The 112,226-nt window shown below is 73.2% G+C and carries 100 protein-coding genes and 1 pseudogene (1 of these 101 cut by a window edge); 44 read left to right on the forward strand and 57 right to left on the reverse strand.

Features of this window, described 5'->3' with window-relative positions:
• Positions 1 to 51 precede the first annotated feature (51 nt).
• Entirely contained in the window at positions 52 to 1,545 is a 1,494-nt protein-coding gene (locus ACZ60J_RS03950; RefSeq protein WP_469678805.1) for a condensation domain-containing protein, read from the forward strand.
• A 28-nt stretch (positions 1,546 to 1,573) separates the two neighbouring features.
• Here ACZ60J_RS03950 and ACZ60J_RS03955 read toward each other — a convergent pair whose 3' ends face one another.
• Positions 1,574 to 2,803, reverse strand: coding sequence for an RNA polymerase sigma factor (locus tag ACZ60J_RS03955; protein ID WP_469678806.1), 1,230 nt, complete (start codon positions 2,801 to 2,803; stop codon positions 1,574 to 1,576).
• 101 nt (positions 2,804 to 2,904) lie between these two features.
• Positions 2,905 to 3,264 (reverse strand): YciI family protein, encoded by a 360-nt coding sequence (locus ACZ60J_RS03960; RefSeq protein ID WP_327251158.1) that lies wholly within the window; start codon positions 3,262 to 3,264, stop codon positions 2,905 to 2,907.
• A gap of 205 nt (positions 3,265 to 3,469) precedes the next feature.
• On the opposite strand from ACZ60J_RS03960, the gene ACZ60J_RS03965 reads away from it, so the two are divergent.
• The gene (locus ACZ60J_RS03965; protein WP_469678807.1) at positions 3,470 to 3,844 is read left to right on the forward strand and encodes a DoxX family protein; all 375 of its coding nucleotides are present in this window, start codon (positions 3,470 to 3,472) and stop codon (positions 3,842 to 3,844) included.
• 43 nt (positions 3,845 to 3,887) lie between these two features.
• Here the strand turns inward: ACZ60J_RS03965 and ACZ60J_RS03970 are convergent, their stop codons facing one another.
• The gene (locus tag ACZ60J_RS03970) at positions 3,888 to 4,157 is read right to left on the reverse strand and encodes a hypothetical protein (protein WP_469678808.1); all 270 of its coding nucleotides are present in this window, start codon (positions 4,155 to 4,157) and stop codon (positions 3,888 to 3,890) included.
• A gap of 94 nt (positions 4,158 to 4,251) precedes the next feature.
• Here ACZ60J_RS03970 and ACZ60J_RS03975 point away from each other — a divergent pair, with 94 nt between their 5' ends.
• From ACZ60J_RS03975 to ACZ60J_RS03985, 3 genes are all read left to right on the forward strand, one after another.
• Entirely contained in the window at positions 4,252 to 4,590 is a 339-nt protein-coding gene (locus ACZ60J_RS03975) for a thioredoxin family protein (RefSeq protein WP_469678809.1), read from the forward strand.
• A gap of 122 nt (positions 4,591 to 4,712) precedes the next feature.
• On the forward strand, positions 4,713 to 5,903 hold the full coding sequence (locus tag ACZ60J_RS03980; protein ID WP_469678810.1) for a cytochrome P450: 1,191 nt from the start codon (positions 4,713 to 4,715) through the stop codon (positions 5,901 to 5,903).
• 5 nt (positions 5,904 to 5,908) lie between these two features.
• A complete protein-coding gene (locus tag ACZ60J_RS03985) occupies positions 5,909 to 6,148 on the forward strand; it encodes a ferredoxin (RefSeq protein ID WP_469678811.1) in 240 nt (79 codons plus the stop codon).
• Between the two features lie 36 nt (positions 6,149 to 6,184).
• On the opposite strand, the gene ACZ60J_RS03990 is transcribed toward ACZ60J_RS03985, so the two are convergent.
• On the reverse strand, positions 6,185 to 7,933 hold the full coding sequence (locus tag ACZ60J_RS03990; protein ID WP_469678812.1) for a cation:proton antiporter: 1,749 nt from the start codon (positions 7,931 to 7,933) through the stop codon (positions 6,185 to 6,187).
• 154 nt (positions 7,934 to 8,087) lie between these two features.
• Complete coding sequence (locus ACZ60J_RS03995; RefSeq protein WP_469678813.1) at positions 8,088 to 9,122, reverse strand: BtrH N-terminal domain-containing protein; 1,035 nt, start codon at positions 9,120 to 9,122, stop codon at positions 8,088 to 8,090.
• A 112-nt stretch (positions 9,123 to 9,234) separates the two neighbouring features.
• Here ACZ60J_RS03995 and ACZ60J_RS04000 point away from each other — a divergent pair, with 112 nt between their 5' ends.
• Positions 9,235 to 9,588 carry a DUF1304 domain-containing protein gene (locus ACZ60J_RS04000; protein ID WP_469678814.1) on the forward strand — a complete coding sequence of 118 codons (354 nt, stop codon included), beginning with the start codon at positions 9,235 to 9,237 and terminating at the stop codon, positions 9,586 to 9,588.
• A complete protein-coding gene (locus ACZ60J_RS04005) occupies positions 9,585 to 10,160 on the forward strand; it encodes a TetR/AcrR family transcriptional regulator (RefSeq protein WP_469678815.1) in 576 nt (191 codons plus the stop codon). Before ACZ60J_RS04000 ends, ACZ60J_RS04005 begins: the two co-directional genes overlap by 4 nt.
• Before the next feature lie 25 nt (positions 10,161 to 10,185).
• Here ACZ60J_RS04005 and ACZ60J_RS04010 read toward each other — a convergent pair whose 3' ends face one another.
• The 3 genes from ACZ60J_RS04010 to ACZ60J_RS04020 all read right to left on the reverse strand — a co-directional run bounded on the left by ACZ60J_RS04010 (position 10,186) and on the right by ACZ60J_RS04020 (position 11,677).
• Positions 10,186 to 10,710, reverse strand: a complete 525-nt coding sequence (locus ACZ60J_RS04010; protein ID WP_469679105.1) for a kinase — start codon at positions 10,708 to 10,710, stop codon at positions 10,186 to 10,188.
• Between the two features lie 130 nt (positions 10,711 to 10,840).
• The gene (locus ACZ60J_RS04015; protein ID WP_250739345.1) at positions 10,841 to 11,047 is read right to left on the reverse strand and encodes a cold-shock protein; all 207 of its coding nucleotides are present in this window, start codon (positions 11,045 to 11,047) and stop codon (positions 10,841 to 10,843) included.
• Between the two features lie 261 nt (positions 11,048 to 11,308).
• Positions 11,309 to 11,677 carry an HGxxPAAW family protein gene (locus tag ACZ60J_RS04020; protein WP_469678816.1) on the reverse strand — a complete coding sequence of 123 codons (369 nt, stop codon included), beginning with the start codon at positions 11,675 to 11,677 and terminating at the stop codon, positions 11,309 to 11,311.
• A gap of 121 nt (positions 11,678 to 11,798) precedes the next feature.
• Here ACZ60J_RS04020 and ACZ60J_RS04025 point away from each other — a divergent pair, with 121 nt between their 5' ends.
• Positions 11,799 to 12,293, forward strand: a complete 495-nt coding sequence (locus ACZ60J_RS04025) for a MarR family transcriptional regulator (protein WP_469678817.1) — start codon at positions 11,799 to 11,801, stop codon at positions 12,291 to 12,293.
• Between the two features lie 79 nt (positions 12,294 to 12,372).
• On the forward strand, positions 12,373 to 13,875 hold the full coding sequence (locus ACZ60J_RS04030) for a DEAD/DEAH box helicase (RefSeq protein ID WP_469678818.1): 1,503 nt from the start codon (positions 12,373 to 12,375) through the stop codon (positions 13,873 to 13,875).
• A gap of 100 nt (positions 13,876 to 13,975) precedes the next feature.
• On the opposite strand, the gene ACZ60J_RS04035 is transcribed toward ACZ60J_RS04030, so the two are convergent.
• Positions 13,976 to 14,512 (reverse strand): hypothetical protein, encoded by a 537-nt coding sequence (locus ACZ60J_RS04035; RefSeq protein ID WP_469678819.1) that lies wholly within the window; start codon positions 14,510 to 14,512, stop codon positions 13,976 to 13,978.
• Positions 14,513 to 14,718: 206 nt separating this feature from the next.
• Between ACZ60J_RS04035 and ACZ60J_RS04040 the strand changes: the two genes are divergently transcribed.
• The gene (locus ACZ60J_RS04040) at positions 14,719 to 15,753 is read left to right on the forward strand and encodes a hypothetical protein (RefSeq protein ID WP_469678820.1); all 1,035 of its coding nucleotides are present in this window, start codon (positions 14,719 to 14,721) and stop codon (positions 15,751 to 15,753) included.
• On the opposite strand, the gene ACZ60J_RS04045 is transcribed toward ACZ60J_RS04040, so the two are convergent.
• Both ACZ60J_RS04045 and ACZ60J_RS04050 read right to left on the reverse strand, forming a co-directional pair.
• On the reverse strand, positions 15,742 to 16,230 hold the full coding sequence (locus ACZ60J_RS04045; protein ID WP_469678821.1) for an SRPBCC family protein: 489 nt from the start codon (positions 16,228 to 16,230) through the stop codon (positions 15,742 to 15,744). The two genes, ACZ60J_RS04040 and ACZ60J_RS04045, sit on opposite strands and share 12 nt — an antisense overlap.
• 54 nt (positions 16,231 to 16,284) lie before the next feature.
• Positions 16,285 to 17,376 carry an NUDIX domain-containing protein gene (locus ACZ60J_RS04050; protein ID WP_469678822.1) on the reverse strand — a complete coding sequence of 364 codons (1,092 nt, stop codon included), beginning with the start codon at positions 17,374 to 17,376 and terminating at the stop codon, positions 16,285 to 16,287.
• Positions 17,377 to 17,681: 305 nt separating this feature from the next.
• On the opposite strand from ACZ60J_RS04050, the gene ACZ60J_RS04055 reads away from it, so the two are divergent.
• The 7 genes from ACZ60J_RS04055 (at position 17,682) to ACZ60J_RS04085 (ending at position 29,484) form a co-directional block, all read left to right on the forward strand.
• Positions 17,682 to 19,436 (forward strand): VanW family protein, encoded by a 1,755-nt coding sequence (locus ACZ60J_RS04055; protein WP_469678823.1) that lies wholly within the window; start codon positions 17,682 to 17,684, stop codon positions 19,434 to 19,436.
• 232 nt (positions 19,437 to 19,668) lie between these two features.
• The gene (locus ACZ60J_RS04060; RefSeq protein WP_469678824.1) at positions 19,669 to 20,112 is read left to right on the forward strand and encodes a hypothetical protein; all 444 of its coding nucleotides are present in this window, start codon (positions 19,669 to 19,671) and stop codon (positions 20,110 to 20,112) included.
• A 97-nt stretch (positions 20,113 to 20,209) separates the two neighbouring features.
• The gene (locus ACZ60J_RS04065) at positions 20,210 to 20,875 is read left to right on the forward strand and encodes an NAD(P)-dependent oxidoreductase (RefSeq protein WP_469678825.1); all 666 of its coding nucleotides are present in this window, start codon (positions 20,210 to 20,212) and stop codon (positions 20,873 to 20,875) included.
• 81 nt (positions 20,876 to 20,956) lie between these two features.
• Positions 20,957 to 22,882, forward strand: a complete 1,926-nt coding sequence (locus tag ACZ60J_RS04070) for an RNA ligase family protein (RefSeq protein ID WP_469678826.1) — start codon at positions 20,957 to 20,959, stop codon at positions 22,880 to 22,882.
• Entirely contained in the window at positions 22,882 to 25,764 is a 2,883-nt protein-coding gene (locus tag ACZ60J_RS04075; protein ID WP_469678827.1) for a poly(A) polymerase, read from the forward strand. Before ACZ60J_RS04070 ends, ACZ60J_RS04075 begins: the two co-directional genes overlap by 1 nt.
• 324 nt (positions 25,765 to 26,088) lie before the next feature.
• A complete protein-coding gene (locus tag ACZ60J_RS04080; protein WP_469678828.1) occupies positions 26,089 to 28,278 on the forward strand; it encodes a discoidin domain-containing protein in 2,190 nt (729 codons plus the stop codon).
• Positions 28,279 to 28,410: 132 nt separating this feature from the next.
• Positions 28,411 to 29,484 carry a DUF1996 domain-containing protein gene (locus ACZ60J_RS04085; RefSeq protein ID WP_469678829.1) on the forward strand — a complete coding sequence of 358 codons (1,074 nt, stop codon included), beginning with the start codon at positions 28,411 to 28,413 and terminating at the stop codon, positions 29,482 to 29,484.
• Positions 29,485 to 29,617: 133 nt separating this feature from the next.
• On the opposite strand, the gene ACZ60J_RS04090 is transcribed toward ACZ60J_RS04085, so the two are convergent.
• Entirely contained in the window at positions 29,618 to 30,535 is a 918-nt protein-coding gene (locus tag ACZ60J_RS04090; RefSeq protein ID WP_469679106.1) for an NADP-dependent oxidoreductase, read from the reverse strand.
• A gap of 245 nt (positions 30,536 to 30,780) precedes the next feature.
• Here ACZ60J_RS04090 and ACZ60J_RS04095 point away from each other — a divergent pair, with 245 nt between their 5' ends.
• The 3 genes from ACZ60J_RS04095 (at position 30,781) to ACZ60J_RS04105 (ending at position 33,728) form a co-directional block, all read left to right on the forward strand.
• Positions 30,781 to 32,103, forward strand: a complete 1,323-nt coding sequence (locus ACZ60J_RS04095; protein ID WP_469678830.1) for an ROK family transcriptional regulator — start codon at positions 30,781 to 30,783, stop codon at positions 32,101 to 32,103.
• A gap of 49 nt (positions 32,104 to 32,152) precedes the next feature.
• Positions 32,153 to 32,668 (forward strand): putative immunity protein, encoded by a 516-nt coding sequence (locus ACZ60J_RS04100; protein ID WP_469678831.1) that lies wholly within the window; start codon positions 32,153 to 32,155, stop codon positions 32,666 to 32,668.
• A 424-nt stretch (positions 32,669 to 33,092) separates the two neighbouring features.
• Positions 33,093 to 33,728 (forward strand): restriction endonuclease, encoded by a 636-nt coding sequence (locus tag ACZ60J_RS04105; protein ID WP_469678832.1) that lies wholly within the window; start codon positions 33,093 to 33,095, stop codon positions 33,726 to 33,728.
• Positions 33,729 to 34,303: 575 nt separating this feature from the next.
• Here ACZ60J_RS04105 and ACZ60J_RS04110 read toward each other — a convergent pair.
• Complete coding sequence (locus ACZ60J_RS04110) at positions 34,304 to 35,332, reverse strand: LacI family DNA-binding transcriptional regulator (protein ID WP_469678833.1); 1,029 nt, start codon at positions 35,330 to 35,332, stop codon at positions 34,304 to 34,306.
• 59 nt (positions 35,333 to 35,391) lie between these two features.
• Complete coding sequence (locus ACZ60J_RS04115; protein ID WP_469678834.1) at positions 35,392 to 35,625, reverse strand: hypothetical protein; 234 nt, start codon at positions 35,623 to 35,625, stop codon at positions 35,392 to 35,394.
• 211 nt (positions 35,626 to 35,836) lie between these two features.
• On the opposite strand from ACZ60J_RS04115, the gene ACZ60J_RS04120 reads away from it, so the two are divergent.
• The 3 genes from ACZ60J_RS04120 to ACZ60J_RS04130 all read left to right on the forward strand — a co-directional run bounded on the left by ACZ60J_RS04120 (position 35,837) and on the right by ACZ60J_RS04130 (position 38,335).
• Positions 35,837 to 36,700 carry a hypothetical protein gene (locus tag ACZ60J_RS04120; protein ID WP_469678835.1) on the forward strand — a complete coding sequence of 288 codons (864 nt, stop codon included), beginning with the start codon at positions 35,837 to 35,839 and terminating at the stop codon, positions 36,698 to 36,700.
• A 194-nt stretch (positions 36,701 to 36,894) separates the two neighbouring features.
• Complete coding sequence (locus ACZ60J_RS04125) at positions 36,895 to 37,506, forward strand: sortase domain-containing protein (protein ID WP_469678836.1); 612 nt, start codon at positions 36,895 to 36,897, stop codon at positions 37,504 to 37,506.
• Between the two features lie 109 nt (positions 37,507 to 37,615).
• Entirely contained in the window at positions 37,616 to 38,335 is a 720-nt protein-coding gene (locus ACZ60J_RS04130) for a class E sortase (RefSeq protein ID WP_469678837.1), read from the forward strand.
• A gap of 402 nt (positions 38,336 to 38,737) precedes the next feature.
• On the opposite strand, the gene ACZ60J_RS04135 is transcribed toward ACZ60J_RS04130, so the two are convergent.
• The 4 genes from ACZ60J_RS04135 to ACZ60J_RS04150 all read right to left on the reverse strand — a co-directional run bounded on the left by ACZ60J_RS04135 (position 38,738) and on the right by ACZ60J_RS04150 (position 41,991).
• Entirely contained in the window at positions 38,738 to 39,457 is a 720-nt protein-coding gene (locus tag ACZ60J_RS04135; protein WP_469678838.1) for an SGNH/GDSL hydrolase family protein, read from the reverse strand.
• Complete coding sequence (locus ACZ60J_RS04140) at positions 39,454 to 39,942, reverse strand: cupin domain-containing protein (RefSeq protein WP_469678839.1); 489 nt, start codon at positions 39,940 to 39,942, stop codon at positions 39,454 to 39,456. Before ACZ60J_RS04140 ends, ACZ60J_RS04135 begins: the two co-directional genes overlap by 4 nt.
• A 91-nt stretch (positions 39,943 to 40,033) precedes the next feature.
• A complete protein-coding gene (locus tag ACZ60J_RS04145; RefSeq protein ID WP_469678840.1) occupies positions 40,034 to 40,873 on the reverse strand; it encodes an AraC family transcriptional regulator in 840 nt (279 codons plus the stop codon).
• Between the two features lie 38 nt (positions 40,874 to 40,911).
• A complete protein-coding gene (locus ACZ60J_RS04150) occupies positions 40,912 to 41,991 on the reverse strand; it encodes an RNA ligase (ATP) (protein WP_469678841.1) in 1,080 nt (359 codons plus the stop codon).
• A 147-nt stretch (positions 41,992 to 42,138) separates the two neighbouring features.
• Here ACZ60J_RS04150 and ACZ60J_RS04155 point away from each other — a divergent pair, with 147 nt between their 5' ends.
• Positions 42,139 to 42,891 carry an SDR family NAD(P)-dependent oxidoreductase gene (locus ACZ60J_RS04155; RefSeq protein ID WP_469678842.1) on the forward strand — a complete coding sequence of 251 codons (753 nt, stop codon included), beginning with the start codon at positions 42,139 to 42,141 and terminating at the stop codon, positions 42,889 to 42,891.
• Between the two features lie 10 nt (positions 42,892 to 42,901).
• Here ACZ60J_RS04155 and ACZ60J_RS04160 read toward each other — a convergent pair whose 3' ends face one another.
• Both ACZ60J_RS04160 and ACZ60J_RS04165 read right to left on the reverse strand, forming a co-directional pair.
• Positions 42,902 to 43,684, reverse strand: coding sequence for a peptidoglycan-binding domain-containing protein (locus tag ACZ60J_RS04160; RefSeq protein WP_469678843.1), 783 nt, complete (start codon positions 43,682 to 43,684; stop codon positions 42,902 to 42,904).
• 385 nt (positions 43,685 to 44,069) lie between these two features.
• Positions 44,070 to 45,512 (reverse strand): MFS transporter, encoded by a 1,443-nt coding sequence (locus ACZ60J_RS04165; RefSeq protein WP_469678844.1) that lies wholly within the window; start codon positions 45,510 to 45,512, stop codon positions 44,070 to 44,072.
• Between the two features lie 389 nt (positions 45,513 to 45,901).
• Here ACZ60J_RS04165 and ACZ60J_RS04170 point away from each other — a divergent pair, with 389 nt between their 5' ends.
• The 3 genes from ACZ60J_RS04170 to ACZ60J_RS04180 all read left to right on the forward strand — a co-directional run bounded on the left by ACZ60J_RS04170 (position 45,902) and on the right by ACZ60J_RS04180 (position 47,920).
• Positions 45,902 to 46,426: a hypothetical protein gene (locus tag ACZ60J_RS04170; protein WP_469678845.1), complete on the forward strand. Its 525-nt coding sequence runs from the start codon at positions 45,902 to 45,904 to the stop codon at positions 46,424 to 46,426.
• An 82-nt stretch (positions 46,427 to 46,508) separates the two neighbouring features.
• A complete protein-coding gene (locus tag ACZ60J_RS04175; RefSeq protein WP_469679107.1) occupies positions 46,509 to 47,345 on the forward strand; it encodes a MerR family transcriptional regulator in 837 nt (278 codons plus the stop codon).
• A 29-nt stretch (positions 47,346 to 47,374) separates the two neighbouring features.
• Positions 47,375 to 47,920: a P-loop NTPase family protein gene (locus tag ACZ60J_RS04180; protein WP_469678846.1), complete on the forward strand. Its 546-nt coding sequence runs from the start codon at positions 47,375 to 47,377 to the stop codon at positions 47,918 to 47,920.
• Here ACZ60J_RS04180 and ACZ60J_RS04185 read toward each other — a convergent pair.
• Positions 47,887 to 48,249, reverse strand: a complete 363-nt coding sequence (locus tag ACZ60J_RS04185; RefSeq protein ID WP_469678847.1) for a hypothetical protein — start codon at positions 48,247 to 48,249, stop codon at positions 47,887 to 47,889. The two genes, ACZ60J_RS04180 and ACZ60J_RS04185, sit on opposite strands and share 34 nt — an antisense overlap.
• Before the next feature lie 131 nt (positions 48,250 to 48,380).
• Between ACZ60J_RS04185 and ACZ60J_RS04190 the strand changes: the two genes are divergently transcribed.
• Positions 48,381 to 48,851, forward strand: coding sequence for a hypothetical protein (locus ACZ60J_RS04190; protein WP_469678848.1), 471 nt, complete (start codon positions 48,381 to 48,383; stop codon positions 48,849 to 48,851).
• On the opposite strand, the gene ACZ60J_RS04195 is transcribed toward ACZ60J_RS04190, so the two are convergent.
• Positions 48,848 to 50,689, reverse strand: a complete 1,842-nt coding sequence (locus tag ACZ60J_RS04195) for a hypothetical protein (protein WP_469678849.1) — start codon at positions 50,687 to 50,689, stop codon at positions 48,848 to 48,850. The genes ACZ60J_RS04190 and ACZ60J_RS04195 overlap by 4 nt on opposite strands.
• Positions 50,690 to 50,818: 129 nt before the next feature.
• Positions 50,819 to 51,799: a helix-turn-helix transcriptional regulator gene (locus tag ACZ60J_RS04200; protein WP_469679108.1), complete on the reverse strand. Its 981-nt coding sequence runs from the start codon at positions 51,797 to 51,799 to the stop codon at positions 50,819 to 50,821.
• Positions 51,800 to 51,938: 139 nt separating this feature from the next.
• Between ACZ60J_RS04200 and ACZ60J_RS04205 the strand changes: the two genes are divergently transcribed.
• Entirely contained in the window at positions 51,939 to 52,388 is a 450-nt protein-coding gene (locus ACZ60J_RS04205; RefSeq protein ID WP_469678850.1) for a DUF3224 domain-containing protein, read from the forward strand.
• On the opposite strand, the gene ACZ60J_RS04210 is transcribed toward ACZ60J_RS04205, so the two are convergent.
• Complete coding sequence (locus tag ACZ60J_RS04210) at positions 52,376 to 54,358, reverse strand: heavy metal translocating P-type ATPase (RefSeq protein ID WP_469678851.1); 1,983 nt, start codon at positions 54,356 to 54,358, stop codon at positions 52,376 to 52,378. The two genes, ACZ60J_RS04205 and ACZ60J_RS04210, sit on opposite strands and share 13 nt — an antisense overlap.
• Positions 54,359 to 54,455: 97 nt before the next feature.
• Between ACZ60J_RS04210 and ACZ60J_RS04215 the strand changes: the two genes are divergently transcribed.
• Positions 54,456 to 54,764 (forward strand): ArsR/SmtB family transcription factor, encoded by a 309-nt coding sequence (locus ACZ60J_RS04215; protein WP_469678852.1) that lies wholly within the window; start codon positions 54,456 to 54,458, stop codon positions 54,762 to 54,764.
• 96 nt (positions 54,765 to 54,860) lie between these two features.
• Here the strand turns inward: ACZ60J_RS04215 and ACZ60J_RS04220 are convergent, their stop codons facing one another.
• The gene (locus ACZ60J_RS04220) at positions 54,861 to 57,590 is read right to left on the reverse strand and encodes a DNRLRE domain-containing protein (protein ID WP_469678853.1); all 2,730 of its coding nucleotides are present in this window, start codon (positions 57,588 to 57,590) and stop codon (positions 54,861 to 54,863) included.
• A gap of 371 nt (positions 57,591 to 57,961) precedes the next feature.
• Here ACZ60J_RS04220 and ACZ60J_RS04225 point away from each other — a divergent pair, with 371 nt between their 5' ends.
• From ACZ60J_RS04225 to ACZ60J_RS04235, 3 genes are all read left to right on the forward strand, one after another.
• Positions 57,962 to 58,282: a hypothetical protein gene (locus ACZ60J_RS04225; RefSeq protein WP_469678854.1), complete on the forward strand. Its 321-nt coding sequence runs from the start codon at positions 57,962 to 57,964 to the stop codon at positions 58,280 to 58,282.
• A 154-nt stretch (positions 58,283 to 58,436) separates the two neighbouring features.
• Positions 58,437 to 58,895: a Crp/Fnr family transcriptional regulator gene (locus ACZ60J_RS04230; protein WP_469678855.1), complete on the forward strand. Its 459-nt coding sequence runs from the start codon at positions 58,437 to 58,439 to the stop codon at positions 58,893 to 58,895.
• Positions 58,896 to 59,079: 184 nt separating this feature from the next.
• On the forward strand, positions 59,080 to 59,523 hold the full coding sequence (locus tag ACZ60J_RS04235) for a subtilase-type protease inhibitor (protein WP_469678856.1): 444 nt from the start codon (positions 59,080 to 59,082) through the stop codon (positions 59,521 to 59,523).
• Between the two features lie 2 nt (positions 59,524 to 59,525).
• On the opposite strand, the gene ACZ60J_RS04240 is transcribed toward ACZ60J_RS04235, so the two are convergent.
• Positions 59,526 to 60,395, reverse strand: coding sequence for a GNAT family N-acetyltransferase (locus ACZ60J_RS04240; protein WP_469678857.1), 870 nt, complete (start codon positions 60,393 to 60,395; stop codon positions 59,526 to 59,528).
• A 41-nt stretch (positions 60,396 to 60,436) separates the two neighbouring features.
• Entirely contained in the window at positions 60,437 to 61,315 is an 879-nt protein-coding gene (locus ACZ60J_RS04245; protein ID WP_469678858.1) for an ATP-grasp domain-containing protein, read from the reverse strand.
• A gap of 121 nt (positions 61,316 to 61,436) precedes the next feature.
• Here ACZ60J_RS04245 and ACZ60J_RS04250 point away from each other — a divergent pair, with 121 nt between their 5' ends.
• Positions 61,437 to 62,177, forward strand: coding sequence for an SIR2 family NAD-dependent protein deacylase (locus ACZ60J_RS04250; protein ID WP_469678859.1), 741 nt, complete (start codon positions 61,437 to 61,439; stop codon positions 62,175 to 62,177).
• A 4-nt stretch (positions 62,178 to 62,181) separates the two neighbouring features.
• On the opposite strand, the gene ACZ60J_RS04255 is transcribed toward ACZ60J_RS04250, so the two are convergent.
• The 10 genes from ACZ60J_RS04255 to ACZ60J_RS04300 all read right to left on the reverse strand — a co-directional run bounded on the left by ACZ60J_RS04255 (position 62,182) and on the right by ACZ60J_RS04300 (position 71,602).
• On the reverse strand, positions 62,182 to 62,664 hold the full coding sequence (locus tag ACZ60J_RS04255) for a VOC family protein (protein ID WP_469678860.1): 483 nt from the start codon (positions 62,662 to 62,664) through the stop codon (positions 62,182 to 62,184).
• 121 nt (positions 62,665 to 62,785) lie between these two features.
• The gene (locus ACZ60J_RS04260; protein WP_469678861.1) at positions 62,786 to 66,349 is read right to left on the reverse strand and encodes a bifunctional glycosyltransferase/CDP-glycerol:glycerophosphate glycerophosphotransferase; all 3,564 of its coding nucleotides are present in this window, start codon (positions 66,347 to 66,349) and stop codon (positions 62,786 to 62,788) included.
• Positions 66,350 to 66,511: 162 nt separating this feature from the next.
• Entirely contained in the window at positions 66,512 to 66,886 is a 375-nt protein-coding gene (locus tag ACZ60J_RS04265; protein WP_469678862.1) for a hypothetical protein, read from the reverse strand.
• Between the two features lie 80 nt (positions 66,887 to 66,966).
• A complete protein-coding gene (locus ACZ60J_RS04270) occupies positions 66,967 to 67,449 on the reverse strand; it encodes a roadblock/LC7 domain-containing protein (RefSeq protein WP_469678863.1) in 483 nt (160 codons plus the stop codon).
• Between the two features lie 71 nt (positions 67,450 to 67,520).
• The gene (locus tag ACZ60J_RS04275) at positions 67,521 to 68,300 is read right to left on the reverse strand and encodes a transcriptional regulator (RefSeq protein ID WP_469678864.1); all 780 of its coding nucleotides are present in this window, start codon (positions 68,298 to 68,300) and stop codon (positions 67,521 to 67,523) included.
• A complete protein-coding gene (locus ACZ60J_RS04280) occupies positions 68,297 to 68,695 on the reverse strand; it encodes a roadblock/LC7 domain-containing protein (RefSeq protein WP_469678865.1) in 399 nt (132 codons plus the stop codon). Before ACZ60J_RS04280 ends, ACZ60J_RS04275 begins: the two co-directional genes overlap by 4 nt.
• Before the next feature lie 175 nt (positions 68,696 to 68,870).
• Positions 68,871 to 69,179 carry a helix-turn-helix domain-containing protein gene (locus ACZ60J_RS04285; RefSeq protein ID WP_469678866.1) on the reverse strand — a complete coding sequence of 103 codons (309 nt, stop codon included), beginning with the start codon at positions 69,177 to 69,179 and terminating at the stop codon, positions 68,871 to 68,873.
• Positions 69,180 to 69,292: 113 nt separating this feature from the next.
• The gene (locus ACZ60J_RS04290) at positions 69,293 to 70,246 is read right to left on the reverse strand and encodes a DUF4304 domain-containing protein (RefSeq protein WP_469678867.1); all 954 of its coding nucleotides are present in this window, start codon (positions 70,244 to 70,246) and stop codon (positions 69,293 to 69,295) included.
• A 58-nt stretch (positions 70,247 to 70,304) separates the two neighbouring features.
• The gene (locus ACZ60J_RS04295; RefSeq protein WP_469678868.1) at positions 70,305 to 70,949 is read right to left on the reverse strand and encodes a DUF6461 domain-containing protein; all 645 of its coding nucleotides are present in this window, start codon (positions 70,947 to 70,949) and stop codon (positions 70,305 to 70,307) included.
• Positions 70,950 to 71,038: 89 nt separating this feature from the next.
• On the reverse strand, positions 71,039 to 71,602 hold the full coding sequence (locus ACZ60J_RS04300; protein ID WP_469678869.1) for a TetR/AcrR family transcriptional regulator: 564 nt from the start codon (positions 71,600 to 71,602) through the stop codon (positions 71,039 to 71,041).
• A gap of 143 nt (positions 71,603 to 71,745) precedes the next feature.
• On the opposite strand from ACZ60J_RS04300, the pseudogene ACZ60J_RS04305 reads away from it, so the two are divergent.
• Positions 71,746 to 72,864 (forward strand): annotated as a pseudogene (locus ACZ60J_RS04305) (PucR family transcriptional regulator); the annotation flags it as partial.
• A 19-nt stretch (positions 72,865 to 72,883) separates the two neighbouring features.
• Here the strand turns inward: ACZ60J_RS04305 and ACZ60J_RS04310 are convergent.
• From ACZ60J_RS04310 to ACZ60J_RS04320, 3 genes are all read right to left on the reverse strand, one after another.
• Positions 72,884 to 74,866, reverse strand: a complete 1,983-nt coding sequence (locus ACZ60J_RS04310; RefSeq protein WP_469678870.1) for an APC family permease — start codon at positions 74,864 to 74,866, stop codon at positions 72,884 to 72,886.
• Between the two features lie 68 nt (positions 74,867 to 74,934).
• Complete coding sequence (locus ACZ60J_RS04315; RefSeq protein WP_266959941.1) at positions 74,935 to 75,390, reverse strand: (2Fe-2S)-binding protein; 456 nt, start codon at positions 75,388 to 75,390, stop codon at positions 74,935 to 74,937.
• A gap of 20 nt (positions 75,391 to 75,410) precedes the next feature.
• Positions 75,411 to 77,669: a xanthine dehydrogenase family protein molybdopterin-binding subunit gene (locus tag ACZ60J_RS04320; RefSeq protein WP_469678871.1), complete on the reverse strand. Its 2,259-nt coding sequence runs from the start codon at positions 77,667 to 77,669 to the stop codon at positions 75,411 to 75,413.
• 702 nt (positions 77,670 to 78,371) lie between these two features.
• On the opposite strand from ACZ60J_RS04320, the gene ACZ60J_RS04325 reads away from it, so the two are divergent.
• On the forward strand, positions 78,372 to 79,799 hold the full coding sequence (locus ACZ60J_RS04325) for a PP2C family protein-serine/threonine phosphatase (RefSeq protein ID WP_469678872.1): 1,428 nt from the start codon (positions 78,372 to 78,374) through the stop codon (positions 79,797 to 79,799).
• A gap of 116 nt (positions 79,800 to 79,915) precedes the next feature.
• On the opposite strand, the gene ACZ60J_RS04330 is transcribed toward ACZ60J_RS04325, so the two are convergent.
• Positions 79,916 to 81,397: a DNA-binding protein NsdB gene (locus ACZ60J_RS04330; RefSeq protein WP_469678873.1), complete on the reverse strand. Its 1,482-nt coding sequence runs from the start codon at positions 81,395 to 81,397 to the stop codon at positions 79,916 to 79,918.
• Positions 81,398 to 81,627: 230 nt separating this feature from the next.
• Here ACZ60J_RS04330 and ACZ60J_RS04335 point away from each other — a divergent pair, with 230 nt between their 5' ends.
• Both ACZ60J_RS04335 and kstD read left to right on the forward strand, forming a co-directional pair.
• A complete protein-coding gene (locus ACZ60J_RS04335; RefSeq protein WP_469678874.1) occupies positions 81,628 to 82,752 on the forward strand; it encodes a phosphotransferase in 1,125 nt (374 codons plus the stop codon).
• A 245-nt stretch (positions 82,753 to 82,997) separates the two neighbouring features.
• Positions 82,998 to 84,794, forward strand: a complete 1,797-nt coding sequence (gene kstD, locus ACZ60J_RS04340; protein ID WP_469678875.1) for a 3-oxosteroid 1-dehydrogenase — start codon at positions 82,998 to 83,000, stop codon at positions 84,792 to 84,794.
• A gap of 25 nt (positions 84,795 to 84,819) precedes the next feature.
• Here kstD and ACZ60J_RS04345 read toward each other — a convergent pair whose 3' ends face one another.
• The 10 genes from ACZ60J_RS04345 to ACZ60J_RS04390 all read right to left on the reverse strand — a co-directional run bounded on the left by ACZ60J_RS04345 (position 84,820) and on the right by ACZ60J_RS04390 (position 95,206).
• A complete protein-coding gene (locus ACZ60J_RS04345; RefSeq protein ID WP_150520950.1) occupies positions 84,820 to 85,320 on the reverse strand; it encodes a hypothetical protein in 501 nt (166 codons plus the stop codon).
• A 368-nt stretch (positions 85,321 to 85,688) separates the two neighbouring features.
• The gene (locus tag ACZ60J_RS04350) at positions 85,689 to 88,403 is read right to left on the reverse strand and encodes an ATP-binding protein (protein WP_469678876.1); all 2,715 of its coding nucleotides are present in this window, start codon (positions 88,401 to 88,403) and stop codon (positions 85,689 to 85,691) included.
• A 147-nt stretch (positions 88,404 to 88,550) separates the two neighbouring features.
• On the reverse strand, positions 88,551 to 89,075 hold the full coding sequence (locus tag ACZ60J_RS04355) for a GNAT family N-acetyltransferase (protein ID WP_469678877.1): 525 nt from the start codon (positions 89,073 to 89,075) through the stop codon (positions 88,551 to 88,553).
• 82 nt (positions 89,076 to 89,157) lie between these two features.
• The gene (locus ACZ60J_RS04360; RefSeq protein WP_469678878.1) at positions 89,158 to 89,574 is read right to left on the reverse strand and encodes an ACT domain-containing protein; all 417 of its coding nucleotides are present in this window, start codon (positions 89,572 to 89,574) and stop codon (positions 89,158 to 89,160) included.
• Between the two features lie 96 nt (positions 89,575 to 89,670).
• Positions 89,671 to 90,168, reverse strand: a complete 498-nt coding sequence (locus ACZ60J_RS04365; protein WP_469678879.1) for a hypothetical protein — start codon at positions 90,166 to 90,168, stop codon at positions 89,671 to 89,673.
• Between the two features lie 162 nt (positions 90,169 to 90,330).
• The gene (locus tag ACZ60J_RS04370) at positions 90,331 to 90,558 is read right to left on the reverse strand and encodes a DUF397 domain-containing protein (protein ID WP_302168932.1); all 228 of its coding nucleotides are present in this window, start codon (positions 90,556 to 90,558) and stop codon (positions 90,331 to 90,333) included.
• 141 nt (positions 90,559 to 90,699) lie between these two features.
• Entirely contained in the window at positions 90,700 to 91,884 is a 1,185-nt protein-coding gene (locus ACZ60J_RS04375) for a thiolase domain-containing protein (RefSeq protein ID WP_469678880.1), read from the reverse strand.
• Positions 91,881 to 92,939 carry a thiolase domain-containing protein gene (locus tag ACZ60J_RS04380; protein WP_469678881.1) on the reverse strand — a complete coding sequence of 353 codons (1,059 nt, stop codon included), beginning with the start codon at positions 92,937 to 92,939 and terminating at the stop codon, positions 91,881 to 91,883. Before ACZ60J_RS04380 ends, ACZ60J_RS04375 begins: the two co-directional genes overlap by 4 nt.
• Positions 92,939 to 93,910, reverse strand: a complete 972-nt coding sequence (locus tag ACZ60J_RS04385) for an OB-fold nucleic acid binding domain-containing protein (protein WP_469678882.1) — start codon at positions 93,908 to 93,910, stop codon at positions 92,939 to 92,941. Before ACZ60J_RS04385 ends, ACZ60J_RS04380 begins: the two co-directional genes overlap by 1 nt.
• Before the next feature lie 495 nt (positions 93,911 to 94,405).
• Positions 94,406 to 95,206 (reverse strand): crotonase/enoyl-CoA hydratase family protein, encoded by an 801-nt coding sequence (locus ACZ60J_RS04390; RefSeq protein WP_469678883.1) that lies wholly within the window; start codon positions 95,204 to 95,206, stop codon positions 94,406 to 94,408.
• Positions 95,207 to 95,380: 174 nt separating this feature from the next.
• Here ACZ60J_RS04390 and ACZ60J_RS04395 point away from each other — a divergent pair, with 174 nt between their 5' ends.
• Positions 95,381 to 97,018: an acyl-CoA synthetase gene (locus ACZ60J_RS04395; protein WP_469678884.1), complete on the forward strand. Its 1,638-nt coding sequence runs from the start codon at positions 95,381 to 95,383 to the stop codon at positions 97,016 to 97,018.
• Positions 97,019 to 97,133: 115 nt separating this feature from the next.
• Here the strand turns inward: ACZ60J_RS04395 and ACZ60J_RS04400 are convergent, their stop codons facing one another.
• Both ACZ60J_RS04400 and ACZ60J_RS04405 read right to left on the reverse strand, forming a co-directional pair.
• Positions 97,134 to 97,349 (reverse strand): hypothetical protein, encoded by a 216-nt coding sequence (locus ACZ60J_RS04400; RefSeq protein ID WP_469678885.1) that lies wholly within the window; start codon positions 97,347 to 97,349, stop codon positions 97,134 to 97,136.
• Positions 97,350 to 97,415: 66 nt separating this feature from the next.
• Entirely contained in the window at positions 97,416 to 98,306 is an 891-nt protein-coding gene (locus ACZ60J_RS04405) for an alpha/beta fold hydrolase (protein WP_469678886.1), read from the reverse strand.
• 194 nt (positions 98,307 to 98,500) lie between these two features.
• Between ACZ60J_RS04405 and paaK the strand changes: the two genes are divergently transcribed.
• From paaK to ACZ60J_RS04420, 3 genes are all read left to right on the forward strand, one after another.
• Entirely contained in the window at positions 98,501 to 99,778 is a 1,278-nt protein-coding gene (gene paaK / locus ACZ60J_RS04410; protein ID WP_469679109.1) for a phenylacetate--CoA ligase PaaK, read from the forward strand.
• A gap of 220 nt (positions 99,779 to 99,998) precedes the next feature.
• The gene (locus tag ACZ60J_RS04415) at positions 99,999 to 100,829 is read left to right on the forward strand and encodes a YhjD/YihY/BrkB family envelope integrity protein (RefSeq protein ID WP_469678887.1); all 831 of its coding nucleotides are present in this window, start codon (positions 99,999 to 100,001) and stop codon (positions 100,827 to 100,829) included.
• 146 nt (positions 100,830 to 100,975) lie between these two features.
• On the forward strand, positions 100,976 to 102,142 hold the full coding sequence (locus ACZ60J_RS04420) for a hypothetical protein (RefSeq protein WP_469678888.1): 1,167 nt from the start codon (positions 100,976 to 100,978) through the stop codon (positions 102,140 to 102,142).
• 10 nt (positions 102,143 to 102,152) lie between these two features.
• Here the strand turns inward: ACZ60J_RS04420 and ACZ60J_RS04425 are convergent, their stop codons facing one another.
• A complete protein-coding gene (locus tag ACZ60J_RS04425; protein WP_469678889.1) occupies positions 102,153 to 103,673 on the reverse strand; it encodes a fatty acyl-CoA synthetase in 1,521 nt (506 codons plus the stop codon).
• Positions 103,674 to 103,863: 190 nt separating this feature from the next.
• On the opposite strand from ACZ60J_RS04425, the gene ACZ60J_RS04430 reads away from it, so the two are divergent.
• Positions 103,864 to 106,335, forward strand: a complete 2,472-nt coding sequence (locus tag ACZ60J_RS04430; RefSeq protein WP_469678890.1) for a penicillin acylase family protein — start codon at positions 103,864 to 103,866, stop codon at positions 106,333 to 106,335.
• Between the two features lie 71 nt (positions 106,336 to 106,406).
• Here the strand turns inward: ACZ60J_RS04430 and ACZ60J_RS04435 are convergent, their stop codons facing one another.
• The 3 genes from ACZ60J_RS04435 to ACZ60J_RS04445 form a co-directional block, all read right to left on the reverse strand.
• Positions 106,407 to 107,546, reverse strand: a complete 1,140-nt coding sequence (locus ACZ60J_RS04435) for a calcium:cation antiporter (RefSeq protein WP_469678891.1) — start codon at positions 107,544 to 107,546, stop codon at positions 106,407 to 106,409.
• A gap of 149 nt (positions 107,547 to 107,695) precedes the next feature.
• Positions 107,696 to 109,249, reverse strand: coding sequence for an acyl-CoA synthetase (locus ACZ60J_RS04440; RefSeq protein WP_469678892.1), 1,554 nt, complete (start codon positions 109,247 to 109,249; stop codon positions 107,696 to 107,698).
• 20 nt (positions 109,250 to 109,269) lie between these two features.
• Positions 109,270 to 110,376 (reverse strand): nitronate monooxygenase, encoded by a 1,107-nt coding sequence (locus ACZ60J_RS04445; RefSeq protein WP_469678893.1) that lies wholly within the window; start codon positions 110,374 to 110,376, stop codon positions 109,270 to 109,272.
• 145 nt (positions 110,377 to 110,521) lie between these two features.
• On the opposite strand from ACZ60J_RS04445, the gene ACZ60J_RS04450 reads away from it, so the two are divergent.
• On the forward strand, positions 110,522 to 112,226 hold the 5' portion of the coding sequence (locus ACZ60J_RS04450; protein WP_469678894.1) for a serine hydrolase domain-containing protein. It continues 239 nt past the right edge of the window; only the first 1,705 of its 1,944 coding nucleotides appear in the window; the start codon lies at positions 110,522 to 110,524; its stop codon lies beyond the right edge, outside the window.

Genomic DNA, 112,226 nt, shown 5'->3' on the forward strand with positions numbered 1-112,226 from the left:
CGGGTGTCGTTAGCCGCTCGGGGTTGACTCGGGGGGCGAAGGGATGACGGAATGCGGCAGTTTCCTCTGGAGATGCACCACATGGCACCCGGCCGGGTCGTCGAGTGGCGGTTGCGGTCCACGGCCGGGGCACAGTCCCCCGGCCCGGACGGTGCGGACGGCGCGGCGGACAGGAGGGCCTCCTTCAACCAGGACAAGCACTTCACCGTCGCCGAGGAGAGCCGCGCCGCCGACGACCCGACCGCGTCGTGGATCGCCGTCACCTTCGAGGTCGCGGGCCCGCTGGACGAGGACGCACTGACCGGCTCGCTGCTGGCGTTCGTACGCCGCCACGAGGTGCTGCGCTGCGAGTTCCGGCGCCTGGCCGGGGAGTTGTCGTGCGCCCCGATCCCCGCCGCCGAACTGGCCCTGGACACCGTCCCGGTCGCCGACTTCGACCGCACGGAGGAACTGACCCGTTTCCTGGTGGAGCGGTTCAAGCGGAGCATCGACACGCTGTCCTGGCCGCTGTTCACGATGGGCGCCGTCCTGCGCGCGGACTCGGCGACCGTCTACCTGGCCTTCGACCACATCGTCTGCGACGGCATGTCGATGCCGATCGTGGTCCAGGAGGTCCAGAGGGGCTACGAGGCCCTGCGCCACGGCGAGTTGCCCGACGCGGCGCCCGCGCCGAGCTATCTCGACTTCGCCGAGGAGCAGCGCAGCCGGTACCTCTCCATCGACGAGCACGACGAACGGCTCGGCTACTGGAAGGAGTTCATGGCGAGCGGCGGCGGTGAGTTCTTCCCGCGCTTCCCGCTCGAACTGGGTGTGGAGCCGGGCCGGATGTACTCGATCGTGAACGAGGCCTCCCCGCTGCTGGACGCCGCCGAGGCAGAGGTGTTCGAGAAGGCCTGCCTGGCGGTGGACGGCAAGCCGTTCATGGGTGTGCTCGCCGCCGTCGCGGTCTGTCTGCGCGATGCGGGCGGACCGGGGGTGTACCGGGGGTTCATGCCGGTGAGCGAGCGCGGCCGGGCCGGATGGGGCAACTCGGTCGGCTGGTTCGTCAACACCATGCCCATCGAGTTCGACGCCTCGCCCGGGCGGGACTTCGAGCAGGTGATGGCTTCGGTGCGGGCGGGCTTCGGCGAGATGATCGGCCATCTCGACGTGCCGTTCGTACGGGCCTGGGAACTGCTCGCACCCCGCGAGTTCGCCGCCCGCTCCTGGCCGTACCCGGTGAACTTCTTCTCCTACATCGACATGCGCAAGTGCCCGGGCGCCGAGCGCCACGAGGACTGGCGTCCCACCTCCCACGTGTGGTCGGCCCAGGCCAACGGCGCCTGCTCCTGGTTCCAGCGGGACGCGGACGGGCTGCACATGAACTCGATCTACTCGGACACCCCCGCGGCCCGCCGCACCATGGACGGCTTCCTGGAGGCCCTGCGCGAGACGGTCCGGGAGATCGCCCGCCACGGATCCTTCCGCCGCCCCATCGCGCTGACCCCGCCGCGCCGGCCCGCGCGGACCCCGCTCGACGTGGCGGCGTTCGCCCGCCGCGGCTGATTCCCGGCGCGCCGCCCGACGGTGCGCCTCAGAGGCGGGCCGCGCGTGCGCGCAGCAGGGCCTGCTCCCGGGCGTTGCGCGTGAGGGAGGCGGCGCGTTCGAACTCGGCGCGGGCCTCCGCCGGGCGGCCGAGCCGCTCCAGCAGGTCTCCCCGTACGCTCGGCAGCAGATGGTAGGACCGCAGGGCCGGTTCCTCCGTCAGGGCGTCGACCAGCGGGAGCGCCACCGCCGGTCCTTCGGCCATCGACACGGCCACGGCCCGGTTGAGCTCGATCACGGGTGACGGGATCAGCAGGACGAGCCGTCCGTACAGGGCGGCGATCGTGGGCCAGTCGGTGTCCTCGTAGCGGACGGCATCGGCGTGACAGCCCGCGATGGCGGCCTGGAGGGAGTAGGGGCCGGTGCCCGCGCGGTGCAGGGCTTCGACGCCGCGCCGGATCAGCAGGCGGTTCCACTTGGACCGGTTCTGGTCGGCGAGCAGCACCGGCTCCCCGTCCGGGCCGGTGCGGGTGGCGATGCGCGAGGCCTGGAACTCCAGCAGCGCCGCCAGCCCGTGCACCTCGGGCTCCTTGGGCATCAGGCCGGCCAGGACCCGGGCGAGGCGCAGGGCGTCCTCGCACAGGGCGGGGCGGACGAGGTCGTCACCGGTGGTGGCGGAGTAGCCCTCGTTGAAGACGAGGTAGATGACCTCCAGCACGGAGGCGAGGCGCTCTTCGCGGTCGGCTCCGTACGGGACCTCGAAGGGCACCGCAGCCTTCGCGAGCGCCCGCTTCGCCCGGACGATCCGCTGGGCGACGGTCGGTTCGGGGCAGAGGAAGGCGCGGGCGATCTCCTGGGTGGTCAGGCCGCCCAGCAGCCGCAGGGTCAGGGCGATCCGGGCCTCGGTGGCGAGGACCGGATGGCAGGCGGTGAAGATCAGCCGCAGCAGGTCGTCGTCGATGGACTCGGGGTCCGCGAGCGCGGCCTCGTCCTCCGGCGGGGGTGCGTCCTCCAGGGTGCGGCCCACCTCGGCGAGTTTGCGCGCGTAGGTCTCCTTGCGGCGGACGAGGTCGATGGCCCGGTGTTTCGCGGTGGCCGTCAGCCAGGCCCCCGGCTTGTCGGGCACCCCGGAGGCCGGCCACTGTTCGAGGGCCGCGACCAGCGCGTCCTGGGCGATCTCCTCGGCGATGCCGACGTCGCGGACGATCCGGGCGACGCCCGCGATGATCCGCGCGGACTCGATCCTGAACACCGCTTCGACCGCTCGGGTCGTACTCACTGCCGTCACGGCTACCCATCAGAGCAGCCGTGACGAGGCAGGGCAAACGGCACGGGAGGCAGGGGTGCGGCGCCGAACGTACGGAGCGGCGCCGCCGGCCGTCAGCTTCCGTCGAGCTGACGGAGCTCGGCGCCCACCGTCCAGTTCTCGGGGTGGATCTCCAGGAAGCGCTTGGTCCACTCCAGCGCCTCGTCCTTGTCCTTGCACTGCATGAGGGCGTACCCGCCGACGACCTCCTTGGTCTCGGTGAAGGGTCCGTCGGTGTAGCTGAGCTTCCCGCCGGACCAGGTGACCCGGGTCCCTTCGGAGGTGGGGAGCAGGCCGGCGGTGTCGAGCATGACCCCGGCCTTGGTGATCTCCTCCATCAGGGCGCCCATGCGGTCGTTGAAGTCGGCCGGGAAGGGGGTGTCCGGGGTGAGGTTCTGCTCGTCGATGCGGATCATCGAAAGGAAGCGCGGCATGGTGACTCCTCGGTGGTGGAGGACGGGGCCCTTCCTCGCCTCTCACCCCTGCGTCGAACGGGAGACGCCGGGATCGACAGCTTCCCGGAAAAATCCTCGGAGATTTTCGGGACGCGCGCGGCGACGGGGATTCCGGTCGCCGCGCCACCCGCGACTACCGGCGAGTAGGATCGCCGGGCCCAGGCCCCTCCGAGAGGATCCCCCGATGCCGCGCACGCCTTCCTCACCGCTCCTGCTCGCCGGTCTGCTGGCGGGCGCGGCGGTGGCGCACGCCGTCGCCCCCAAGCAGTTCGACGCGATCGTGCCGCGCTCGCTGCCGGGCAGCCCGCGCCAGTGGACGTACGCGAGCGGCGCGGCGGAACTCGCGCTCGCGGCGGGGGTGGCCCACCCGCGCACCCGCCGGGTCGCGGCGCTGGCGACGGCGGCCTTCTTCGTCGGCGTGTTCCCCGCGAACGTCAAGATGGCCGCCGACGCCCGCCACCGCTCCCCCGCCCTGCGGGCCGCGGCCCTGGGCAGGCTGCCGCTCCAGGTCCCGCTGGTGCTGTGGGCCCGCAAGGTCGGCCGCGACGCGGCGGGCTGAGGCCACCGGCCCGCCCGGGCCGGGCGCCCCCCGCACCCCGGCGTCAGCGGCTGTCGCCCGTCCAGTCCCAGTGACCGGGATCGGCCGCGCGACGGCGGTAGTGGGCCCGGCCGCCGGCACCGTAGCGCCCTATCTCCGTGGGGAGCCGAGCCTCCTCGGCGAGCTGCGGGGCGCTCCACCCCGTGATGTCGAGCAGCAGCCCGTCGAGGGGGCCGCCCACGAGCTCTCCGTAGGCGTGCCCCGGGAGCGGACCCGGGTCGGGGTCGTCGTGGTCGGCGCCGTAGACCCGGCGCCGGAGCATCCTGTCGTCCATACCGGTCAGCTTCACAGACGGCACTGACAACGGCCCCCAGCAGGGATGATGGGACCCGTTCGGATCGCACGGCACACGGAGCGGAGCGCCATTCATGGCACGTGGGGTACACCAGCCTCTGGAGGACCAGGAGTTCGACTTCATCCTCGGCATGACGGACGGGCCGGTGCTCGCCTACTTCTGCGGGAGCTGGCCCAAGGCCCTGGAACCCAGCCGCGCGATGGACCGCATCGTGGCCGATCTGGCGCAGGAGTACGGAACCCGGCTGACGGCGGTACGCGTGGACATCACCCGCTGCCCCGGACAGACCAAGCGGTACGAGGTGACGGGGGCCCCGACGGCCGTCCTGATCGCGGGCGGCGAGCCGGTGGGGACACACGCGGGGCCGATGACGGCGGAGGAGCTCCGGCTGTTCCTGGACGCCCGCCTCTGATCGCGCTTCGTGCGCCATCCGGGCGAAGCGCACGATCTGGCCGAAAGTCACGTGGAGCGGATAGGTGCCTTAGGCATGTAATGGATTCCGGCGAAACGGAACCATCGCGTGCGAGGTGCTGCATGTCCGAGAAGACCATTGCCTTCCCCCAGGACCGGACCTGTCCCTACCACCCGCCTGCGGCCTACGAGCCGTTGCGGACGGGCCGGCCGCTCTCCCGGGTCACCCTCTTCGACGGCCGCTCCGTGTGGGTGGTCTCCGGCCACGCCGAGGCGCGCGCCCTGCTCTCCGACGGCCGGCTCTCCGCCGACCGGCAGAACCTCTCCTTCCCCGCCCCCACCAAGCGGTTCAAGGGTCTGAGCAACCGGCGCGCCGCCCTGCTCGGCGTCGACGACCCCGTCCACAACACCCAGCGCCGGATGCTGATCCCGAGTTTCTCCCTAGGACGCACCGCGGCCCTGCGCCCCCGGATCCAGGAGACCGTGGACCGGCTGATCGATGCCATGACCGCCGCCGGACCCCGCGCGGAACTGGTCGGCGCCTTCGCCCTGCCGGTGCCCTCGATGGTGATCTGCGCCCTGCTCGGAGTCCCGTACGCGGACCACGAGTTCTTCGAGAGCCAGTCCCGGCGGCTGCTGCGCGGCCCGGAACTCGCCGACGTCGAGGACGCCCGCGAGCAGCTCAACGGCTATCTGCGCGAGCTCATCGGCCACAAGCGGGAGCACCCGGGCGAGGGGCTGCTGGACGAACTGATCGTGCGGCGGCTGGAGACCGGCGAGACCGATGTGGAGGAGCTGGTCTCGCTGGCCGCGATCCTGCTCGTCGCGGGGCACGAGACCACGGCCAACATGATCTCGCTGGGCACGTTCACCCTGCTCAGCCACCCCGAGCAGCTGGCCGAGCTGTGCGACGATCCGTCCTTGCTGCCGGCCGCGGTGGAGGAGCTGATGCGGTTCCTGTCGATCGCGGACGGCATGCTCCGGGTCGCGGCCGAGGACATCGAGATCGGCGGGGTGACCGTCCGCGCCGACGACGGGGTGATCTTCTCCACCTCCGTGATCAACCGCGACGAGACCGTCTTCACGGAGCCCGACACCCTGGACTGGCACCGGCCCACCCGGCACCACCTGGCCTTCGGCTTCGGCATCCACCAGTGCCTGGGCCAGAACCTGGCCCGCGCCGAGATGGAGATCGCGCTCGGCACCCTCTTCGAACGGCTCCCGGGCCTGCGGCTGGCGGCCGAGCCGGACCGGATCCCGTTCAAGCCCGGGGACACCGTCCAGGGCATGCTCGAACTCCCCGTGGCGTGGTGAGCCCGGTGGGTCCCACGCCTCCCGCCGGCCCTGCCCCCGAGCCTCCTGTCGGCCGGGTTTCCGTCGACACGGACCTCTGCATCGGCGCCGGGCAGTGCGCCCTGACCGCGCCGGGCGTGTTCACCCAGGACGAGGACGGCTTCGGCGCGGTGCTGCCGGGCCGCGAGGACGGCGGCGGCAGCCCGCTGCTGCGGGAGGCGGCGCGCGCCTGCCCGGTGTCGGCGGTCAGGGTCGGGGAGGGCTGAGCGGAACGGCGGCGGCGGACGGCGGCGCCCGGTGGCTCAGTGCCCGGTGGCGTCGCCCAGCCGCTGGAACAGGGCCTCGTCCAGGTCGAGCCCCTGCTGGGCCTGGTTGATGGCCTGCGAGCTGTAGATCCCGGTCGAGCGGGCGGCCAGTACGGCGTCCCGCGAGGCCGCGATCACGCCGAGGCGCAGGTCCACGTACTGCTCCCGCACGCCGTCGATGTCGGCGGGGACGTGTCCCTCCCTCGCCTTCCGGTCGAGGCGGGCGTCCTCGCGGACCTTGGCGAGGACCTCGGGCGCGTACGGGCTGCCGTCGGCCCGGACCAGGCCCGGCTCCTCCAGTGCGGCCCGGCCGGCGGCGGCGACCTCGTCGAGCAGCCGCGCGTACTCCTCCTGGAAGCGGACCGGGTCGTCGCCGGAGATCTTCGCCTTCCGGATGACGGCGGGCAGGGTCAGCCCCTGGAGCAGCAGGGTGCTGGTGGCGACCACGAAGGCGATGAGCAGCAGCTGGGGGCGGTACGGGGTGTCCTCGGGCAGGGTCTGGGCCGCGGCGACGGTGATCGCCCCGCGCATCCCGGCCCAGGCCAGGGCCACTCCGCTGCGCCAGCCGAGGTTCTCGTTGACCTTGAAGTCGGCGTCGGCCGAGGCCCGGGTGACGCGTTCCCTCATCTGCTCCCTGCGGCGCGGGCTCAGCTCCCTGCGGGGCCGCAGCGGATGGGCCGGCCGCTCGGACTCCGGGGCGCCGAGCCGGTCCATCAGCCAGTCGAGCCGCGGCTTCTTCTCTGCGGCCCGCTGCGCGTCCTTGCGCAGGGAGGCGATGAGCGGGGCGACGAACACCATGCGCGCCACGATGACCAGGGCGGCGGCCGCGAGGCCGATGAACAGGGCGCGCCAGGCGCTGAGCCCGTCCGCGGCGACCTCGTCGAGGAGGCCCTTGAGGCCGAGCCCCATCAGCAGGAAGACCGCGCTTTCGAGCAGGAAGGCGAGGGTGCGCCAGTTCATGGCCTCGGTCAGCCGGTCCCGGGCGCTCAGGAAGCGCGGCGCCTGATGGCCGGTGACCAGACCCGCGACGACCACCGCGAGGACTCCGGAGGCGTGGAACTCCTCGGCCGGCAGGAAGGCGACGAAGGGCACGACGAAGGAGATCGCCGTGTTCAGCAGGCTGTCCTTGAGCAGGGCCCGGACCCGGACGTTGACGAGGCCGACGACGATGCCGACCGCGGTGGCGAGGGCCACGGAGAAGAGGAAGTTCCCGGCGACCCCGGCCAGGGAGACGGTTCCGGCCATGGCCGCGATCGCGGAGCGCAGCAGCACCAGCGCGGAGGCGTCGTTGACGAGCCCCTCGCCCTCCAGCATGGTCAGCAGCCGTGCGGGAAGGCCGAGCTGTTTGCCCATGGAGGTGGCGGCGACGGCGTCGGTGGGGCTGACCACGGCACCGAGGGCGAAGGCGGCGGGCCAGCCGAGGCCCGGCATGAGCCAGTGGAAGAGCCAGCCCGCCCCGAGGGTGGTGACGGCCACGAGCAGGACCGCGAGGCCGCTGATCGCCTTGATGTTGCGGCGGAAGTCCGACGCCGGCATGTTCACGGCGGTCGAATAGAGCAGGGGTGGCAGCACGCCCGCGAGGACCCACTCGGGCTCGATGGCGAGCGCCGGCACTCCCGGTACGAAGCTGAGGGCGATGCCGACGACCACCAGGCTCAGCGGGGCGGCGAGGCCGAGCCGCTTCGAGAAGGCGGCGACGGCGACGATGCTGCTGACGCCGACGATCGAGACGAGGGTCATTTCCATGGGCGGTACGGGGCCTTAGGGGTGCTCGGGGACGGTTTGCCCACCGTACGCCCCCGGGTTTTACCGCGTCAAAAATTGAGCAACTCAACTTTTGACGCGGCCCCGAACCGCCCGGAACGACCCTGAACGGCCTCGAACGACCCCGGACGCCGCCTCACTCCCCCGGCGCGGCCTCCGGCAGCAGCCCGACCGCCTGCCGCTCCAGCTCCAGGGCTCCGTCCACGAGATCGGCGCAGGCGTCGAAGAGCTCCCGCCGCCCCGCGGCGTCCGACTCCGGGTCCGCGGCGAGGGCCCGCCCCGCGAGCCGCGACCACCGCTCGCCGGAGTCGCGGAAGAGCGCGGCCGCCTCACCGTGCCCGGCAAGGTCGAGGAAGTCCGCGTACAGCGGCCGGGTGGCGCCCGGGGCGGTCCACTCCTCCTCCAGGCAGGCGTACAGCCGCTGCGTGCCCAGGGCGAAGGCCTCGGGGGTGGCGAAGCGGCGCTCCCAGCCCGCCTTGGTGCTGGTGTCGCGCAGCTGCGCGGCGAACTTCTCCATGCCGGAGAAGCCGAAGTTGACGTCGAAGTGGTTGCCGAGCACCGGCCCGGTGAGGCGGGAGACGGTGGCGGCGATCGCCGCGTCCAGGTCGGGTTCGCCGGCGGGCTTCCCGGTGGTCACCACCATCTGGTGGCGGCCCTTCTTGTGCCCGGACCAGGCCGCACCGAACTCCTCGCGGCCGATGGCGTACGGCGCGCCCGATCCCTCCATCCCGGCCGCCGGGTCGTCGACCTGGAAGGTGTCCCCGTCGTAGCCGACCACGGCCACCACGTACGGGTCGGCGGCGGCCAGTTCGGCCATCGGGGCGGGTCCGTGCCAGGGCAGGCGCGACCGGTCGACGGTGCAGAACACCGGGGCCCCGGCGTCGAGCGCGGCCTCGACCCGGTGCCAGCGGGGCTTGGCGCTGCGCGTGGCCTCGTACGGGATGTGCAGGCGGGTCAGGGCGACCTGGACCCAGGGGTCGGGGTGGGCCTGGGCGACGATCGTCGGCATCGCCGGCCGGCCGGCGTACTCGAACACGAAGTACATGAAGCCGATGCCGCCCGCCAGGCCCGCGACCAGGGCCTCTTCGTGGACGCTGCCGAGGGCGTGCCGGATCAGCGTGGCCTCGCGGTGGCGTCCGGGGGCGAAGTCTTCATATACGAGCGCAGTCATGCGGTCAGCGTAGCCGCGTCGCGGACCGCGGGCCGCGACCCGAGTTCCTGTACAGTTGTCCAGGAAGTCGATGGGACCGCCCTCGGCTCGCTCCGCCCCCAGGGAGGTGGCCGTGCACACGGTCGCAACGATCCTCATCGGCCTCGTCGCCGCACTGCACGTGTACTTCCTGGTCTTGGAGATGTTCCTGTGGCAGCGGCCGCCCGGCCGCGCCCTGCACGGGTTCGACGCCGACACCGCCCGCCTGACCGCCCCGCTCGCCGCGAACCAGGGCCTCTACAACGGCTTCCTCGCCGCCGGCCTGGTCTGGTCCCTCGTCATCGACTCGCTCGCCACGCAGATCTTCTTCCTCGTCTGCGTGATCGTCGCCGGGGTGTACGGGGCCGCGACCGCCAACCGCCGCATCCTCCTCGCCCAGGCCCTGCCCGGAGCCCTCGCCCTGGGCGCGGCGCTGCTCGCCGGATGACCGCCCGGACCGACCCCCGCACCGCCCGCACCAAGGAGCGGCTGCGCGAGAGCCTCCTCGCCGAATGCGCGGACCGGCCGCTCGGCGAGGTCAGCGTCTCGGCGGTGGTCCGCCGGGCGGGCGTCGGGCGGGCCACGTTCTACCTGCACTACGAGGACCTCACCGCGCTCGCAGTGGACGCGTGCGCCGACGTCGTCCATGCGGCGGTCGACGCCCTGCACGCCTGGCAGACGGAGCCGTCGGCGCGCCCGCCGGCCCGCCCCCCGGCCGCACTGGCCGCCTTCCTCGGCGGCGCGGCCGACCGCGCGGCGCTCTACCGCACCCTGCTCCTGCCGGGAGGTGGCGGCCCGTTGGGCGAACGCCTGTACCGGGAACTGCGCGAGCGCAGCCGGGCCGAACGCGCCGCGGTGGGGGCCCCGCGCCCCGAGCTGGTGGCTTCGGCCGTGGCCGCCACGTTCACCGCCGTCCTCGCGGACTGGCTGCACGGCGACCTGCCGGACGGGCCGGCGGACCCGGCCGGGCTGGCGGACCGGATCTGGCTCCTCCTCATCGCCCTGCACCGGGCGGGCTGAAGCCGCCCCGGCCTGCAGGTGCGGGCTAGGCCGTCTCCGCCGTCAGTCCGGTCTCGGCCATGACCCGGGTGACGGTGTCGTCCAGCGAGTGGTCCGCCCCGATGACGCTCTCCCAGTCGCCGGGCAGCAGGTCGAGCGGGCGGTACCAGTCGCGCATCTCCGCCTCGCCGAAGTCGGCGGCCTGCGGCTTGCCCGCGTGCCGGCGCAAGGTCTCCTCGAACGGCACGTCGAGGTAGTAGAAGTGTGTCGGCCCGCGGTGGGCGCGGCGCAGGGCGTCGAGCATGGGGCCGTAGCGGTCCGCGTAGAGGATCCCCTCGACGATCACGTGGAAGCCGTGGTCCAGCGCGTAGCGCGCCACGCTGCCGATGAGCCCGATGTTCGCGGCGCCGGGGGTGTCCCGCTCCCGCAGGACGACGCGGCGCAGGTTGTCCTGGCCCACGAGCGCGACGCCTCGGCCGTGCCGGTCTCGGATGCCCTCCGCCACGGAGGACTTGCCCGCGGCGGAGTTGCCGCGCAGCACGATCAGCCGGGTGTCCGGCGTGCCGGTCATCATCCGGCCCACGCTACCCGGCCGGGCCGGGCGCACGTGAGCCCCCGCCGGATCACGGGGCCGGGCGTGCGTGAGCCCCGCCCGGTCACCGGGCGGGGCTCACGTCACGTGCCGGACTCGTGAAGCGGCGCTAGCCGATGGTGACCACCTGCTCCGCCTGAGGACCCTTGGGACCCTGGGTCACGCTGTACTCCACCTTCGCGCCCTCGGCCAGCTCCTTGAAGCCGGTCGTCTGGATCGCGGAGAAGTGGACGAACACGTCAGGGCCGCCGTCGTCCTGCTGAATGAAGCCGAACCCCTTCTCAGAGTTGAACCACTTCACGGTGCCTGTTGCCATCTGTACTGATCCTTCACAACGTTCCACCGGCCGCACACGCGGCCGGTCCCGATCCTGCCCATTGATCGGCCCGAGCACACGCCAAGCGGGGCCAACCGGGGTGTTCCCGGATATTCGAACCTTTCTCCATCACGTCCGCGAATCGGGGGAACAGGCCTTCACCCGGGCCCCGGGAAGGGCTCTCGGCGGGGTCCTCCGGAGGAGTCTTCGAGAGGGGACGGACGTGGGCGATCCACTACGGGGAGCGCTCCACCCGGATGCTCATGCGGTGCCATCCGCAGCGGGCAACGACGCGGCGGATCGAGGGCCGGGGGCTGCCGCGGCACCTCGCCGCGGCCCGCTGAGCCGGCAGCCCAGGCAGTCGGCGTGACCGGAGTGCGCGACGGTGTCGCGGACCCGCCAGTCCCACTGGCTCTCCGGCCGGGGACCGCTCGGCTTGCCCCAGCCGGCCAGGTGCAGGAGCCAGGTGACGATGCCCGCCACCACGACGAGCCCCAGGCCGATCCAGAGTCCCGGGGTCCAGGAGGAGCACAGGGCGGCGCCCGCCACCGCGCTTCCCACCAGGGCGATGGCGGTGCCGGTCCAGCCCGCCACCGTGTGGCCGAGGTCCACATGGCCGTGAGCGCTCATCGTTCTCCCCTGCTTCGTCGATTCAGTGGTTCAGCGGTTCAGTAGGCTCGAATGGCGTTCTCTTACCGAGAAAGCCATTTATCTCACGAGCTAAGTAACTTAGATGCTAAGGAGTATCCGCGTGCAGGGCAAGCCCCGCCCCGCGGCCACGGTCCAGGAGGCGCTGTCGCGCATGGACCGGTACGTCGCTCTCGGCATCGTCGGCCAGCAGGAGGTGGCGCAGCTCCTCGGGCTGAACGTCACCGACCTGACCTGCCTCGGCCACATCCTGGGCGCCGCCGACGACCCGCTCGGCGCCGGCGACCTCGCCGAGCTGACCAACCTCACCACCGGCGCGGTGACCGGGGTGCTCAACCGCCTGGAGCGCGCCGGGTACGCGAGCCGGCAGCCCGATCCCGCCGACCGGCGCCGGGTACGGGTGGTCGCGGACCCGGCCGCCGCCGCGCGGATCTTCGCCGTCTACGAGCCCTTCTACGCCCGGCTCGGCGCGGTGTTCGCCGAGTACACCCCCGACGAGGTCGCCGTCATCGCCGACTGGTTCGGGCGGGCGACGGCCGAGGTCACCGCCCATCTGGACCGGGTACGGGCCGGGGAACTCGGGCCGGTGGCCCCATGACCCCGATGGTAAAATTCGCCTTTTGGCGGCGTTCCCGTCGCACTCCCGAACATCTTGCGCGTCTCACGGAAGGTTCTGCATGAGGAACCCGTCAGCTCATGGGCGCTTCGGCATCAAGGCCGGAGCCAAGGCGAGCCCCAGGGGTGGTGCGAAGGGCGGCGGAAAGACCCCGCGGACCCTCGGCCCCCAGGGCGAGTACTCGATGCCCCGGACGACCACACCGGCCCTGCCGCCGGTGGAGTCCTTCTCGGAGCTCGGCCTGCCCCCTGAGCTGGTGAAGACGATGGCCGACCAGGGGGTGGCGCAGCCGTTCCCCATCCAGGCGGCGACCCTCCCCAACTCCCTGGCGGGCCGTGACATCCTCGGCCGCGGGCGGACCGGCTCCGGCAAGACGCTCGCCTTCGGCCTGGCCGTGCTGGCCCGTACGGCGGGGCAGCAGGCGGATCCGAAGCGGCCGCTCGCGCTGGTCCTCGTACCGACCCGCGAGCTGGCGCAGCAGGTGACCGAGGCCCTGGCCCCGTACGCGCAGGCCCTGAAGCTGCGCATGGCCACGGTCGTCGGCGGCCTGTCGATCGGCAAGCAGACCGGCGCGCTGCGCACCGGCGCCGAGATCGTGGTGGCCACCCCGGGCCGGCTCAGCGACCTCATCGGCCGGCGCGACGTGCACCTGGAGCGCGTGAAGATCGTCGTCCTCGACGAGGCCGACCAGATGTGCGACATGGGCTTCATGCCGCAGGTCACCGAGATCCTCGACCAGTGCCACCACGCCGGCCAGCGGATGCTGTTCTCGGCCACGCTGGACCGCAACGTGGACCAGCTCGTCCAGCGGTACCTGAAGGACCCGGTCGGTCACTCCGTGGACCCGCAGTCCGCTTCGGTGTCCACGATGGACCACCACGTGCTGCACATCCACGCCGCCGACAAGGTATCGGCAGCGACCGAGATCGCGGCGCGCGACGGCCGGGTGCTGATGTTCCTGGACACCAAGCACGGGGTCGACCAGTTCGTGAAGCACCTGCGGGCCATGGGCGTACGGGCGGAGGGGCTGCACAGCGGGAAGTCGCAGCCGCAGCGCACCCGGACGCTCGGGCAGTTCAAGGACGGCCTGCTGAACGTCCTGGTCGCGACCAACGTCGCCGCCCGCGGCATCCACATCGAGGACCTCGACCTCGTGGTCAACGTGGACCCGCCGGCCGACAGCAAGGACTACCTGCACCGGGGCGGCCGCACCGCGCGGGCGGGCGAGTCCGGCAAGGTCGTCACCCTGGTCACCCCCAACCAGCGGCGCGACATCGTCCGGCTGATGGCCGACGCCAAGATCCGGCCGACCATCACCCAGGTCCGCTCCGGCGAGGCCGCGCTGAGCCGCATCACCGGCGCGAAGGCCCCCTCCGGCGTGCCGCTGGCCGGCGCCGCGGCCACCGACGCCAAGGGCCGGCCCTCGGGCTCGGACCTCGGCTTCCGCGGGATCGGCACCCGGCCCGGGCGGCCCGGCAAGGGCAAGGAGTCCCGCAAGACCATCGAGGCCCGGCAGGCCGCCGAGGCCCGTGCGGCGGCGCGGGTGCGGCGCGGCACGAAGTAGCACGTCGTATCACGTCGGGAGGGCCGGGACCGCGGTGCGGTTGCGGCCCTCCCGCGCGTCCGGCCCTCCCCCGCGTGAGGCGGCTCCGGGGCCGGGCCGGTCACGAGCTCACGGCGGCCCGCCTCAGCAGCCGCTGCGCCGCCGCGTTGCGGACCCGGCGGGTCCGGGCGCCCGCGGCGAGCAGCCGCAGCGCCTCGTCCGCGTGCAGGGACTGGGCCGCCGTGCGCTGGCACCAGTCGGAGGCCGCTAGGAGCTCCCCCGCCGACCAGGGCTCGCCCTGGGTGACGGCCTTCAGCAGGCTCCACTCGCTCAGTCGGCGGACCGCGAAGCTGCGGCCGCCGAGGGCGGCCCCCACGGCCTGCGCCCAGGCCGGGAAGGCCTCGTCGGCCAGCAGTCCGGCCGCCCGCCGGTCGAGGTGGGTGACCACCGCGCTCTCCGCCATCACCAGGTCCGGGTCGCGCAGGACGGCGGCCACGGCCTCGGCCTCCCCGGGCTGACCGGAGACGGCTGCCAGGGAATCCAGGTGCCGGGCGTAACGCCAGTGCTCGGACGGCGTGTTCGCCGCCACCGCGCCGGCCGTCCCCTCGGTCCGGCGCTCCGGGCCGCCTTGGCGTATCTGGTGCTCGCTTCTCCCCATGCAGCCATTCCACACGACACCGATCGAGGACGAGTTGTCAGGGTGGCATCAAGCCTCCGCAGGACGGTCGGGGAGGGGCCGGCGGAGCCAGTCGTCCCGCATCTGCGCACGTCACAGGACTATTACGTGATCTCGGTCCGGCTTGTGCCGTGTCGGTGACGCCCTGTGAGATGGGCCGGAGACAAGAGCATGGGCGGGGGCCTGACATGACGGAACCGGCGGAATTCGTCACGCGACTGCACGCAGACGGGCAAGATCAGACACGGGCGGGGGACCAGAGCCGGGGCCACGGCCTGGGCGGGGGTCAGGACCGTGACACGGCCTTCCACGCCGACCAGCGCCGGCGGCGCGTCAGACGCCTGTCCGTCGGAGCCGTCGCCGCCCTGGCGCTCGCCGGGGTCACCGCGTGGCTGGTGGCCGCCCCGGAGGGTCGGCCCGAGACCCGGCTCCATGCCGCCGGGCTCGACGAGCAGTCATGGCCCGATGCCTGGCCGGCCACGACGGGCCTGCCGCTGCGCGGCTCGCCCGCCCGGACCTGGGCGACCGAGAAGGACGAGCTCCCGCTGCCCGCGGCCACGGCGGTCGGTTCGATCCCGAAGGAGAAGGTCTCCGACGGACTGCGCCGGGCCAGGGAGTTCCTGGTCGCGGCCAATCTGGATCCGGAGGTGCTCCAGGGCGCGTGGCCCGCCGACGCCATGGAGCTGCTCGATCCGCAGCAGCCCGCCCGCGCCGAGCTGACGGAGCACCTGCGCGAACCGGGGCTCCCGGACGCCGACCCCACCGAGCTGTTCACCCGCTTCGACCCCGCCCGGCTCACTCCGGCCCGTGGCGGCATCAGGGTGCGCGGCCGGATGACCTTCGAGGCCGGCGGGGCTCCGGGACAGATCAGGATCCACGCCGACTACACCTTCGTCTACGCCGTGCGGCGCGTGGCCCCGCGCCCGGAGCCGGGACCCGCGCCGGGCACGGAGGAGGTGGCACGGGTGGTCGTACGGAGGCAGCTCGTGCTGCTCTACGCCGCGTCCGACTCCCCTGGCGTGACGGCCGGGAAGCTGATTCCGGCCGGGTACCGCCGGCAGCTCGGCAACCACGACTGCGGCACCGTCGACGGCTTCGTCCACCCCTACTTCTCCAGGGAGGCGGCCGCCGCCGAGCGGCCGTGGCCGGTGGTCGACCCGTACGACGACAGCAAGGACATCCCCGACGGCCGACCGAGCTGCACCGTCCCGTCACGCACCTGAATCCGGCAGCGGGGCACCCGTCTCCAGGAGGGTCTTGAGGCTGGACGCGAGCATCGGCCAGGCACGCCCGCACATGCCGATGAGGGCGCCGCCCGGTTCGAAGTCCTCGTGGAGGATGGTGAGCCGGGCGAGCGTGTCACCGACCGGCTCGATCTCGTACGTCACCTTCGTGCGCCGCTCGCGGGCCAGCTCGGCGCGCAGTTCCTCGCCGATGCCCGCGGAGGCGGCCCACTGCGGGGTGAAGGTGTGCCAGGTGTAGGAGAGCAGCCGCTCCGGTACGCACTCCAGCACGACCTGCTCCGGATCGCTGGTCCGGGCCCCGCGCTCCACCCAGTCCATCGTCGAGCCCACCCGCCAGTCCGTCTCGAAGTCGAGGCCCCAGTAGCGGCGGGTGAACGCCGGCTCGGTCAGGGCCTGCCACACGCGCGCGGGGTCGGCCTGGACGTAGACGGTGTAGGTGATCGCAGTCTCGCTCATCCCCTCATGCTGCGGGACCGGGGCCCGTGGACCGGGGATTGAGCCGCCCCGTGCTCACCAGTGGCAGCCCTCCGCCGGGAGTTCCGTCGGCGGGGTGCGGGGCGGCGACGGGAGGGAGAGGTGGGCGCGGGCGGTGTGGACGGCGGCGAGTTCCTCGTGGCCCGCCGGGCCCCAGTCGCTGAGTTCCCGGACCTGTTCGGGGGTGGCCAGCAGCCGTGCGTACGCCGGGTCCGGGCCCGGGGGCAGCGCCGTGAGCCGGGCCGCGGTCCGCGGGTGGGCGCCCTGGTCGGCGCACCGGTACCCGAGCGGGAGCGCGCCCGCGGTGCGGCCCGCCGCCGGGGACGGGAGGTGGGCGGCGCCGGTGGCCCGGGCGATGAGCAGCAGCACGCGCCCGTCGGGGGCGAACAGCCAGCCGGCGGGGTCCCGTGGCGTCAGGTGGGCGGGGGCGCGGCCCGGGTGCCAGGTGCCGTGCAGCGGAATCCGGCGGCTGCGCAGGACGCCGAGCCGGTCCAGGGCCGTGGGGGTGGTGGGGCGGCCGTCCTCCAGCAGGGCGGCTCCCCCTCCGTTGATCCGGGCCCGCAGGGCGGAGAGGGCGCGGCGGGCGTCGCCCGCGTCCATCAGGGCGGGCAGCTCGGCCGGTTCGGCGAAGTGGATGCCGGTGATCTCCTGCGCGGGGAGCCGGACGGAGTCGATGCGCTCCCGGGTCCACGTACCGCCGTCGAAGACGTGCAGGATCTCGCCGGGGAACCCCATCCCGGGCGGCATGCCGGGCGTGTCCGCGGGAATCCAGTCGACGGCGAGGCCGCGCGGGTAGCGTCCCTCGACGCCGAGCTCCTCGTACACCTCGCGCGCGGCCGCCGCGGCCGGCGCCTCGCCGGCGTCCACGGCGCCGCCGGGCAGCAGCCGGTCGGGGCGGTAGTCGACGCTCTGGACGAGGACCCGCCCGTCGCCGTCGGTGACGAGGACGACGGCGCCGGTCCAGAGGGTGGCGCGGGAGGCCCCGTACTCCTCCGGGGTCATCCACGTGCCGGGGCGCGCGGCGGGGTCAGCGGGTTCGGCCGGGGCTCCGGATGCGGCCGGGACTACGGGTGCGGCCGGGGTGGCGCCCGTGTCCTGCGTCACGTCCTCGTCGGTCAGCTGCGGCATCGGACTCCATTTCACCGTAGGGGCGCCCCGGGGGCGCCGTGCTGCCCCGGCGCGCGGGGAACGCCCGGCGTCGCCGGGCGTCGCGCGGCCATGACGCGGGCCTCGGGGCGTTGCGCACCGGTGGGCCCGCGGGCTGTGCAACAGCGCGGGCGACCCCCGGGTTACGGAGATCAACAGATTCCCCTTTGCCACCCCTATACCTCCTTATTACCTGGTTACACGGATCTTGCTACGTTCCCGGGGCGGACTGGCGGCATGAAAACCGCCGGTCCGACCACGTCACCGGACCGAGGAGAGACCCAGACATGCGACGCGCACCCCGTACGGGCACCCCGGCGGCCACCGGCAAACGGTGGTCCGTCCCGGGCGTGGCCGGCGTGGCGGGCGGCGTCGCGGTCCTCGGCTTCGGCGGGCTGTACGCCGCGGGCCTGCTGCTGGCGGGCGACGACATAGCCACCGGTACGAAGGTGCGCGGTGTCGACATAGGGGGGATGAGCCGCGCCGAGGCCCGGCAGACCCTGAACCGTGCGCTCGGCCCGTCCGCCGCGGCCCCGCTGGCCCTGCGGATCGGGGAGCGGACCGAGCAGGCGCAGCCGGCCACGCTCGGCCTGTCCCTGGACACCGGCGCCACCGCCGACCGGGCGGCCCGCTCCGGTTCCGACCCGGTCAGCGTGATCGGCCGGCTGTTCTCCTCCGGGGACCCCTCGGTGGAGCCCGTGGTCCGGCTCGACGAGAAGGCGGCCCGCTCCGCCCTGGACGGGCTCGGCGCGAAGACCCGTCAGGAGGCCCGGGAAGGCGCGGTCTCCTTCGAGAAGGGCAAGGCCAAGGCGGTGGCCCCGGTCACCGGGACCGAGCTCGACGTCGACGGATCCCTCGGCGTGCTCCGCTCGGCCTACGCCCGGCCCGCGGACGGGACGCCCGGCGGCCCCGTCGTGCTGCCCGTCCGGACCACGGAGCCGCGCATCGGGCAGCAGGAGACGGAGCGGGCGCTGAAGGAGTTCGCCGAACCCGCGGTGTCCGCGCCGGTGACCCTGACCGTGCGGGACAAGCGCATACCCGTCGGCCCGGCCGTCCTCGCCCGGCACCTCACCTTCAAGGACGACGGCCAGGGCCGCCTCGCGCCCCGGCTCGACGCCAAGGCGCTGCTCGCCGACCCGGAGTTGGCCGGTCCGCTGCGGCAGGCCGCGCCGGGCCCCGTCGAGGCGAAGCTGCGTACGGACTCCGCCGGCGGGGTCTCCGTCGCCGAGGAGGGCCGGGCCGGGCGCCGGGTCTCCGAGGAGGGTCTGTCCGCCGCCGTCCTCCCGCTGCTGACGCGGACGGGCGCGGCGGAGCGGACGGGCGAGGTCGCCACGGAGGAGGTCGGGCCGAAGCTCACCAAGGACACGATCGGGCAGCTGGGCATCAAGGAGGAGGTGTCCTCCTTCACCGTCGACTTCGAGAAGGCCCCGTACCGTACGACGAACATCGGGCGGGCCGCGGAGCTGATCAACGGCTCGCTCGTGCTGCCCGACGAGACGTGGAGCTTCAACCGCCGCGTCGGCGAGCGCACGAAGGAGAACGGCTTCGTCGACGGCCTGATCATCAACAACGGCCAGTACGAGAAGGCCTCCGGCGGCGGCGTTTCGGCGGTGGCCACCACGGTCTTCAACGCGATGTTCTTCTCCGGGGTCAAGCCCGTCGAGTACGGTGCGCACTCCTTCTACATCGAGCGCTACCCGGAAGGCCGCGAGGCCACCGTGGCGTGGGGCAGCCTCGACCTGCGCTTCGCCAACGACTCGGGCAAGGCCCTCTACATCCAGGCCGAGGCGACCGACACCTCGGTCACCATCACCTTCCTCGGAACGAAGAAGTACGACGAGATCCGCGCGGCCAAGGGTCCGCGGACGAACGTCAAGCCGCCCGCCACGCGCACGGACACCGGCCCGAAGTGCGAGCCGCAGTCCCCGCTGGAGGGCTTCGACGTCGCCGTCGACCGGGTGTTCGTGAAGGGCGGGCAAGAGGTCAAGCGGGAGACGATGAAGACCCGTTACACCCCGAGGGACAGCGTGACCTGCGGCTGAGACCCCCCTGTCGAGGGGTTCGCACCACCCGTCCGGGTGAGCGGGTGCGGAGGCGCGGGCCTCCGTCGGGCAGGGTGGGCGGATGGAGTCGCGCCGGGGACCGCGGGTGCCCCTGATCATCGTCGCGCTGGCCGTGGCGGCCGGGTGTGTGACCGGATGTGTGACCGTGGGCCCCGCCGGGCCGGGGGTGGTTCCGGGGGCAGGGGCCGGGGCAGTTTCCGGAGCCGGGGCCGTGTCCGGAGCTGGGGTCGGAGCCGGGGCCGGTTCGGGGAACGGAGTGCGGCCCGCGCCCACGCCGGTGCGGACGGCCCTGCCGGGACCGGCGGTCGAGGCCTGGCCGCTGGGGGCGCTGCCGGAGGTCGCACAGGATGCGGGTGCCGCTTCGGAGGCGGATGCCGCACCGCAGGGCGCCTCGACTCCCGCTCCGGGGGCCGCAGTTGCTCCCCGGCAGGCCGCGCCCGCCGCGCCCGCCGCCCGGCCGCGGAGCCGGGTGAAGCCCGCCGCTCCGCGGCACCGGCCGGCGAAGCCCCGGCGGGTCGCGCCGAAGAAGCCCGCGGCGCCCGCCGCGAAGGCCCCTCGCACCCGGCCCGCGCCGCACCGTACGTACGACATGGCTCCGCTGTGCGCGGCGGCCCGGGGCAGGGTGGACCCGGCCATCGTCGCGCTGTGCCACTGACCGCGTGGCGCTGCCGCGTGCCGGAGGCGGGATTCGCTTGGATGGGCCCGGCGGACCCCGACCGGGGCCCCTCCAGCCTCCACCTCCAGGAGTGGCCATGGCGAAGATCGCTCTCTTCGGCGCGACCGGCATGATCGGATCCCGGGTGCTGCACGAAGCACTCGGCCGCGGACACGAGGTCACGGCCGTCGTACGCGATCCCGCGCACTTCGCCGAGTCCGAAGTCAGCTCCGCGGACGTCGCCGTCGTACACGGCGACGTCCTCGACCCCGCGTCCGTGAGCCGGGCCGCGGCCGGGCAGGACGTGGTGGTCAGCGCGTACGGTCCGGGCTCCGGGGATCCCGGCACGCTCGTCGGTGCGGCGAAGTCACTGATCGGCGGTGTGCAGGCCCTCGGCGAGGACGGGCCCCGGCCGCGCGTGGTCACCGTCGGCGGTGCGGGCTCCCTGCGCACCCCCGGCGGACCGTTGGTCTGGGACCAGGCCGGGATCCCGGCACCGGTGCTCGCCCTCATGCACGCCCACGGGGACGCCCTGGACTTCCTGCGGACCGTTCCGGTGGACGAGGTCCACTGGACCAACCTCAGTCCGGCCGCCACGATCGAGCCCGGCACCCGGACGGGCACGTACCGGCTGGGGCTCGACGAGCTGGTCGTCGACGATCACGGCAACAGCCTGATCTCCACCGAGGACTTCGCGGTCGCGCTGCTGGACGAGATCGAGCGCGACGCACACGCGGGCAAGCGGTTCACCATCGGCTACTGATCCGCCGATATTCGCTGGTCCGGGCTGGTTCGGCCTCCCTAGAGTGGCCGGGCACCAGCCCCGGCCCGCAGGGAGCGGATCATGCGTACGCACTACCCCCGGACCCCGCACCTGCCGTGGTCCCCGGGTGCGACGTCCGACGACGTGCGGACCACCGGCCCCGGCATGCTGGCCGGATTCGCCGGGCGCGAGGTCGTGGTCACCGAGAAGCTCGACGGCGAGAACACGACCCTGTACGCCGACGGCCTGCACGCGCGGTCGCTCGACTCGGGCCACCATCCGTCGCGGGCCTGGGTGAAGGGCCTGCAGAGCCGCATCGGCCAGGGGATCCCGGCCGGCTGGCGGGTGTGCGGGGAGAACGTCTACGCCCGGCACTCGCTCGCGTACGAGGAACTCGACGCGTGGTTCTACGGGTTCTCGGTGTGGGACGGCGACCACTGCCTGGACTGGGACCGGACGGAACTCTTCCTGCGCGGTCTCGGGGTCCCGGGGCCCCGCGTCCTGTGGCGCGGTGTCTTCGACGAGCGGGCGCTACGCCGGCTGCGGCTCGATACGGCGCGGCAGGAGGGGTACGTGGTCCGCACCGCGGCCGGCTTCGACCGGGCCGACTTCGGGCGGTGCGTGGCCAAATGGGTGCGGGGCGGGCACGTGCAGACGGACACGCACTGGATGTACGCACAGGTCGTACCGAACGGTCTCGGCCCGACGGCCGCCCTCTGGGACGCCCGGTCGGGCGCGGATCCGGACGCGGCCGGGCTGCTCCGCGCGCTGGGGCAGGACACGGCGGCCGGGGCGGCCGGAGCCGAGCCCGTCGGAGCCGAGGCCGCCGGAGCCGAGGAGCTGGTCGCCGAAGTGGCGGACCGCATCGACGGGCTGAGCGTGCGCCGGTCCGGGGAGGAACGGCTGGCCGGGATCCTGGCCGCGGCCCTGCACGGCGTACCGCGGGCCGTGCTCGCGTCCCGGCTGGCGGCGGGGCCGCTCGGGATGGCCACCGCACGGCGGGTCGCGGACCTGGTCGGGCTCTTCCCGGCGCTGCGCAGGCCCTTCCCCTACCCGGACGCGGAACGGCGGGCGGGGCTCGTACGGATGGCGGAGGCGGCCGACCTCGGAGTGCTGCACGCGCTGGCCGGGGCGCTCCCCGGGGCCGGTGGCGGCGGGCGGGCCGAGCACGCCGAATGCGTCGAGTGGTCCGCACTGCATGCCCAGGAGGCGGGGCTGCTCGGTCCGGCGCCCTTGGAGCCGCTGCGGGAGGGGCTGCGAGAGGCCCTCGCCGGAGCCGGCATAGGCGGCATGGGCGGTGCAGGCGGCATGGGCGGTGCAGGTGACGCGGCCCGCGGAGGTACGGGCGGTGACGCCGCCGACCGCTGCTGGGCCGAGGCGCGCCGCGCCTACGGGCAGGGCAGACTGACCGGCGCCGAGGAGGCGGTCGCGGCGACCTGGCGCTGGCGGGACGGCGCCTCCTTCCCCCGGCTGGTGCAGCTCTGCGGCCCCTCGGGCAGCGGGAAGAGCACCTACGCCCGCACCCTGCCCGGGGTGGAGGCCTACATCAGCCTCGACGACCTGCGCGGCGCCCGGGGCTCCCGCGCGGACCAGCGGGACAACGCGGACGTGCTCCGCGAGGGCCTCGACCGGCTGGACTCCGCGCTCGCCGCGGCAGCGCGCCGAGGGGGCACGGTGGTGTGGGACGCGACCTCGCTCACGGCGCAGCAGCGGGGACTGGCCGGAGCGGTCGCCCGGCGGCGCGACGCGCTCGTCACGCACGCCGTGCTGCTGGTCGGGGAGGCGGAGCTGATGCGCCGCAACTCCACGCGCACCCACCCGGTTCCGGAGCAGGTCCTGGCATCCCAGCTGCGCCGGTTCGTTCCTCCGTATCCCGGCGAGGCGCACCGCACGTGGTACATCGGGGCGAGCGGAACCGTCGAGGACGCGGCGGGCACGATCGGCGGCGTGGCGACCCGCACGGTTCCCGGCACCGCCACCCGCACGACGACCCGCGAGGAGGGCTGATGCGTACCAGCGAGGAGCTCTACCACCAGGTCCGCTGGGATCCCCGCTTCGATCCCGCCCGGTTCACGCTGGGACTGCTGCAGCGCGGAGCCGCTCCGAAGCGGGTGCCGCTGCCGTCCTTCGTGCCCGGGGGCGACATCCCCTGGCACCGGGTGCTGTTCGTGGAAGCCGACGGCGAGCTGGTGTGGGACCGGGCGACGGGCGTCGACACCATCGACAGCACCACGGCCGGACGGGTCCGCGACCCGAGGCTGCTGCGGGCGCCGTTCTTCACCGCGCGGACGCCGTACGCGTGGGACGCGTCCGGCGGCGGCGCGTGGCGGGCTGCACCCGAGGGTACGGCCGCCCCCGCCGAACGGCCTGCGCAGATACGCCTGTTGACATGGAACACGCTCTGGGACCGGTACGACGCCCCGCGCATCGCCACCGCACGGCGCAGGCCGCTGCTGCTGGCCGACCTGGCGGCGGTGGACGCCGATGTGATCGCCCTCCAGGAGGTGGAGCGCGAGCTGCTCGGCATGCTGCTCGCCGAGCCGTGGGTACGGGCCCGCTACACGGTCGCCGCGGACCCGGGCGGCCGGGACGTGGCGGAGAGCGGACTGCTGGTGCTGAGCCGACTTCCGGTGCGGGAGGCGGGCGTTCACGTACTGGGGCCGCACAAGGCGGTCGTCGCCGTGACCGTGGACACGGCGGGCGGACCCCTGGTGGTCGCGGCCACGCACCTGACGAGCGATCACACGGAGCGGGGCGAGGACCGGCGCACGACCGAACTGGCCCGCCTGTCCGATGGGTTGGCGGGGATCGAGGCGGCCGACGTGGCCCTGCTCGGCGACTTCAACGACGGCCGGTCAGGAGCCGAGGGACCGGCGGCGGCCCTGGGACTCCGGGACGCGTGGACCGAGGTGCACGGACCGCAGGACGCGACCGCGACCTTCGACCCCGTCGCCAATCCGCTCGCGGCCGTGGGGTCGTTGACGGGACGGGCCGCTCGCCTGGACCGGATCCTGCTGCGGTCGGCGGGGGCTCGCGTGACGGAGGCCGCACTGCGCGGCGACTCCCCGGCAGCGGACGGGCTGTTCATCTCCGACCACTACGGGGTCGAGGCCGCCCTGGACTTCGGCCCGGCGGCCGACGGGCCCGGGCACGCGGTACTGGAGATCCCCGCCACCGCGCGGACGGCCGTGGCCTGGCTGGCGCCGCGGGACGAGCCGATCGAGGCGCTGCGCCGCGCACACGACCCGCAGGCGGAGCGCTGGCCCGCGCACGTGAACCTGCTCTTCGGCTTCGTACCGGAGTCCTCCTTCGAGGCGGCCCTGCCCCTGCTGGCCGAAGCAGCCGCGGAAACGGCCGCGTTCACGGCACGCCTGGAAGGCGTGTACGCCTTCGGTCCGACCCTGTGGCTGGACCCCTCCGCCGCCGCGGCCGGCGACGCGCCGTGGCAGGCGATGCGGCGGTCGCTGGCCGCACGGTTCCCGGGCTGCCGGGGCCGGGCCGAGGGCTTCACCCCCCACCTGACCCTGGGCCGCAGCACCGATCCCCGGCGGGCGGAACGCGAGTTCGCCGCTCGCCTGGGCGCCGGCCGCACGGCCCGCGTGAGCTCGCTCGCCGTACTGTCCCGACGCGGGGACGGGCCGATGGAGATCCGCGCCACGGTGGACCTCGGCACGGGAGCCACCCGCTGGACCCCCGACCCGTCACGCCCCGCACCCCCCGGGCCGGGCGAGCCGGAGCCGGCCGCGGGGCTCGCCGCGCGGGTCGCCGCTCAGGTCGCCGCGGCGCTGCCCGAGGGGGTCGTGTCCGTGGCCGGCTCGCGCCGGATGGGGTGTGCGGGGGCCGGCTCCGATCTCGACCTGGTTGCCGCCCTGCCCGGCGCCGTCGACCTGGCGGGGGTGCGGGCGCGCATCGCGTCGGCCGTCCCGGAAGCAGAGCGGCTCCGCGAGGTGACCGGCGCCCGGGTGCCGGGGCTGCGGTTCGGCGTCGCCGGGCTGGACGTGGACCTCGTCGTGGTGGCCACCGGGCCGGTGCCGCCGGAGCGAGCCGTCGCCCGGCGGGCGGAGCTGGGCGAGGCCGCGGCGGTGGCGCTGAGTGCGGTGAGCGACGCCGAGGCGGTACGGAGCTTCGTGGGCCCGGAGCATGCGGCGTTCGCCCGGCTGGCGCGCGAGGTCAAGGCCTGGGCCCGGTCCCGGGGCCTGGACTCGGCGCCCTTCGGCGGGCTGCCGGGACTCGCCTGGTCGGTGCTGGCCGCCCACACGGTCCGCTCCGCCCCCGACCCCTCCCCCGCCGCCCTGCTCCGCACCTTCTTCGCCACCTGGGCCGCCTGGGACTGGCGTACCCCGGTCTCCCTGGAACTGCCGCGGGCCGCTCCGGCCGACCAGGGCGCAGCCGCGTACGCAGTCGGGGACCCGGTCACGGTGCTGACCCCCTCCGCCCCGGTCCGTAGCTGCACGGGCCAAGTCACTTCAGGGGTAGCAGAGTTGCTGACGCGGGAGCTGTTCGCCGCGTGGGAGGCGCTGGAGGAGAGCCCGGCGGCAGGGCTCGCCGGCGCCGTCGCCGCCGCCACTCCCCCGCACCGCCGGCACGCCGCATGGGCCGTGGTCACCGTGACGGGCTCCGGGCCCCGTGACTTCGAGGACGGCCTGGGCCGCACCCGCGGCCGGCTGCGCGCCCTGCTCGGCGCCCTGGCGGAGGCCGGGTGTGCGGACGCGCACGCCTGGCCCCGGCCCTGCGAGCGGACCCCGACCCTGGCCCGCTTCGCGATCGGCCTCGGCCCCACGCCTCCGGACGCGAGCGTGCTGGCGGCCGTGGCCGCACCGTGGTCGGCGACGCTTCCCGGCACCGAGGTGCACTGGGCGGACGGCGGCACCGTCCCCTGCCTTCCCTGACGACAAGTAGCGAACACAGAACGGCATCGGGCGGATCCAGGCGCCCACTCTCCGAACACGGCGAAGACTCCCGGCCAGGGCTCCGCCCCGCCGCAGCGGGCACGGCGGGACGGAGCGGTCAGAGCCTCAGTAGAGTTGGGCAAAGTTTTTTCGTCAATACTTTTCACAAGGATTGAAGAAACTCCAAGTTCACAGGCCTGATGCGTCTTTGACACGTCATTGGATCTTCAGTTCATGAAAGCTCAAACCCTTGACGGCCCAGGCGCCGGGCAGTTCACTCACGCTTCGATCCCCCCGGATCCACAACGTCAGGAGTAGCCCCGCATGCCCCTCCTCTCCGCCCACCCACCCCACTCGGCGCGCCGTGTCCCGAGACCGTCCCGGTTGACCGTGGCCTCCCTCGCGGCCGCCCTGGTCGCCGCCCTCCTCGTGCTCATGCCGAGCACCGCGGCGACGGCCGCGCCCACGCTGCTCTCCCAGGGCAAGCCCGTGACCGCCTCCTCGATCGAGGGCGCCGGCACCCCCGCCTCCGCGGCGGTGGACGGCAACAACGGGACCCGCTGGTCGAGCCAGTTCGCCGATCCGCAGTGGATACAGGTCGACCTCGGCGCGGCCGCCCAGCTGAGCCAGGTCGTCCTGCGCTGGGAGACCGCCGCCGCGAAGGCGTACCGCGTCGAGCTGTCCACGGACGGCGCCAACTGGTCCACGGCCTACTCCACCGCCAACGGCACGGGCGGCGTGCAGACCCACGACATCAGCGGCACCGCCCGCTACGTCCGCGTGTACGGCACCCAGCGGACCACCGGATACGGCTACTCCCTCTGGGAGTTCCAGGTCTACGGGACCACCGGCGGCACCGGCCCGCAGCTGCCCGGCGGCGGCGACCTCGGCCCCAACGTGATCGTCTTCGACCCGTCCACGCCGGGCATCCAGGCCAAGCTGGACGAGGTGTTCGCCCAGCAGGAGTCCGCCCAGTTCGGCTCCGGGCGCTACCAGTTCCTCTTCAAGCCGGGTACCTACAACGGCCTCAACGCCCAGATCGGCTTCTACACCTCGATCTCCGGTCTCGGGCTGAGCCCGGACGACACCACCATCAACGGTGACGTGACCGTCGACGCGGGCTGGTTCGGCGGCAACGCCACCCAGAACTTCTGGCGTTCGGCCGAGAACCTCGCGCTGAACCCGGTCAGCGGCACCGACCGCTGGGCCGTCTCCCAGGCGGCCCCCTTCCGCCGGATGCACATCAAGGGCGGCCTCAACCTCGCGCCGAACGGCTACGGCTGGGCCTCGGGCGGCTACATCGCCGACTCGAAGATCGACGGCCAGGTCGGCAACTACTCGCAGCAGCAGTGGTACACCCGCGACAGCTCCATCGGCGGCTGGTCCAACAGCGTCTGGAACCAGGTGTTCTCCGGCACCCAGGGCGCACCCGCACAGAGCTTCCCGGAGCCGCGCTACACCACCCTCGACACCACCCCGGTCTCCCGCGAGAAGCCGTTCCTCTACCTGGACGGCTCCGAGTACAAGGTGTTCGTCCCGGCCAAGCGCACCAACGCCCGCGGCACTTCCTGGGGCAACGGAGCCCCGCAGGGCTCCTCGATCCCGCTGAGCCAGTTCTACGTGGTCAAGCCCGGCACCACCGCCGCGACGATGAACCAGGCGCTGGCCCAGGGCCTGCACCTGCTCTTCACCCCGGGCGTCTACCACGTGAACCAGACCATCCAGGTCAACCGTGCGGACACGGTCGTCCTGGGCCTCGGCCTGGCCACCATCATCCCGGACAACGGGGTGACGGCCATGAAGGTCGGCGACGTCGACGGGGTCAAGCTCGCCGGCTTCCTCGTCGACGCGGGCCAGGTCAACTCGCCCAGCCTGCTGGAGGTCGGCCCGGCCGGCACCACCACGGACCACGCGGCGAACCCGACCACCGTCCAGGACGTGTTCATCCGCGTCGGCGGCGCGGGAGCGGGCAAGGCCACGGTCGGCATGGTGATCAACAACCACGACACGATCGTCGACCACACCTGGATCTGGCGCGCCGACCACGGCGACGGGGTGGGCTGGGAGACCAACCGCTCCGACTACGGGTTCCGCGTCAACGGTGACGACGTGCTGGCCACCGGCCTGTTCGTCGAGCACTTCAACAAGTACGACGTGGAGTGGAACGGCGAGCGCGGCCGCACGATCTTCTTCCAGAACGAGAAGGCGTACGACGCCCCCAACCAGGCCGCGATCCAGAACGGTTCGATCAAGGGATACGCCGCCTACAAGGTCGCCGACTCGGTCAACACCCACGAGGGCTGGGGTCTGGGCAGCTACTGCTACTACAACGTCGACCCGACGATCCGTCAGGACCACGGCTTCCAGGCGCCGGTGAAGCCCGGTGTGAAGTTCCACGACCTCCTCGTGGTCTCGCTCGGCGGCAACGGCCAGTACGAGCACGTGATCAACAGCACGGGCCCGCCGACCTCGGGCACCTCGACCACCCCCTCCACCGTCGTCTCCTTCCCCTGATCAACCCCTGACGCCCGGATCGCGGGGCGGCCACCGGCCGCCCCGCGTTTTCCGGGGCAAGTGAGAGAGCGCTCTCCCAACCCCGCTCCCTCTTCCTTCCCTCCTCTCCTCCCACGAGAAAGAAGCAGAGGAATGCATCTCCGACCGCGGACCCTGTCCGCATTCCTGGTCTCGGCGGCCATCGCCGTGACCGCGGCCGCCGGACTCGGCGCCACCACACTCACGGCCCAGGCCTCGCCCGACTCCGGCGCCGTCCACATGAACATGGACCACTCCGCGGTGGCGGCGGTCGCCGGGGGCGACGACCCCGACGGCGACGGCTACATCCCGGCCGTTCCGCAGGTCACCGGCGTGACCCCGTCCTGGAACAACCCGCCGGACCGCTACTTCCACGAGTTCCAGGCCAACTGCTCGGTCACCAAGACCGCGCCCGACGACCCGATCGTGTACGCGGGCCGGCCCGGCGCCTCGCACGACCACACCTTCATGGGCAACACCGGCACGGACGGCAACAGCACAACCGCCTCCCTCAGCGCCGGCAGCACGGCCTGTACCGCGCTCGGCGACCTGTCGGGCTACTGGATGCCGACGCTCCTCAACGGCAGCCAGAAGATCCTGCCCACCGGCCCCCAGGTCATCTACTACAAGACCGGGGTCACCGACTACACGAGCGTGCGCCCCTTCCCCAAGGGACTGCGCTTCCTCGTCGGAAGCCCGACCCAGACCGCGGCGGAGTTCCGCGCGCACAAGGGCTGGGTCGAGGGCTGGGAGTGCGGTGACAGCTTCAAGAACGTGGAGTTCCCGGCCAACTGCCCGGCCGGCACCCAGCTCAACATCCGCATGCAGGCACCAAGTTGCTGGGACGGCAAGAACCTCGACGTCCCGGACCACAAGGCGCACATGGCCTACCCGGTCACCAAGCCGGGCAACAACGACAACGTCTGCCCCGCCTCCCACCCGGTCGCGGTCCCGATGGTCGAGTTCAAGATGGCCTTCCCGGTCAGCGGGGACATGTCCCAGGTCAGGCTCTCCAGCGGGTCCGGCCACTCCTTCCACTACGACTTCTTCAACGCGTGGGACGAGCGCACCCTGAACGCCATGGTCGAGCACTGCATCAAGGGCGGACTGCAGTGCAACAACCGCGGCTACGACCAGTTCCACCCGGAAGCCGGCACCGTCCTGGGCCCCGACGGCCGTCTCCCGTAGTACGACTCGGGCGTCCGGCCTGATCCCCGGCGCGACGCCCCCGAACGCCCCGCGCGCCGCCCGGAACCAGCCCGGGCGGCGCGCGGTTGCGCGTACGGAGCCTGCTGCCCCGGAGGCGTCTGCTGCGCCCGGGTCAGACCTCCAGGACGATCTTCCCGGCGGTGTGCCCTTCCCGGCTGAGCTCGAAGGCGGCCGCGAGCTCCGCGAGCGGGAAGGTCTTCGCGACGGTGACGGTGAGTTGGCCGGCGTCGGCCAGCCTGCCCAGCTCGGCGAGGTCGTCGCCGACGGGCCGTACCCACATCCACTGGCCGCCGGCGCCGAGCACGGTGTGGTCGGCGATGGAAGCGTGCCGGCCACCCTCGGCCAGTACGGCCAGCGTGGTGTCGAGGACTCCCCCGACGAAGTCGGCGACGACGGTGACCCCCTCGGGCGCGAGGGCGCGCACCCGCTCCGCGAGGCCGTCACCGTACTCGACGGGTTCGCAGCCCAGCTCGCGCAGCCGGTCGTGGTTGCGCGCGGAGGCGGTGCCGATGACGCGCGCCCCGAGCGCCCGGGCGATCTGCACGCCCAGGGAGCCGACGCCGCCCGCGGCCCCGTGCACGAGGACGGTGTCCTCCTTGCCGGTGCCCAGGCGCGTCAGCAGCTGGTACGCGGTGAGGCCCGCCAGCGGCAGCCCCGCGGCCTGCTCCCAGCTCAGCGAGACGGGCTTGGGCGCGAGCGCCCGTACGGGCACGGTGACGAACTCGGCGAAGGTGCCGCCGTGGACGTAGTCCTTGCGGGCATAGGCGACGACCTCGTCGCCGGCGGTGAACTCGGGAGTGTCGATGCCCGCGTACTCGACCGTCCCGGCCACGTCCCAGCCGGGGACGACGGGGTACACGACGTCCATCAGGCCGTCGAGACCGCCCGCCATGATCTTCCAGTCGACGGGGTTGACGGAGGCGCACCTGACGCGGACGAGGACCTCGCCGGGTCCGACCTTGGGTACCGCGATGCGGGTCTCGGAGAGCACCTCCACTCCGCCGTACGTGTCGTACGTCATCGCCCGCATGGTGCCCTCTTGGTCCTCGGACATACCTCTCGCCTCTCCGTGAGCCGTTCGCCTGCCCCCGCCCCCCATCCCACCACGAAGAGCCGCGCCCGCCCCGGGAGGAAGGCCGGGCGCGGCGCGGCGAAGCCTTTCCTCGGCACGGCGGAGCCGATTAATTCAGAGCGTGAAGGAAGTGGCGGCGGTGGATCGCGCCCAGGAGTCCCGCACGGTATGTTGCGATCGATGTCAGGGGCGGAAGGAGTCACATGACGACGGGGCGCAGTGGACGTACGGTGCGGGACCTTCGAACGGGCAACCGCAGCGCCGTGCTGCAGCAGTTGTACTTCGGAGGCCCCCTGAGCCGGCAGGAACTGGGGCCCGCGACCGGGCTGAGCTCGGGATCCGTCAGCAACGTGGTCGGCGAACTCGTCGCGGACGGACTGCTGGAGGAGGCCGGCATCGTCGACTCGGACGGCGGCCGCCCGCGTACGCTGCTGCGCGTGGCGCCCGGCAGCGGGCACATGATCGGCGTCGACGTCGGCGAAACCCGCGTCAGGGTCGAGCTGTTCGACCTCACCCTCACCGAACTGGCGCGCACGGAGCTCCCGTTGCAGCCGCGTGGCTGTTACGACGTCGGCCCGATCGTCGACCACATCCGGAGCGGGATCGCCACCGTCCTGGAGCGGGCCGAGGTCGGGGCGGACCGGCTGCTGGGGGTCGGCATCGGCGTACCCGGCATCGTCGACCGCGACGCTCCGGGCGGAACCGTCGTCCACGGGCAGACCATCGGCTGGGACGCCGTCCCGCTGGAGGCGCTGCTGCGCGCGACGGGAGCCGTACCGGCCGAGGTCCCGTACATCATCGACAACGGGGCGCGCACGCTCGGCCAGGCGGAGATGTGGTTCGGCGCGGCGCGCGGGGCCCGGGACGCGGTGGTCGTGCTCTTCGGCTCCGGCGTCGGAGCGAGCCTCGTCACCGACGGTTCCCCGGAGGGCACCGCCCCCGGGGGCGCGCCGCTGGAATGGGGCCACCTGACGGTGCAGGTCCGCGGGCGGCGCTGCCGCTGCGGGGCGCTGGGGTGCCTGGAGGCGTACACGGGGGCGGAGTCACTGCTGGCGCGGTGGGCCGAGCGGGGCGGCGGCGGGGACGGGATCGCGGGGACCGCCGGGGATGAGGAGGACGCCCTGGCCGCCCTGCTGGCGGCGGCCGGCGGCGGGGACAAGGCCGCGCTGGAGCTGCTCGACGAGACCGCGGAGTACCTGGGCGCGGGCCTGTCGGACGTGATCAACCTCTTCCAGCCGGAGCGGATCCTGATCGGCGGCTGGGCCGGCCTGATGCTGGGCCCGCACATCCTCCCGGCGGTACGGGAGCACGCCCTGCGCTACTCGCTGCGCCATCCGGCCGCCCTGGTCACGATCGGCATGGGTTCGCTGGGCCCGGACGCGGTCACGGTGGGCGCGGCCACCCTCCCCCTGTCCGCCTTCTTCACCACGGGCGGCCGCCGCACACTCCCGGAGCCCACGACGGAAGCCCCGGGCTGGCAAACCTCCCTCCAAACCCGCGGCGGCTCGACGACGGCCGGGTCCTAGAAGGTGTCCGGGATCGGCCGAACCACCCAACCAAGGAGCTGAGCGCCCCGTGATCCTCCCGAAGATCCGGGACCCCCGTTTCGTGACGATCCGCCGGGGCGGGACCCTCACCGACCCGGACCATCACCTCCTCGCCCTGTGGGCGGCGTCCTGCGCGGAGCACGTCCTCGACCTGTTCGAGTCGGTTCGACCCGAGGATCCTCGGCCGCGCGAGGCGATCGACCACGCCCGTGCGTGGGTGCGGGGCGAGGTCACGATGACACGGTCGCGCGCGGCGGGCGGCCACGCGATGGGCGCGGCCAGGGACCTGCGCGGGGCGGCCCGCCACGCGGCGTACGCCGCGGGCCAGGCCGGAGCCGTCGCCCACGTCGCCGCGCACGAGCTCGGCGCGGCCGCCTACGCGATCAAGGCCGCCCGTGCCGCAGCGCCGGAAGCCGACAGCGAGGCGGCCGGACGCCGGGAGTGCCGCTGGCAGCGCGACCAGCTCCCGGACGCGATCCGCGCCCTCGTCCTCGACGACCAGCGGCTGCGGAACGACATCTGCTGGTCGGTCTTCGACTGTTGAGCGTGCCGCTCAGGGCAGCATGCCGGTGCCGGTGGCACTGGCGGTGGCGCCCCTGAGCCGGACGCGATCCACGCCTGCGCGCCCGCAAGCAGAGGAAGGCAAGGACCCGCCAAGGCACCTTCGAACGCACGGCCTGCCACATTCGGCCATCGCACCGCATCGGCTGGCGCCAATCCCCGCCAATCCACCTACCCGGCCGCCGCCTTGCCGCTACACAGGAAGCCGGGGGCTGTGGTCCGCTGCCCCGCTTCCGGCAGGGGGGCTGTTCGCTTGCTGACGATCAACGTGGCGGTCCAGTGACCCCGGCCGGCTCCCTTCGCGCCCCGCTCGGGCGGGCAAGGGTGGCTTCCTCGGCTGCGCGGAGGGACCGATGAGTGGGAGGCGTCGCCCGGTACGGCGGACCAGGAGGCGGAAGAACCAGCCCATGCAGCAGGTGCTCCTGGCCGCCTTCGCAGCCATGGTCGTACTCGGCCTGGCGGTCGCGGTGCTGCGTTGGCTGGCTGAGCGTCCCTGGGTCATGGTCGTCGCGCTCCTGGCCGCGGCCGGGGTGACCGGGGCCTGGATGTGGCGTCGCGTGGAAGCAGCGCGCTGGGAGCAGGTCCGCGCGCAGGGCCTGCGCTACGCGGTGGAGCAGTTGGACCATCTGCACCACACGCAGTTCGAGTTCGCGGTGCGCGACCTCATGCACCGGGACGGTTGCGCGGACGCGCGGCAGGTCGGCGGCCGCGGCGACAACGGTGCGGACGTGAAAGCGACCGATCCGTACGGGCGGCGCTGGGTGATCCAGTGCAAGCACCGCAAGGCGGGCTGGTCCGGGAAGCCCGTAGGCACCCCCGACCTCCATGTCCTCAACGGCACCGGTCGCCAGGTCCACAGCGGCGACGTTCTGGTCATGCTGACCAACGGCAGGATCACGAGCAACGCCGTGGACTTCGCCAAGGACCAGCGTCTGCACCTGGTGGACCGCAGGCTGCTCGCCGAGTGGTCCGCCGGCTCTCGCCCCCTGTGGGAACTGCTGCGCGCACTCCCGCCGCCTCAGCGCGAGTCGCGGCGCCCCTAGGCGGGGGCGGGGGCGGGGGCGTTGTCAGTGGGCGTAGCTAACGTGGGAACTTGCGGCCGAGCGGGCCGTCGTCGTGCACTCCCCGACTCGTCAAGGGATGGACCACCCATGGCTCATGTCAAAGGGCACTACCGCAAGGACGGCACCTACGTCCGGCCGCACACACGGCGGACCCGGCCCAAGTCGGCTCATACGATCCCGTCGCAGCGCGGCCCGTTGCGCTCTGACCTTCCCCAGGACCTGACGCCGAGCACCGGTGTGCGCGGATACTACCGGGCGGACGGCACCTACGTTCGGCGCCATCGTCGGCGGATCGGGGCGCCTGAGGCCGCGGCCGCCGCGGGTGGCGGTGGGCTGCTGATCGTGCTCCTGATCCTGGCGGCACTCGGCACCGGGGGCAGTGGCACACCCCCGACCTCGACCCCGTCGGCTCCCGCCACCACCATGACCACACCAGCTGGTTTACCCCGCTAAGCCGGCTCCCCCACTCGGTGCGGCCGGGTCCTTGGCGGGTCCCCACTGGCTCTGACCTGACCGCCGTCCGGTGCCCGCCGGGGAGCGGCGACCGGTAGTGCTCAGGCCGAGTCCCGGACCACCAGTTCCGGGTCGAAGAGGACCGCTGCCGGGGCCGCCGGGGCCGTGCCCGCCACGCGGTCCAGGAGGAGGCGGACCATCTCCGCCGCCATCTCCTCCACCGGCTGGCGGACCGTCGTGAGGCGGGGCCTCGCCGCCACCGCCGCGCCCGAGTCGTCGAAGCCGACGACCGCCACGTCCTCGGGGATCCGGCGGCCGTGTTCGCGCAGCACCAGGCAGGCGCCTTGGGCCATCAGGTCGTTCGCCGCGAACACTCCGTCCAGGTCGGGGTGTTCGGCCAGGAGCGCACGCATCGCCTGTTCGCCGCCGTCCAGCGTGAAGTCCGCCTCGGCCACCCGTACCGCCGTCCCCGCGAGCTCCTCCCGGAAGCCCGCCACGCGGTCGCGGCTCGCCGGGACGTCCGCCGGGCCGCCGATCGCGGCCAGCCGCCGGCAGCCCCGGGCGAGGAGGTGCCGCGCGGCCAGCGCCCCGCCGTCGCGGTGGCGCAGGTCGACCCAGTCCAACGGAACCCCGGGCGCCGGGCGGGCGAACAGCACCGCGGGCAGGCCGGCTTGCGCGAGCATCCCGGGCAGCGGGTCACGGCCGTCGGTGGTGACGAGCAGCGCTCCGTCCCCGCCGCCCTGGGTGAGGTACGCGACCACCTGCGCGCGGTCCGCCTCCCCGTCGGCGAAGAGCAGCACGGGGTGCACTCCGCGCGGGCGCAGGGCCCGTACGACACCGCTCACCACACGCCCGAAGAACGGGTCCTGGAACACCCGGCCGGTGTCCGCCCCCGCGCCCGAGACCACCAGCGCGACCGCACCCGAGCGCCGGGTCACCAGTGAGCGGGCCGCGCGGTTCGGTACGTATCCGGTCGCTGCGACGGCGCGCTGGACCGCCTGCTGGATGGCGGGGTCCACGTTGCGGACCCCGTTCACCACGCGGGACACCGTGGCCCGGGACACCCCGGCGGCCCGGGCCACATCCTCCAGGGTCGGGGCCGTACCGGTGGCCGTGCTCGCTGCGTCCATGTCGGCACTGTATCCGGCCGCCCTCCGTACCTGATCGGCCCCCGGAGCGGGCCGGGGCCTCAGGCGGTGCGGCGGACGTGGATCGGGTGGGTCGCCTGGAAGGCCAGGCGGGCGTCCGCTCCGTCCGCGATCCGGGCGAGCAGCGAGTCGAGCGCGAGGAAGGCTTCCCAGCGCTCGGTCCGGGTCGGGGAGGCCCGGACCATGTGGTCGACGAGCAGGTCCTCCAGGCCGGTGACCCGCTTGCCCTTCCACACCTTGTCGGCGGTGCTGACCAGCAGCTCCTCGAAGCTCACCGCGGGGTTCTCCCAGGCGCCGTGACCGACGTCGGACGGGCCCCGAGGAGCGGGGCCCGCTTGGGGCCGGTGGAGGACACGCAGGTGGTGCCGAACGGCACGGCTGGGCCTGGCAGCAGCCCGCTCAGCCAGCGATCGAGGGGGAACACCGGAGCCTCGAAGCCGCCTGAAACGCATGGCCGACAGGCTCCCGCCCGGCCATCCTGACCCCATGGGAGACAGAGCCAACGTCATCGTGGTCCGTGAGAACGGCACACACGAGCTGTACCGGACCGGCTGGGCGGTCGGGATCGACCTCGACCTGTTGGAAGGCCCGGCAGCGGTTCTCGCCCTGCTTCCTGGACTCCGCCAGGACGGCTGGTGGTTGGACGACACCATGGCTCAGGGCGGGATACTGCTCGACCTCGGCAGAAAGGTGCTCCTGTTCTTCGCCTGGGAGGGGCCCAGCACCGAGCTCCGCCACCGCGCGGCCATGTTCGAGCTGATCCGAGCTGCATGGCCGGGCTGGGAGGTCCGCTGGCTGTACGACGGGTCGGCCGAACTGCGTGAGTACGTCGGGCTGGACCCGGAGTACGTCCGCTGCCGCGACTCGGCCCCCTCTTTGGCCCCGTTCCTCGCCCCCGACGACGAGGACTTGGCAGTGCCCGACCCAGGCGGCGTGGTGATCACGGTCGGCACCGGCCGCTGCCACGTCGCCGCCGGCGCCTTCCACCACCCTGTCCGCGAGGGCGCCGCCCTCCTCGGCCGCCTGGCAGACGCCCCCGAACACGGAGGCTGCCGGCTGCACGTGAGCTCCGGTATCCATCTCGACCCGGAACGTCGCCGTCTGGGGTGGTGGACCCTCGCCTCCTCGCCGCAGGCTTACCGCGTACCAGAGGTGTGGCCGGGGTGGACGGTGGAGTTCTGGCAGGACGAGTGGGAACGGCACGTCAGAGCCGGCGACCGCTTCTCCCCGGCGGCGTTCGACGCCGGAGGGGAAGCCAGGGCCACGGTGCTCGCCGAGGCCGGGGAGCGCCGGGCCGACCGGGCCCGCAACCGCACCCTGGTCACCCGTCCAGGGACCGCACCGGCTTGATCCCAGGCAGGACGACCTCAACCGCCAACCGTCCTGGGCATGGATACCCGGCCGAAATCACGCATTCGAGCTCGGTATCGGATGCCTCCCTGCCCGCCCTGCCCGCCCTGCCGTACCCGGCCCTTGGTGCGACCCTGGAAGGGCCAACCGGGCCTGTCCGACCCCGTGCGGCCCGGCCGACCAGGGGTGTCGCCATGTCCCAGCGCGCTTTCCGCGTCTCCCGTGCCGTGCCGGCGGTGCTCGTCAGCACCGCCCTCGCCTTCGCTCTCCCGATGACGGCGCCCGCCGCGGCGCGGGCGGAGGCGGCCGTGCTGTCGATTCCGGCCATCGGGGTGTCCGGGCTGTCCGTCGTTCCGTATCGCGGAAGCCCCGACGATGCGCCGGGCACTCGGATCCAGGACCGGGGCCTGGCCGCCAGCCCGCACGGTCCCGCCGGTGGCGTCGGCCCCGGGGACGTGGGCAACTACATCGTCACCGGACACCGCATCGTGGCGGGCGGGCCGCTGCGGGAGCTGCCGTCGCTGCCGACGGGCGCGTCCGTCATGGTGACCTCCGGCGGTATGACGTACGAGTACACGATCACCACGACCCGGACGACCTCTTTCCGCTCCCAGTCCTCCATGGCCGCCCAGCGCGCCGCCGTCCCCGGCTTCCCCGACGTCGCACCCACCCGAGCGATGATCACCGTGACCACCTGCCTCACGCCCGAGGACGACGCGGCAGGCAATCACTGGCGGGACGCGCAGAACAACCCCGAACACCGCCTGGACAAGATCGGCGTTCTCACGGAAGCAACCACGTCCTGACCGTCCCGTCCGCGGGGGGCGAAGGTCACAGTTTTTGGCCTTATGGACCTCTTGCTTCGTATGTCACTCTGGCGGGCACACCGGCCCTCGCCCCCAGTACGGATCGCCCATGCCCCTGCACTCCCCGTCCCGAGCCGCATCCGCCGCGGCGGCCGGCGCCATGATCGTCCTGGTGGCGGCTTGCAGCACCGGTCAGGCTGCCGCCGGCGCGGCGGCCCCCGCACCGCGGGCGACGGCAGCGGCACCCGCTTCGGTCCAGGCCGCAACCGCCGCGCGGCCTTCCGAGCCGCCGGTTGCGCCCGTGAAGGCCGAGGCCTCCGTCCTGGCCATACCTTCGGTGGGCATCACGGGGCTGCGCGTGGTGCCGTACGAGGGCACCACCGACGATGCGCCGGGCACCCGGATCCAGGACGAGGGCGTGGCGGCCAGCCCGTACGGGAAGCGCGGCGGGGTCGGGCCCGGCCAGGCGGGCAATTTCCTGGTCACCGCGCACCGGCTGTCGGCGGGCGGCCCGCTGCGTGACCTGCCCGCCGTGGCGACGGGCGACTCCGTGCTCGTGACGGTGGGCGACGTGGTGTACACGTATGAGATCGTCGCGAGCCGCAAGACGTCCTTCCGGTCGGAACGCTCGCTCAGCGAGCAGCGCGCCGCGGTCCCCGGAAAGCCGGGGGTGGCCCCGACCCAGGCCATGATCACGCTGTCGACCTGCGCCACCCCGGAAGACCATGCCGAGGGCAACTTCTGGAGCGATGCCCAGGGCAACCCCGAGCACCGCATCGACAAGATAGGCGTTCTCCGCACGACGACCGCAGCGCCGCCTGCCAGATAGCGCCGCCCGGCCCTCGCAGAGGCGCGGGCGGGCATCCGCGGACTCGGGCAGAATCCTGACGCCGGCTCAGAGTCGTTTGCGAGGAAGGCGTTTGTCGCGCCGGAAGCGGGTCAGACGGATAGGCAGCGGAGCGCGCGGCCCTGACTGCGGCGAGGCTCCGCTCGGCAGGGGCCGTGCGGGAGAGCGATCCTCACACGGCCCCGGCCGCCGGCATCACGACTGCCGCACGGGATGTGCGAGCGGCACCAGGAGCCCGGACGCCGCCCCGGCCGCGGGCGGCGGGAGCGGCACCCCTGGCAGCCCCCGACGACGGCGCTCAGACCACCGTCCCCGGGCCTCGCATCCCGGCGGCAGCCGCCCTCCAGGAGAGGGCGGCCGACCGTGCGGGCGCGCCGGAACCGGCTACGCGCTCCGGGTCAGCAGACCGGTGTCGATGACCTCGGCGACTAGGGCGGCTCCGCGGCTGTTCTGGTGGATGTGGTCGGTCGTGAGGACGAGACACCGGCGCCGCGAGATCGTGTCGAGGCTGCGGCGCAGCACTGCGTGCTGGGCGAGGACTCCGACGACCGCTGCGGGCGTCACCTCCCGGTACGGAATCGGCGGCGGGTCCGCTTGGCGCAGTTCCTCGATCTGGCGGTCGTGGAGCGGCAGGTGGAGCACCGCGCTGGTTGCGGCAACCTCGGCGATCATCCGGCTGTACGCCCGCGATGCCTGTGCCGCCCTTCCGTCGATCTCTTGGCCGAGGACCGGCAGGGACAGCAGACCGATCGTCGCGTCGGTCTCCGCTCGCAAGCGGGTGACGACGGCTCCCAGGCATTCCTGGAACCAGCCGGCCGACGGGCGGACGGGGAGCTGTTTGCGCTTCCTGGCCTGCTCGACCCGGTAGCCGGCGAGGCTCGCCCGGGCGTCGTTGGTCCCGATCAGCACGGTGATCACATCGGGCGGGTTCATGACGACGGCGTCCAGGCGCTGTAGAAGGTTGTAGGCGTAGTCGCCGTTGACGCCGAAGCGGGTGAGGTGCACGTCGCCGGGCGGGTGGCGTCGTCCGAGCATGTCCAGGTAGTCGACGCTGAACTGGGCGCGGGTGAGGCTGTCGCCGAGGCACGCGATGCGCGTCGTCACGGCGCTTCCCGCGGGGCGGGCTCGTCGACGTGTCCGGCCGGGCGGGGGTCGGTACGGGGACGGTGGTCGGTGCCGAGGCTCGCGGTGATGGCGAGGATGGTGGTCGGCCCTTCCATGTCGACCGTGTGCCATACCCCGGCCCGGTTGACGGTGGCCTCGCCCGGCCCGAGCAGAACGCGGTCGAGCACCCCGTCCACATCGCGGGTGACCGTCGCCGAACCGCTGAGGCAGACGACCAGTTCGTCGCCCGCAGGGTGGCTCTCCCAATGGTCTCCGGGGCCGTCGCCGTCGAAGATCATCACCATCCGGCCCTCGGCGCCGTCTGCCGCGACCGCGGCGCTGTAGGCCTGGAGCGCCTCCGGTTCCCAGGCGAAGCCCTGGACGGGTTTCGCCGTCGATCCCAGTCCGAGGTGGACGGGGGTGGTCCGCAGGTCCAGGGCGGTGCGTTCTTCGTCGCCCTCGTCGTCGTAGTCGAAGAGTCTCATGCCGACGATCGTCACAGGACAGCGAGCGGGCGGTCTTGAACAAAAGGGAAGGAAGGAGCGCCTGCGCGACGAGCGCACGGTCGGGGGCCGGCTACCCGGCCCCGAGGAGGACCTCGTTCCGGCGCCAGGCCGTCGGGGAATGCCCCGTGAACTCGCGCCAGTCCCGTACGAGATGAGCCTGGTCGGCGTAGCCGGAGGCGGTCGCCACGTCGGCCCACGGGAGCGGATCCCGCGCCACCGCCAGCTCGTGCGCGTGCTCGAAGCGCAGGACCCGGGCGAAGGCCTTCGGCGCCAGGCCCACCTCGCCGCGGAACCGCTCCGTGAAATACCGGCGGCTCCAGCCGAGTTCCGCGGCGACGGCGCCCACCTGGATGCAGCCCCGCGCGGCGACGAGACGGCGCCAGGCCTCGTCCACCTCGGGGCGTACCCGGAGCACACGGTCGCCGCCGGCGCCGCGGCCAACGGCCCGCAGGAGCAGTTCGTCCAGCACGGCGAACCGCGCCGCCCATGACGTCTCCGCCCGGAGCCGGTCGACCAGCTCGACGCCGAGCGCTCCGAGGAGCTCGTCGAGCGGGACCAGGCGGCCCGCGAGCTCGGCGGCGGGCATGCCGTACACGGCCCGGGCCCCGAGCGGTGTCAGCGATACCTGCATGCCTTGCTGCCGTCCGTCGTGGTGGATCGCGACGGACCGGCACATCAGACCGCCGGCCAGGCTGCTGAACCGGGTGACCGGTGACCCGTCATCCGGGCCCGCCCCCACCTCCAGGGGGTCCGACAGGCTGATCACCGCGGTGAGAGCGCGGCTCGGCGGGCCGCAGTGCACTCCCGCCGGGAACCCGCGGAGGTCGAACCCGACATAGGAGTCGACGTACTGCCGCAAGGCGGGTGCGGGGCGTGCACCGATCCCGGCGGCCGCCGTGTGGTCCTCCATCTCCTCAGTGTACGAAGTACGAACCGGACACCCCGAGATCACTCGTACTCCGTGCCTCCCTTGCGCGTCAGGTACGCCGGGCTGACCGCCTTCGCTATGGCGCGGCCTCCGAGCAGGGCGCTGTGGCGTTCCACCGCCGGGCGGATGACGACTCCCTCGCGCAGGTGCACGGCCCGGCCGGACACGGTCTCCCGGCCGCTCGCCCACTCCAGTACCTTGTCCAGGTCGTACGATCCTTCGAACAGACGCGGGACGAGAGGCAGTTCGGACTCCTCCAGGACCTCCGCCGGGTCCAGCCAGCGCACCTGGCCGTCGATCTCGGCCGAGACGTCGAAGACGGCGTACCCGGGCGGCGCGTCGCCCGTGTTGCGTACGTCGGTTCCGTACGACAGGTCCTGGACGCCCTTGCCGTACACCTCGCCGAAGATCCCGACCCGGGTCGCCCCGAGCCGTTCCGCCAGCCGGGCCGCGGCCTCGGCCACTCCGTGACCGCGTACGGCCCGCCAGTAGAGGTTGCGCTCGTCCTCGCGGAGGGCCAGCCCCCGGGATCCGAAGCCCTTCGACGAGACCAGGGTGCGGCCGTCCTCTGCGAGATGGGTCAACAGGCAGGCGGTGCCGTGCAGTTTCTCCGTGAGGACGACCGGCTCTCCGGGCTCGAAGATGTCCGGATAGCGCTGGAGGTTCTCGATGTCCACCCACGGGAGCAGCTCGGGGGCCGACTCCACATCGCCGCTCATGGTCGTCGGGACGGGCGGGACCCACTTGACGACGCCGAGCAGCCCGGCGAAGTCCGTCCCCTCCTCGGCCGCCCGCGCGAGGTCCACGCCGTCCAGGGCGCGCGGCAGGCAGACGAGCCCTTGGGAGAGTTCGCCGCGCAGCCGAACGGCCTTGACGCGGTCGGCGGTGGAGCCGGCCAGGCGGCCGGTCAGTCCGAGTTCCTCGATCAACTCGGTCGGCAGGACGGACTGTTCGGGGATGTAGAGCGCGAAGTCGCCGCTCCGATAGGCGCCTTTGGCGACGACCGCCCGGTAGAGGCCGACTTGCGCCAGTTCCAGCGCGTCGGCGTTCGGGTGCGGATGGACTACGAGCTCTTCGACGGTGACCCGGAGGGTCGACATGGCGGTGCTCCTCGGTAGGACGGCAGTGGCTCCGACAGCACTCTGCGGTACGCCATTTCCGCTGGTCCAACGCATATCCCGGTGTTAGCCTGCGGCGATCCCAGGTGTGGGCACGACACGGGGTATTGCGTCACACAGGAGGCTCGTATGTCTGGTCTGTCACGTCGTCCGGTCACCGTCGTCACCGGAGGCAGTCGCGGGATCGGAGCCGCCACGTGCGTCCGGCTCGCCGCCGACGGGCACGATCTCGTCCTCGGCTACCTCCACGACGACGACGCCGCCAAGGCCACCGCGGACCGGGTGCGGGAGGCCGGCGCCCGGTGTGTCACCGTGCGCGGCGACACCTCCGAGGAATGCGGCGTGGAGCGGCTCTTCGACATCGCCGGAGCCGAGTTCGGCGCCGTCACGGGACTGGTCAACAACGCCGGAGTGACCGGCACTCCGGGCCGGCTCGCCGACATCCGGACCGAGGACCTGCGCCGCGTTCTCGACGTGAACCTCCTCGGGTACCTGCTCTGCTGCCGCCGGGCCGCCCGGGACATGGCCGAGTCGGGCGGCGGAGCGATCGTCAACGTCTCCTCCGCGGCCGCCACCCTGGGCAGTCCCGGACGCTACGTCCACTACGCCGCGACGAAGGCCGCCACCGACACCCTGACCCTGGGCCTCTCCAAGGAGCTGGGCCCGGACGGGATCCGGGTCAACGCCGTGGCCCCCGGCATCATCGACACCGACATGCACGCCGCCATGGGCGACCCCGACCGCCCGGCGCTCGCGGCCGCCGAGATCCCGCTCGGGCGGGCCGGCCAGCCCGCGGAGGTCGCCGCGGCCATCGCCTGGCTGCTGTCCGCGGACGCCGCGTACACGACCGGTACGATCCTGCGCGTCGCCGGCGGGCGCTGACGGGGCGCCTTCAGCCCTCGATTCCGAAGGCCTCGCGGGTTGCCGGACCGTAGACGCCCAGGGGGTCGCCCTTGATGCTCCGGTTCTGCTGGAGCTGGGTGACGCCGCGCCGGGTCTGCTCGTCGTAGACCCCGGTGAGGGAGACGTACGTGAACCCCTGCGCGTGGAGCCGTTCCTGCAGGGCGCGCACCGCGGCCCCGCGGTCCCCCGGGCCCAGGGTTCCGCCGCCGGGCGTCGGGCGGATGCCGGTCGGGCCCGTGGGCTTCGGGTCCCGGCTCGTACTCGGCGACGGGCCGGAAGAGGGCCGCCCCGTGGCCGGCGGCACCGTCGCGGACGGGGCTCCGGGTGCGGGCGGGCTCAGGGACTCCGCGGCCGACGCGGTCTCCTCGCCCGCTCCCGGGCTGCGCGCGGGGAGGACCGGTACGGACAGCTCCGGCGGGACCACGGCGCGCGGCGGCTCCCGGTCGGGGCCGCGCAGGAGGAACGCGAGGGCCCCGGCCGCCCCGAGGGCGAGGAGGGCGAGTCCCACCAGCGGCCGCCGACTGCCCTGCCGGTCGGCGGCCGCGGCCGACGGAGCCGACGCAGCCGATGCAGCCGATGCAGCCGATGCAGCCGATGCAGCCGCCGAGGGTGCGGTCCGTGTCTCGGGTGCGGGCTCCCCGGCGGACGCGCCGAAGCGCGTCGGTACGAGGATCCGCCCGGACTCCTCGGGCCAGGCGGGCCCGGAGGAGCCGTGCGGCGGGCCCGAGGGAGCCACGTAGGGGCGTACGAGCAAGCGATCCTCGTCGGGCACGATCCCACTCTCATAGGGGTCAGGGGACACGGTTCTCCCGCGGCGGGTACGGGGGACGGCGCGGCGGTGCGGTGTCGTCCCCCGTACCCGGCCGTTGGACGTCCGGATGTGCGGACGCGGTCGGTCCGGTTGATGGTGTCCGACCGGCGCACTCTTTCCCCAGGAGATGCCCCAGGTCAAGCCGGATGTCCGATCCGCCCCATCCGCCCCGTCTGGGCATGACCACTTCACCGGAACCGTCCCGTCGGGTCCGCTCCTCCTGCCGGGCCGGGAAGGCCGGACGTCCGGATTGCGGACGGCCAACTCCGCTTCCAGGGGCTACCGTCGGCCCGCCTTCGGGGCCCTGCCGTCGGCCACTCGCCGACCCGTCACCGGCCCCGCCGCCCTATCGCCGGTCGGCCGGTGAACCGTCGCGGGCCTCGGCGAGACCTCCGGCACCGGCGGCACCGGGCGCGGGTGCCTCGCCTCCGCCCGCGACGGCCCGCGTGGCCGTGCGGGACGTGGAGGTGACCCGGACGGTGAGGGCGGCCAGCGCCATCAGGGCGGCTCCGGCCCAAGGTGCCGCGAGCACCGAGATCCCGTCGACGGCGAGTCCGCCCGCCAGCGCGCCCGCGGCGATGGCCAGGTTGAACATCGCCACCATGAGCGAGGAGGCGGCCTCCGCATCATCCGGTGCGGCCTTGATCATCCAGCTCTGGAGACTGACCGAGACCCCGCCGTAGGCGAGCCCCCAGGCCAGCAGCAGCACCGTCCCCGCGACCGCTCCCGGCACCGTGGCGAGCAGCACCAGGATCACGGCGAGGGAGGCCCCGACCGTGAACAGCGTGCGGTACGGGTCGCGCGCACCCGCCAGGAAGTTGCCGGCCACGCCCGCGATCCCGTACCCGAGGAGGAGGGTGCTCACGTAGGCGGCGTCGACACCGGACACGTCCTGCAGGATGGGCCGTACGAACGTGTACGCGGCGAACTGCCCCGTCACCAGCAGGAAGGTGACGACCACCCCGGCCCGGACCGCGCGGTTGCGCCGCAGCAGGGCCGGGAGTTGGGCGAAGGTGATGGTCCGGGTCGGCGGCAGCGGAGGGAGCAGCAGGAGCAGTGCGGCGAGGGTGAGGAGTCCGAGCCCGCCCACGGCCGCGAAGGCGAAGCGCCAGCCGCCGAGTTCACCGAGCAGGGTCCCGGCCGGGACGCCGAGCACCGAGGCCGTGGGGACTCCGCCGAAGACGAGCGCGGTGGCCCGGCCGACGTGGTGCGGCGGGACGAGGCGGACGGCGAGGCCGCCGGCTATGGCCCAGAACCCGCCGACGCTGACCCCCACGAGCAGCCGGGCCGCCAGCAGCACCCCGAAGCCCGGTGCGAGGGCCGCCACCAGGTTGGCGACGGTCATCAGAGCGATCAGCACGACCAGGACCCACCGCCGGTCGAGCCGGCCCGCGCCCACGGTGACGAGCGGTGCGCAGAACCCGGCGATCAGCCCCGGCACGGTGACCATCAGCCCGGCGGTGCCGTCGGACACCCCGAGATCGGCGCCCACGGGGGTGAGCAGGCCGACGGGCAGCAGCTCGGAGGTGATGAGGCAGAAGATGCCGAGCGCCACCGCCGCCACGGCCCCCCATCCCCGCCACCCGGCGCCGGCCTCGTCCGGTGGGCCGGCGACCGCGCCCGGCTCGCCCGTCGTGGAGACGGGCCCCTCGGGCGGTGCGGGTGATCCGGCCGGTGGGACCGGAGCAGGGTCGGGGGCAGGCTCCGAGGCAGGTACGGGAGCAGGGATCGGCGGGTGCTTCGGCTCCGGGGACTGCGGTTCGTTGCCGGGCGCGGGGGCTGCTGTCATGGGGCGGAACTCCATACGGGGCGTGCGGTAAGCAGGCAGAAGGGCAGGTGGGCGGCCCCCCGGAGGTCCGGGGAACCGGCACGGCGATGCGGAGTACCGGAGGTCGCGCCTCCCCCGGCATCCGCACTGCCGTTCCCGTCCGAACCTTGTCCGCATTTCTCCGTCAGGTCCACCCCCGTCCACTGTCTCCGTCAGGTCCACCCGCGTCCACGTGCGCGTGCTCCCGAGCCGGTGAACCTCCCGGCACGGCAGAAACGATCACCGTGAGCTCACCGAACCGTTTCAGCAGCCACCCACCGCGCCCATCGCCGCCCACTCGGCCGTCCCCGCCCCACCCACGCGCACGAGCGCGGGGAACGGCCCGCCCGCCGGTGCGGCATGGTGGTCCGATGCAGTTACGCCGGGTCCTGCCCCTCTCCCTCGTCGCCCTCCTCGCAAGCTCCGGCTGTGTGTCCGTCGGCGGCCCGGGGGTGTCCGACGTGCCCGCGCGCGGCCCCGTACCGCCCGCCGGTGCGCCGGATCTGAGCGGGCCGGAAGGCGCGTCCCCCGCCTCCGGTGCGGTCGGGCCCGCCGCGGAGGCGCTGCCCCTCGGCGCACTCCCGGCGGGGGCCGACCCCGACGGTGACGGCGCTGACCGGACCGGCGGCCACGACGACGGGACCGGCGCCGACCGGGCCGCCGGGTACGCACCCGCCCGGCGTGCCGCCGAGGCGCCGCGCCCGGCGGCCGAACGGCGCACGAAACCGGCGGCGCCGCGCCGCGCGCACCCGCCCAAGGAGGCCGCCTCCCGGCCCCACCGTCCCGTACGGAACCCCGTACCGCCGTTGCCGCGCACGGACGAGCTGTGCGCGGCCGCGGAAGGATCCCTGCCGCCTTCCATCGTGGATCTCTGCATCCGCCAGGCCGGCCGCTGACCTGCCCCGACGGCCGGACACGCCGCATATTCTGGGCGCGCTTGACCCTCACACCGTGTCAGGGACTGCACTGGAAGGCGTCATGTTCACCATCGGAGACTTCGCCAAGCACGGCCGGGTATCGGTCCGCATGCTGCGTCACTACGACGCCCTCGGACTGCTGCACCCGGCCCGTGTCGACCCCGCCAGCGGCTACCGCTACTACGAGGCCGGGCAACTCGCCCGCCTCAACCGTGTCATCGCGCTCAAGGAGCTCGGCTTCAGCCTGGAACAGGTGGGGTCGATACTCGACGAGCTGGTGAGCGCGGAGGAGCTGCGCGGCATGCTGCGGCTGCGGCAGGCGGAACTGGAATCGGCCATGGCCGCTGCGGCGGCCCGGCTGACCCAGGTCGAGACGAGGCTCCGGATCATCGAGAACGAGGGAACCATGTCTTCCATCGACATCGTCGTGAAGAGCCTTCCGCCCGTCCGCCTGGCCGAGTTGAGCGGGGTCGCGGCGAGCTACGCCGGGCAGGACATCGGCCCGGTCATCGGCCCGCTCTACGACGAGCTGCTGAGCCGGGTCGAGGCCGCCGGCGTCACCCTGACGGAACCGGGCGTGGCCTACTACGAGGACGCCGGTGACGCGTCCCGTCCCGGTGCCGTCCTGGTCCACGCCGGGGTGGCCGTGGGGGCGAACGTCCGGGCCGAGGACCTCGGGGGCGACGTACGCATCGTCGTGCTGCCCGCCGTGGAGCGGGCGGCGACGGTCGTGCACAGGGGTTCCATGGACTCCGTCCTGCCGACCGCGCAGGCCCTGGCCCAGTGGATCGACGCGAACGGGGAGCGCTCCGGCGGCTACGCCCGCGAGGTGTCGCTGGCCTGCCCGGAGGACCGGAACCAGTGGGTCACCGAACTGCAGGAGCCCCTCGGCGTCTGACGGGCCACGCCCGCGGTTAGGCTCCGCTGATGCAACGCGTCCTCGTGGTCGGCATCAGCGGAGCCGGCAAATCGACCCTGGCCCGGAAGTTGGGGCGGCGGCTCGCCCTGCCGTACCACGAGATGGACGAGCTGCACTTCTCCGGGCCGGGGTGGGCCGTCAGCCCGTCCTACGCCGCGGACCTCATGCGGATCGGGGAGGGCGACCGGTGGGTCCTCGACTCCCACGGGCCCGAGGCCGCGCGCGAGCTGCTGTGGCGGCGGGCCGACACCGTGGTGTGGCTGGACCAGCCGCGCCGTACCGTCATGCGCCGGGTCCTGGTGCGCTCGCTGCGCCGGAGCCTGCTGCGGGAGCGGCTGTTCGGCGGCAACCGGGAGCGGTGGCGGGAGTGGCTGCGCGCCGACCACCCCGCGTGGTGGGCCTGGTCCCAGTACGCGGCCCGGCGTGCGGTGATCGGCGGGCTGGCCGGCGACCCCCGGTTCGCCCCGCTGCGGGTGGTGCGGCTGCGCTCCCCGAAGGCCTCCGAGGCCTGGCTGCGGGCTCAGCGGCCCGCCGGACGGCCACCCGTCACGTAGGCACGGCCCCGCACCGCGCCCCGTACCGTCCCGCGCACGGCTCCGCGCCGGACCGTGCGCAGCCGGCGCATCGTGACGTGCCCGCGGCGGCGCCACTCCGCCCGCGGCAGACCGGCGCGCTGGCCGCCGCCGGTGATCAGGGCGTTGACCGGAGCGTGCGGGTCCGCGGCGAGCCCCTTCGCCACCAGGACCCCGACCACGAGTGGGACCAGGGCCACGGCGAGCGCGGAGCCGGCGGTGGTCACGTGCTGCTGCATCCGCGGGCGGCTCGCGGCGGGCGCGGTGGCAGCGGTGGCGGTGGCGGCGCTGGTGACGGTCTCGGAGGTCATGCTCCCATTCGATCAGCGCGAGCCGTCCCGGGAATCGGCCCGGATACTCAGGCCGTTGGGTGTGAGGTACTCAGAAGGGGTACTCGGAAGCGCACACGACGAGACCGGACCGGTCGAGGGGACAGCCGTACGTGAACACACCCGGGCAGGGCTTCGAACCGGCGAGCGGCGACGGCCCCGCGCCCTCCGCGGCCGGGCGGGCGGCGGAGCTCCGTACCGCCTACGAGGGCCTGCTGCAGATCCGCCGGCTGGTCAACGGCCCGTCCGGCGCCGGAGTTCCCGCCCCGTGGGAGCTCCGGCTGATGCCGCGCGCGGTGGCCCTCGTACTGGAGGCGGCGGGCATCCCCCCGTCGGCGCGGGATCCGCAGGACCCGGACGGACCGCGCACCCGGACCGGGTACCGGGTGGGCCCCGCCGCGTCCGGGAAGGGCCGCGTCGAGGTGACCTGGCTCGGCCCGCCGGGCGGCGGCGCGGCCGAGGAGGAGCAGGACCGCCTCACTGCCTGCGCGGCCGCCCTCGAACGCCTCGGCTGGGTCTGCCTGCTGTACCGCGGCCCGCGCCGCCGCCGCTTCCTGGAGGTCGAACCACCGCCCGCCGTCTAACCCGATCCCCGCTCCGGGGCCGGGCCTTGCGGTCGGGGCTCGGTGATCCGGTGCAGGGTGTGGCGGACCGCTTCGGCCAGGCGTTCGTCCTCGCGCATCTCCTCGTCGCGGTCGCCCAGGTACACCGGGACGCGGACGCGCTGCTCCGCCGCCGCCCGCAGGGCGGGCAGGGCCGGTGCTGCGGCGGGGCCCAGGGTGGCCAGGGCCCGGCAGAGGTACGGGCCGAAGCCGTCGCGCGCCACGTGCTCCAGGAGGGTGTCGAGCGGCGGTCCCGTCGGCTCGTCCCCGGCGTGCAGCCACAAGGTGGCGAGGAGTCGCGGGTGCGCGCGCTCCGCATCGGCGGCGTTCTCGCGGAGCCGGGCCACGTGGTGGGGCTCCAGACCCCCGTGGTCGGCCAGCCACTCCAGGACCCGGGCCGCCACGGCGACGTCGCGCGGCCGGTCCCCCAGTCCGGCGAGTGTCTCCTCCGCCCGGCGGCGGTCCCCGGAGATCCGGATCCGGGCCATGGAGGTGTGGCCGGCCCGGGTACCGGGACCGTTCTCGGGGATCGCGTCGAGGAGGGGCAGGGCGGGGGCCGCTGCCGGACCGATGGCTCCGAGCGCGGCGGTCAGGCCGCCCTCCCACCGGCTGCGCGGACCTCCGGCCGACTGCCCGGCCGCCGTCCCCGCCAGCATCCGGACCAGCGCGGGCACTGCCGGGGCCGCAGCGGCTCCGCACGCGCTCAGCACGGCGAGCGCCCGTCCCGCCTCCTCGGGCCCGGGCAGGTCCAGGGCCGCCACGGCCGCCGCCACGAGCGGGCCGAGGTCCGCGCCGGGTACACCGGCCACGCCCTTGGCGGCTTCCGCGGCCTGCCACCCCGACGACCCCGCGCGGACGATCCGGCAGAGCTCCGGGAGGGCCCGTACGTCGCCGATCCGGGCGAGCGCCAGCGTGGCCGCCTCCGTCCGGCCCGCGCCGGGCTCCGCCAGTTCCTCCCGGCACAGCCGGGCTGCCTCCAGCGAGGCCCCGAGCACGCGTGCGGCCGCGGGCCCCGCCCACGGGTCCGCCAGCAGGGGCCGCAGGTGCGGTACGAGGGCCGCCGGGGCGGCCCGCCAGTGGCGCATCGCCTCCGCCGCCAGGTCCACGGCCGCGAGCCGGGCCGCCTCCGTGGGCCGGACCGCGAGCCGGGCGATCCACGCGTAGCAGGTGCTCTCGGCCACGGAGCCGCGGGCCTTCAACCCCCACACGGTGCCGATCCGCCAGGCCACCCTGCTGCCGTGACCGCCGATCCGGGTCCCGGCGGCGTCGAGGTCCCGGAGGACGGCTTCGCCCTCGGGAGCCGGGGTGGCGCGCAGTCTGACCGCAGGATCGGCGTCGGTGCGCAGCCGCTCCGCGATGCCGTCCCCGCCCCCGGCCCCGTCCCGTACGAGCAGGGCCTCGGCCAGTGCGAGCCGGGCCACCGGGTCCGGTGCGCCGGGATGGTCCACCGGGGCGGTCAGGAGCTGCTCGGCCCCTGCCCGGTCCGCCGCGGCGAACAGCCAGGCGGCCGCCCGCCGCACGGGCGGGTCGGGGTCGTCGAGCAGGGGCAGCGCGACCCGGGCCGCAGCCGTACGGTCCTGCGCGCCGGATGCCAGATCGGTGAGCAGCCGGAGCACGCGCAGCCTTACGTCGCCCCGCGCGCCGGAGGCAAGGGAGGCCAGCCGTCTCGCCTCGGGGCCGTCGCCGTCACGGCGCACGGCGTCGAAGACCGCGGAGCGGGCCGCGCCGTAGGCATCGCCGGTACGGTCCTGCCCGGCCTCGTCGAGCCAGGAGTCCACACGGTCGGCCGGGCTCTCGGGGCCCGGCGGTCGGGGGCTCAAGGCCCCGGGCGCAGAACGCCCTTTCGCATCGTCATGCCGTGGATCTTCGCCGGGGCACCGGCCGGGCGCAACCCGTTTCCCACCGGCTCCGTCCGGCCCTCACCGGTGCTCAGCGGTTCTCGCCGGCCCTCACCGGTAGCGCCCGGCCAGTTCGGCCACCGTGTCCGCGAGGGCCCGGCGCAGCTCGGGCGGTCCGAGCACCTCGGCCTCCGCGCCGAGGCGGAGCAGGTCGCCGACGGCCACGGAGCCGGACTCGACGGCGAGTTCCACGTCCACCCAGCCGTCCGCGTCCGGCGGCCCCGCGGTGGCGAGGGCGCGGACGCCCGCCGCCCCGAACCACATCGGCAGCAGGCGCCGGGCGCGCGGGGAGAGCCGTACGAGGGCGGTCTGCCGGCGCGTGGCCGCCTCCAGGCGGCGGGCGGACTCCTCCCAGTAGGCGGCGAGTTCGAACCCCTCGGGGCGTTCGAAGCGCTCGCCCCGGGTGTCCACGGCGAGGAACCTCCCCACCCGGTAGCTCCGCACGGCACCCTCCGCATCCTCCGCTTCCGCCGCCCGGGCGACCAGGTACCAGATGCCGCCCTTGAGGACGAGTCCGAGCGGCCACAGCGCCCGGTGGACGGCTCCGCTCCAGCGGCGGTAGTGGGTCTGCAGGATCCGCTGCTCCCACACCGCCTCGGCGATCTGCGCGAGGTGCGGTACGGGGTCGGCGTCCCGGAACCAGGCGGGAGCGTCGAGGTGGAAGCGCTGCTGGATCCGGCGGGCCCGGTCGGCGAGTTCGGCGGGGAGGGCGGCCTCCAGCTTCAGCTGCGCGGCGGTGAGGTCCGCGCCGAGGCCGAGGTCCCGGGCGGGTCCGGGGGCGCCGGCGAGGAACAGGGAGCCGGCCTGGAGGTCGGTGAGGCCGGTGAGCCGGGTCCGGTAGCCGTCGACGAGGCGGAATCCGCCGGCCGGCCCGCGGTCCGCGTGGACCGGGATCCCTGCGGCTCCGAGCGCCTCGACGTCCCGGTACACGGTCCGGACGGAGACCTCCAGCTCGGCGGCGAGGTCGGGGGCGGTCATCCGGCCGCGGTTCTGGAGCAGCAGCAGGAGGGAGAGGAGCCGGTCGGCGCGCATCCGGTCATTGTCCGGCATACCTGACAGGAGATGTCAGGTACGCGGCCCAGGCTGTGCACAGACGGGCCGACAACCCGCCGTACGCCGACTACGAAATCCGAAATCCGAACGCCGGACCCGACCACACCAGGAGGCCCCTGTGCCCACGCCGACGCCCACCAGCACCACCACCGCCACCACCACCAACGGATTCACCTTCAAGGACTGGGAGGAGCACCCGGTCGGCCCCGAAGGCGTCTTCCCCCGCCTGGCCCGTGCCACGGTCACCAACGCCTTCACCGGCGCCCTCACCGCCCCGGCCACCACCTGCGCCTACACCGTGGCCTACACGGGGGACAGCACCGGCACCTTCACCGGCATGGAGCTGGTCACCGGCACCGTGGACGGCCGCGAAGGCGCCTTCGTCCTGGAGGAACGCGGCACCTTCGACGCCACCGGCACCCACTGCAGCTTCGCCGTGGTCCCCGGCTCGGGCACCGGCGGCCTGACCGGTCTCGCCGGCTCCGGCTCCTTCGTCCACCGCTACGGCGACACCGCGGTGGAGTACGCCTTCGACTACGCGTTCGCGGCCGCGGCTCAGTCGGCGTAGCGCAGCAGGCGCAGCGCGTTGGCGACGACCACGAGGGTGGATCCCTCGTGGACCAGGACCGCCGGGCCGATCCCGAGGCCCAGGGCGGTGGCCGGGACGAGCACCGCGACGATGCCGAGGCTCAGCCAGAGGTTCTGGCGGATGACGCGGCTCGCGCGGCGGCTGAGGCCGGTGATGAAGGGGAGCCGGCGCAGGTCGTCGGACATCAGCGCGATGTCCGCCGTCTCCAGGGCCACGGCCGAGCCGGCCGCGCCCATCGCCACGCCGACGGTGGCGCCCGCCATGGCCGGGGCGTCGTTCACGCCGTCGCCGATCATCGCCGTACGGGCCGTGCGGCGCAGCCGGGTCACCTCGGCGACCTTGTCCTCGGGCAGCAGGCCGCCCCGGACCTCGTCCATGCCGACCGCGCGGCCGACCGCGTCGGCCACCCGCTGGTCGTCGCCGGACAGCATCACGGTCCGCTGCACGCCGAGCCCGCGCAGGGCGGCCACCGCCGCGGCGGCCTCGGGGCGCGGGGCGTCCATCAGGCCGAGCGTGCCGAGCCAGCGGTCGCCCCGGCGGACCAGCATGGTGGTGCGGCCGGTCCGGGCGAGTTCCTCCGTACGGTCGCGGAGACGGGCCGGTACGGGCGGGCCCGCGAGGGTGTCCGCGTAGGCGAGGCTCCCGATGTGGACGGCCTCCCCGTCGAGCTCGGCGACGATCCCGAGGCCGACGAGGGCGCGCAGGTTCACGGCCTCGGAGACGGCGGCCGCCTGCACGAGTGCCGCACCGTCGCGGACCACGGCCTGTGCGAGGGGGTGGTCGCTGAGGCGCTGTGCGGCGACGGCGGTGCGCAGCAGCTCCTCGCGTCCGGCGGCGTGGACGGGCTCGATCTCGGTGAGGCGGGGCCGGCCCTCGGTCAGGGTGCCGGTCTTGTCGAAGGCGATGGTGCGCAGCCGGCCGAACTCCTCCAGCGGCGCACCGCCCTTGACGAGGACTCCCCCGCGCGCCGCCCGGCCCACGGCGCTGAGCACGGCGGCCGGGGTGGCGATGGCCAGGGCGCAGGGGCTGGCGGCGACGAGGACGGCCATGGCGCGGTAGAAGGTGTCGGCGAAGGGCTCGCCGGTGAGCGCCCCGGCGGCGAGCAGTACGGCGACGAGTACGAGGACGCCCGGTACGAAGAACTTCGTGAACCGCTCGGTGAACCGCTGGGTCGGCGAGGTGCGCTCCTCGGCGTCCTGGACCAGCTTGACGACCCTGGCCAGGGTGTTCTCCCCGGCGAGGCGGGTGACGGCGATGTCGAGGGAGCCGGATCCGTTGACCGTGCCGGCGTAGACGCGGCTCTCCGGACCGGCCGCGCCGGGGTCGGCGAGGGCGGCGGCCCGGTCGGCGACGGGGACCTTGTCCGCGGGGACGCTCTCGCCGGTGATGGGCGACTGGTCGACGCTGCTGGCGCCGGCGGCGACGAAGCCGTCGGCAGGAACCCTGCTGTGGGGGCGGACGACGACGGTGTCCCCGACGGTCAGCTCCTCGACCGGGACCTCCACCGGCGCTCCCGTACCCCGGCGCACCAGGGCGGTACGCGGGGCCAGCGCGCCGAGCGCTTCGATGGAGCGGCGGGCCCGGCCCATGGCGTAGCCCTCCAGGGCGTGGCCGAGGCTGAAGAGGACGAGCAGGACGGCGCCCTCCTCCCAGCGCCCGATCGCGGCGGCTCCGGCCGCGGCGACGAGCATGAGGAAGTCGACCTGGAAGCGCCCGCCGCGTACGGCGAGGAGGGCTTCGCGGAGGGTGAAGAACCCGCCGAAGGCGTATGCCGCGATGAAGAGGGCCTGCGGTACGGGGCCCTCGTGGCCGGTGAGCTGGAGGGTCAGCCCCGTGAGGTAGACGGTGAGGGCGAGCAGGGCGCTGACCAGCTCCGCGCGCTCGCCCAGGAATCCGTGGCGGTGGGTGGTCGCACCACCGCTCGTGGTCGCGTTCTCGGCTTCAGTCATGACATCAACATATCAGCATGTTGAAATATGTGAACCTTGAGACGTCCTGATCTGATGACATCCTGATCTCCTGATGTACTGCTCTACAGTGACCGGCATGCAACCGGAACCGCTCACCGAACCGGACGCCGCCGCCGTGGCCGAGGTCCTGCAGGGCCTGGCCTCCCCGGCCCGCATCCGCATCCTCGCCCGCCTGCTGCACGCCCCCTGCTCGGTCGGCGAGCTGGCCGAGGCGCTCGACCTCGGGCAGCCCACCGTCTCGAACCATCTGCGGCTCCTGCGCCACCTCGACCTGGTGACCGGCCGCCGCGACGGGCGCAGCGTGATCTACGAACTCCACGACGCGCACGTCGCCGCCCTGCTCCGGCAGATCCTGGAGCACGTCCAGCACGCCGGCCGGCCCTAGGGCCACCCCAGGGCCTTCCTGGAGCCGCTCCGGGAAACCGCAACGGCGGCCGGGCGGAGTATCCGCACCGGCCGCCGCACGTAGGACCCGGTCCCGCTACGGCGCGCCGAAGGTGAGCGTCAGCTTCGGGCCGCCTTCGTTGGCCGCGGCCTCCGAGGACCACAGCCACAGCGCGTCCGTACCGGCGCTGCTCAGCGCCAGGCTGTACGCGCTGCCGAGCGCTCCGGCGACGGTGGCCTTGTCCAGGCCGGTCGTCTGGACGGCCGAGCCGTCAGGAACGCCCGCGAAGGTGCCGAGCGCCGGGCTGCCGAGTGCCGGGCGGTTGGCGTACGTGGTTCCGGCCTCCGTCCAGGATCCGGTGACCGGGAGCACGGACACCGTGTCCGTCGTACCGGCGCCGGCCATGGTGCTGGTCTTCACGCTCAGCGTGGCCGACTTGAGCACCGTGCCGGCGGGGGCGGCGGGCAGGTTGAACCGCAGGTAGCTCGCGTAGAACGAGGTTCCACGGACCGCCAGCGAGCCGGACGTCCCGTAGTTGGTGCTCGGGGCGCCCGCGTTGGCGTAGGTGTCCTCCGCGGCCTGGACCTCGACGACCGAGTCGGCCGGGGCGGAGGCCAGGGTGTGGTGGTTCTGCACCTGGGCCGCGCTCAGGACCGTCGGGTAGACGGCGGTCTCGTCCAGCTGTCCCGCCCAGTACTCGCTGACCGGACGGTCCGGCCAGCCGCCGAGGCTGTCGCCGCCCACGTGCCAGTAACCGGCGAAGTTCTCGTGCGCGGTGAAGCCCAGCGTGCCCTTCTGGACGCCGTCCACGTACAGGGTCATGCCGCCCGGACCCTGGGTCGCGACGACGTGGTGCCACTGGTTGTCGTTGTACGCGGCCGCGGTCGTGACGGTGTGGGTACCGCCGCTGTAGACGCCGTAGACGAGCCGGCCGTCGTTGGTCATGTAGATGTGCTTGTCGTACTGACTGCTGCCGCGGGCCTGGTTGTTGCCGAACCCGATGAGCTTGCCGCCCGTGGTGGTGTTCGTCTTGAACCAGGTCTCGATGCTGTAGGTGGAGCCGACGTTCTGCCGCTTGTCCCCGTACACCTGGGTGTCCGTGCCGTTGAAGCCGATGGCCGTGCTCGCACCCGTGACCGCGCCGGGCGTCTGGCGCAGGGCGGGGGCGTTCAGGTGCACACCGCTCTGGTTGCCGTCCGAGGAGTCCGCGACGAAGGGCAGGGCCGACTCGTCGTAGCGCCAGAACAGCTGCGCGCCGTCCGTGCGGACCGCGCTGGGGTACGCGTCGGCCGAGGCCGGCACCGTCACGCTCGCCGTCGCCGACAGGGCGCTGGTGTTGCCGGCCGCGTCGGTGGCGGTCACCCGGTAGGTGTAGACCTGCCCCGCCGTGACGGTGGCGTCGGTCCAGGAGGCCTGCGGGCGGCGGAAGAACAGCGAGTCCGCCTCGACCGTGGCGATCGGCGTGGCCGAACCGTTTCGGTAGACCTTGTAGGTGAGCTTGCTGTCGTCCAGGTCGAGGCTGGTGCGCCAGCGCACCTGCACCTCACCGGGCTTGAAGCTCACGGCGCTCGCCACCGGGACGCTGGGCGCGCCCGTGTCCCCGGTGGAGGCGAAGCGCGTCAGGCTCTGCTGCGCCGCACCGTTGACGGTGGTGAACTCGCCGCCGACCCAGAGGTACTGGACTCCGGCCTTGGAGCCGACCGCCATCACGCGCGGGCCGATGCCCTCGCCGATGCCGTCGTTGGTGTCGGGAGCCCAGCCCAGCTTGCCGGTCGAGGTGGTCGGCTGCGCGAGCAGGTGGTGGCGCTGCCCGTCCGGGAACTCGCCGATGCCGGAGCAGTCGTGCGCGTGCGAGGCGCTGTAGAGCACGTCCTGGTACGGGAGCACGGCCTGGGTCGCCCCGAGGCAGGTGTCGCGCCAGCGCTGGCCGAAGTCGCTCAGGTTCAGGGCGATCCGGCCGTCGAAGACGCCTCCGCCCGTTCCCTCGTTGCCGGTGTAGAAGCCGGTCGCGTCGGTGGCGATGTCCTTGACCACCGAGTTGGTCTCGATGAACCCCGGGTAGGCCTTGGTGACGGCGCCGCTCGTCGCGTCGACGACGGCGAGGGCGTGGCTGTTCGTACCGCCCACGGTGAAGAAGTCACCGCCCAGGACCACGTGCGCGCCGTCCGGGGTGACCTCGACGGCGCGGCCCGGCTCGTCGGCGTTCGCGGTGAACGGCTTCAGCGTGCCGTCGGCCGCGTCCACGGCGGCGAACCGCTCGCGGGGCTGGCCCGCGACGGTGAGGAAGTCGCCGCCCGCGTACACGGTGTCGCCGGTGACGGCGAGGGCCCGGACGGTGGCCGCGAAGGCCGGCCGGAAGCCGGTCTTCACGGTGCAGGTCGCCACGTCGATGGCGGCGATGCTGGACACCGGGGTGCCGTTGACGGCGCCGAAGTAGCCGCCGGCGTACAGGGTCGACTTGTCCGGCGAGAGGACGAGCGCCCGGACGGTGGCGGTACCGGAACCCACGGTGAAGGACAGCTTGCAGGCGGTCGGGGCGCCCGTCGCGGCGTCGAGCGTCGCGAAGTTCACCGCCTCCTGCCCGGTTCCGGCGGCGCCGTCCGGCGGGCGCACCTCCGAGAAGGTGCCGCCGACGAAGACCTGGTCGCCCGCCTCGGCGAGGGCCCAGACGACACCGTTGACCTGCCAGGTGGGCAGTTCGTCGGCGGTGAAGGCCACCGGCGGCGTGATGGCCGCGGCCTCTTCGACGAGACCGAGGCCCATGGCCGTGCAGGTGCCGGCCAGGGCCAGGGTGAGAGCGGCTGCCAGCCCTCTGGATCTACGCATGAACCCCCCAGTTCGATATGGAATGCGGAATGACGGACCGGATGACGGACCGTGAAAAACGGAATGGCCGGAAGCTATCGTACGGACGTCTACGGCCGCGCCCACCGGTACCCGGAGGGAACCCCGGTCCCTTTCACCGCACTTGACCCATCGGATGCCATATCGCACCGGCCCGGACGCCCCGGGCCGGGACCCGCACCCAGGCCGGACCCCACACACCCGGCCCGTTCTGGCGAATGCCGCCCCACCCGGCCCCGCGCCCCTCTACGGTGCCCTGGGGGGACGGCACAGGCACAGGTGCGGGCACGGGCAGGAGCGCACGCCCGGGGACGTACGCGGGCGCGGGCGCGGTACCGGAGGGGCGGAGCGGGATGAGCGGCACGAGCGGCATGAGCGACGAGGAAGACATGCGGCTGGCCAGGATGACCCCCGAGATCTCCCGCCGCACCCTGACCCTGCTCCGCGGTCTGGCCGGGCTGGAACCACCGGAGCAGGTGCCCGAGGAAGCGATGATCACCGCTGACGAGATCCTCGCCGAGTACGGAACCGACGGGCTCCGCGTGCTGGTGATGACCCTGGCGGCCTGGGCGACGGCGCAGATCGAGAACGTCTCCGAACTGAGCGGGCGCAGCCACGAGGCCGTCCTCGACGCCATGGAGCTGGCCTGCCTGGAGGCCGGAGCCGAGGAATGACCGGGGGTGGCCCCGGGGTGGTCGCGGAGTAGCCGGGGAGCACCTCAGGGTTTGCATTGCCGAAAATCGGACAATCCTCCGGGGGCGGACACCACGGATTCGGCCCGGCGTCAGCGACACTGGGGAGAGCGGGGGGTCCCGATCGGAGGCCGTCGTGAGCACACCTTCCCCCATCCGGATCGCTGCCGTCCTGTCGACCGAGCACCGCGGACGGCTGATGTCCCACGCCCGTGAGGTCAATTTCCCCGAGGGCGCGCGGATCTTCGACGAGGGGTCCCGGGCGGATTCCTTCTGGATCGTGCGCTCCGGCACGGTGACCCTGGAGATTCCCGTCGCGGGGCGCCGGCCCACGCCCATCGAGAGCCTGGGTCCGGGAGAACTGGTCGGCTGGTCGTGGCTCTTCCCGCCGTACGTGTGGCAGCTGGGCGCCGAGGCCATGACGCCGGTCCGCGCGTACGAGTTCGACGCCACGACCGTACGGATGCTCATGGACGCCGATCCGGCCTTCGGGTCCGCCGTCGGCCACTGGGTCGGGCGGGTCCTCGCGATGCGGCTGCACCAGACCCGGACCCGGCTCCTCGACACGTACGCCCCCCGGCTCGCCGCGAGCTGACCCGGGCGGTTCGGGCCGATTCCGCCGGCCGCTCCCCCACAGGTCAGCCGCCCAGGACCGCTGCGGTCTGCGGTCATGCGTGCGCAGCGCGTGACGAGAAGTAGAGGTGCGAACGGGCGTTCCGGTTCCGCATGGGCAAGACTCGCGTCCGTTATCCGACGCAACGACGCGAGGAGTGTTCGACATGCGATCCGTCACCAGGACCCTGGGACTGTCGTCCGCCGCCATGGGACTCACCGCCCTCACCGCCCTGGCCGGCTCGGGAGCCGCCGGAGCCGCGCCCTCCGGCGGGGAAAGCCTGTACGCCCCGTCCGCGCTCGTCCTGAGCGTCACCGACGGCGAGGACGCGGTGAGCGGTACGGTGCTGCGCGCGGTCACCCTGGTCTGCGCGCCCCGGCCCGGCGGGACCCACCCGGACCCGGAAACCGCCTGCGCCGAGTTACGGGCCCACGCCCCCGACCTGGACGCACTCGCCGAGCCGCGCCCCGACGCGGCGTGTACCCGGGAGTGGAGCCCGCTGACCGTCACCGCCGACGGCGTGTGGCAGGGCCGCCGGATGAGCTACACCTACACCTACGCGAACCCGTGCGCGCTGTGGAACAGCACCGGCACGGTCTTCACCCTCTGAGGTCAGCCCAGCTCCAGGCTGGTGACCCCGAAGATGCCGGTGAGGTCGAGGTCCGGTTCCTGGCCGGTGTACATCCGGGCCGCCTCGAACGTCGGGGTCAGTCCCAGTCCGCCCAGCAGGGCGGCGGCTCGCGGATGGGCGTCCGGCACGTCCACGGCCACCTTGGCGTCGGGGGTCCGTTCCGCGAGCCGGAGCAGGAGGGCGGCGGCGACGGCCGGGTCGGCGGCGTAGAGCGGGCCGACGCGCGAGGCTCCGCTGCTCGGCCGGACCACCGCGAGCCCCTCGACCCGGCCGTCCCGGACGGCGGCGAGGGCGGTGCGGCCGGGCAGCGCGACCCAGGCGGAGAGGAAGGCGTCGCGCGGCGCGGGGAAGAACCGCCGGTCGTACGCGGCGAGTTGCCCGAAGGGCACGGTGCAGGCGTCCACGATCCGCAGCCCCGGCGCCGGCTCCTCCGGGAGGTCCCCGGCCGCCCGCGGCACCCCCTCGTAGCGGACGTTGTTCCAGGCCGAGCGGAAGCCGGACTTGCGGTAGTTGTGCTGCTGCTCGACCACCCCGTCCAGGCCGACGAGCCGCCCGTCGAGCCGCTCCATCCCGGCCTTCCACAGCCGGATCCCGTACCCCTGCCCGCGCACCTCGGGGCGGGCGATGTAGAAGCCGATGAAGCCGAAGCCGGCGCCGTAGCGGACGGCCGAGATGCAGGCGACGGGCTCCCCGTGGAGCCGCCCGACGAGGAATCCGCCCGGATCGGCTACGGCGAACGCGAACCGGTCGGAGTCTCCGGGGTTCCAGCCCTCCTCATCGGCCCAGTCCCGCAGGAGCGCCATGTCGGTGGCGCTCGCGCCGTTGATCTCGAATCCAGCGAGTCCCGTCATGTCCGCTGTTGTACCAGATCGGCCGTTGCTCCCGCGGGGGCTCAACCGCCCGTCAGGAGGCGGACGAACGCGGCGCGATCGGCCTCCCGGTGCAGATCGCTCACCTGTCCGTCGCCCACCTCCACGACTCGCCAGACCCCGTCGGCGCGCAGTGCGAGGTCCGTGGTGACGAAGGCGCAGCCGAGCTCCGCGACGGCTTCCCGCACCGGTCCGAGGTCCGCAGCCGCGGCCTCGGCGTACGGGCTGTCGGGGTGGGCGGTGACCAGCAGGGGGTCGCCGCCGCGCCACCAGACGCGCACCTCGGTGGCCACGCCATCGGCCGCCGTGAACTCCTCGAAGGCGCGCAGCACCACCCCGCCGGCCAGGTCCTCGCCCTGGAGTTCCACGAACCGGTTCACCACGCGGTGGACGGCGGCCCGGTCGGCGAGGTCGGGGAGGTGGCAGGCCTCGGCCCACTCGTGTTTGCGGGACTTGACGTAGTCCTTGACGATGCCCGCGCGGGACGGCAGGGCCGCGGCGGCGTCCGCGAGCCGGTCCGGCTCCGGGGTCTTTCCCGGGGGTGTCGCCAGCCAGCGGCTGGGCGGGGTCAGCCCGGCGAACGCCTCGTACCAGCCGGGGAGTTCGTGGGCGCGCCGGTACGCATCCGGGGAGACGCGGAGTCTCCCGCCGCGCTCGCGCAGGGCCGCATCGAGTGTGGCGTACCGGGCCGCCGGAATCATCCAGCCCCGGTACCAGAGCGCCCCCGCCCCGGCGGGCACCCCGGCCACGGCCCGGCCGGCGTCCCCGGCGAGCAGCGCGTCGTGGTCGACGAGCGCGACTGCGCCTCCGGCGGCGCGCACCGCGCGGGCCTCCTCGGCGAAGTGGGCGTCGGGGCGGCGCCCGTTCAGCGGATCGGAGCAGTACAGGACGGTGGTCTGCATGCCGCCACCCTACGGAGGTCCGCGCGGAACGGGGCCCCGGATGCGCCACCGGCCCACCGGGCTCCGTGCGCGGGCCGAAACCCCGTGGAGAACACCGCGCGGGCTGCCTAGAGTCGGCCCCATGGGAAAGCCGCTCGTCGCAGTGTTCAGTGGGGCCGGGATGTCCACCGATTCGGGGATCCCCGACTACCGGGGGCCGCAGGGGCTGTGGCGTCGGGAGCCCGACGCCGAGAAGCTCGTGACCTATGCCCCCTACATGGCCGATCCGGAGATCCGGCGCCGGTCCTGGCTGATGCGCGCCGAGATCGGGGCCCTGGGGGCGCGGCCGAACGCCGCGCACCTGGCCGTCGCCGATCTGGAGCGTGCCGGGATCCCGCTGCGGGTGATCACGCAGAACGTGGACGGGCTGCACCAGCTCGCCGGGACCTCCGCGCGGAAGGTGTTCGAACTGCACGGCACGGCGCGGGCCGTGGTGTGCACGGTCTGCGGTGCGCGCAGCGGCATGGACGAGGCGCTGGCCCGGGTCGCCGCCGGGGAGCCGGATCCGGCCTGCCTCGCGTGCGGCGGGATCCTGAAGGCGGCGACCGTGATGTTCGGGGAGCGGCTGGACCCCGAGGTGCTCGCCTCGGCCGTGGCGGTCGCCAAGGGGTGCCAGGTCTTCGTGGCCGTGGGCTCGACGCTCCAGGTGCAGCCCGCGGCCTCGCTGGCCGGGATGGCCGCGGAGGCGGGGGCCCGCCTGATCATCGTGAACGCGGAGGAGACCCCGTACGACTCCCTCGCCGACGAGGTGATCCGCGAGCCCATCGGGACGGCTCTGCCCGCCCTGTTGGCGCGGATCGCCTCGTCGGCCACGGTCCTCTGACGCCTCAGCCGGCGTCGGCCGCCCGCCGCATCTCCGCGACGTCGAGCTTCTTCATCTGCATCATCGCGGCCGTGGCCCGCCCGGCCCGGACCGGGTCGGGGTCGGAGATCAGCTCGATGGCCCCGGCCGGGATGACCTGCCAGGACAGCCCGAATTTGTCCTTGACCCAGCCGCAGGCGGATTCCTGGCCGCCGTCGGCGGTCAGGGCCTCGTAGTAGTAGTCGGCCTCGGCGTCGTCGGCGCAGTTGATCTGGAAGGAGACGGCCTCGGTGAAGGGGAACTGCGGGCCGCCGTTGAGGCCGACGAACCGCTGGCCGTTGATCTCGAACTCGACGACCATGACCTCGCCCACGACCCCGCCGCCGTTCTCGGGGAAGAGGCCGACGCGGCCGCGCTTGCCGTCCTTGAAGACCGACAGGTAGTAGTCGGCGGCGGCCTCCGCCGCGCCGTCGAACCACAGACACGTGGTGAAGGGGTTGCTCGCCATGACTGCCTCCAGAGTGTGCGGGTGGGGAATCCGTCCCGCACATACAGACCGGTCCCGGCCCCGAAACTCATCGGTGGGGCCGGGACCGGTCCGTATGCGGTCTGGAATGCACTCCTGCGGGTTACATCTCGAGCATGCGGTCGACGATCCGGCTGGCCGCCTGGCCGTCGTCCAGGTCGCAGAACTCCTCGCGGAACGCCGCCCGCGCCGGTGCGTACTCCGCGCCCACCGCGTCCGCGTTCCGCACGGCCTCGATCAGGCTCGCCGAATCCCGCAGGAGCGGGCCCGGGGCCTTCTTCTCCAGGTCGAAGGTGAACCCGCGCAGCGTGTCCCGGTAGTGCTCCAGGTCGTACGCGAAGAGCAGGACCGGCCGGTCGGTGTGCACGTAGTCGAAGATCGCGGAGGAGTAGTCCGAGATCAGCACGTCGGCGACGAGCAGCAGGTCGGTGGCGTCGGGCCAGCGGGACACGTCGACGACGAACCCGTCGCGGACGCCTTCGCGCACCTGCTCGGTGACCTTGTGGTGGCCGCGGATCAGCAGGACGTGGTCCTCGCCGAGCTCGCGGCGGGCCGCGTCCAGGTCGATCTGCAGGTCGAGCTTGTAGCCGGAGGCGACCGTCCAGCCGAGGCGGTTCTCCCGCCACGTGGGCATGTACAGCACGACCTTCTTGCCCTCCGGCAGGCCGAGCCGCCGGCGGACCTCGGCGATCCGCTCCGCGTCGGGCCGCACCAGCGCGTCCGTGCGCGGGCTGCCGGACTCGATGACCTCGCCGCCGAAGCCGAGCGCCCGCTTCAGGACCGGGGTGGCGTACGAGCCCGGGGAGGCGAGCAGCGACCACTGAGCGCTGTCGTGCTCCAGCGCCTCCAGCGCCTCGGGGCTGGTGTAGTAGTCGTGCATGAAGTCGTGGCCGATCTGCTTCAGCGGCGTACCGTGCCACGTCTGTACGACGGTCTGGCCGGGACGCCGGCGGAAGGCGCGCGGCACGCTGTCGTTGACCACGTAGTACCGGGCCCGCGCGAGCACGTCCCAGGATTCGAGGCTGTCGTACTGAACCGCGCGGGCGGTCTCCGGGACCTCGGCCCGGCCGTCGCGCACCAGCCAGACGTGTTCCAGCTTCTCGCCGCGCCGCACGAGTTCCTCGTGGATGGCGCGCGGCGAGTCTCCGGCGCCGTGCCCCTGGAAGGCGTCATAGACCACGACGTCCTTGACCGGGAGGGCGCTCTGCGCCGGGTACGTCACGTCGCGGGCGATCCGCTGCGCGTAGCGCGAGCGGTCGTGCGGGCTGATCATCGGATCGGCGATCAGCGCGACGCGGTCGTAGAGGCGGGATTCGACCCGTATCCGGCGGCCCCGGGCCGTGACGGCGTGGGGTCCCGCGTGCAGGGCGGTTGGGGCGAACTGCAGCGGGGCGCCGCGGTCGACGCCGAGCAGGCCGGCGGTGGCGCCGCCCTGGGAGACCGGGCGCAGCGTGGGCCACCAGCGGCCCTGCGGCAGCGGGGTGCGGCCGGCCCGGCTCTCGGGGAGCACCGGCTCGAAGGAGGCCTCGAAGGTGTCGCCGTCCCGGGTGACGGGGTAGCTGAACTCCAGGCCGGTCGGGTCGTGCAGGACCAGCTCGTAGGGCTCGTCCAGGGGGGCGGCGAACCGGCCCCGGAGCGTGAGCGCGCCGTCCTTGGCCTCGACGGTGTCGACCAGCGGCGGGGAGGCCTGGACCGAGAAGGTCAGGTGTCCGGTGGTGCCGCGCTTGGCGAAGAGGGCCCGGCCGGGCTCCTCGCCGGGCAGCGCGAGGACCAGTCCGGAGAAGCCGCCGCGCTCGTCGTGCGCCAGCCGGTGCTCGGCACCGTCGGCGCCGGTCACGGTCAGGCTCCACGGCTCCGGGGTCCACTCGCCGGGCCCGACCGGGGCGTCCGCGACGGCGGCCAGATCGGCCAGCGGCACGCGCACGGTGAAGGGGATCCGGCCGCCGGTGACGGCGGGGGCGGTCTCCAGCGGGAAGGTGAGCGCGGTGCGGGTGGAGGCGTGCACGGCGCGCAGGGAGGCTCCGGCGCCGATCTCGGCGGCGAGCTCGCCGGCCACCTCCACGGCGTCGTCACCGGCCGGGCGGACGTCCAGGGCGCGGGCGCGGACGATCTCCACCTGGATGCTGAAGGTCCCGGTGGTGCCGGGGACGATCCGCACGTCCGGGGCGACCCAGTGGGCGGGCGGGTTCTGTCCGCTGTCGTGCTCGCCGGCCTTGAGCCGGGCGCGGTGCAGTCCGCCGGCTCCGGTGACGGCGACGGAGGTGCTCCACACGCCTTCGTTCCACTTGCCGCCCGTCTGGAAGGCGGTGGGGTCGATCACGGCGGTGAAGCCGGCCCAGTCGGCGTGGCGCAGGGCGAGGTGCGGGGAGTTCACGGTGGCCATCGGGGAGGCGACCGTACGGGTGGTGACGACGGCCCGGCGGCGCTTGCCGTTCTCGCGGAAGACCAGCATCTTGCGCGAGCCGAGGCGGCTCTCGGCGCCCAGGTGTCCGGGGAGGGCGTAGCCGCGCAGCAGCAGCTTGCCGTCGGCCCAGTGGGCCTGCTCGACGCGGCTGACGACGCGGCGTTCGCGCGGGCCGAGGGTGAGGACCTTGGCGGGTACCGGTGCCTTGAGGAACGGGTAGTCGGCCTGCGGGCGGGCCAGTCCCTTGACCGGGACGCTGTAGGTGAAGTCCCGCTGGTGCTGGACGAGGGCCACGAACTCCTCGATCCGGCCCTCCCCGGCGAGGTAGGCCTTCAGCCGGTCGGCGACCGTGAGGTCGGGCCACAGCCCGGGGCCGATCTCCCGGACCAGGCCGCCGGCCTCCTTGGCGAAGGCGGCACGGAACTCGGCGCCGGCCTCGGGAACGTACTTGTAGATGAGCGGGAGTTCCTCGCTCAGCACGTTGCGGTCGTAGTCGCGCAGGTAGCGGGTGTAGGCGGCGCCCTGCTTGCTCTGGAGCGCCTCGCGGACCAGGCGGACGGAGGTGACGCGGTCGATGACCGAGACCGGGTCGGTGGAGCGCTGGGTGATGGAGCGCTCGCCGGTTTCGCGGACGCGCCAGTGGTAGACGCACTCGCCGATGACGTCCACGCTCTTGGCGAAGTAGTGCGCGGGAATGGAGACCGGGGCGTCCTCGTAGAGGATGCCTTCGGGGTACTGGAAGGCGTGCTCGTCCCAGAAGCTGCGCCGGTAGACCTTGTTCCACGCGGTGCGGTCGGTGACCAGCGCCGGGAACTTCGAGATGTGGGTCTTCAGCCGGGTCGCGGCGAAGGCGAGGCGGTGGCCCCAGGACTGCTGCATGCCGACGGAGCGGAAACGCTTGACGTTGCCGGCCGCGAAGTCGGAGCCGGTCTCGTCGAGGGCGTCGATCATGCGCTGGTACGCGTACGGCGGCATGGTGTCGTCGCTGTCGACGAAGGCCAGGTACTCGCTGCCCGGGCTGATGTGGCGGGCGCCCACGTTCCGGGCCGCGCCGAGTCCCGCGTTCTTCTGGAGGACCAGCCGGAAGCGGTCGTCACGGTCGACGAACGCCTGGGCGAGTGCCGCGCTGCCGTCGGTGGAACCGTCGTCGACGAGCACGACTTCGAAGTCGTCGAATGTCTGTGCTGCGATGGACTCCAGGCACTCGTCGAGGTAAAGCTCGACGTTGTAGACGGGGACGACGATACTCAGGCGCGGGGGCATGGGCGGCGAGTTCTCCAGCTTACTAACAATATTGATGATCAGCCGATTACAGCATCTTACTCTGTAACGAGATGATAAAATCCGGTCGTCTCGGACATAAGTGAGAAGCCGCCGGGGCGGGCGGCAATGAGTTCAGCCGCCCGCCACCTCGCCGTCATCGGATCAGACTTCCAGCTCTGCCTCGATCTTCTTCAGCTGGTGCCGGGCCATCGCGAGGTTGGCCCGCGTCTTGTCGAGCGCCAGGTAGAGGAAGAGGCCCGCCGACCCGCGGCCCCTCATGAGCCGGATCAGGTGGTACTGGGTTCCGAGGGTGATGAGGATGTCCTCGATCTCGTCCTTCAGGCCGAGCATCTCCATGGTGCGGAGTTTGGCCCGCACCACGTCGGTGTTGCCCGCGGCGGCGACCGTGAGGTCGAGGTCCTTTCCGCCGCCGACGGTGCCGAGGGCCATACCGCTGCTGCAGTCGACCAGGGCGACGCCGAGCACTCCGTCGATGGTGGTGGTGGCTTCCTTGAGCGATGTCTCCACGTTGGCCATGGGGGTTCCTCTTTCTTTTATGTGTCCTGGTCGTTCTGGTCGTTTTGTTCGGTCGGTACGGATGTACGTGGTCGAGGGGATCAGGAGCCCTGGCCGGTGCCGGCACCGGTGCCCGGGGCCGTGCCCGACGCCGTGCCCGTGCCCGGGGCCGGGCCCGGCGTCGGGCCGCGGCGGCCGAGGCTGTGATCGATGAGCTCCGCTATGCGCAGGCTGGAACGGCGGGCCTCCAGATGGAGCCGTCCGACGTTGACGCGCGGCTCCGCGATCAGGGTCAGTACGGCCGCGTCGCCCGCCGCGTAGGTGGCGACGTAGCCGTCCTCTCCGCGCACGAGCAGTTCGCGGAACCCGCCCTGCCCGGTGCAGTCGCTCAGCCGCTGGGCCACTCCCAGCGCCGCGGCGGTCAGCGCCGCGACGGATTCGGCCTCGGTGGCGGCACTGTCGTGGGCCAGGACCAGGCCGTCGACGCTCGCGGCGAGGGCCCCGCCCAGCTGCGGGACGCGGGCCCGAAGCCGTCGGAGCTCGGCGAGTATCTCGGCCTCGGCTTCGGCGGGCACCGTACTCATGTCGGACCTTCTCCTTTCGGACTGCCGCCGCTCGGAACGGTCGCCGCGCTGGGCGGCTCGCAGCGGGAGCCTCACAGGCTTGCCTCCAGTGCGTCGCGTAACCGGCGCAGCAACGCCACGTCCGGGGACTGCGCCTGCGTCATCCAGTCGGGCAGCGCCGTCTCCGCAGCGGCGGCGGGCGCCGGCGCGTGCGGAGTTTCGACCAGCCCGGCCGCCGCGAGGCGTCGTACGTCGAGCAGGGTGTGGAAGGCCGGCCGGCCCAGCACCCAGGCGAGGTCCGCCGGTGTCCGGACCCCGTCGGCACGGTCGAGCAGGATCCGCTGGCGGGCGGTGACGGTCTGTCCGGGAGCGGCGGCCCGGGGGACGACCGGAGAGGTGTCCAGCAGCGGGTAGGGCCAGACAGCGTCGAGCAGCTCCCGGCGGCGGCAGGTCTCCCGCTCGACGGCGGCGGCCGGGACGGAGCGGACGGAGCCGATCCAGTGGGTGGCCCCGCGCCGGAAGCGGGAGGGGCCGCTGCCCGGGGAGAGCGCGAAGAAGGCGGCGTCGAAGATCGCGGCGAGGTGGCATATCTCCAGTTCGCCGCCTGCGAGCCCGCCGCTGTCGACGAGGAAGCGGGCGACCTGGCGGCGGGCGCCGGCCTCGTTCACGGCTTCGGTCCAGCGCTCGGGGGTCAGGCCCCCGCCGGTGGTGAGCAGGACGTCGAGTCCCGGGGTGGCCGGGCTCTCCGCGTGCACCACGCGGCCGTCCTCCAGGAAGAGGGTGCCGCGCTCGCGGAACAGGGCGCCGGTCGCCCGCTCGGCGGCGAGCCGGGTGAGCAGCGGGGAGACGGCGACGGTGGCTACGGCGGTCACTTCAGCACCAGCTCCTCGGCCAGGGCCCGGAGTCTGTGCCGGGCGAGCGCGAGGTTCCCGTCGGTCCGGTCGAGCCACAGGTGCAGGAACACGCTGCTGTCGAAGCTGGTCTCGACGAAACGGAGCACGTGGTAGCCGGTCCGGGTGGTGACGATCAGGTCCTCCACGGGCGGCCCGGCGCTGTCCTGCGCCTCGGTTCCGTCCGGGGCGAAGGACTCGTACTCGGCGGCCGCCCGGGCCAGCTCGGCCGTCTCGGCCGCGGTGGTCTCGTGGTCCCCCACCGGTGATTCCCCGGCGGTGCCGAGGGCCAGGCCGCTGCTCCAGTCGACCAGTGCGGCCCCCCTGGCACCAGGCAGGGCCATGGCTTCGAGCAGGCATTCGTCGATCCCGGGCACGCGGACTCCCCTCCCGGCCGGACCGTGCGTGGTGCACGGTCGTGCGGCGCGACAGAAGGGAACTTACTCAAGTTCCACACTACGGAAGGGCGTTCTGGCATTTTCCGCTGGAACATGCGCGATGGCACGTGACAGCTTGGCCGGAACGCCACCACTTTTGATCAATGCGCCGCCGTCAGGAGGCGAGCGGCAGGTGCTCCGAGAGCCGGAAGGCCCCGCCCTCGCGCTGCACGTAGCCCTCGTGGCTGAGGGTGCGCAACAGGTGGTACACGGTCGGCAACGGGATCCCGGTGACCCGGGACAGTCGCTTGGCCGTCGCCCCGCCCTCCGCGTACATCGCCTCCACCAGCCGCAGGGCCCGCTGCACGGAACCGATGAGGGTGGGTGCGGTGGCGGGCGCACTGTCGGTGCCGTCAGTGCTGTCGGTGCCGTCAGTGCTGTCAGTGGTGTCGGCGCTGTCCTTCGGGCTGTGCTCGCTACCCATGATGGTCCCCCTGCTCGGTACGAGGCCTGGCAAACCCATAAAAGTCGCTCACCGGCCTCAAAACCAGCGGACTCGCTTGAAACTGAGCATAAGATCAGCTCCCGCCCGGGCCCTCAGATGCGGGCAGGCGTCCAGCCTTCGATGTGCCAGGGCGCGCCGACGGTCAGCGCGTGCGGGGCGCCGGAGACGGTGAGGCAGGCCTCGCGAGGGGTGCCCCGTTCGAAGGTGAGCTTGAGGGAGCCGTTGCCGGCGACCTCGGCCGTGTCGATCCGGCACAGGGCCAGTTCGCCGAGGAGCGCCAGCGGATGGCCGGGGAGCATGCTGCCCGGGCTGGCGGAGACCCGGACGTCTCCGTCGGCGGCGATGCCGACCCGGACCGAGCCGAAGAGCGGCTGCTCCAGCCGCCAGGGGGCGTCGATGACGATGCGGGCTTCCGCGTCGGCCAGCTCGTCGTGGACGGTGAGGAAGGGCGAGGCCCGGCGCCGTTCTCCCGTCTCCAGGACGAGGGCGCCCTCCAGGTCCACGGGCAGCGGGGCCACCGCGCTCGCGACGGGGAACGGACCGCTGTCCACGCGCAGGCAGACCGGGTCCAGGCAGTCGGCCACCGGATCCACCACGGGCCCCGGCAGCGGGGGCCGGTCGGTCACCTCGCCCCAGAGGGCGGGGACGGCGTGCCGCAGCACCGCGTCCGTGACCTCGTCCGCGACGCGGGCGGCGGTGCGCTCGTCGGTGATGCTCCACCAGTGGTCGTGCGGGTGGCCGAGCAGGCGTCCGATCCTGGCGTGCCAGCCGACGGGGCCGACGCGGTTGGCACTGAGCCGGGTCCCGAGGGCCGGCCGCAGCCTCCGCAGGGCCTCGTGTTCCTCGTACGCGACCGCGCGCAGGTTGACGGTGAACCGGCACTCGGCCGCCCCGGACGAAGCGCTCCGCTGGAAGCCGAGCAGCGCGTGGTCGGGTTCGGCGGCGCGGAGCCGGTACTCCAGCCCCGTGCCGCTGAAACCCGCATCGCGCAGCGCCGGGGCGATCCGCTCGCGCAGCGTCTGGTGGAACAAGTCGGTCGCGTTCACCCTCGTAGTGTCACAAGCCGCACGCTCCCCGACCAAAACCGCCCATCTCCGGGCGCCCCTACTGCGCGCAGGTCACGAAGGCCGGGAGGGGGGTCTCCTCGACGAGGTGGCGGGGAAGGGACAGGGCGAAGCGGTGTTCCAGCACGGAGAGGGTCAGGCGGTCGCGGTCCTCGTACGGTTCGTCCTCGGGGCGGGCGTAGCAGCCGTCGGGGGTGAGGATCTTGGCCTCGACCAGCTCGGGCAGGAGGAAGTCGGGGCGGTGTCCGCCGCGCCAGTGCTCCTCGCCGATGCCGAAGCAGCAGACGAGCTCTCCGTCCCGGGCGTAAGCGAACTGCTTGGGCGGGTGGTCGGGCTGCGGGTCGAGATGGACGGCCTCGACCCCGGAGAAGGAGACCTCCGCGAGGCGCTGCGCACCGGCGGGCACTCCGTGTTCCACGGCGAAGGACCAGCCGCCCCAGCTCCCGACCCGGGCGACCCCGTCACCGTCCACCGTCTCGGTGGCCATGCTCCAGGCATCGATGGCTCCGAGCGGCCCGGGGCGCAGGTCCGGCAGGGCGCCGAGCCGGGCGGCCAGTTCCTCGGGGCCGATGCCCCGGGCGAAGGTGAGGCTGACGTACCAGGCGTTCCAGTCCGCCAGCCACTGGATGCCGCCGTCGCAGCCGCGGGCGCCGTCGTCCGCGCCCTGCCTCGTGATGTCCGCCATTGCCACGGTTCCTCCCGCGATCCCTGCGATGCGAGCCGGTCCTGCCGGTGGGGCCGGTCCTGCCGGAACCGGACCTACCGGCACGATAGTCAGTCGGCGGGGCCTTTCGGGAGGAGTCGCTCGACCATGGTGTCGATGAGCCCCTCCACGTCGTGGGGGTCCAGGAGTCCGGGCACGGTCAGGTCGTCGACGATCAGCCCGAGCATGGCCAGGTAGATCAGGACCACGCCCTGCCGGTCCCCCGGCAGTCCCGCCTCCAGGTGCCAGGCGATGTTCGCCTCCAGTTCGGCGCCCTGGAATCCGGCCAGCGCCTCCTGGAGTTCGGGCCGCCGGGTGGCCTCCAGGCGCAGTTCCAGCATCGCGGTGTGGACGCTGCGCTCGCGGCGCATGCGCTCCAGGAGCCGGCGCAGCAGCACCTTGGTGTCGAGGGGGCCCGTCAGGTCCGCCGGATCGGGGGTCAGCCGCTCGCGGGTGCGGTGCAGGATCTGTACGAGGAGCTGGGCGCGGTGGGCGAAGTAGTTGGAGGCGGTGCCGGTCGGCACCCCGGCCTCCGCGTCCACGGCGCGCAGGGTCAGCCCCCGTGAGCCCTCGCGGGCGAGGACTTCGATGGCGGCGTCGAGCAGCGCGGCGCGGCGCTCGGGGTTCTGGCGCATGGGTGGGTCCCTGACGGTGTGGACGTGGCTGCCGGTATGACCGCCGCATATGCACTGCACGTGCAGTGCTTCGGACACGCTAGCGGACGCCGCCGCGTCGAGGCCCTCCCCAGCACCCCCTCCGACGTGCCACCCTGCCCGTCATGGAGCGGATCATCGGGGAGATACGCGAGGACCTGGACCGCCGGATCGCCGTGGCCGCCGAGCGGCTCGCCGACCGGCCGCCGGCCGGTGATCCGGCCTGCGCCGCCTACGTCGCCCTACTCGGCCGGGCCGCCCTGCGCGAGCGGGTCCACCAGCTGCTCCGCCAGACCGTCGACGGCCTGCTCCGTGCGGCCCGCGGCCTGCCGCCCGAGCTCGGCGAGGCCCGCGCCGACGGGGAGCTCCGTGCCCGGCAGGGGCTTCCGCTCGACTCCCTGCTGCGCGTCTACCGGCTCGGCGGCAGGCTGCTGTGGCAGGTCCTGACCGAGGCCGTCGCCGCCCACGACCGGGCGGCGCTGCCCCGGCTGCTGCCCGGGGCGCCGGCGCTGTGGGACGTGGTCGACCGGATGGCGGACGCGGCGGCCGAGTCCTACCGCCGGACCGAGGCCGTACGCGGCGACCGCGAGCGGGAGCTGCGGGGCGCCCTGCTCGACGCCCTGTTCGACGACGGCGGTCCGGCGGGCCGGTCCGCCGAGTCGGCGCGGCGGCTCGGGCTGCCGGAGCGCGGCCGGTTCGCCGTGGTGGTCCTCGATCCCGGGGACGGCGCGCGGGCCGCCCCGGGCGGCGTCCCGCGGGTGCTGTGGCGGATCCGCGCCGACGGCGAGACCGGCCTGGTGGAGCTGGGCGGGCTGCCGCTCGCCTCCGTGACCGATCTGCTGGCGCCCCTGGGCTTACGGGCCGGGGTGAGCCCGGTGGTGGAGACGCCGGGCGAGCTGGCCGGGGCCCGCCGGCTGGCCGTCCTCGCGCTGCGTGCGGCGCCGGGGGCCGACGGTCCGCACACCGCCCTGCTGGACGAGCGGCTCCCGGAGGCCCTGGTCGCGGCCGAGCCTGAACTCGCGGGCCGGCTGCGTCAGGTGGTGCTGGGGCCGGTCCTGGCCCTGGCCGCGGAGGACCGCAGGGTGCTGCTGACCACCCTGGGCACCTGGCTGTCCTGCCGGGGCTCGACCACGTACGCCGCCCAGCGCCTGTACTGCCACCGCAACACCGTCTCCAACCGGCTGCGCCGCCTGGAGCAGCTGACGGGTCGGTCGCTGGCCGATCCCGCCCATGTCGTGGAGCTGGCGCTGGCGCACGCGGCGGTCACCCAGCGCCCGGCCGGGTCCCCGCCTGTTCCTGCGGGTCCCCCGTCCCCCCGGCTCCCTCCTCCGCCGGTTTCGCGGACTCCAGCAGGTACGGCACGTCGATCACCGCGACCCCGGGCGTGAACAGCAGGCGCGCCTTGAGGCGCAGCGCGTTCTGGTTGTGCAGGGGCTGTTCCCACCAGTGCCCGACCACGTACTCGGGGATGACCACGGAGAGCATGTCCGTGCCCTCGGCGGCCGCCTGCTCCTGCACGTAGGCGAGCACGGGCCCGACCACCTCGCGGTACGGGGAGTGCAGCACCTTGAGCGGGATGCCCGGGTCGTGCTCCGCCCATGCCTCGCGCAGCCGGTTCGCGTCCTCCTCGTCCGCGGCCACCGAGACGGCCGTCAGGGTGTCGGGGCGCAGGCCCATCGCGAAGCCGAGCGCCTTCAGGGTGGGCGCGTGGACGGCGGCGACGAGGACCACGACGTGGTGGCGGGCGGGCTTGCGGGGTTTGACCCCGGGGGCGACGGCGACTTCCCGGGCCACGGTGTCGTAGTGGCGGCGCACGCCCTTCATGCCGAGGAAGAGCAGCGGCATGGCGATGACGACGAGCCAGGCGCCGTGGGTGAACTTGGTGATGAGGACGATGACCAGGACCACGGAGGTCATGAAGGCGCCGACCGCGTTGATGGCGAGGCGGCGGTGGATGTGGATCCGCTCCTCCTTGCGGGTCTCCGGGGCGGCGAGCTCCTGCTGCCAGTGCCGGACCATGCCCGCCTGGGAGAGGGTGAAGGAGACGAAGACGCCGATGATGTACAGCTGGATGAGGCGGGTCAGCTGGGCGTCGAAGGCGACGATGAGGGCGATGGCGGCGAGCGCCAGCAGGACGACGCCGTTGGAGTAGACGAGCCGGTCGCCCCGGTTGAAGAGCTGGCGCGGTACGTACCGGTCCTTGGCCAGGATCGAGGCGAGCATCGGGAAGCCGTTGAAGGCGGTGTTCGCGGCGAGGATCAGGACTCCGGCCGTCACGGCCTGGAGCAGGTAGAAGAGGAAGTGCCAGTCGCCGAAGGTGGCCCGGCCGATCTGCGCGAGCGCGGTGGACATCGGGGTTCCGGGGGCGAGGCCCAGCTCGGTCGGGTCGGCCGCCACGTGCACCTTGTAGGACATGGCGAGGAAGGTGATCCCGGCGAACATGGTGACGGCGAGCGCGCCCATCGCGGCGAGGGTGGTCGCCGCGTTCTTGCTCTTGGGCTTCTGGAAGGCGGGGACGCCGTTGCTGATGGCCTCGACGCCCGTCAGCGCCGTACAGCCGGAGGCGAAGGCCCGGAGCGCGAGGAGCACCACCGCGAGGCCGGCGTAGTTGCCCTCGGCGATGATCGGCAGCTCTGAGGACTCGGCGCGGATCACGTCGCCGGTCGCGAGCCGGTAGGCGGCCACCGCGAACATCAGGTAGATGACGAGGACGAAGCCGTAGGTGGGGACGGCGAAGACCCGGCCGGATTCCCTCACCCCGCGCAGGTTCATCAGGGTCAGCAGCACGACGAAACCCACCGACAGGGGGACTTCGTGGTCGGAGAGGGAGGGGATGGCCGAGGTGATGGCGGCGACGCCGGATACCACGGAGACGGCCACCGTCATGACGTAGTCGACGAGCAGGGCGCTCGCGGCGGTGAGGGCGGCGGTCTGGCCGAGGTTCTTGGAGCTGACGATGTAGGCGCCGCCGCCACCGGGGTAGGCGTGGCAGGTCTGCCGGTAGGAGGCGACGACGACCACGAGCAGGAACACGATGGCGGCGGCCGCGTACCAGGCGAGGTGGAGCAGCGCGACCCCGCCGAGGGCGAGGATGAGCAGGATCTCCTCGGTGGCGTAGGCCACGGAGGAGAGCGGGTCGCTGCAGAAGATCGGGAGCGCCAGCCGTTTGGGCAGCAGGGTCTCGCCCAGACGCGCGGTGTCGAGCGGTTCGCCGACCAGCACACGTTTCGCATTGATACGCCTCATTAAGGCATGATCAGTCAAAACTGTGACGATTCGCCCCATATAGACCCTGTGTCACGGGGCGAAACCGGCTACATCTTCGCCGCCGCGCTGCGGATCGCCTCCCGGATGCGGAAGTACGTGCCGCAACGGCAGATGTTGGCGATCGCGTCGATGTCCTCGTCCGTGGGCGTGCTCGTCCGCTTCAGCAGGGCGACGGCCGCCATGATCTGGCCGGGCTGGCAGAAGCCGCACTGGGCGACGTCCTGTTCGAGCCAGGCCTCCTGCACCGGGTGCAGGTCCTCGCCGTCGGCCAGCCCCTCGATCGTGGTCACCGCCTTCCCCGCGCAGGCGGAGACCGGCACCACGCACGGGCGGACGTCCACCCCGTCGAGGTGGCTGGTGCAGGCCTTGCAGACGTCCACTCCGCAGCCGTATTTGGGGCCGCGCACGTTCAGCATGTCGCGGAGCACCCACAGCAGGGGCAGATCGTCGGGCGCGTCCACGGTGACGCTCTGCCCGTTGACGGTGAAGGTGTGTGAGGGCACGGCTCGGCTCCTGGAGGCGACTAACGCGGGTACGGGGTGAAGTCGACGTCGAAGTCGAGGGGGAAGCTGCGCGGCTTGGTGCCGGTGGCCCGGGCGTAGGCGTTGGCGATCGCGCCCACGGCGGCGGGCACGCCCAGCTCGCCGGCCCCGCCCGGCTCGGTTCCGGTCGCCGGGAGCACGAAGACCCGTACGTCCTTCGGGGTGTCACGCTGCTGCGCCCAGTGGAACTGGCTGTAACTGCCTTCCAGCGGGAGCCCCTTGTCCAGGTGCAGGCCGGCCTTCAGCGTGGTGGAGATCGCGTCGGTCAGGCCGCCCATCATCTGCGCCTCCAGACCGCGCGGATTGACGGGCAGGCCCACGTCGACGGCGATGACCGCCTTCGTGACGCGGACGCGCTCCGGATCCCTGGCGTCGATCTCGACCAGACAGGCCGTCCGGGACTTGTACTCCTCGTGGAAGGCGATGCCCTGGGCGCAGCCGGCCGGCATGGCCCGGCCCCAGTCGCCTTCCGCGGCCGCCTTGTCGAGTACGGCGCGCTGGGCGGCCGTCTTCAGGAAGGTCCGGCGGAACTGGTACGGGTCCCGGCCCGTCGCGGCGGCCAGCTCGTCCACCACGATTTCCTCGGCCCCCCGGGTGTTCGCCGAGTACACCGAGCGCCAGGACCCGGTGGGGACCCCGGTCGGGACCTCGGTGAGCGCCTGGGTGGTGAGTCCGAAGTGGTACGGGGACTTGATCGTGGTGAGGAACAGGGTCTGGGCGAGGGTGGCGTTGCCGATGCCGAGCGGGAGGCTGGCGGCGGTCGCGGTGATGATCTCGCCGAGTCCGTGCCGGAAGTCGGTCTCCGCAGCGGCGACCCGGTGTTCGAAGCTGAGCACCTCGCCCAGCAGGTGCGTCGCCCGGATCCTGTGGTGGGTGGCGGGGCGCATCCGGCCGTGCCGGGTGTCGTCCACCCGGGTCCACATCAGCCGCACCGGGCGGCGGCAGGCCTTGGAGATCCGGGCCGCTTCCAGGGCCGCGTCGAAGAAGAGCCGGCGGCCGAAGGAGCCGCCCGCCTGCACCACGTGGACGGTGACCTTGTCGAGGGGCAGGCCGAGGTCGGCGGCGATCGTTTCGCGGGCCACGATGGGCGACTTGAGCCCGGACCAGATCTCGGCCCGGTCCTCGCGGACGTCGGCGACGGCCGAGTTGGTCTCCATCGGGGCGTGGCTGACGAAGGCGAAGTCGAACTCGGCGTCCACGTGCGCGGTGAGCAGCGGTGGCACGAGCAGCGGCGGGGTGGCGGCGCGCAGCTTCGTGCGGACGGCCGCGTCCGAGAGCTGGTCGGCCGGGCCCGGCCCCCAGGTGACCTGGAGGGCGGCCTTGGCGTCGAGGGCCTGGCCGAAGGTCTCGGCGACGACGGCGACCCCGGTGGCGACGGTGACCACGTGCAGGACGCCGGGCATGGCCCGGACGGCGGCGAGGTTGGTGACCGAGCGGACGCTGCCGCCGAGCGTGGGCGGGCGGCGGACCACACAGGGCTTGGCCCCGGGCACGTCCAGGTCGAGGGTGTAGCGCTGGGCCCCGGTGACCATGGCGCGGGCGTCGATCCGGCTGGTGGGCTTGCCGACCAGGGCGTGCTTCGCCGCCGGCTTGGGGGTGGCGCCGAGGACGATCAGGGCGGGGTCGGCGGCGGCCGCGGCGAGGGAGCCGTAGCCGGCGGTGCGGCCGTCGGGGGCGCGGACGGCGCCGTTCGCCGTGGTCAGGGTCGATGCCGGGAGGCTCCAGCGCACGGCGGCGGCCGCGACCAGCCGGGCCCGGGCGGTGGCGGCACACTGGCGGACCGGACCGTAGAGGGAGCGGATGGAGTTGGAGGATCCCGTGAGCTGGTTGAAGAGCAGCTCGGGACGCGCGTCGTCCAGTTCGACCCGTACGGCGGCCAGTGGGGCGTCCAGTTCCTCGGCGACGAGCATCGCCACGGCGGTGGTGAGCCCCTGGCCGACCTCCTCGCGGGGCAGCCGGAACCGGACGGTCCCGTCGGCCTCCACGACGAGCGCGAGCAGGGCCGAGGTGGGGGCGCCGGCCAGGATGAACAGGTCGCCGAGGTCCACCAGATCGGCGATGGCGGGCAGCGTCGGGACCACGGCGTGCGCGGGCTGCGGGGCGATGAGGTCGGCTCCGGCGCGCGTGACGAGGGCGAGGGTCGGCGCGGCGATCAGATAGGTGAGGAAGGACCGCCGGCTTTGCCCGTCGGTCGGCGCATGACTCTGCCCGTCGGTCGGCGCATGGCTCTGCCCGGTCATGTCGTCGTGTCCCCACCCTGCGCGCGGCCCGCCTCTGCGGGCCTCCCCGGCTCGTTACCGGCACGTAGAGTAGCCATTCGGGGGTGTCGGGGGAAGTCTGGATCACACGCCGGACGCAATACCGGGCATACCGCCACCGGGGGCGGCGACCTCACCGCATGGGCGGGCGGCCGCCGCGCGGGGTCCTCCGTTCGGGGGGTACCGGGCCGCTCGTGTTGATCCGGGTTCTGCGGCGTCTTCGCCGGTTCGGCAGCGGCCGGGCCTCGTACACCTCGGCCGTACGATCGATCGCCCTCGGCCGCACGGCCGCTTTCCGGCCGCGGGCGGACGGGGGAACGCGCACGGCCGCGGCGCACCGGGCGGGCCGGGTACACCTGGGCGCACCCGGTCACACCCGGTCACACCAGGGCCCGCCTCGCGTCCGGGGTGCGATCCGCCCGGTGCGGATCACACGGCGCCGGCCCGGGAACGGAAAGGGCCGGAGCGGCCCCGCAGCCCGCCCGCCGAGACGGGCTGACCGGATTCGTTCGCACGCTCCAGGAGGGCCGGAAGGCCTCGGACATATGCCTGATGCAAGTCCGCCGCGGATGTTGCCAAACGCCTTACGGGCCGTCGTCGGCTGTGCCACAGTCGGTACCGGCCCTTCCATCAGAACCGGTCCTTCCTCAGACTTGGCCGTGCCGCGCCTGTATCGGAGTTCAGATGCCGTCCCATGTGTACGCGGACCGCCCCGCGCAACCTCCCGAGCCAGGGTCGGTGGACGCGCTGATCTCGCAGACCCGCCGGCTCCGCGGAGAAGTCGACGCCGTCCGCCGCGACACCGTGGTCGACGACGACGACGCGCAGGGCCGCTGGCAGCGCGCGCTGTGCGATCTGGCCGTCCACCACCTCGACGACCTCCGCGCACACCTCGGCCAGCTCAAGGAAGGGCTGCCGCCCACCGCGCCGGACTCCGCCGCACTGCCGCAGGCCGCCCCCGAGACGGGGGCCGAGGCCCAGCAGACCAGGGTCGGCAGTGCCGAGTGGAACCTGCTGACCGACGAAGTCAGCTGGTCCGACGAACTCTTCCAGATCTTCGGCCGCTCCCCCGAGGCGGGCGCGCTGCCCCTCGACGAACTGGGATCCACCCTGTTCTCCGAGGACCAGCCTCTGCTGACGGCGATGGTGACGGCCTGTCTGGTGGACGGCAAACCGATCGACGGCGAGTTCCGCATCGTCCGGGCCGACGGCCGGGTCCGGACGCTGCACATGAGGGGCGAGCCGGCACTCGACTCCGACGGCTGCACGGCCTCCATGTGGGCCGTGCTGCGGGACGTGAGTGAACTGCGCCGGAGCCAGCGGGCGGTGATCGAGTCCAGGGACTCGTTGCAGCGCCGGCAGGAGATCGCGCAGACCGAGCGCCGGCTGGCGGTCGAGCTGCAGGAAGCCGTGCTCCCCCCGTGGCGCGGCTCCCTGCGGTTCCCGCACGACAACACCAGGGCGCTGGACGTGGCGGCGCACTATCTGCCCTCAGCGACCAGCGCGCTCATCGGCGGTGACTGGTACGACGCGCTGGAACTCCCGGACGGTCATTCGATGCTGACGGTGGGTGACCTCACCGGGCACGGGGTGACCGCGACCTCCGGGATGGCGATGATGCTCGGCGCCCTCCGCGGGATGGCCATGGCGGGCATCGAGCCGGGCCCCCTGATGGGCTGGCTGAACCAACTCCTGGAGACCTCCGTACAGCCCGCGCTCGGATCCGCCGTGTGCTGCCGCTACGATCCCGCGCGCCGGGTGCTGTCCTGGGCGCAGGCCGGCCACCCCGCCCCGCTGCTGTTCCGGCGCGGCCAGGGCCGTTCACTGCTGCCCCCCGAGGGCGTCCTGCTCGGAGCGACCTCCGGAGCCGCGTACGGCCAGGCCGAGGAGCGGCTGGAGGTGGGCGACGTCCTCGTCCTGCACACCGACGGACTGACACCGCGCAGCATCGAGTTCAGCAAGGCCGACGGGACCGAACGGCTCCTGGCGCTGGCACCGCACTTCTCCGCCGCCCGGTCCGCGCAGGACTGTGTGCGCCTGGTGATCGGGGAGTTCGGCGAGGGCGAGCGCGAGGACGACGCCTGCGTGCTGGTGGCCCGGATCGGCTCGTAGCGGGCGGATCACCGGACCGCTCGTAGCGGGCGGTTCACGGGACGGGAGGCCGCGCCGGAAGGCGCGGCCTTTCTCGTCCCCGGACCTCTCGTCCCCGGACCCGGCGGCCACCGGCCTCAGACCGGCCGCGCCGTGGGACTGTTCGGGAGGGCCAGCTTGATCTCCTCGCGGAGCTCCTCGATGCCGGCGAACCCGGAGTAGTGGCCGCTCAGCCGGTACATCTCGCGCAGCCGGTCCCAGGTCCGGTGCGAGGAGGTCTCGTTCATCGAGACCAGGGCCAGGCGGGCGTACCGGTCGGCCTGTTCCGGGTCGTCGGCGATGAAGCAGGCGGAGGCCATCGAGATGTAGTCGAAGATCTTCGAGCGCTGGTGGCCGTCGGCCCGCAGGCGCAGGGCCTCCTTCGCGTGCTGCTGGGCGACGGTCGCCGCCGAGGGATCGTGGTCGGCGAGGGTACGGAAGGCCAGCGCCTGCATGCCGTGCAGATCGGCCTCGTCGAAGTGCTGCATCCAGGAGGGCGGCGGCACGTCCCCCGAGGTGGACACGAACAGGTCCTCGGCCTCGCCCAGGGTGCGGCGCATGGCCTGCCCCTTGCCGAGCGCGGCCTGCGCCCAGGCCTCGATGGTGTGGAGCATGGCGCGGGTCCGGGGCAGGGTCTGCTCTCCGGAGCCGGACTGCGCCAGCTTCATCAGGTCCAGGGCCTCGTTCGGCTTGCCCAGGTGGACCATCTGACGGGCCGCGCGGGAGAGCGCCTCCCCCGCGCGCGGCCGGTCGCCGCCCTCGCGGGCCGCGTGCGCGGCGATGACGAAGTACTTCTGCGCGGTGGGCTCCAGGCCGACGTCGTGGGACATCCAGCCCGCCAGGACCGCCAGGTTGGCCGCCACCCCCCACAGCCGGCGCTGGAGGTGGTCGGGGTGGTGGTAGGCGAGCATGCCGCCCACCTCGTTGAGCTGCCCGACCACGGCCTTGCGCTGGAGACCGCCGCCTCTGGAGGCGTCCCAGGCGCGGAAGACCTCCACCGACCGCTCCAGGGCCTCGATCTCCTGGGAGCCGATGGGCGCGGCCTCGTAGCGGTCGTAGCCCGCGGAGTCGGCCTGGAAGGCGTCGCCGTGGCGCTGTGTCTCCTTGGCGCGGGCGGGGTCGGTGTGGAGCCAGTCGTGCATGGCGTTGCCGATGGCGGAGCCGGCGGTGAGCACGGCACCGGCGCTCATCAGACCGCGACGGTTGAGCATGAGGTCCATTCCCGTGAATTCGGTGAGGACCGCGGCTGTGCGTTCCGGCGCCCAGGGCATTCCGTCGGGGTTCTCCTGCTCCCCGTCCGGCTGCTGTTTGGCGGTGCGCCGTTGTCGTACGAACCCGAGGTCCTCGATGGTCACGACACGACCGAGCCGCTCGGTGAACAGTGCTGCCAGTACCGTGGGCACCGGTTCGCGCGGGGTTTCCCCCATGTCGATCCAGCGCCGTACCCGCGAGGTGTCGGTGGCCAGCTGGTGGTGACCCATCGAGGCCGCCTGCCGGTTGACCATCCTCGCCAGTTCGCCCTTCGACCAGCCGGCCAGGCCGAACAGGTCGTTCAGACGGGTGTTTGGACCCTTGCTCACGTCAAGCCCCCAGGTTCTCGGCTGAGTTGACAGTAACCCCCCGTCAGATGCCGAGCGACTATTCGCCAGGGTTCGCCAGGGCACGCAATGTGGTCCGCCACCCACGCCCGGGTGTCAGGTAGGAATGCGCCTCCCCGACCCGGTCACCGGCGGAACTCCCCAGGGTGATGCACGGGATCCGGCGGGGCGGCGTATGCAACTCGTCGGCGCACGAAGGGATCCGTAACGCCATGTACGCAGCCACGTCCTCCGTGTCCGCCCCGGTCCGGCCGCACCGCACGCTCCCCGCTGGTGGCGGCCCCTACCTCGAACCCGGCCGCCCTGCGGCATCGGCGCAGGGCGCCCTGCGGGCGCGGCGGATGCCGGGGGCCGGATCGCAGCCGCTGAGCGGAAGAATCGACCTGTCGGGTCCGCAGGGCGCACAGTTGCGCACCGCGCTCGCCTCCGTGCAGCGCATCTGTCCCGAGTTCGCGCCGGTCCAGGTACTGCGCCGCAGCGGCCGGTCGGTCCTGCTGGTGGGAACCACCGGACGGATGACGGCCGTCGCGAAGGTTTTACTGGATCACTCGCCCGAGTGGCGCGAGCGGTACCGGCACGAAATAGCGACGTACCGGACGTTCGTCCGGCACCGCCCGCAGGTCCGGGTGCCGCGGCTGATCGCCGCCGATCCGGAGAACTGCGTACTGATCGTGGAGCGGATGGCCGGAAGGGTCGCCGCGCTCCAGCGGCATCCGGTGGAGGCCCCGCCGCGGGCCGACCTGCGGGCGGCGCTCGGAGCCGTGCGCCAGGTGAACGGCTGGCGGCCCGCCGAGGAGTTGTTCGGGCGGCCGCTGGACTACGACCGGCGGATCGCCCGGGACTACCAGCTGGGTCTGCTGACCGATCGTGACTTCGGTGATCTGCAGAAGCTGCTGCACGGCGTGAAGATGTCGGGCAACCCCTGGCAGTTCAACCACGGCGACCTGCTGCTGTCGAACCTGCTCCTCTCCCCCACGGGCCCCGTCCTGCTCGACTGGGAGCACGCGGGCTGGTACCGGCCCGGCTACGACCTGGCCACCCTGTGGACGGTACTGGGCGACGCCCCGGCCGCACGGGCCCAGATCAGCCGCCTGGCGCAGGCGGCCGGCCCGGCCGCCCGGGACGCGTTCCTGGTCAACCTGATGCTGGTGCTGACCCGGGAGATCCGGATGTCGGAGACGGCCGTGCAGCGCTCGATGCTGGCGACCACCCCGACCCAGGCGCTCCCGGCGGGCGCCCTGTCCTCGGGCGAGGAGCAGCGCCTGCTGCTGCGCCGGCTGCACGACGACGCGGGCATGGCCCGCAGAGCGGTCCGCGCGGCGGTGGGCACGCGCTGATCCGCCCGAGCTGACCCGGCCGGTCGCACCGGCCGCACCGACCCGGCCGCGTTGCGCGCGGTCGCCCGCGTAAAGTCCCGTGCCGCACACACCCGGTGTGTGCGGCACGGGATTTCGTGCGTCCGGGCCCGGAGCGCAACCGGCGCGTATGCCTTGACTTCACATGATCCCCCGAAGACCTTTTCTGACTCAGCATCAGAATGCTGGATCCACCCCCTCACCCCCTTCTCCGCTGGAGCCTGCCCATGACCGCGAGAACCGCCTCCTCAGCGAGTCCTGAACCGAGCGCCGCCCTCCCCTCCCGCCGGACGGTACTCGCCGGGGCCGGCGCCGGGGCGCTGGCGGCCACCGTGCTGCCGTCCGCCGCGGCGCACGCGGCCGGTGAGCCCACGCTCGGCGAGTACGACGTGGTCGTGGTCGGCTCCGGAGCCGCCGGGATGACCGCCGCGCTCACCGCGGCCAAGCGGGGCCTGAGCGTGCTCGTGGTCGAGAAGGCGCCGACCTTCGGCGGCTCGGCCGCCCGGTCCGGTGCCGGGATCTGGCTGCCCAACAACTCGGTGATCCTGGGCGCGGGCGTGCCCGACACCCCGGCGAAGGCGGCGCAGTACCTGGCGGCGGTGGTCGGCAACGGCTCCTCCGCCGACCGGCAGGCGGCCTTCCTCGCCAACGGGCCCCGGATGCTGGACTTCGTGATGGCCAACAGCCCGCTGCGCTTCCGTTTCATGGACGGCTACAGCGACTACTACCCGAACCTCCCGGGCGGGCTCCCCAACGGCCGCTCCATCGAGCCGGATCAGATCGACGGGAACATACTCGGCGCCGAACTGGCCCACCTGAACCCGGCGTACATGCCGGTGCCGGCCGGGATGGTGGTGTTCAGCCAGGACTACAAGTGGCTCAACCTCGCCGCCGTGAGCGCCAAGGGGCTCGCGGTGTCCACCGAATGCCTGGCGCGCGGCACGGCGGCCGCCCTGTGCGGGCAGAAGCCGCTGACCATGGGCCAGGCCCTGGCGACCGGTCTGCGGGCCGGTCTGATCCAGGCCGGGGTCCCGGTGTGGCTCAACAGCCCGCTCGTCGACCTGGTCCAGGAGGGCGGAGCGGTCACGGGCGTGGTGGTGGAGAAGGAGGGCGTACGGGGCGTGGTGCGGGCCCGCAAGGGCGTGGTCATCGGCTCGGGCGGCTTCGAGCACAACGCCGCGATGCGGGCCCAGTACCAGCAGCAGCCGATCGGCACCCAGTGGTCGGTCGGCGCGAAGGAGAACACGGGCGACGGGATCCGGGCGGGCCAGCGTGCCGGTGCGGAGCTGGCGTTGATGGAGGACGCCTGGTGGGGTCCCTCGATCCCGCTTCCGGACGAACCGTACTTCTGCCTGGCCGAACGGACCCTGCCCGGGGGCCTGATGGTCAACGCGAAGGGTGCCCGCTTCGTCAACGAGGCCGCCCCGTACAGCGACGTGGTGCACGTGATGTACGAGAAGGACCGGGGTGCGACGGGCTCGCACATCCCCGCGTGGCTGATCGTGGACCAGAACTACCGCAACAAGTACCTGTTCAAGGACGTCCTGCCGACGTTCGTCTTCCCCGATTCCTGGTACCAGGCGGGCGCGGCGAAGAAGGCGTGGACCTGGGACGCCCTCGCCAACCAGATCGGGGTGCCCGCGGCCGCCCTGCGCTCCACCCTCAACCGCTTCAACGCGCAGGCGTGGAACGGCACCGACCCCGACTTCCACCGGGGCGACACCGCGTACGACCACTACTACACGGACCCGGGCGTGACGCCGAACTCCTGTCTGGCGCCGATCTGGGCCCCGCCGTTCTACGCCTTCAAGATCGTGCCGGGTGACCTGGGCACGAAGGGCGGCATCGTCACGGACGCACGGGCCCGCGCGCTGCGTGCGGACGGATCGGTGATCCGGGGCCTGTGGGCCGCGGGCAACGCGAGTGCGGCCGTGATGGGGCACAGCTACGCGGGGGCCGGATCGACGATCGGCCCCGCGATGACGTTCGGCTACGTGGCCGCCAACGACATCGCGGACGCCTGACGCCGGAGCGGTGGCCCCGCCCCGGTCAGCCCTGCTGGAAGAGCTCGGCCGGGAGCGGCTTCAGCAGCGCGTAGAGGTCGTCCGTGATCGGCCGGTCCCAGCTCGCGATGGTGACCAGCACGTTGTCGCTGCGGTCGAACTGCACACAGCTGATCCGGCTCTCGGAGAGCTTGATCTTCCGGACGATGAGGAGGTTGTCGCCCTGCATGACGGGGCAGTCCTCGGCACCGGTGACCTCGACGTCCTCGTCGTTCTCGAGGGCGTCGAGGAGCTGGGCCACCTCGAAGGGGACCTGGCCCTCGGAGAGGTCGCGCGCGGGGGAACCCTCGGGGAGGTTTCCGATGATCATCGCGGGGCCGCGTCCGCCGAACAGGTCGTAGCGGAGGAAGACACCCTGGCAGCTGCCGTCGGGCGCGGGCAGCAGCCCGGCCCCGAGATTGCCCGGCCAGTCCCCCGGGTCCATGGCCAGGACGTCGAAGTCCGGGCCGGCGGGTGTGGCGGCGCGGTGGCGGCGGAGGAAGGACATGCCGCAATGGTACGTGCCCTCCCGCGTCCCGCGGCCCTCCACCCCCGACCCGGGCCCCTCACCGCCGGGCCGGGCGTCATTCCCGCAGCGCCCGAGCCCCTTGCCCGGGGCGAAGCCCCCGCCCCCTTGCCGCTGCGCGGGCGAGGTCCCCTACCCGCCCTTCCACCGTTCCCCGGGCACAGCCCGGACCCGTCAAGAACCTGGGGCTCCGCCCCAGCCCCCGCGCCTCACACGCCGGCGAGGCTGAATTGTTCCGGCGAAGCCGGAAAATCCAGCCCGTCCGGCGTTTGAGGACCGGGTCCGGGCTGCGCCCGGGGAACGGGCGAAGGGTGGGTAGGGGACAGCCCCGCAAGGGCCGTCCGGACAGGTCAGGCCGTGGCGCTCGAGGCGGGTGTGGGGACGGAGCTGCACGGGAAGGTGCCGCCCAGGGCGAGGAGGGTGGTCGTCGCGGAGGCCTCCAGGCCGTCCGCGCCGCATTCCCGGGCCGCCAGGACGGCCCTGACCAGGAGCTCCGTGTCCCCCCGCTCCTCACCCAGCGCGGCCAGCGCGAGCGCCAGCTCGTAGGCCGCCGGCGAAGCCGACAGGACCTGCACCGCCTCCTCCAGCAGGGCCGCCCGGTCCCGCGGCGCAGCCACCTCCGCGGCCACCCGCAGGGCCTGGCCGATGCCGGACGCAGCCCCGAAGGCACGGGCCCGGCGTACCGCCTCCTGCGCCAGCTCCCGCGCCCGCGCCGGGTCCTCCGGGGCCACCGCGCGGGCCAGGTGGAGCCGCCACGGGCACCAGGACGGGTTCTGGATGCCCCTGGGCGTCAGCCGCCGGTCCACGGCCTCGAGCTCCACCGCCGCGGCCTTCGCCTGGCCGCGGGCGAGCAGCAGTTCCGCGTACACGGTCTGGGAGTCGGGGAAGACGACCGCCGCCGGGAACGGCTCCCCGTACTCGTGTTCCCGGACCAGCTCCCACGCCTCGTCCACCCGGCCCCGCGCCAGCAGCGTGGTGACGAGGATCGCGATGGCGTACCAGTGCACGGGCGTGCGCCGCCCGACGCGCTCGGCGAGCCGCAGTCCGGCCCGCGCCAGCTCCTCCGCCTCGGCGAGCCGCCCGCGGCGGTAGCGGATGTAGGCGCGCAGGCTGTAGGCGAAGGAGAGGTGCGCCCCGCGCCAGCCCTGCCGCTCGAACTCGGCGGTGCCCGCCTCGAAGAGCTCCTCCGCCCGCTCCGGCCGGTCGGCGTACATGTGCACCATCGCGACGAGCACCGGGACCTCGAACCCCCGGTCCGCGTACGCCCAGCTGAACTCGGTCTCCAGGACCCGTCCGGCATGGTGCAGGACCACGTCGACGGGCTCCCCGCGCAGGCAGGCGTCCCAGGCGCGCAGCCCGATGACGTACCGCTCGGTGAGGTCCCGCCCGGCCAGCCGGTCCGCGAGCTTGGCGAGCCGCCGGGAGCGCGCCGGGGAGTCCTGCTCGGCGGCGTTGAAGGCGTCCCACATGAACTGCTCGGACTGCAGGCGCAGCCGTCCGCGCAGGTCCTGGGTGTACGGGATCTCGCGCGCGAGGCATTCCGAGGCCTCGGCCAGGCGGTCGCTGTGCGAGAGCACCTGGGCCAGCCGGATCACGATGCCCTGGCGCAGCGCCGGGTCCTCGAAGGGCTCCGCGAGGGCGGCGCGCAGGTGGTTGACGGTGTTGGCGGGCTCGGTGAGCAGGGAGGCGCAGCCCAGTTCGTACAGGACGGCCGCCCGCTCGTCGAAGTCCGGGGGTTCGCGCAGGGCCCGTGCGAGCTGGCGGCGGGCGGCTTCGGGGGCGCCGGCCAGGAGGTTCTCGCCGGCGGCCTCGCGCAGGGTGCGCACCACCCAGGGGTCGCTCTCGGGATGCGTCTCCAGCAGGTGCCGGGCGGCGGCGGAGGGCCCGAGTCCCGCGTCGACGACGGCCGCGGCTGCCTTTCCGTGCAGGGCGACGCGCAGGGCGTCGGGGATCGCGCGGTAGATGGCGGTGGCGATGAGGGGGTGGACGAACTCCAGCCCGGACTCGGCGGCTTCCTCGGCGGTGGCTTCCTCGGCGGCGGCCGACAGGATGCGGGCGTCGCGCAGCCGTCCGGTGGCGTCGACGGCCTCCTCGGTGCCGAGCCCGGCGACCCGGGCGGCGAGCTCCCCGGGGGTGTCGGTGCCGAGGACGGCGCAGGCCCAGGCGAAGCGGACGGTGGAGGGCCCGAGGCTGTGGAGGCGGGCGACGAGGCCGCTGCCGCGCTGGGCGGCCGCGAGGTCGCGCAGGAGCGGGGCGCTGGCTTCGACGGGGGCGAGGCCCTTGTCCCGGACCTTCGCGGTGAGCTCGACGGCCTCGAAGGGGTTGCCGGTGGTGACGGCCCAGGCCTCCTGGCAGAACGCCTCGTCGGCGTGTTCGCCGACGGCCTCCCGGACCAGGCCGGAGACGGCCCGGGCCGTGAGCGGAGCGAGGTCGAGCGGGCGGTGTCCCGCGCGGCCGGGCAGCGTACGGAACGCTTCGGCGTGCGCGGGCAGTTCGTCGGGGCGGTAGGCGACGACGAGGAGGAGCGGGAGGTGTTCGGCGCGCGGGGCGAAGGCGGCGAGCCAGGAGAGGGATTCGGGGTCGGCCCAGTGGGCGTCGTCCAGGACGAGGGCGACGGGGGCGCGCTGCACGACGAGGTGGGTGAGCACCCAGTCGAGTCCGTCGCGCAGGCCCTGGGGATCGGGCGGGGCGCCCTGTTCGGCCGCGCAGAGGCCGAGGGCGGGGCCGACGATGGCGTACCAGCTGCCGAGGGCCTCGCGCAGTTCCGCGTCGGAGGTGCCGGCCAGCTGGGGCTGGATGAGCTGGCGGGCGACGTGGAAGGGCTGGCTCTGCTCCTGCTCGCCGCCCCGGGCGGCGAGGACGGTGCAGGCCCTGGCGTGGGCGCGGCGGCGGACTTCACCGAGGAGCGTGGTCTTGCCGAGCCCGGCGGGTCCGGAGAAGGCCAGCAGGGCTCCGCCGGCGTCGGGGCCCGGATCCGTGAGCTGGTCCAGTGCCTCGTCGACGGCGGCGAGCTCCGCGTCGCGTTCGAACATCGTGCGCCGTTTGCGGGTCCGGCGTTCCGTCATGGCTGGTACCCCCCAGGCCTGTTCGGGGGTTCAGCGTACGCCCGCGCACCCGCCCGGGAAGCCTGCTGCGCCAAATAAAGCTGATCTTCTTCGGCGGGCCGCCGGAAGGGGTATACGGGAGGGCCCGGCTGATCGATTCCGCGGGGGTCAGTGATCGTAGGGGGTCAGCTCGTCGGCCAACAGGTCCATCAGGAGCCCGTCGTGCCAGCTGCCGTCCGGTCCGCGTTCGTAGTTGCGCATGACGCCGACCGGGCGGAAGCCGACCTTGGTGTAGCAGCGGATGGCGGCGGCGTTGTCCGCCGCCGGATCGATCACCAGGCGGTGGAAGCGGTGGTCGGTGATCAGGTGCCGGGCCAGGGTGCGGACGGCGTCGGTGCCCAGGCCCCGTCCGTGCACCGCTGGATCCAGATAGAGGTCGATGTTCGCGTGCCGGTAGTCCGGATCGGTCTCCTCGCCCCACTGGATGCCACCGACCGTGCGGCCGTCCAGCTCGATGGCCAGCAGGCTGACACCGGGATCGCCGAGGCTGCCGACGATCTCCGCGGCAAGGTCCGCGTCGCCGCGCCAGCGCGCGTACACCTCGGGCTTCGCCCGGATGGCGGCCAGCGCCGGAACATCGGAGGGAACGGCGGGCCGCAGGGTCACCTGGACGCCGTACAGAATCGTCTCCATGAACGGGAGGCTAGTTGATCGATTTCACCGGACGCGCCGGCATCCGACTGCCGCGACCGGCCCGCACGTTGGGATCGATCGTCTAGTGCTGTGCGGAGCGGTCCGCGAGCGCTTCCAGGACGGCCACGGCCTCGGCGGCCCGGGAGGCCTCCACGAAGAGGTGGTCGTGGTGGTAGCCGGCGATGACGTTGCAGCTCAGGCCGTGTGCCGCGAGTTCGGTGGCGAAGGCCGCGGTGAGGCCGACGGCGTCGAGGGAGGAGTGGACGCGCAGGGTGATCCAGCCCGCGGTGTACGTGTACGGGAGTCCGGCCTCGTCGGCGTCCTCCTGGCTCAGCACGAGGGTGAGCCCCTCGGGCTCCAGGACGGAGGCGACGGGGGTGAGCCCGGCCAGGGCCTCCGGGTCGGTGTCGCCGGGGATGGTGCAGAACACGTACAGCCCGTCGTTCAGCTCGGGCCGCATTCCGCTCAGCAGCTTGTGCAGGTCGCTCTCTCCGCTCATGCCGCCCACCGTACCCACGGCGGCGCCGCGCAGGGCCCGACACCCCGGGCGGTGGCCCGGGGGCTGCGGCCACCGCGGCACGCCCGGGCCGGGCCGTCACCAGTAGTCGGTCAGGTCTCCGTCCGGCCCGTCCTCCCGGTGCAGCCTCCGGTGCCACCAGGCGCGCCGGCGGCCGTGCCACGCCCATCCGGATGCGGGCGGGTACGGGTCCTCGATCGTGCGGCGGCGGAACTCCTCGTCCAGGCCGCGCAGTACGCGGCACAGGGCTTCGCGGGCGACCGGCGGCAGCAGCCGGTGGTGGTCGCGCAGCTCGTCCCGGACGGAGGTGACTCCGGCGAAGGAGCAGCCCGGACAGTAGGCGCACGGGGAGGTGTCCAGGTACAGGTGGCGGCCGGGGCGGCTCAGGAAGACGCGGTACCTGGCCAGCAGGTCCGCGACCTCACCGGCCCGGCCGGGGCGGGCCCAGTGCACGGCAGCGGCGGCCTCGGGCGGCAGCCGGTCCACGGGCGGGAGCGCCCGCGCCCAGGCGGGAGGCCTCCGGTCCGCGTACGTTCCTCGTTCGGCGCGCAGCGCGCCGGGCCGTCTACGCGGCATCGCCCTTTCGACGGGTCATCGTCATGGCGGCCATGATGCCGGGGCCCTCCGGGCACGGCAACGCAATTGCGGCGCGACCCGGCGCGGCGCCGGGCGGCGGGCCGCCCATCGGCGCCGCGCCCGCACGGCACGTACGCACGTGTGCACGTCCGTGCACACGCCCTACGTCAGGTCGAACTCCCCGCCCCGGGCGCCCAGCACGAACTTGCGCCACTCGTCCGGCGCGAAGATCAGCGACGGGCTTTCGGGGCGGTCGCCGTTGCGCATCGCGATGAACCCCTCCACGAAGGCGATCTGGACGTCACCCGCTCCCCGGCTGCTCGACTGCCAGTCCGCCTCGGTCAGGTCGAGGTCCGGCTTTCCCCAGCCGGCCGGCGCCTTCGAAGTCATGCTCTCTGCCACGTGCGTGCTCCTCCCGGTACTCCCGGTTCGTCGTCCCGGGGTCAGGTTAGCCATCGCACGCCGTGCCGCACAGGCCACGGTCCGTCACTCGTGGCCTGTACGGCATCCCGCCCGGAATCGGGTTTCCGCTCAGGTGGCCGGCTGCTCCGCTCCCACCAGCCACATCGCGAAGAACTGCGCCCCGCCGCCGTAGGCGTGTCCCATCGCCCGCCGGGCGTCCGGGACTTGGTGCTCCCCGGCCTGTCCGCGCACCTGGAGCGCCGCTTCCGCGAAGCGGATCATCCCGGAGGCGCCGATGGGGTTGGTGGACAGCACGCCGCCCGACGGGTTGACGGGCAGGTCCCCGTCGAGTTCCGTGACCCCGGCCTCGGTGAGCTTCCAGCCCTCGCCCTCCTCGGCGAAACCGAGGTTCTCCAGCCACATCGGCTCGTACCAGGAGAACGGCACGTACATCTCCACCGCGTCGATCTCCCGGCGCGGATCGGTGACCCCCGCCTGCCGGTAGACGTCGGCCGCGCAGTCCTTGCCCGCCTGCGGGGACACGAAGTCCTTCCCGGCGAAGAGGGTCGGCTCGCTGCGCATCGCCCCGCCGTGCACCCAGGCCGGCGGTTTCGGCGAACGGGCCGCGCCCGCGCGGTCGGTGAGGATCATCGCGCACGCCCCGTCGGAGGACGGGCAGGTCTCGGAGTACCGGATCGGGTCCCACAGCATCGGGGAGGCCTGGACCTTCTCCAGGGTGATGTCGTGCTCGTGCAGGTGCGCGTAGGGGTTCTTCAGCGCGTTGCGACGGTCCTTGTACGCGACGAGCGAGCCCACCGTGTCGGGGGCGCCGGTACGCCGCATGTACGCGCGCACGTGCGGGGCGAAGAACCCGCCGGCCCCCGCCAGCAGCGGCTGCTGGAAGGGGACGGGGAGCGAGAGCCCCCACATGGCGTTGGACTCCGACTGCTTCTCGAAGGCGAGGGTCAGCACCGTGCGGTGAACCCGGGCGGCGACCAGGTTGGAGGCGACCAGCGCCGTGGAGCCGCCCACCGAACCGGCCGTGTGCACACGGAGCATGGGCTTGCCGACGGCGCCGAGGGCGTCCGCGAGGTACAGCTCCGGCATCATCACGCCCTCGAAGAAGTCGGGGGCCTTGCCGATGACGACCGCGTCGATGTCCGCCCAGGTCAGCTCGGCGTCCGCGAGCGCGCGGGCCGCCGCCTCGCGCACCAGTCCGGCGATGGAGACGTCGTGGCGGGCGGCCACGTGCTTGGTCTGGCCGATGCCGACGATGGCCACCGGCTCCTTGCCCGTCGCGGCGGAGGTGCTCATGCTCGGTCCCCTTCCAGGACGGCGACCAGGTTCTGCTGGAGGCAGGGGCCGGAGGTGGCGTGCGCGACGGCCCGGTCGGACTCGCCGCGGTGGATGCGGGCGGCCGCCTCGCCGATCCGGATCAGGCCGGCGGCCATCATCGGGTTGGCGGCGAGCGCTCCGCCGGAGGGGTTGACGGCGACGTCCCCGCCGAGCCCGAGGGCCTTGCGCAGCACGACCTCCTGGGAGGAGAAGGACGCGTGCAGTTCGGCGGTGTCCACGGGGGCGTCGAAGACACCGGCGTGCTCGGCGGCGATCCGCGTCGACGGGGAGTCGGTGAGGTCGCGCAGTCCGAGGCTGTGGGCCTCGATGCGGTGGTCGATGCCGGTGATCCAGGCGGGCCGCTCGCAGAGCCGGCGGGCCACGTCCCCGGCGGCCAGGATGACGGCGGCGGCGCCGTCGCCGATGGGCGGGCAGTCGCCGGTGCGCAGCGGGGCGACCTGGTACTCGCCCTGGGCGACGGCTCCGCTGAGCTGGGCGTGCGGGTTGGTGCTCGCGGAGGCGCGGCTCCGGGCTCCGATCGCGGCGAGCCCGGCCTCGTCGGTCTCCCCCGCGTCGATGAGCGCCTGGGCCTGGAGGGCGGCCAGTGCGACCGAGTCGGGCCAGAGCGGAGCGAGGTAGTACGGGTCGAGCTGGCGGGTCAGCACGTCGCGTACCGACCCCGGGGAGGACTTCCCGTACGAGTAGACGAGCGCGGTGTCGGCCTCGCCGGTCTGGATCTTGACCCAGGCCTCGTACAGGGCCCAGGCGCCGTCCATCTCCACGTGCGATTCGGAGATGGGCGGCCAGGCGCCGACCCCGTCGAGGGTCATGGTGAAGGAGAAGGCACGGCCCATCAGGTAGTCGCTGGAACCGGAGCAGGTGAAGCCGATCTCGCCCGCCTTCAGGCCGGTGGCGGCCAGCACCTGGTGCAGGACCGGCATGACCATCTCTACTTCGCTGAGCTCGTCGGTGCGGCGCAGGTGGTCGCTCTGCGCGAAGGCGACCACCGCGACCTCGCGGGCGTATCGGGCCATCAGATGAGCTCCTTGTACACGTCGTAGTCCGCGTCCGGCTCTCCGGTGGGGCGGTAGTGGTCGGGGTAGCGGCCGCCTTCGGTCCAGACGGGTTCGACCCGCAGGCCCATCCGCACCTGGTCGTACGGAATGCCGCCGATCCGGCCGTGGAGGGCGAGGCCGGCGCCGTCGAGGGCGATGTGGGCGTAGACGTACGGCACTTCGATGTCGAGGTTCTTGGCCTTGATGTTGACGATGCAGAAGGTGGTGACGGTGCCGGCGGGCCCGACCTCGACCCGGTCGGTGGTGGCCACCCCGCAGGTGGGGCAGGCGCCGCGCGGGGGCACGTACACCTTGTGGCAGGAGGGGCAGCGCTCGCCGATGGTCTTCTGCTCGGACAGCCCGGCGATGTACGCGGTCTGCGCGCGGCCGGGGCTGTACGTGTAGTCCAGGCGGGCCTCGGCGATGATCCCGGTGACGGCGTCGCCGAACTCCCCGCTGTGCGGGGCCGCCTCCACGGGCGCTGCCCCGTCCTCGGCGGACTCGGCGGGCTCGAAGCAGGCGATGTCGGTGATGGCCCCGATCCGCTCCCCGGCCCACCGCACGCGGACCCGCATGCCGGTGGTGACGGCCTCGGGCCCGGGGGCGTCGAGGGCGTGCAGGATGGCGGTGTCGGCGCCGTCGAGGCGGACGAGGACCCAGGCGAAGGGCGTGGCGAGGGGCTGGTTGGGGCGCGGCGCACCGTTCCAGGCCCAGGTGGTGACGGTCCCGGTGGTGCCGACCTCGACCAGATCCCGCACCTCCTCGGCGGTGACGGGGTCGTACTCGACGGGCGGCACCATCACCTTGCCGTCGGCGGTGGTGACCCCGAGGACGACCCCTTCGCGCAGCCCGGTGAGGAAGGCGCTCTGCACGGGGCCGAGGGAACGGGTGAAGGGGAACTCGACGACAAGGGGTGCGCGGAGGATCTCGGGTGGCGACGCGGCTGTCATGGGTGGGTCTCCGATGTAGGGGGCGGGACGTTCTCGGCCCCGCCGGTGCGAATCAGACTCCGCCGGACGGATCAGGCCCGGCCGGTCACTTCAGGCCCCGCCGGGGCCAACTCAACCCCTGCCCGGACCATTCGGCCCACCGGGGCGACTCAACCCCCGCCGGACCGATCAGGCACCGCGGGAGGCCAACTCGGGCTCCGCCGGGGTCAATCCAGCCCCGCCGGCGTTTGAGGCGCAGGGGTCCGGGGACTGGTCCCCGGCAACGGCGCCGCACGTGTGCGTCCGGCCCCGGCGGGCGATCAGGTACCGGGAGGGGCAAAACCAGCCCCGCCGGCGTTTGAGGCGCAGGGGTCCGGGGACTGGTCCCCGGCAGCGGCGCCGCACCCGTGCCACGGTCCGGCACCACGCTCACGCCCGCGGACACGGGCGCAGGCTCGACCAAGGCCGGGGCCACGGGCAACCGCACACACGCGGCCGGCGGCACACGAGACCCGGCTACTCCCGCCGGTACAGCGCGGGCCGCTTCTCGGCGAACGCCCGCGCCCCCTCCTTCGCATCGGCGGTGTCGAAGATCGGCCATCCCCGCAGCAGCTCCGCCGCCAGCCCCTCCGACTCCGTCATCTCGGCCGTCTCGTAGACGGAGGCCTTCACCGCCTCCACCGCCAGCGGCCCGCACGCGTTGATCCGCTCCGCGATCTCCAGCGCCTCGGCCAGCGCCGTCCCGTCCGGTACCACCCGCCCGACGAGCCCGATCCGCGCCGCCTCCTCGGCGGCGTACGGCCGCCCGGTCAGCAGCATCTCCAGCGCGTGCGTCCGCGGGATCTGCCGTGGCAGCCGTACCGTCGAGCCGCCGATCGGGAAGAGCCCCCGCTTGACCTCGAAGAGTCCGAAGGTGGCCCCCTCCCCCGCGACCCGGATGTCGGTCCCCTGGAGGATTTCCGTCCCGCCGGCCACGCAGTAGCCCTCGACCGCCGCGATGATCGGCTTGCGCGGCCGGTGATGGCGCAGCATCGCCTTCCAGTGCAGGTCGGGGTCGGCCTTGAGCCGGTCCCGGTACTGGTCGCCCGCCATGCCCTTGCCGGCCAGCGCCTTCAGGTCCATGCCGGCGCAGAAGTCCCCGCCCGCGCCCGTCAGCACCACCGAGCGGATCGTGTCGTCCGCGTCGGCCTCCAGCCAGCCGTCGTACAGCCCCACCAGCAGCGGCAGCGAGAGCGCGTTCTTCGCCTCGGGCCTGTTCATGGTGAGCACCAGCGTGGCTCCGTGGCGTTCCACGGTCAGGTGTTCTGTCCCACCCATTGCCGTCCTCCCGTCTCAAGACCTAGAACAGGTTGCAGTAGGGGCGGGTGCAGTTCAATAGTTTTCTGACACCCAGTCAGATTTCTTGCACGGTCCCCTTCCTTGTTGGGGTTGGCGACGCTCTAATGACCGCCGAGCAGACCAGCCATGGGATTTTCTGGGTCAGGAGGACCGGTGGAGTACAACATTGCCGACCTGTTCGAGTCGGTCGTGGACGTGGTCCCGGACCGCGAGGCCCTCGTGTACGTGGACCACCCCGGGACCGGCGCCGAGCGCCGCCTCACGTACGCGGAGCTGGACGCGGCGGCGAACCGCATCGCGCACCACCTGCTGGACAGCGGCCTGAAGGCCGGTGAGCACCTGGGCCTGCACCTCTACAACGGCGTCGAGTACCTCCAGACCGTCATCGCCTGCCTGAAGGCCCGCCTGGTACCGGTGAACGTGAACTACCGCTATGTGGAGGAGGAGCTCGTCTACCTCTACAACGACGCCGACCTCGCCGCGCTCGTGTTCGAGGGCGAGTTCACCGAGCGGGTCGCGGCGGCGCTCCCGCAGACGACCAAGCTCCGTCACCTGATCCGCGTGGGGCCGACCCCCGAGGGGGCTCCGGAGCCGGCGATCGCGCCGGTCGCGTACACCGACGCGGAGGCGGCCGGCTCGCCCGGCCGCGGATTCCCGCCCCGCTCCCCCGACGACCTGTTCATCATCTACACGGGCGGCACCACCGGTATGCCCAAGGGCGTCATGTGGCGTGCCGAGGACCTCTTCTTCGCCGGCCTCTTCGGCGGCGAACCGTCCGGCGAACCGGTGAAGCGGCCCGAGGAACTGGCCGAGCGGGTCGCGTCCAAGGGTGCCGGGCTCACCTTCTTCCCCGCGCCGCCGCTGATGCACGGCACGTCGACGCTGACGTCCTTCATCGCCTTCAACTACGGGCAGCGGGTGGTCATCCACCGCAAGTACGCGCCCGAGGAGGTGCTGCGCACGATCGAGAAGGAGAAGGTCTCCAGCGTCTCGCTGGTGGGCGACGCGATGCTGCGGCCGCTCATCGACGCCCTCAACGGGCCCCTGAAGGGCACCGACCTGTCCTCCCTCTTCAGCGTTTCCTCCTCCGGCGCGATCATGTCGGAGACGGTGCGCGCCGAGTTCCAGGCGCTCGTCCCGAACGTGATGCTCCTGAACAACTTCGGCTCGTCCGAGTCCGGCTCGAACGGCCGCGCGACGAACGACTCCAGCCCGGAGAAGGGCTTCCGGCTGGAGGTCAACGAGCGTACGCAGGTGGTCGACCCGGTGACCCACGAGCCGGTGCCGGTCGGCGAGCCGGGACGGCTCGCGCAGCGCGGGTACGTCCCGCTGGGCTACTACAACGACCCCGTCAAGACCGCCGAAACCTTCTTCCAGAAGGGATCCGAGCGGTGGGTGCTGCTCGGTGACATGGCGACCGTGGACGACCAGGGCATCGTCACCGTCCTCGGCCGCGGGTCGCAGTGCATCAACACGGGCGGCGAGAAGGTGTACCCGGAGGAGGTCGAGCAGGCGCTGAAGTCCCACCCGGACGTCTACGACGCCCTGGTCGCCGGGGTCGCGGACCCGAAGTGGGGCAGCCACGTGGCGGCCGTGGTCCAGATCCGGGAGGGCGCCGCCGACCCGACGCTGGACGACATACAGGCCCATTGCCGCACCAAGCTGGCGGGCTACAAGATCCCGCGCCAGCTGGTCATCGCCCCCGCCATCCAGCGCTCGCCGAGCGGCAAGGCGGACTACCGGTGGGCGAAGTCGGTGGCCACGGAGGCGGACGCGGGCGCCGCGAGCTGATCCCGTAGAGCCTGCACGCCCGCCGGCCGGGACCCCGAGGGGTCCCGGCCAGCGGGCGTTTCCGTACGCGGGCACGCTCCGGTGCCTGCGGAGGGCCCTCAGAGCCACGGAGAGCTCAGAGCCTCGTGCGCAGTTCGGCCGCCAGGGTGCGGGTCCAGGTGGCCAGCTCCGACCGGTCCGCGCCCTGGCCCAGGACATCGGCCTGGGCGTCGTCGAGCCGCAGCGGGCCGGGGTCCTCCAGCAGGTGGGCCACTTCGGCGAGCAGTCCGGCCAGGCGGCGCGCGCCGGGGGCTCCGAGCCGCACCGATACCGCCGGGTCGATGACGGACATGGCCGCCGCCTCCCTTCGCCAGGGGCGTCTGCTTCGACCGTACGCCCGCGGCCCGGCGGTCGCCGCTCAGGCCCCGGTGGCCAGGAACCGTTCGACGCGGTCCGCGAACCACCCGGGTTCGTCCAGCCAGGGGAAGTGCCCGCCGCCGCGCTGTACGTCGGTGACGCCCCGCGCGAAGAGCTCCGCGAGCCGGGCGGCGAGGGCCGGGGAGGGGTTGGAGTCCAGCTCCCCGGCCAGGACCAGCGCCTCCCCGGCGAAGCGGCCGAGCGCGGCCCGGGTGGCGGGCGGGTCGAAGGCGCCCGGGCCGGCGAAGGCGGCGGAGGCCTCGGCGTTCTTCTGGACCGGGCTCAGCGCCGCGTGGGCGCGCGCCGCCTCGTCCCAGCGCCCGTAGGCGAGGGGCATCGCCGCCGCCCAGTCGGCCTCGTCGGGGTCCCCGCCCGCGGCGAGGGCGGCGAGCGCACGCTCATAGGCCGCGAGGGCCGTGTCGTAGGGCTCGCTGCCGGCCCTCCTGCGGACGTCCGCGAGGCGGGTTTCCGGGGATTCGGCGAGGTCCACGGCCCAGCAGGTCGGCGTGATCAGGGCCAGTCGGCGCACCCGCTGCGGGTGGGCCGCCGTGTAGAGCAGGGCGAGGTTGCCGGAGGCGGAGTGGGCGAGCAGGTCGGCGCTCTCCAGGCCGAGGTGGCTGCGCAGCGCGTCGACGTCGGCCACCTGGTGGTCGACGCGGTACGTGGCGCGGTCGACCGGGACCGCCGAGTCCCCGGTGCCCCGCAGGTCGAGCAGGATCAGCCGGCGCCCCGCGGACAGTCCGCCGAGGTCGCCCAGGTAGGCGGAGGCCCGCATGGCGCCGCCGGGGAGGCACAGGAGCGGCTCGCCTTCACCCTGGACGTGGTACGCGAGTTCGGTTCCGTCGGGGGCCGTGAAGGTAAAGGTGCAGGTGGAGGGTGTGGAGGTCGACATGGACGCAATCTCAGCAGACGATCACCCGTTCGAGTAATTGATTTGGGCGCCGAGGTCCGGCAATCTACCGAATGATCGGTCGGTTGACTCGGAATGGGGTGGGCGGCATGGGTACGGACACGCGGGGCCACGACGGCGGTTCGGACGCGACGCACGCGAGGGATGCGGCGAGCACGACGGACGCAACGGACCTGATGGACGCGGGCGAACGGATGGGCCGGGACGAGCTGGCGGCGCTCCAGTTGACCCGGCTGCGGGCGACCTTGCGCCGCGCGTACGACCAGGTGCCCTTCTACCGGCAGGCCTTCGACAAGGCCGGCATCCATCCCGACGACTGCCGCTCCCTCGCCGATCTCTCCCTGTTCCCCTTCACCACCAAGTCGGATCTGCGCGACCAGCACCCCTTCGGCATGTTCGCCGTACCGCGCTCGGAGGTCCGCCGCATCCACGCGTCCAGCGGGACCACGGGCCGGCCGACCGTCGTCGGTTACACCGACGGGGACCTCTCCACGTGGGCGGACGTCGTCGCCCGCTCGATCCGCGCGGCGGGCGGCAGGCCGGGCCAGATCATCCACATCGCCTACGGGTACGGACTGTTCACCGGCGGCCTGGGCGCCCACTACGGCGCGGAGCGCCTGGGCTGTACGGTCGTGCCCGCCTCGGGCGGGATGACGGACCGCCAGGTCCGGCTGATCCAGGACTTCCGGCCGGAGGTCATCATGGTGACCCCCTCCTACATGCTGACCCTGCTGGACGAGATGGAGCGCCAGGGCATAGACCCCCGCACCACCTCGCTCCGTACGGGGATCTTCGGCGCCGAGCCGTGGACGGAGGAGATGCGCCGCGAGATCGAGGAGCGCCTGGACATCGACGCGGTGGACATTTACGGGCTCTCCGAGGTCATGGGTCCGGGCGTCGCACAGGAGTTCGCCGAGACCAAGGACGGGCTCCATATATGGGAGGACCACTTCTACCCGGAGGTGGTCGACCCGCTGACGGGCGCCGTGCTGCCCGAGGGGGAGCCCGGGGAGCTGGTCTTCACCTCGCTCACCAAGGAGGCGATGCCCATCATCCGCTACCGGACCCGGGACCTGACCCGGCTGCTGCCCGGGACGGTCCGGCCCGCCTTCCGCCGGATGGAGAAGATCACCGGCCGAAGTGACGACATGATCATCCTGCGCGGGGTGAACGTCTATCCCACCCAGATCGAGGAGGTGCTCCTGCGGACCCCGGACCTGGCTCCGCACTTCCAGCTCCGCCTGACCCGGCAGGGCCGGCTGGACGCCCTGACGGTACGGGTGGAGGCGCGCCGCGGGAGCGACGCGGGCCGCCGGGAGGCCGCGGCCGCCTCGGTGGTGCGGGCCGTCAAGGAGGGCATCGGCGTCTCGGTCGCGGTGGAGGTGGTCGATCCGGAGACGCTGGAGCGGTCGGTCGGCAAGATCAAGCGGCTGGTGGACCTCCGCGGGGCCTGAGGCAGGCCACGGCGGCGGATATCGGGCCTGCCCGGGCGGTGGATGCGGGGGCCCGCCCGGGCGGTGGATGCCGGGCCACGCCCGGGCCCTGATTCCGCCGCCGGGCCGCGGCCGGATCCACCGTCGGGCGGCGGCCGGGTCCGCTGCCGGATCCACCCCTTCGGGCCCACTCCGGGCTCCTCCCGGGAAGGCGCGGGCCCGTCCGGGTAGGGACAGTGGCGTGACCTCGACCTACCGGCGGATCCACGACCGGCTCCAGGCCTCCCAGGCCGGGCTGGCGTGGAGCCGTGGCCGGGAGATGGAGCTGATGCACCGGGCCATGGGCTTCGCCGCCCTCGGCTTCCTCACCCTGGTGCCGCTGCTCGTCGTCGTCGCGGCCGCCGCTCCCGGAAGCGGCTCGGGTTTCGGCCGGTGGCTCGGCCAGGCCCTCGGGGTGACGAAGTTCTCCCGGGAGCGGGTGGAGATGCTGTTCGGCGCCGCGGACCTCGCGCTGGAGCGGACCACCGCCTTCGGTCTCGCCGCCCTCGCGGTCTTCGGCCTGACCTTCGGCTCCGCCGTGCAGACCGGGTACGAGAAGGTCTGGGACCTGCCGACGGCCCGCTGGCACACCATGTGGCGGCACGTCGTCTGGCTCGCCCTGCTGGTCTGCTACCTCGGACTGCTGGTCCTCATCCCCGCCCCCTCCGACGACGCGCCCGGCACGATCCTGGGCACCACGGGCGATCTCATCGGGACCTGCCTGTTCTTCTGGAGCTCCCAGTGGATCCTCCTCGGCGGCCGGGTGCGCTGGCGCGCCCTGCTCCCGGGGGCCGCGTGCACCAGCCTCGGCCTCCTCGGGCTGCGGGTCTTCTCGCAGCTGGTGTTCTCCCCGCTGATCGCCTCCAACGCCGTGACGTACGGCCCCTTCGGCACCCTCCTGGTCGTCCAGTCCTGGCTGGTCGGCGTCGGCTTCGTGGTCTACGGCGGCGCTCTGGTCGGCCGCCTCTTCCACGAACACCTCGTCCTGCGCCGCCTCCAGGCCACGGAACTCGCAGAGGACCAGGAGTCGTAGCCCTAGCCGAAAAGGGACATCAACGCACAAAAAGAATTACCGGACAGGGCGATATTCCCGGTGCGCCTAGAAAAGGATGGATATTGATCTGATGTAAACAATGATCGGATCGCCGCCCGGCGCGTCCCCCGAAAAGGAGTCAGCCGATGAGGCCACTGCGCCGCCCCCGCCAGGCCACCACCCTGCTCGCCGCGCCCGCGTTCGCACTCACGGTCGCCGGCCTGGCCGCCACCCCCGCACACGCGGCCACCATCAGCGTCGCCTGCTCCCCCACCGCCCTCGTCCAGGCCATCGCCACCGCCAACAGCACCCCCACCACCTCCGACACCCTCGACCTCGCCCGCGACTGCACCTACACCTACAGCGAGCAGTTCGCCGGCCCCGGCCAGGCCGCGCTCCCCCAGATCACCGGCCCCCTCACCATCAACGGACGCAACGCCACCATCACGCGGGCCGAGAGCACCGGCAACGAATTCCGCTTCTTCACCCTCCCGCCCACCAGCCGCGGGAACCTGACGCTCCGGGACATCGCCCTCACCAACGGAGCAGGCGCCCAGGGCGGAGCCGTCCAGCTCGGATTCGGCACCGTCGTCTCCATGACCAACACCCGCCTCACCGGCAACACCTCCGACAACGGAGGCGGCGCCATCAACAACAGCAACGGAACCCTCCGCGTCGAACGTTCCTACTTCAAGGGCAACAGCACCGAAGCCGGCCACGGCGGTGCCATCCTGAGCAGCGGTACCACCCGCGTGGACGGCAGTGTCTTCATCAACAACTCCACCGGCCCCGTCGGCGGTGGCAACGGCGGAGCGATCGCACACACCAGCATCCCCGCACCCTTCACCCTGACCTCGAGCATCCTCACGGGCAACGAAGCCAAGGGCCTGGGCGGCGCCGTCCACACCAGCAGTTCCTCGGCGACCATCTCCGACAGCCAGATCCGCAGCAACGACGCGAGGACCGGCGGGGGCATCGCCAACTTCGGGACGCTCACCATCAACATGCTGACCACCATCCGCGGCAACACCGCGAGCTTCTCCGGTGGCGGGATCTACAACTTCGGGACGCTCAACACCCGCAACGTCTCCATCGACAGGAACTCGGTCACCCAGGGGACCGGAGCCGGCATCCACAACCAGGGTGACGTCACCCTCAACGACTCCCGCGTCACGGGCAACAACGCGGCCTACGGCCCCGCCGGCCTCCACAACGAAGGCGGGACCGTCACCCTCAACCACACGACCATCGCCAACAACAACCCCAGCAACTGCGATCCCTCGAACCCCGCTGTCACCGGCTGCGCCCCGTAGGTCCGGACGGTCAGGACGGGTTCGAGAAGCGGTCGCGCAGGGTGCGCTTGAGGATCTTGCCGCTCGCGTTGCGGGGGAGGGCGTCCACGAAGAGGATCCGCTTCGGGGCCTTGAAGTGGGCCAGCTTCTCGCGGGCGTAGGCCAGGAGCTCCGCTTCCGTCACCCCGTCGCGCGGGACCACCACCGCCGTGACGGCCTCGATCCACCGTTGGTCGGGCAGGCCGACCACCGCCGCCTCGGCCACACCCGGGTGGGTGTACAGCACGTCCTCGACCTGCCGTGAGGCGACCAGCACCCCGCCCGAGTTGATGACGTCCTTCACCCGGTCCACGACCGTGAAGTACCCCTCGGGGTCCCGGACCGCCAGGTCGCCGGAGCGGAACCAGCCGTCACGGAAGGCCTTCTTCGTGGCCTCCGCGTCGTTCCAGTAGCCCAGGCAGAGCTGCGGGGAGCGGTAGACCACCTCGCCCGCCGTGCCGTCCGGCACCTCGGCCCCGTCCTCGTCGACGATCCGCGCCTCCACGTGGTGGACCGGGCGGCCGCACGAATCCATCCGCCCCTCGTGCTCCTCCGGCCGCAGCACCGTGGCCAGCGGGCCGATCTCGCTCTGGCCGAAGCAGTTGTAGAAGCCGAGGCCGGGCAGCCGCGCCCGCAGCCGTTCCAGGACGGGCACCGGCATGATCGAGGCCCCGTAGTACGCCTTGCGCAGGGCGGACAGGTCACGGACGGCGAAGTCGGCGAAGTCCGGATGGTTGGCCAGCCCGATCCACACCGTCGGGGGCGCGAACAGGCTGTCCGCCTCCCCCGCCTCCACCAGGTCGAAGATCTCCTCCGCGACCGGCGCGTCCACGATCGTGTTCCGGGCGCCCACCGCCAGGTAGGGCAGCAGGAACACGTGCATCTGCGCCGAGTGGTACAGCGGCAGGGAGTGCACCGGCAGATCGCCCTCCGCCAGGTCCAGGGCCGCGATGGCGCTCTCGTACTCGTGGCAGAGCGCCTCGTGCGTCATCATCGCCCCCTTCGGCAGGGCGGTGGTCCCGGAGGTGTACAGCAGCTGAGCCAGCCGGGACGGGTCCCCGGGCCGGGCGGGCTCCGCCGGTGCGGCCGGCTCCGCCAGGCCGGCCAGGAAGGAGCCGGGCACGTCGCGCAGCGGGCGCACGGCGAACCCGTCGGGGACCCGCCCGGCCAGGTCGGGGTCCGCGAGGACGAGCGTGCTCCCGGAGTTCTCCAGGATGTACGCGAGGTCCTCGCCGGTGAGGTTCTGGTTGACGGGGACGTGCGTGAGCCCGGCCCGCGCGCAGGCGAGGAAGGCCAGGAGGTAGGCGTCGGAGTTGTGCCCGAAGGTCGCGACCCGGTCCCCCTCGGCCAGCCCGTAGGGCCCGCGCAGCAGGGCCGCGCCCGTGGAGACGGCCGCGTCCAGGTCCGCGTAGGTCCAGGTCCGCTCGCGGTAGCGGACCGCGATCCGGTCCGGGACGCGCCGTGCGCTGTCGTGGAGCAGTCCGTCGACCGTGTTCTTCCGCACCGGGGTCATGGCGGGATCTTCGTCTGCGCGGACGGCGAGGTCAATGACCCGGGTTCCGCGGATGCCGGGCCGGAACACGCCGGGATACCAAACGGCATGTTGACACGGCGTCAGGTGGCCTGCATGAGTGTGGGGGCACACCGGCACCACCCGTCCGCACGGGCGATCGCGCCCGTCCGCAGGCTACTTGGGAGGTATCTTGCGCCTTCTCCACGGACGCCGACGCGCCCGCCCGCTCCTGCGCCGTCTGGCCCTCACCGGCACGGCGCTGCTGGCCGCCGCCTCGGTGATGCCCGAGGCCGCCGCCCTGGACCAGGGCTCCGGCCCGTCAGGCGGCGGCCTGTCCGCCGTCATCCGGTACACCGAGAACGGGATCCCGCACATCCTGGCCCGGGACTACGCGCACCTCGGGTTCGGCACCGGCTGGGCGCAGGCCGCCGACCAGGTGTGCGTGCTCGCCGACGGGTTCCTGACCGTCTCCGGGGAGCGCTCGCGGTGGTTCGGCGCGGACGCCGCGCCCGACGGTTCGCTCTCCTCCGCCTCCGGAAACCTCTCCAGCGACCTCTTCTTCAAGGGCGTGCGCGACTCCGGCACCGTGGAGAAGCTGCTGGCCGTGCCCGCGCCGGCCGGGCCGGGCAAGGAGGTCAAGGAGCTGATGCGGGGCTGGGCCGCCGGCTACAACGCCTGGCTGGCGCAGAACCGGATCACCGACCCCGCCTGCAAGGGCGCCGGCTGGGTGCGACCGGTCACCGCCACCGACGTCGCCGCCCGCGGCCTGGCCGTCTCGGTCCTCGGCGGGCAGGGCCGCGCCGTCGACGGCATCACCTCGGCACGGCCCCCGGGCACGGCGGCTGCACCGGGCACGGCGGCTCCGGACCCGGCCGGCCAGGATCCGGCGGCCGGCATCGATCCCGCGGCCGCCGCGGAGGCGGCCCGCGCGTTCTTCGACACCGCCCGCTACGACATGGGCTCCAACGCGGTGGCCTTCGCCGGCTCCACCACCGCGAACGGATCGGGCCTGCTCCTGGGCAACCCGCACTATCCGTGGCAGGGCGGCCGCCGGTTCTGGCAGTCGCAGCAGACCATCCCCGGCGAGCTGAACGTCTCGGGCGGCTCGCTGCTCGGCACCACCGTGGTGAACATCGGCTTCAACGAGAAGGTCGCCTGGAGCCACACCGTGGCCACCGGCACCCCTGTCAACCTGCACCAACTGGCCCTCGACCCGGCCGACCCGACCGTCTATCTGGTGGACGGCAAGCCGGAGAAGATGACCGCGCGCACCGTCAGCGTCCGGGTCGCGGGCGGCGCCCCGGTGACCCGGACCCAGTGGTGGACCCGGTACGGTCCCGTCCTGTCCGGCCTCGGCGGCGGCCTCCCGCTGCCCTGGACCACGACCACCGCCTACGCGCTGGCCGACCCCAACGCCGTGAACCTGCGCGGCTCCGACACCGCCCTGGCCATGGGCAGGGCCCGCTCGGTCGCCGGCGTGCAGGAGGCCCTGCGGCGCACCCAGGGCCTGCCCTGGGTCAACACGGTGGCCGCCGACTCGGCGGGCGGCACGCTGTTCACCCAGTCCCAGGTGCTCCCCCGGATCACGGACGAGCTCGCCGCACGCTGCTCGACCCCGCTGGGCAGGGCCACGTACCCCTCCTCGGGGCTGGCGGTGCTGGACGGTTCGCGCGGTGACTGCGCGCCCGGCTCCGATCCGGACGCGGTCCAGCCCGGGATCTTCGGCCCGGGCCGGGCGCCGGCGCTGCGCGACGCCGCGTACGCCGAGAACTCCAACGACAGCGCCTGGCTGGCCAACGCGGAGCAGCCGCTCACCGGCTACGAGCGGATCTGGGGCACGGTCGCCACGCCGCGCTCGCTGCGGACCCGGGGCGCTCTGGAGGACGTCTCCGCGATGGCCGACCGGGGCGGGCTGACGGTGTCAGACCTGCAGGAGCAGCAGTTCGCGAACCGGGTCCCGGCCGGTGATCTGGCGGCGGCCGATGCGGCGGGGGCCTGCGCGGCCCTGCCGGGCGGGACGGCCACGGGCAGCGACGGCGCCGCCGTGGACGTGTCGGCGGCCTGCGGGGTGCTGGCGTCCTGGGACCGCAAGGCCGACAGTACGAGCCGCGGCGCGCTGCTGTTCGACCGGTTCTGGCGGAAGCTGACCGCGAGCACGGCGGCCAAGGACCTGTGGCTGGTGCCCTTCGACGCGGCCGATCCGGTACGGACGCCCCGTACGCTCAACCGGGCGGCGCCCGGGATCGGGCGGGCCCTCGCCGACACCGTCACGGAGCTGAGGGCGGCGGGCATCGCTCCGGACGCCCTGCTCGGGGAGCACCAGTTCGTGGTGCGCGGCGGGCAGAAGCTGCCGGTGGGCGGCGGCACGGAGGCCTTGGGCGTCTGGAACAAGATCGAGGCTCCGTGGAACGCTGCGGGCGGGGGCTACCCGGAGGTCCTGCACGGCTCCAGCCACATCCAGGCCGTCGGCTGGGACGGCGGCCGCTGCCCGGTCGCGCGCACGCTGCTGACGTACGGCCAGTCCTCGAACCCGAACTCCCCGCACTCGGCCGACCAGACCCGGCTCTTCTCGCAGGAGCGCTGGGTGAAGGCACGGTTCTGCGAGCGGGACATCCTGACCTCGCCCCGGCTGAAGGTGGTCTGGCCGCGCGAGCGGCGCTGACCGGAGCGGATGCGCGTACGGCCGGCCGCTGCGGGTGGGAGCAGCGGCCGGCCGTACGGGGGCGGGCGGGCTCAGGGGCTGACGGCGAGGAAGAGGTAAGCGGCCAGCAGTACGAGGTGCACGCCGCCCTGGAGCAGGGTGGCGCGGCCCGGGACGATGGTGAGGGCGCCGACGACGACGGTCAGCGCGAGCAGCACCATGTGGACGGGGGCGAGCCCGAGCAGCAGCGGTCCGGAAAGCCAGACCGAGGCGAGCGCGATGGCCGGGATGGTCAGGCCGATGCTGGCGATGGCGGACCCGTAGGCGAGGTTGAGGCTGGTCTGCACCCGGTCCCGGCGGGCCGCGCGGACGGCGGCCAGGGTCTCGGGGGCCAGGACCAGCAGGGCGATGATCACACCCACCACGGCGTAGGGCAGGCCGAGGTCCGCGACGCCCCGCTCGATGGTCGGGGAGACGGCCTTGGCGTTTCCGACCACGGCGACGAGCGCGACGAGGAGGAGTCCGAGGCTGATCAGGGCGGCGCGGGCGGTGGGCGGTTCGGCGTGCTCGTCGTCCTCGCCGGCCGCGGCCGCGGCGGCCGCCTGCGCGGCTTCCTTGCGGATCCGCTTGGTGTCGACGGGCAGGAAGTAGTCCCGGTGGCGGACCGTCTGGACGGCGACGAACAGGCCGTAGAGCGCGAGTGAGGCGGTGGCCGCGAAGGCGAGCTGGGCGGTGGAGAACTCGGGGCCGGGCTTGCTGGTGGTGAAGGTGGGCAGGACGAGGCTGAGCACGGCGAGCGTGGCGACGGTGGCCAGGGCCGCGCCCGAGCCCTCGGCGTTGAAGACGGCGACGCGGTTGCGCAGGGCCCCGACGAGCAGGGACAGGCCGACGATGCCGTTGCACGTGATCATGACGGCGGCAAAGACGGTGTCGCGGGCGAGGGAGGCGGTCTTGTCCCCGCCGTCGGCCAGCAGGGTGACGATGAGGGCCACTTCGATGACGGTGACGGCCACGGCGAGGACGAGCGAGCCGAAGGGTTCGCCGACCCGGTGCGCGACGACCTCGGCGTGGTGGACCGCCGCCAGCACCGCGCCGGCCAGGCAGAGGGCGACCAGGGCCACGGCGAGCGTGGGCAGATCGCGTCCCCAGCTCAAGGCCAGCGCGACGAGCGCCACCAGGGGGACCAGGACGGTCCAGTCGGTCAGGGGACTTCTGTGCGATGCCGTACTCATATCAGCCAACTTGCCAGAACTGTTCCGCTTGTGCGGTTCAACAGTCGGCTTTACGCCCCTGACGTGGCCTTTCTCACGAATCTCCGGGCGTGGCGGACCGGCCGGGGCCGGGGCCGGTCCCGAGGGACCGGCCCGGGCGGCGGTCGGGCTCACATCGCGCGGTCGTGGCCCTCCCAGTACGGCTCGCGCAGCCGGCGCTTGTACAGCTTGCCGTTGGGGTCGCGCGGCATCGTCTCGATGAAGTCCACGGTCTTGGGCCGCTTGTACCCGGCGAGTTGCCGCTCGCAGTGGTTCAGGATCTCCGCCGCCAGCGCGTCGCTCGGCGCGAAGCCCTCGGCCGGCTCGATGACCGCCTTGACCTCCTCGCCCCAGGAGGGGTGCGGGATCCCGAAGGCGGCGGCGTCCGCGACCGCCGGATGGGTGAGCAGCGCCGATTCGATCTCGGCCGGGTAGATGTTCACCCCGCCCGAGATGATCATGTCGATCTTGCGGTCGCGGAGGAAGAGGTACCCCTCCTCGTCCATCAGGCCGAGGTCCCCGACGGTGAAGAAGTCGCCGATGCGGTTCTTCTTCGTCTTGCCCTCGTCCTTGTGGTAGCTGAAGCCGCCGGTGTTCATCTTGATGTAGACGGTGCCGAGTTCACCGGCCGGCAGCCGCTCGCCGTCGTCGTCGAAGATGGCGAGCTCGCTGATCGGCCAGGCCTTGCCGACGGTCCCCGGCTTCTTCAGCCAGTCCTCGGCCGTCGCGAAGGCGCCGCCGCCCTCGCTCGCCGCGTAGTACTCCTCCACGCACCGGCCCCACCAGTCGATCATCGCCCGCTTGACGTGGTCGGGGCAGGGCGCGGCGCCGTGGATGGCGTGCCGCATGGAGGAGACGTCGTACGCGTCCTTCGTCTCCTGCGGGAGCGCGAGGAGCCGGTGGAACTGGGTGGGGACCATGTGGGTGTGCGTGCAGGAGTGCGCGTCGATCAGGCGCAGCATCTCCTCGGCGGTCCACTTGTCCATCAGGACCAGCGGGTGGCCGATGTGCAGGGCCGCGGCGGCGAACTGCAGGACGGCCGTGTGGTAGAGCGGCGAGCACACGAGGTGGACGTTGTCGTCGAAGGCGCGGATGCCGAAGATGCCGAGGAAGCCGCCGAGGTACGTCTCCTCCGGGAGCTTGCCCGGAAGCGGGCGGCGGATGCCGCGCGGCCGGCCGGTGGTGCCGGAGGTGTAGTTCATGACCCAGCCGAGCGTGCGGTCGGCGGGGGCGGTGTCCGGCTGCCCGTCGAGCAGTTCGTGGTACGCGCGGAAGCCCGCGACCGCTCCGACCGCGTACCGGTGGCTCGCGGGCAGGCCCGCCTCGTCCGCCGCGGCGGTGGCGGCGTCGGCGAAGCGCTCGTGGGCGACGAGGACCTTGGCTCCCGAGTCGGAGACGATCCAGGCGATCTCGGGGCCGACGAGGTGGTGGTTGACCGGGACGAGGTAGAAACCGGCCTGGGAGGCGGCCAGGTAGGCCGTGAGGAACTCGACGCTGTTGGGGAGGACGACGGCGAAGACGTCGCCGCGCTCCAGGCCGGCGGCGCGCAGGCCGTGGACGAGGCGGTTGACGTCGGCGTGCAGCCGGGCCGCGGACCAGCTCTCTCCCTCGGGCGTGACGAGGACGGTGCGCTCGGGGTCGGCCGTGGCCTGGGCCCAGAAGCCGTTGGGGGGCGTGTCGGTCATCGTGTCGACTCCTCAGTTCCTCAGGCCCGGCCGGCGATGCGGGTGATGCGGTCGATGGCGCGCTCGAAGCCGCTGGTCAGGTCGTCGAAGACGGCCTGCACGCTGCGCTCGCTGTTCATCCGGCCGACGATCTGCCCGACGGGGGTGCCGAGCAGGGGCTGAATCTCGTACTTCTGGATGCGGGACACGGCCTCGGCTACGAGGAGTCCCTGCAGGGGCATCGGCAGTGCGCCGGGGCCCTCCGGGTCGTCCCAGGCGTCGGTCCACTCGGTGCGCAGCTGCCGGGCGGGCTTGCCGGTCAGTGCGCGGGAACGGACGGTGTCGCCTGAACCGGCCGCGAGGAGCTTCTCGGTGAGGGCGCGGGAGTGCATGTCGGCCTCGGTGGTGGTCAGCCAGAGGGATCCGAGCCAGGCGCCCTGGGCGCCGAGGGCCAGTCCGGCGGCGATCTGTTCGCCGCTGCCGATGCCGCCGGCGGCGAGGACCGGGAGCGGGGCGACGGCCTCGACCACCTCGGGCACCAGCACCATGCTGGCGATGTCTCCGGTGTGTCCGCCCGCCTCGTAGCCCTGGGCGACGACGATGTCGATGCCGGCTTCGGCGTGCCGGCGGGCGTGCTTGGCGCTGCCGGCGAGGGCGGCGACGAGGACGCCGTGTTCGTGGGCGCGCGCGATGACGTCGGCGGGCGGGGAACCGAGGGCGTTCGCCAGGAGTTTGATGGGGTAGTCGAAGGCGACGTCGAGCTGGTTGCGGGCGACCTGTTCCATCCAGCCGGTGATGCGCCAGCCGGATGCCTCGCCCTCCGGGAGTTCGGGTACGTGGTGTTTGGCGAGGGTGTCGCGGACGTACTCCCGGTGCGCGGCCGGGATCATCGCCTCGATGTCGGCTTCGCTGACGCCGTCGACGGCCTTCTTGGCGGGCATGACCACGTCGAGCCCGTAGGGCTTGCCGTCGGTGTGCTCCTGCATCCAGTCGAGGTCGCGCTTGAGGTCGTCGGGGGCGGTGTAGCGGACCGCCCCGAGCACCCCGAACCCGCCGGCGCGGGTGATGGCAGCGGCCACCGCCGGGAAGGGCGTGAAGCCGAAGATGGCGTGCTCTATTCCCAGTTTTCTGCTCAGCTCCGTCTCCATGGGCGGCAGGATGCCGCAGCCCGGCCGCCGAGGGAAGGGGTTTTCTGATGCAGCGTCAGATTCTTTGCCGGCCGGTCACCGCGGGGCCCGCGTCGTGAGCGGGCAGATACTCGGGAGGGCACGACGGCGTACGGGAGGACCGGTCATGAAGGCACCATGGGCAGCCGGGAACGACGGTGGTACGAAGGGCTCCGGCACGACCGGCCCGACGGCGCACGACGACGACGGCAGCGGGCCCGGGACGGACTGCGGTGCCGGACCCGGGGCGGACGGCGGCGGGCCCGGGGCGGACGGCGGCGGCGGACCCCGGCGGGGGCTCAGCCGGCGGCGGCTCGGGGCGCGACTGCTGGCGCTGGGCGGCGTGCTCGTGCTCCAGGCCGCGCTGCCCGGGGCCGCGGGGGCCTCCGGGGGGCCGGCCGAACGGCGCGCGCTCCAGGGACTGCGCCTGCGGTACGGGTCCGCCCGCCAGGCCGGGCTGCTGGAGAGGCACCTCGAAGGGGTGGCGGACGAGGCCCGGCGCTTCCTCGGCCCCTCCCCCGAACACCCTTACTACGCCGGGGCCGTGGTCCTGGCCGGACGGGGCCGCACCGTGGCGCTGCACCGGGCGATGGGCGACGCCGTGCGGTACGCCGACTACGACGGCCGCACCGACCGGGTCCGGGAGTTCCCGGCCGCGCAGCGGATCGCGATGGCCGAGGACACGGTCTTCGACCTGGCCTCCCTCTCGAAGCTGTTCACCTCCCTGCTGGCCGTGCAGCAGATGGAGCGCGGCCGGCTGGAGCTGGAGGCGCCGGTGCACCGGTACCTGCCCGAGTTCACGGGCGGGGGCAAGGAATCGGTCACCGTGCGCCAGCTCCTCACGCACACCTCGGGGCTGAGGTCCTGGGCCCCCTTCTACCAGGAGCCGACCCGGGCGGGTCAGTTGAGGCTGCTGTGGTCGGTGAGGCCGCAGGAAACCCCGGGGACGGTGTACCGGTACTCGGACCTGAACCTCATCGCCCTCCAACTCCTCCTGGAACGGATCACCGGTCACACGTTGGACCTCCTGCTCCAGGACGAGATCACTGCTCCGCTCGGGATGCACCGCACTCGTTACAACCCACCGCTCTCCTGGCGCCGGGTCACCGCCGCCACCGAAGTGCAGCGCCCGCCCTGGTCCGGGCTGGACCGCGGGCTCGTCTGGGGCGAGGTCCACGACGAGAACGCACACGCCCTGGGCGGCGTCGCCGGCCACGCCGGGGTCTTCGGCACCGCCTGGGACCTGGCGATCCTGGCCCGCACCCTCCTCGACGGCGGGATCTACGCCGGCAAGCGCATCCTGCGCCCCGCCTCCGTCGAGCTCCTCTTCACCGACTACAACACCGCGTTCCCCGGCGACGACCACGGCCTGGGCTTCGAGCTCTACCAGCACTGGTACATGGGCGCCATGGCCACCCCGCACTCCGCCGGCCACACCGGTTTCACCGGCACCTCCCTGGTCCTGGACCCCTCCACGGACTCCTTCCTGATCCTCCTGGGCAACTCCGTCCACCCCGTGCGCACCTGGCGCGCCGGCAGCGCCCCGCGCGTCGCCGTCGGCAACCGCTTCGCCCGGGCCGTCCCCGTCCGTACGAAGCACGGCGGCCCGGCCTGGTACTCCGGCATGGAAACCGGCGGCTCGGGCACCCTGACCCTCCCGCCCCTCATCCCCGCCACGGGAGCCGCCCGGCTGCGCTGCGCGCTGTGGTGGGACACCGTGCCCGGCGCGGGGGCACTGCACCTGGAGGCTTCCGCGGACGGGCAGGTCTGGGAGCCGCTCCCCTTCACCACCGTCCGCACCACCGGCGGAGCCGCCGAGCAGTGGCCGCGGG

This window comes from Streptomyces sp. NPDC104226 (assembly GCF_055584085.1).

Coding starts and splice junctions, on each gene's coding strand:
- ACZ60J_RS04045 (WP_469678821.1), bottom strand. CDS start 16,230: ATGAGCGAGACTGCGATCACCTACACCGTCTACGTCCAGGCCGACCCC.
- ACZ60J_RS04040 (WP_469678820.1), top strand. CDS start 14,719: ATGACGGAACCGGCGGAATTCGTCACGCGACTGCACGCAGACGGGCAA.
- ACZ60J_RS04175 (WP_469679107.1), top strand. CDS start 46,509: ATGTTCACCATCGGAGACTTCGCCAAGCACGGCCGGGTATCGGTCCGC.
- ACZ60J_RS04255 (WP_469678860.1), bottom strand. CDS start 62,664: ATGGCGAGCAACCCCTTCACCACGTGTCTGTGGTTCGACGGCGCGGCG.
- ACZ60J_RS04355 (WP_469678877.1), bottom strand. CDS start 89,075: ATGGAGACGATTCTGTACGGCGTCCAGGTGACCCTGCGGCCCGCCGTT.
- ACZ60J_RS03950 (WP_469678805.1), top strand. CDS start 52: ATGCGGCAGTTTCCTCTGGAGATGCACCACATGGCACCCGGCCGGGTC.
- ACZ60J_RS04110 (WP_469678833.1), bottom strand. CDS start 35,332: ATGGACGCAGCGAGCACGGCCACCGGTACGGCCCCGACCCTGGAGGAT.
- ACZ60J_RS04295 (WP_469678868.1), bottom strand. CDS start 70,949: ATGGCGGACATCACGAGGCAGGGCGCGGACGACGGCGCCCGCGGCTGC.
- ACZ60J_RS04010 (WP_469679105.1), bottom strand. CDS start 10,710: ATGACCGGCACGCCGGACACCCGGCTGATCGTGCTGCGCGGCAACTCC.
- ACZ60J_RS04345 (WP_150520950.1), bottom strand. CDS start 85,320: ATGTCCTTCCTCCGCCGCCACCGCGCCGCCACACCCGCCGGCCCGGAC.
- ACZ60J_RS03975 (WP_469678809.1), top strand. CDS start 4,252: ATGGCACGTGGGGTACACCAGCCTCTGGAGGACCAGGAGTTCGACTTC.
- ACZ60J_RS04130 (WP_469678837.1), top strand. CDS start 37,616: ATGCCCCTGCACTCCCCGTCCCGAGCCGCATCCGCCGCGGCGGCCGGC.
- ACZ60J_RS04425 (WP_469678889.1), bottom strand. CDS start 103,673: ATGACCCCGGTGCGGAAGAACACGGTCGACGGACTGCTCCACGACAGC.
- ACZ60J_RS04320 (WP_469678871.1), bottom strand. CDS start 77,669: ATGACCGGGCAGAGCCATGCGCCGACCGACGGGCAGAGTCATGCGCCG.
- ACZ60J_RS04050 (WP_469678822.1), bottom strand. CDS start 17,376: ATGCCGCAGCTGACCGACGAGGACGTGACGCAGGACACGGGCGCCACC.
- ACZ60J_RS03965 (WP_469678807.1), top strand. CDS start 3,470: ATGCCGCGCACGCCTTCCTCACCGCTCCTGCTCGCCGGTCTGCTGGCG.
- ACZ60J_RS04095 (WP_469678830.1), top strand. CDS start 30,781: ATGACGACGGGGCGCAGTGGACGTACGGTGCGGGACCTTCGAACGGGC.
- ACZ60J_RS04440 (WP_469678892.1), bottom strand. CDS start 109,249: ATGACCGACACGCCCCCCAACGGCTTCTGGGCCCAGGCCACGGCCGAC.
- ACZ60J_RS04015 (WP_250739345.1), bottom strand. CDS start 11,047: ATGGCAACAGGCACCGTGAAGTGGTTCAACTCTGAGAAGGGGTTCGGC.
- ACZ60J_RS04070 (WP_469678826.1), top strand. CDS start 20,957: ATGCGTACGCACTACCCCCGGACCCCGCACCTGCCGTGGTCCCCGGGT.
- ACZ60J_RS04055 (WP_469678823.1), top strand. CDS start 17,682: ATGCGACGCGCACCCCGTACGGGCACCCCGGCGGCCACCGGCAAACGG.
- ACZ60J_RS04170 (WP_469678845.1), top strand. CDS start 45,902: ATGCAGTTACGCCGGGTCCTGCCCCTCTCCCTCGTCGCCCTCCTCGCA.
- ACZ60J_RS04260 (WP_469678861.1), bottom strand. CDS start 66,349: ATGCCCCCGCGCCTGAGTATCGTCGTCCCCGTCTACAACGTCGAGCTT.
- ACZ60J_RS04445 (WP_469678893.1), bottom strand. CDS start 110,376: ATGGAGACGGAGCTGAGCAGAAAACTGGGAATAGAGCACGCCATCTTC.
- ACZ60J_RS04225 (WP_469678854.1), top strand. CDS start 57,962: ATGAGCGGCACGAGCGGCATGAGCGACGAGGAAGACATGCGGCTGGCC.
- ACZ60J_RS04375 (WP_469678880.1), bottom strand. CDS start 91,884: ATGAGCACCTCCGCCGCGACGGGCAAGGAGCCGGTGGCCATCGTCGGC.
- ACZ60J_RS04250 (WP_469678859.1), top strand. CDS start 61,437: ATGGGAAAGCCGCTCGTCGCAGTGTTCAGTGGGGCCGGGATGTCCACC.
- ACZ60J_RS04180 (WP_469678846.1), top strand. CDS start 47,375: ATGCAACGCGTCCTCGTGGTCGGCATCAGCGGAGCCGGCAAATCGACC.
- ACZ60J_RS04270 (WP_469678863.1), bottom strand. CDS start 67,449: ATGAGTACGGTGCCCGCCGAAGCCGAGGCCGAGATACTCGCCGAGCTC.
- ACZ60J_RS04185 (WP_469678847.1), bottom strand. CDS start 48,249: ATGACCTCCGAGACCGTCACCAGCGCCGCCACCGCCACCGCTGCCACC.
- ACZ60J_RS04325 (WP_469678872.1), top strand. CDS start 78,372: ATGCCGTCCCATGTGTACGCGGACCGCCCCGCGCAACCTCCCGAGCCA.
- ACZ60J_RS03970 (WP_469678808.1), bottom strand. CDS start 4,157: ATGGACGACAGGATGCTCCGGCGCCGGGTCTACGGCGCCGACCACGAC.
- ACZ60J_RS04210 (WP_469678851.1), bottom strand. CDS start 54,358: ATGACTGAAGCCGAGAACGCGACCACGAGCGGTGGTGCGACCACCCAC.
- ACZ60J_RS04365 (WP_469678879.1), bottom strand. CDS start 90,168: ATGCCGCGTAGACGGCCCGGCGCGCTGCGCGCCGAACGAGGAACGTAC.
- ACZ60J_RS04380 (WP_469678881.1), bottom strand. CDS start 92,939: ATGGCCCGATACGCCCGCGAGGTCGCGGTGGTCGCCTTCGCGCAGAGC.
- ACZ60J_RS04090 (WP_469679106.1), bottom strand. CDS start 30,535: ATGCGGGCGATGACGTACGACACGTACGGCGGAGTGGAGGTGCTCTCC.
- ACZ60J_RS04240 (WP_469678857.1), bottom strand. CDS start 60,395: ATGACGGGACTCGCTGGATTCGAGATCAACGGCGCGAGCGCCACCGAC.
- ACZ60J_RS04080 (WP_469678828.1), top strand. CDS start 26,089: ATGCCCCTCCTCTCCGCCCACCCACCCCACTCGGCGCGCCGTGTCCCG.
- ACZ60J_RS04245 (WP_469678858.1), bottom strand. CDS start 61,315: ATGCAGACCACCGTCCTGTACTGCTCCGATCCGCTGAACGGGCGCCGC.
- ACZ60J_RS04165 (WP_469678844.1), bottom strand. CDS start 45,512: ATGACAGCAGCCCCCGCGCCCGGCAACGAACCGCAGTCCCCGGAGCCG.
- ACZ60J_RS04265 (WP_469678862.1), bottom strand. CDS start 66,886: ATGGCCAACGTGGAGACATCGCTCAAGGAAGCCACCACCACCATCGAC.
- ACZ60J_RS04370 (WP_302168932.1), bottom strand. CDS start 90,558: ATGACTTCGAAGGCGCCGGCCGGCTGGGGAAAGCCGGACCTCGACCTG.
- ACZ60J_RS04140 (WP_469678839.1), bottom strand. CDS start 39,942: ATGAGACTCTTCGACTACGACGACGAGGGCGACGAAGAACGCACCGCC.
- ACZ60J_RS03960 (WP_327251158.1), bottom strand. CDS start 3,264: ATGCCGCGCTTCCTTTCGATGATCCGCATCGACGAGCAGAACCTCACC.
- ACZ60J_RS04420 (WP_469678888.1), top strand. CDS start 100,976: ATGAGGCCACTGCGCCGCCCCCGCCAGGCCACCACCCTGCTCGCCGCG.
- paaK (WP_469679109.1), top strand. CDS start 98,501: ATGGACGCGGGCGAACGGATGGGCCGGGACGAGCTGGCGGCGCTCCAG.
- ACZ60J_RS04030 (WP_469678818.1), top strand. CDS start 12,373: ATGAGGAACCCGTCAGCTCATGGGCGCTTCGGCATCAAGGCCGGAGCC.
- ACZ60J_RS04075 (WP_469678827.1), top strand. CDS start 22,882: ATGCGTACCAGCGAGGAGCTCTACCACCAGGTCCGCTGGGATCCCCGC.
- ACZ60J_RS04335 (WP_469678874.1), top strand. CDS start 81,628: ATGTACGCAGCCACGTCCTCCGTGTCCGCCCCGGTCCGGCCGCACCGC.
- ACZ60J_RS04065 (WP_469678825.1), top strand. CDS start 20,210: ATGGCGAAGATCGCTCTCTTCGGCGCGACCGGCATGATCGGATCCCGG.
- ACZ60J_RS04035 (WP_469678819.1), bottom strand. CDS start 14,512: ATGGGGAGAAGCGAGCACCAGATACGCCAAGGCGGCCCGGAGCGCCGG.
- ACZ60J_RS04235 (WP_469678856.1), top strand. CDS start 59,080: ATGCGATCCGTCACCAGGACCCTGGGACTGTCGTCCGCCGCCATGGGA.
- ACZ60J_RS04005 (WP_469678815.1), top strand. CDS start 9,585: ATGACCGCCCGGACCGACCCCCGCACCGCCCGCACCAAGGAGCGGCTG.
- ACZ60J_RS03990 (WP_469678812.1), bottom strand. CDS start 7,933: ATGGAAATGACCCTCGTCTCGATCGTCGGCGTCAGCAGCATCGTCGCC.
- ACZ60J_RS04360 (WP_469678878.1), bottom strand. CDS start 89,574: ATGAGCGGAGAGAGCGACCTGCACAAGCTGCTGAGCGGAATGCGGCCC.
- ACZ60J_RS04300 (WP_469678869.1), bottom strand. CDS start 71,602: ATGCGCCAGAACCCCGAGCGCCGCGCCGCGCTGCTCGACGCCGCCATC.
- ACZ60J_RS04390 (WP_469678883.1), bottom strand. CDS start 95,206: ATGGGTGGGACAGAACACCTGACCGTGGAACGCCACGGAGCCACGCTG.
- ACZ60J_RS04120 (WP_469678835.1), top strand. CDS start 35,837: ATGGGAGACAGAGCCAACGTCATCGTGGTCCGTGAGAACGGCACACAC.
- ACZ60J_RS04125 (WP_469678836.1), top strand. CDS start 36,895: ATGTCCCAGCGCGCTTTCCGCGTCTCCCGTGCCGTGCCGGCGGTGCTC.
- ACZ60J_RS04405 (WP_469678886.1), bottom strand. CDS start 98,306: ATGTCGACCTCCACACCCTCCACCTGCACCTTTACCTTCACGGCCCCC.
- ACZ60J_RS04385 (WP_469678882.1), bottom strand. CDS start 93,910: ATGACAGCCGCGTCGCCACCCGAGATCCTCCGCGCACCCCTTGTCGTC.
- ACZ60J_RS04155 (WP_469678842.1), top strand. CDS start 42,139: ATGTCTGGTCTGTCACGTCGTCCGGTCACCGTCGTCACCGGAGGCAGT.
- ACZ60J_RS04020 (WP_469678816.1), bottom strand. CDS start 11,677: ATGAGCGCTCACGGCCATGTGGACCTCGGCCACACGGTGGCGGGCTGG.
- ACZ60J_RS04285 (WP_469678866.1), bottom strand. CDS start 69,179: ATGGGTAGCGAGCACAGCCCGAAGGACAGCGCCGACACCACTGACAGC.
- kstD (WP_469678875.1), top strand. CDS start 82,998: ATGACCGCGAGAACCGCCTCCTCAGCGAGTCCTGAACCGAGCGCCGCC.
- ACZ60J_RS04350 (WP_469678876.1), bottom strand. CDS start 88,403: ATGACGGAACGCCGGACCCGCAAACGGCGCACGATGTTCGAACGCGAC.
- ACZ60J_RS04220 (WP_469678853.1), bottom strand. CDS start 57,590: ATGCGTAGATCCAGAGGGCTGGCAGCCGCTCTCACCCTGGCCCTGGCC.
- ACZ60J_RS04435 (WP_469678891.1), bottom strand. CDS start 107,546: ATGAGTACGGCATCGCACAGAAGTCCCCTGACCGACTGGACCGTCCTG.
- ACZ60J_RS04085 (WP_469678829.1), top strand. CDS start 28,411: ATGCATCTCCGACCGCGGACCCTGTCCGCATTCCTGGTCTCGGCGGCC.
- ACZ60J_RS04105 (WP_469678832.1), top strand. CDS start 33,093: ATGCAGCAGGTGCTCCTGGCCGCCTTCGCAGCCATGGTCGTACTCGGC.
- ACZ60J_RS04400 (WP_469678885.1), bottom strand. CDS start 97,349: ATGTCCGTCATCGACCCGGCGGTATCGGTGCGGCTCGGAGCCCCCGGC.
- ACZ60J_RS04215 (WP_469678852.1), top strand. CDS start 54,456: ATGCAACCGGAACCGCTCACCGAACCGGACGCCGCCGCCGTGGCCGAG.
- ACZ60J_RS04145 (WP_469678840.1), bottom strand. CDS start 40,873: ATGGAGGACCACACGGCGGCCGCCGGGATCGGTGCACGCCCCGCACCC.
- ACZ60J_RS03995 (WP_469678813.1), bottom strand. CDS start 9,122: ATGACTGCGCTCGTATATGAAGACTTCGCCCCCGGACGCCACCGCGAG.
- ACZ60J_RS04150 (WP_469678841.1), bottom strand. CDS start 41,991: ATGTCGACCCTCCGGGTCACCGTCGAAGAGCTCGTAGTCCATCCGCAC.
- ACZ60J_RS04310 (WP_469678870.1), bottom strand. CDS start 74,866: ATGAGGCGTATCAATGCGAAACGTGTGCTGGTCGGCGAACCGCTCGAC.
- ACZ60J_RS04200 (WP_469679108.1), bottom strand. CDS start 51,799: ATGCGCGCCGACCGGCTCCTCTCCCTCCTGCTGCTGCTCCAGAACCGC.
- ACZ60J_RS03980 (WP_469678810.1), top strand. CDS start 4,713: ATGTCCGAGAAGACCATTGCCTTCCCCCAGGACCGGACCTGTCCCTAC.